This is a genomic window from Pseudonocardia abyssalis, assembly GCF_019263705.2.
GTDB classification, from domain to species: domain Bacteria; phylum Actinomycetota; class Actinomycetes; order Mycobacteriales; family Pseudonocardiaceae; genus Pseudonocardia; species Pseudonocardia abyssalis.
Genome location: NZ_JADQDK010000001.1, coordinates 794408 through 909750, shown reverse-complemented (window position 1 = coordinate 909750; position 115343 = coordinate 794408). Strand labels below are relative to the sequence as shown.

The 115343-nt window shown below is 74.6% G+C and carries 111 protein-coding genes (2 of these 111 running past the window's edge); 27 read left to right on the top strand and 84 right to left on the bottom strand.

The annotated features are described in order from the left end of the window. The 4 genes from I4I81_RS04325 to I4I81_RS04310 form a co-directional block, all read right to left on the bottom strand. On the bottom strand, positions 1-650 hold the start of the coding sequence (locus tag I4I81_RS04325) for a PPE domain-containing protein (RefSeq protein ID WP_218615829.1). The gene continues 784 nt to the left of window position 1, outside the view; the window shows 650 of its 1434 coding nt (coding positions 1-650); its start codon is at positions 648-650; its stop codon lies off the left edge, out of view. Then, positions 647-979: a hypothetical protein gene (locus tag I4I81_RS04320; protein ID WP_218605355.1), complete on the bottom strand. Its 333-nt coding sequence runs from the start codon at positions 977-979 to the stop codon at positions 647-649. The genes I4I81_RS04325 and I4I81_RS04320 overlap by 4 nt, the downstream gene beginning before the upstream one ends. Before the next feature lie 102 nt (positions 980-1081). After that, the gene (locus tag I4I81_RS04315) at positions 1082-1672 is read right to left on the bottom strand and encodes a DUF3558 domain-containing protein (RefSeq protein WP_218605354.1); all 591 of its coding nucleotides are present in this window, start codon (positions 1670-1672) and stop codon (positions 1082-1084) included. Between the two features lie 143 nt (positions 1673-1815). Continuing rightward, positions 1816-2673: an acyl-CoA thioesterase gene (locus I4I81_RS04310; RefSeq protein ID WP_225924980.1), complete on the bottom strand. Its 858-nt coding sequence runs from the start codon at positions 2671-2673 to the stop codon at positions 1816-1818. Positions 2674-2783: 110 nt separating this feature from the next. Between I4I81_RS04310 and I4I81_RS04305 the strand changes: the two genes are divergently transcribed. Then, positions 2784-3107, top strand: a complete 324-nt coding sequence (locus tag I4I81_RS04305; RefSeq protein ID WP_218605352.1) for an ArsR/SmtB family transcription factor — start codon at positions 2784-2786, stop codon at positions 3105-3107. Then, positions 3104-3613 carry an SRPBCC domain-containing protein gene (locus tag I4I81_RS04300; protein ID WP_218605351.1) on the top strand — a complete coding sequence of 170 codons (510 nt, stop codon included), beginning with the start codon at positions 3104-3106 and terminating at the stop codon, positions 3611-3613. Before I4I81_RS04305 ends, I4I81_RS04300 begins: the two co-directional genes overlap by 4 nt. Here I4I81_RS04300 and pyk read toward each other — a convergent pair. The 8 genes from pyk to I4I81_RS04260 all read right to left on the bottom strand — a co-directional run bounded on the left by pyk (position 3610) and on the right by I4I81_RS04260 (position 11939). Further along, on the bottom strand, positions 3610-5031 hold the full coding sequence (gene pyk / locus I4I81_RS04295; RefSeq protein ID WP_218605350.1) for a pyruvate kinase: 1422 nt from the start codon (positions 5029-5031) through the stop codon (positions 3610-3612). The two genes, I4I81_RS04300 and pyk, sit on opposite strands and share 4 nt — an antisense overlap. A gap of 61 nt (positions 5032-5092) precedes the next feature. After that, complete coding sequence (locus I4I81_RS04290) at positions 5093-5728, bottom strand: DUF2461 domain-containing protein (protein WP_218605349.1); 636 nt, start codon at positions 5726-5728, stop codon at positions 5093-5095. A 2-nt stretch (positions 5729-5730) separates the two neighbouring features. Next, complete coding sequence (lgt, locus tag I4I81_RS04285) at positions 5731-6702, bottom strand: prolipoprotein diacylglyceryl transferase (protein WP_226363742.1); 972 nt, start codon at positions 6700-6702, stop codon at positions 5731-5733. Positions 6703-6802: 100 nt separating this feature from the next. Beyond that, complete coding sequence (gene trpA / locus I4I81_RS04280) at positions 6803-7609, bottom strand: tryptophan synthase subunit alpha (protein WP_218604523.1); 807 nt, start codon at positions 7607-7609, stop codon at positions 6803-6805. Beyond that, positions 7606-8958, bottom strand: a complete 1353-nt coding sequence (gene trpB, locus I4I81_RS04275) for a tryptophan synthase subunit beta (protein WP_218604524.1) — start codon at positions 8956-8958, stop codon at positions 7606-7608. The genes trpA and trpB overlap by 4 nt, the downstream gene beginning before the upstream one ends. A 14-nt stretch (positions 8959-8972) precedes the next feature. After that, on the bottom strand, positions 8973-9857 hold the full coding sequence (gene trpC / locus I4I81_RS04270) for an indole-3-glycerol phosphate synthase TrpC (RefSeq protein ID WP_218604525.1): 885 nt from the start codon (positions 9855-9857) through the stop codon (positions 8973-8975). A gap of 1 nt (position 9858) precedes the next feature. Beyond that, the gene (locus tag I4I81_RS04265; protein ID WP_218604526.1) at positions 9859-10407 is read right to left on the bottom strand and encodes a Trp biosynthesis-associated membrane protein; all 549 of its coding nucleotides are present in this window, start codon (positions 10405-10407) and stop codon (positions 9859-9861) included. Further along, positions 10404-11939 (bottom strand): anthranilate synthase component I, encoded by a 1536-nt coding sequence (locus tag I4I81_RS04260; protein ID WP_218604527.1) that lies wholly within the window; start codon positions 11937-11939, stop codon positions 10404-10406. Before I4I81_RS04260 ends, I4I81_RS04265 begins: the two co-directional genes overlap by 4 nt. A gap of 38 nt (positions 11940-11977) precedes the next feature. On the opposite strand from I4I81_RS04260, the gene I4I81_RS04255 reads away from it, so the two are divergent. Beyond that, positions 11978-12589: a TetR/AcrR family transcriptional regulator gene (locus I4I81_RS04255; RefSeq protein WP_218604528.1), complete on the top strand. Its 612-nt coding sequence runs from the start codon at positions 11978-11980 to the stop codon at positions 12587-12589. Here I4I81_RS04255 and I4I81_RS04250 read toward each other — a convergent pair whose 3' ends face one another. After that, entirely contained in the window at positions 12590-13255 is a 666-nt protein-coding gene (locus tag I4I81_RS04250; RefSeq protein ID WP_218604532.1) for a response regulator transcription factor, read from the bottom strand. After that, positions 13243-14418, bottom strand: a complete 1176-nt coding sequence (locus tag I4I81_RS04245) for a sensor histidine kinase (RefSeq protein WP_218604529.1) — start codon at positions 14416-14418, stop codon at positions 13243-13245. The genes I4I81_RS04250 and I4I81_RS04245 overlap by 13 nt, the downstream gene beginning before the upstream one ends. Positions 14419-14524: 106 nt before the next feature. Here I4I81_RS04245 and I4I81_RS04240 point away from each other — a divergent pair, with 106 nt between their 5' ends. After that, positions 14525-15412, top strand: coding sequence for a hypothetical protein (locus tag I4I81_RS04240; RefSeq protein WP_218604530.1), 888 nt, complete (start codon positions 14525-14527; stop codon positions 15410-15412). Positions 15413-15593: 181 nt separating this feature from the next. Here the strand turns inward: I4I81_RS04240 and hisI are convergent, their stop codons facing one another. From hisI to I4I81_RS31335, 4 genes are read right to left on the bottom strand one after another with little or no spacing between them, the layout of a single operon-like run. Then, positions 15594-15956: a phosphoribosyl-AMP cyclohydrolase gene (gene hisI, locus I4I81_RS04235; RefSeq protein WP_218615828.1), complete on the bottom strand. Its 363-nt coding sequence runs from the start codon at positions 15954-15956 to the stop codon at positions 15594-15596. Then, positions 15953-16726, bottom strand: a complete 774-nt coding sequence (hisF, locus tag I4I81_RS04230) for an imidazole glycerol phosphate synthase subunit HisF (RefSeq protein WP_218604340.1) — start codon at positions 16724-16726, stop codon at positions 15953-15955. Before hisF ends, hisI begins: the two co-directional genes overlap by 4 nt. A gap of 35 nt (positions 16727-16761) precedes the next feature. Next, entirely contained in the window at positions 16762-17568 is an 807-nt protein-coding gene (priA, locus tag I4I81_RS04225) for a bifunctional 1-(5-phosphoribosyl)-5-((5-phosphoribosylamino)methylideneamino)imidazole-4-carboxamide isomerase/phosphoribosylanthranilate isomerase PriA (protein ID WP_218604341.1), read from the bottom strand. 23 nt (positions 17569-17591) lie between these two features. Further along, a complete protein-coding gene (locus I4I81_RS31335; protein ID WP_218604349.1) occupies positions 17592-19394 on the bottom strand; it encodes a serine/threonine-protein kinase in 1803 nt (600 codons plus the stop codon). A 73-nt stretch (positions 19395-19467) separates the two neighbouring features. Between I4I81_RS31335 and I4I81_RS04215 the strand changes: the two genes are divergently transcribed. After that, positions 19468-20160 carry an SDR family NAD(P)-dependent oxidoreductase gene (locus tag I4I81_RS04215; RefSeq protein ID WP_218604342.1) on the top strand — a complete coding sequence of 231 codons (693 nt, stop codon included), beginning with the start codon at positions 19468-19470 and terminating at the stop codon, positions 20158-20160. Here the strand turns inward: I4I81_RS04215 and hisH are convergent. The 8 genes from hisH to nadA form a co-directional block, all read right to left on the bottom strand. Then, positions 20157-20792, bottom strand: a complete 636-nt coding sequence (hisH, locus tag I4I81_RS04210; protein WP_218604343.1) for an imidazole glycerol phosphate synthase subunit HisH — start codon at positions 20790-20792, stop codon at positions 20157-20159. The genes I4I81_RS04215 and hisH overlap by 4 nt on opposite strands. Beyond that, positions 20792-21391, bottom strand: a complete 600-nt coding sequence (gene hisB / locus I4I81_RS04205) for an imidazoleglycerol-phosphate dehydratase HisB (RefSeq protein ID WP_218604344.1) — start codon at positions 21389-21391, stop codon at positions 20792-20794. Before hisB ends, hisH begins: the two co-directional genes overlap by 1 nt. Continuing rightward, positions 21388-22491, bottom strand: a complete 1104-nt coding sequence (locus tag I4I81_RS04200; protein ID WP_218604345.1) for a histidinol-phosphate transaminase — start codon at positions 22489-22491, stop codon at positions 21388-21390. The genes hisB and I4I81_RS04200 overlap by 4 nt, the downstream gene beginning before the upstream one ends. 34 nt (positions 22492-22525) lie before the next feature. Then, complete coding sequence (gene hisD / locus I4I81_RS04195) at positions 22526-23842, bottom strand: histidinol dehydrogenase (protein WP_218604346.1); 1317 nt, start codon at positions 23840-23842, stop codon at positions 22526-22528. Positions 23843-23873: 31 nt separating this feature from the next. Further along, complete coding sequence (locus I4I81_RS04190) at positions 23874-24092, bottom strand: hypothetical protein (RefSeq protein ID WP_218604347.1); 219 nt, start codon at positions 24090-24092, stop codon at positions 23874-23876. A gap of 130 nt (positions 24093-24222) precedes the next feature. Then, on the bottom strand, positions 24223-25149 hold the full coding sequence (gene nadC, locus I4I81_RS04185; protein ID WP_218604348.1) for a carboxylating nicotinate-nucleotide diphosphorylase: 927 nt from the start codon (positions 25147-25149) through the stop codon (positions 24223-24225). Beyond that, positions 25068-26687, bottom strand: coding sequence for an L-aspartate oxidase (locus tag I4I81_RS04180; RefSeq protein WP_218615827.1), 1620 nt, complete (start codon positions 26685-26687; stop codon positions 25068-25070). Before I4I81_RS04180 ends, nadC begins: the two co-directional genes overlap by 82 nt. Next, positions 26684-27676, bottom strand: a complete 993-nt coding sequence (gene nadA / locus I4I81_RS04175; protein WP_218606229.1) for a quinolinate synthase NadA — start codon at positions 27674-27676, stop codon at positions 26684-26686. The genes I4I81_RS04180 and nadA overlap by 4 nt, the downstream gene beginning before the upstream one ends. Before the next feature lie 139 nt (positions 27677-27815). Here nadA and I4I81_RS04170 point away from each other — a divergent pair, with 139 nt between their 5' ends. Both I4I81_RS04170 and I4I81_RS04165 read left to right on the top strand, forming a co-directional pair. Further along, complete coding sequence (locus I4I81_RS04170) at positions 27816-28571, top strand: NUDIX hydrolase (RefSeq protein ID WP_372478354.1); 756 nt, start codon at positions 27816-27818, stop codon at positions 28569-28571. A gap of 5 nt (positions 28572-28576) precedes the next feature. Beyond that, positions 28577-29254 (top strand): LON peptidase substrate-binding domain-containing protein, encoded by a 678-nt coding sequence (locus I4I81_RS04165; RefSeq protein ID WP_218605673.1) that lies wholly within the window; start codon positions 28577-28579, stop codon positions 29252-29254. Between the two features lie 63 nt (positions 29255-29317). Here the strand turns inward: I4I81_RS04165 and I4I81_RS04160 are convergent, their stop codons facing one another. The 9 genes from I4I81_RS04160 to I4I81_RS04120 all read right to left on the bottom strand — a co-directional run bounded on the left by I4I81_RS04160 (position 29318) and on the right by I4I81_RS04120 (position 38133). After that, positions 29318-29830, bottom strand: a complete 513-nt coding sequence (locus I4I81_RS04160) for a type II toxin-antitoxin system PemK/MazF family toxin (protein ID WP_218605672.1) — start codon at positions 29828-29830, stop codon at positions 29318-29320. A 237-nt stretch (positions 29831-30067) separates the two neighbouring features. Beyond that, positions 30068-30298, bottom strand: a complete 231-nt coding sequence (locus I4I81_RS31380; RefSeq protein WP_308187733.1) for a hypothetical protein — start codon at positions 30296-30298, stop codon at positions 30068-30070. Between the two features lie 863 nt (positions 30299-31161). Next, a complete protein-coding gene (locus I4I81_RS04150) occupies positions 31162-31428 on the bottom strand; it encodes a type II toxin-antitoxin system Phd/YefM family antitoxin (protein ID WP_226363739.1) in 267 nt (88 codons plus the stop codon). Positions 31429-31463: 35 nt separating this feature from the next. Then, entirely contained in the window at positions 31464-31655 is a 192-nt protein-coding gene (bsaP, locus tag I4I81_RS04145) for a biotin synthase auxiliary protein BsaP (protein ID WP_218605671.1), read from the bottom strand. Continuing rightward, the gene (gene bioB, locus I4I81_RS04140; protein WP_226363738.1) at positions 31655-32665 is read right to left on the bottom strand and encodes a biotin synthase BioB; all 1011 of its coding nucleotides are present in this window, start codon (positions 32663-32665) and stop codon (positions 31655-31657) included. The genes bsaP and bioB overlap by 1 nt, the downstream gene beginning before the upstream one ends. Continuing rightward, the gene (gene bioD, locus I4I81_RS04135; RefSeq protein WP_218615826.1) at positions 32662-33351 is read right to left on the bottom strand and encodes a dethiobiotin synthase; all 690 of its coding nucleotides are present in this window, start codon (positions 33349-33351) and stop codon (positions 32662-32664) included. Before bioD ends, bioB begins: the two co-directional genes overlap by 4 nt. Then, positions 33348-34481, bottom strand: a complete 1134-nt coding sequence (locus I4I81_RS04130; RefSeq protein WP_218615825.1) for an 8-amino-7-oxononanoate synthase — start codon at positions 34479-34481, stop codon at positions 33348-33350. Before I4I81_RS04130 ends, bioD begins: the two co-directional genes overlap by 4 nt. Before the next feature lie 13 nt (positions 34482-34494). Then, positions 34495-36609, bottom strand: a complete 2115-nt coding sequence (locus I4I81_RS04125) for a SulP family inorganic anion transporter (RefSeq protein ID WP_218604380.1) — start codon at positions 36607-36609, stop codon at positions 34495-34497. A 255-nt stretch (positions 36610-36864) separates the two neighbouring features. Next, positions 36865-38133 (bottom strand): adenosylmethionine--8-amino-7-oxononanoate transaminase, encoded by a 1269-nt coding sequence (locus tag I4I81_RS04120; protein ID WP_218604379.1) that lies wholly within the window; start codon positions 38131-38133, stop codon positions 36865-36867. Between the two features lie 27 nt (positions 38134-38160). Between I4I81_RS04120 and I4I81_RS04115 the strand changes: the two genes are divergently transcribed. After that, on the top strand, positions 38161-39033 hold the full coding sequence (locus tag I4I81_RS04115; protein ID WP_218604378.1) for a PaaX family transcriptional regulator: 873 nt from the start codon (positions 38161-38163) through the stop codon (positions 39031-39033). A 101-nt stretch (positions 39034-39134) separates the two neighbouring features. Here the strand turns inward: I4I81_RS04115 and dnaE are convergent, their stop codons facing one another. The 4 genes from dnaE to I4I81_RS04095 all read right to left on the bottom strand — a co-directional run bounded on the left by dnaE (position 39135) and on the right by I4I81_RS04095 (position 45445). Continuing rightward, positions 39135-42695 carry a DNA polymerase III subunit alpha gene (gene dnaE / locus I4I81_RS04110; protein WP_218604377.1) on the bottom strand — a complete coding sequence of 1187 codons (3561 nt, stop codon included), beginning with the start codon at positions 42693-42695 and terminating at the stop codon, positions 39135-39137. A 265-nt stretch (positions 42696-42960) separates the two neighbouring features. Beyond that, entirely contained in the window at positions 42961-44154 is a 1194-nt protein-coding gene (locus tag I4I81_RS04105) for a glycosyltransferase (RefSeq protein WP_218615824.1), read from the bottom strand. 44 nt (positions 44155-44198) lie between these two features. Further along, a complete protein-coding gene (locus I4I81_RS04100) occupies positions 44199-45179 on the bottom strand; it encodes a DMT family protein (protein WP_218605916.1) in 981 nt (326 codons plus the stop codon). Continuing rightward, a complete protein-coding gene (locus I4I81_RS04095; RefSeq protein ID WP_218605917.1) occupies positions 45176-45445 on the bottom strand; it encodes a hypothetical protein in 270 nt (89 codons plus the stop codon). Before I4I81_RS04095 ends, I4I81_RS04100 begins: the two co-directional genes overlap by 4 nt. 316 nt (positions 45446-45761) lie before the next feature. On the opposite strand from I4I81_RS04095, the gene I4I81_RS04090 reads away from it, so the two are divergent. Beyond that, entirely contained in the window at positions 45762-46511 is a 750-nt protein-coding gene (locus I4I81_RS04090) for an alpha/beta fold hydrolase (protein WP_218605918.1), read from the top strand. Further along, the gene (locus I4I81_RS04085) at positions 46508-47575 is read left to right on the top strand and encodes a glycosyltransferase family 4 protein (protein ID WP_218615822.1); all 1068 of its coding nucleotides are present in this window, start codon (positions 46508-46510) and stop codon (positions 47573-47575) included. Before I4I81_RS04090 ends, I4I81_RS04085 begins: the two co-directional genes overlap by 4 nt. Before the next feature lie 145 nt (positions 47576-47720). Here the strand turns inward: I4I81_RS04085 and I4I81_RS04080 are convergent, their stop codons facing one another. From I4I81_RS04080 to mraZ, 25 genes are all read right to left on the bottom strand, one after another. Then, on the bottom strand, positions 47721-48365 hold the full coding sequence (locus I4I81_RS04080; protein WP_218615821.1) for a hypothetical protein: 645 nt from the start codon (positions 48363-48365) through the stop codon (positions 47721-47723). Then, positions 48362-49246, bottom strand: coding sequence for an RluA family pseudouridine synthase (locus tag I4I81_RS04075; RefSeq protein ID WP_218605837.1), 885 nt, complete (start codon positions 49244-49246; stop codon positions 48362-48364). Before I4I81_RS04075 ends, I4I81_RS04080 begins: the two co-directional genes overlap by 4 nt. A gap of 37 nt (positions 49247-49283) precedes the next feature. Continuing rightward, on the bottom strand, positions 49284-49838 hold the full coding sequence (gene lspA, locus I4I81_RS04070; protein WP_226363737.1) for a signal peptidase II: 555 nt from the start codon (positions 49836-49838) through the stop codon (positions 49284-49286). 15 nt (positions 49839-49853) lie between these two features. Then, positions 49854-51332: a potassium/proton antiporter gene (locus I4I81_RS04065; RefSeq protein WP_218605835.1), complete on the bottom strand. Its 1479-nt coding sequence runs from the start codon at positions 51330-51332 to the stop codon at positions 49854-49856. 22 nt (positions 51333-51354) lie between these two features. Next, a complete protein-coding gene (locus I4I81_RS04060; RefSeq protein ID WP_218615820.1) occupies positions 51355-52119 on the bottom strand; it encodes a class I SAM-dependent methyltransferase in 765 nt (254 codons plus the stop codon). Positions 52120-52348: 229 nt separating this feature from the next. After that, positions 52349-55492, bottom strand: a complete 3144-nt coding sequence (ileS, locus tag I4I81_RS04055; protein ID WP_218615819.1) for an isoleucine--tRNA ligase — start codon at positions 55490-55492, stop codon at positions 52349-52351. A 340-nt stretch (positions 55493-55832) separates the two neighbouring features. Beyond that, entirely contained in the window at positions 55833-57329 is a 1497-nt protein-coding gene (locus I4I81_RS04050) for a hypothetical protein (RefSeq protein ID WP_218604669.1), read from the bottom strand. A gap of 67 nt (positions 57330-57396) precedes the next feature. Continuing rightward, complete coding sequence (gene wag31, locus I4I81_RS04045) at positions 57397-58275, bottom strand: DivIVA-like cell division protein Wag31 (protein ID WP_218604667.1); 879 nt, start codon at positions 58273-58275, stop codon at positions 57397-57399. Between the two features lie 56 nt (positions 58276-58331). Then, positions 58332-58616, bottom strand: a complete 285-nt coding sequence (locus I4I81_RS04040; RefSeq protein ID WP_218604665.1) for a YggT family protein — start codon at positions 58614-58616, stop codon at positions 58332-58334. 3 nt (positions 58617-58619) lie between these two features. Continuing rightward, positions 58620-59294, bottom strand: coding sequence for a cell division protein SepF (locus I4I81_RS04035; protein WP_218604664.1), 675 nt, complete (start codon positions 59292-59294; stop codon positions 58620-58622). 61 nt (positions 59295-59355) lie between these two features. Further along, a complete protein-coding gene (locus I4I81_RS04030; RefSeq protein WP_218604663.1) occupies positions 59356-60081 on the bottom strand; it encodes a YggS family pyridoxal phosphate-dependent enzyme in 726 nt (241 codons plus the stop codon). Next, on the bottom strand, positions 60081-60809 hold the full coding sequence (gene pgeF / locus I4I81_RS04025; RefSeq protein ID WP_218604662.1) for a peptidoglycan editing factor PgeF: 729 nt from the start codon (positions 60807-60809) through the stop codon (positions 60081-60083). The genes I4I81_RS04030 and pgeF overlap by 1 nt, the downstream gene beginning before the upstream one ends. A 109-nt stretch (positions 60810-60918) precedes the next feature. Further along, positions 60919-62289 carry a cell division protein FtsZ gene (gene ftsZ / locus I4I81_RS04020; RefSeq protein WP_218615818.1) on the bottom strand — a complete coding sequence of 457 codons (1371 nt, stop codon included), beginning with the start codon at positions 62287-62289 and terminating at the stop codon, positions 60919-60921. 136 nt (positions 62290-62425) lie between these two features. Next, complete coding sequence (locus I4I81_RS04015; RefSeq protein WP_218615817.1) at positions 62426-63670, bottom strand: cell division protein FtsQ/DivIB; 1245 nt, start codon at positions 63668-63670, stop codon at positions 62426-62428. 136 nt (positions 63671-63806) lie between these two features. Next, on the bottom strand, positions 63807-65210 hold the full coding sequence (murC, locus tag I4I81_RS04010; protein ID WP_218605531.1) for a UDP-N-acetylmuramate--L-alanine ligase: 1404 nt from the start codon (positions 65208-65210) through the stop codon (positions 63807-63809). A 73-nt stretch (positions 65211-65283) separates the two neighbouring features. Further along, entirely contained in the window at positions 65284-66372 is a 1089-nt protein-coding gene (gene murG / locus I4I81_RS04005; protein ID WP_218605532.1) for an undecaprenyldiphospho-muramoylpentapeptide beta-N-acetylglucosaminyltransferase, read from the bottom strand. After that, positions 66369-67664, bottom strand: a complete 1296-nt coding sequence (ftsW, locus tag I4I81_RS04000; RefSeq protein WP_218605533.1) for a putative lipid II flippase FtsW — start codon at positions 67662-67664, stop codon at positions 66369-66371. The genes murG and ftsW overlap by 4 nt, the downstream gene beginning before the upstream one ends. Further along, positions 67661-69016, bottom strand: a complete 1356-nt coding sequence (murD, locus tag I4I81_RS03995) for a UDP-N-acetylmuramoyl-L-alanine--D-glutamate ligase (protein ID WP_218615816.1) — start codon at positions 69014-69016, stop codon at positions 67661-67663. The genes ftsW and murD overlap by 4 nt, the downstream gene beginning before the upstream one ends. Positions 69017-69080: 64 nt before the next feature. Then, complete coding sequence (gene mraY / locus I4I81_RS03990) at positions 69081-70151, bottom strand: phospho-N-acetylmuramoyl-pentapeptide-transferase (RefSeq protein WP_185718551.1); 1071 nt, start codon at positions 70149-70151, stop codon at positions 69081-69083. After that, the gene (locus I4I81_RS03985; RefSeq protein ID WP_218605896.1) at positions 70148-71548 is read right to left on the bottom strand and encodes a UDP-N-acetylmuramoyl-tripeptide--D-alanyl-D-alanine ligase; all 1401 of its coding nucleotides are present in this window, start codon (positions 71546-71548) and stop codon (positions 70148-70150) included. The genes mraY and I4I81_RS03985 overlap by 4 nt, the downstream gene beginning before the upstream one ends. Beyond that, a complete protein-coding gene (locus tag I4I81_RS03980) occupies positions 71545-73068 on the bottom strand; it encodes a UDP-N-acetylmuramoyl-L-alanyl-D-glutamate--2,6-diaminopimelate ligase (protein WP_218605898.1) in 1524 nt (507 codons plus the stop codon). Before I4I81_RS03980 ends, I4I81_RS03985 begins: the two co-directional genes overlap by 4 nt. A 386-nt stretch (positions 73069-73454) precedes the next feature. Further along, entirely contained in the window at positions 73455-75293 is a 1839-nt protein-coding gene (locus I4I81_RS03975; RefSeq protein ID WP_218615815.1) for a peptidoglycan D,D-transpeptidase FtsI family protein, read from the bottom strand. Next, entirely contained in the window at positions 75293-76117 is an 825-nt protein-coding gene (gene ftsL, locus I4I81_RS03970) for a cell division protein FtsL (RefSeq protein WP_218615814.1), read from the bottom strand. Before ftsL ends, I4I81_RS03975 begins: the two co-directional genes overlap by 1 nt. Before the next feature lie 19 nt (positions 76118-76136). Continuing rightward, the gene (gene rsmH, locus I4I81_RS03965) at positions 76137-77120 is read right to left on the bottom strand and encodes a 16S rRNA (cytosine(1402)-N(4))-methyltransferase RsmH (protein ID WP_218606283.1); all 984 of its coding nucleotides are present in this window, start codon (positions 77118-77120) and stop codon (positions 76137-76139) included. A gap of 237 nt (positions 77121-77357) precedes the next feature. Next, positions 77358-77789, bottom strand: coding sequence for a division/cell wall cluster transcriptional repressor MraZ (mraZ, locus tag I4I81_RS03960; protein ID WP_185718556.1), 432 nt, complete (start codon positions 77787-77789; stop codon positions 77358-77360). A gap of 423 nt (positions 77790-78212) precedes the next feature. Here mraZ and I4I81_RS03955 point away from each other — a divergent pair, with 423 nt between their 5' ends. From I4I81_RS03955 to I4I81_RS03945, 3 genes are read left to right on the top strand one after another with little or no spacing between them, the layout of a single operon-like run. Continuing rightward, positions 78213-79226, top strand: a complete 1014-nt coding sequence (locus I4I81_RS03955; protein WP_218605943.1) for an AAA family ATPase — start codon at positions 78213-78215, stop codon at positions 79224-79226. A 2-nt stretch (positions 79227-79228) separates the two neighbouring features. Then, positions 79229-80440 (top strand): DUF58 domain-containing protein, encoded by a 1212-nt coding sequence (locus tag I4I81_RS03950; protein WP_218605942.1) that lies wholly within the window; start codon positions 79229-79231, stop codon positions 80438-80440. After that, the gene (locus I4I81_RS03945) at positions 80437-82680 is read left to right on the top strand and encodes a transglutaminase TgpA family protein (RefSeq protein WP_218615813.1); all 2244 of its coding nucleotides are present in this window, start codon (positions 80437-80439) and stop codon (positions 82678-82680) included. Before I4I81_RS03950 ends, I4I81_RS03945 begins: the two co-directional genes overlap by 4 nt. A gap of 102 nt (positions 82681-82782) precedes the next feature. On the opposite strand, the gene I4I81_RS03940 is transcribed toward I4I81_RS03945, so the two are convergent. Beyond that, positions 82783-83178: an SCO2097 family morphological protein gene (locus I4I81_RS03940; RefSeq protein ID WP_218606182.1), complete on the bottom strand. Its 396-nt coding sequence runs from the start codon at positions 83176-83178 to the stop codon at positions 82783-82785. Positions 83179-83508: 330 nt separating this feature from the next. Continuing rightward, a complete protein-coding gene (locus I4I81_RS03935; RefSeq protein ID WP_218606184.1) occupies positions 83509-84288 on the bottom strand; it encodes a class I SAM-dependent methyltransferase in 780 nt (259 codons plus the stop codon). 55 nt (positions 84289-84343) lie between these two features. Here I4I81_RS03935 and I4I81_RS03930 point away from each other — a divergent pair, with 55 nt between their 5' ends. After that, positions 84344-85207, top strand: a complete 864-nt coding sequence (locus I4I81_RS03930) for a ParA family protein (RefSeq protein ID WP_218615812.1) — start codon at positions 84344-84346, stop codon at positions 85205-85207. A 6-nt stretch (positions 85208-85213) separates the two neighbouring features. Here I4I81_RS03930 and I4I81_RS03925 read toward each other — a convergent pair whose 3' ends face one another. Both I4I81_RS03925 and I4I81_RS03920 read right to left on the bottom strand, forming a co-directional pair. Then, complete coding sequence (locus I4I81_RS03925; RefSeq protein ID WP_218615811.1) at positions 85214-85630, bottom strand: SAV_6107 family HEPN domain-containing protein; 417 nt, start codon at positions 85628-85630, stop codon at positions 85214-85216. Between the two features lie 36 nt (positions 85631-85666). Next, a complete protein-coding gene (locus I4I81_RS03920) occupies positions 85667-85984 on the bottom strand; it encodes a hypothetical protein (protein ID WP_218602874.1) in 318 nt (105 codons plus the stop codon). Between the two features lie 226 nt (positions 85985-86210). Between I4I81_RS03920 and I4I81_RS03915 the strand changes: the two genes are divergently transcribed. After that, on the top strand, positions 86211-86813 hold the full coding sequence (locus I4I81_RS03915) for a GNAT family N-acetyltransferase (RefSeq protein ID WP_218602873.1): 603 nt from the start codon (positions 86211-86213) through the stop codon (positions 86811-86813). A 29-nt stretch (positions 86814-86842) separates the two neighbouring features. Continuing rightward, positions 86843-87511 carry an LppM family (lipo)protein gene (locus tag I4I81_RS03910; protein WP_218602872.1) on the top strand — a complete coding sequence of 223 codons (669 nt, stop codon included), beginning with the start codon at positions 86843-86845 and terminating at the stop codon, positions 87509-87511. A 4-nt stretch (positions 87512-87515) separates the two neighbouring features. Here I4I81_RS03910 and I4I81_RS03905 read toward each other — a convergent pair whose 3' ends face one another. Next, entirely contained in the window at positions 87516-88409 is an 894-nt protein-coding gene (locus I4I81_RS03905) for a methylenetetrahydrofolate reductase (RefSeq protein WP_218602871.1), read from the bottom strand. 128 nt (positions 88410-88537) lie between these two features. Here I4I81_RS03905 and I4I81_RS03900 point away from each other — a divergent pair, with 128 nt between their 5' ends. Genes I4I81_RS03900 through I4I81_RS03885 form a run of 4 tightly spaced genes read left to right on the top strand, consistent with a single transcriptional unit; the run spans position 88538 to position 93752 of the window. After that, positions 88538-89647: a polyprenyl synthetase family protein gene (locus I4I81_RS03900; protein ID WP_218602870.1), complete on the top strand. Its 1110-nt coding sequence runs from the start codon at positions 88538-88540 to the stop codon at positions 89645-89647. 2 nt (positions 89648-89649) lie between these two features. Next, the gene (crtI, locus tag I4I81_RS03895; protein ID WP_218602877.1) at positions 89650-91215 is read left to right on the top strand and encodes a phytoene desaturase family protein; all 1566 of its coding nucleotides are present in this window, start codon (positions 89650-89652) and stop codon (positions 91213-91215) included. A gap of 28 nt (positions 91216-91243) precedes the next feature. Further along, positions 91244-92803: a polyprenol phosphomannose-dependent alpha 1,6 mannosyltransferase MptB gene (gene mptB / locus I4I81_RS03890; RefSeq protein ID WP_225924477.1), complete on the top strand. Its 1560-nt coding sequence runs from the start codon at positions 91244-91246 to the stop codon at positions 92801-92803. Then, entirely contained in the window at positions 92793-93752 is a 960-nt protein-coding gene (locus tag I4I81_RS03885) for a phytoene/squalene synthase family protein (protein ID WP_218602868.1), read from the top strand. The genes mptB and I4I81_RS03885 overlap by 11 nt, the downstream gene beginning before the upstream one ends. On the opposite strand, the gene I4I81_RS03880 is transcribed toward I4I81_RS03885, so the two are convergent. Then, the gene (locus I4I81_RS03880) at positions 93721-94086 is read right to left on the bottom strand and encodes an Rv2175c family DNA-binding protein (protein ID WP_226363735.1); all 366 of its coding nucleotides are present in this window, start codon (positions 94084-94086) and stop codon (positions 93721-93723) included. The two genes, I4I81_RS03885 and I4I81_RS03880, sit on opposite strands and share 32 nt — an antisense overlap. A 78-nt stretch (positions 94087-94164) precedes the next feature. Here I4I81_RS03880 and pknB point away from each other — a divergent pair, with 78 nt between their 5' ends. After that, positions 94165-95898 (top strand): Stk1 family PASTA domain-containing Ser/Thr kinase, encoded by a 1734-nt coding sequence (pknB, locus tag I4I81_RS03875; RefSeq protein WP_218602867.1) that lies wholly within the window; start codon positions 94165-94167, stop codon positions 95896-95898. 4 nt (positions 95899-95902) lie between these two features. Here pknB and I4I81_RS03870 read toward each other — a convergent pair whose 3' ends face one another. After that, positions 95903-97291, bottom strand: coding sequence for a class II 3-deoxy-7-phosphoheptulonate synthase (locus tag I4I81_RS03870; protein ID WP_218602866.1), 1389 nt, complete (start codon positions 97289-97291; stop codon positions 95903-95905). A gap of 143 nt (positions 97292-97434) precedes the next feature. Here I4I81_RS03870 and I4I81_RS03865 point away from each other — a divergent pair, with 143 nt between their 5' ends. Continuing rightward, the gene (locus I4I81_RS03865; protein ID WP_218602865.1) at positions 97435-97578 is read left to right on the top strand and encodes a GPGG-motif small membrane protein; all 144 of its coding nucleotides are present in this window, start codon (positions 97435-97437) and stop codon (positions 97576-97578) included. 17 nt (positions 97579-97595) lie between these two features. Here the strand turns inward: I4I81_RS03865 and I4I81_RS03860 are convergent, their stop codons facing one another. After that, positions 97596-98087, bottom strand: a complete 492-nt coding sequence (locus tag I4I81_RS03860; RefSeq protein WP_218602864.1) for a polyadenylate-specific 3'-exoribonuclease AS — start codon at positions 98085-98087, stop codon at positions 97596-97598. Between the two features lie 160 nt (positions 98088-98247). On the opposite strand from I4I81_RS03860, the gene I4I81_RS03855 reads away from it, so the two are divergent. Further along, a complete protein-coding gene (locus I4I81_RS03855) occupies positions 98248-100491 on the top strand; it encodes a diguanylate cyclase domain-containing protein (RefSeq protein ID WP_218602863.1) in 2244 nt (747 codons plus the stop codon). Between the two features lie 7 nt (positions 100492-100498). Here I4I81_RS03855 and I4I81_RS03850 read toward each other — a convergent pair whose 3' ends face one another. Further along, a complete protein-coding gene (locus tag I4I81_RS03850) occupies positions 100499-101239 on the bottom strand; it encodes a lysophospholipid acyltransferase family protein (protein ID WP_218602862.1) in 741 nt (246 codons plus the stop codon). Between the two features lie 159 nt (positions 101240-101398). On the opposite strand from I4I81_RS03850, the gene I4I81_RS03845 reads away from it, so the two are divergent. Continuing rightward, positions 101399-101851 carry a hypothetical protein gene (locus tag I4I81_RS03845; RefSeq protein WP_218615810.1) on the top strand — a complete coding sequence of 151 codons (453 nt, stop codon included), beginning with the start codon at positions 101399-101401 and terminating at the stop codon, positions 101849-101851. 550 nt (positions 101852-102401) lie between these two features. On the opposite strand, the gene I4I81_RS03840 is transcribed toward I4I81_RS03845, so the two are convergent. Further along, positions 102402-103808 (bottom strand): MFS transporter, encoded by a 1407-nt coding sequence (locus I4I81_RS03840; protein WP_218605963.1) that lies wholly within the window; start codon positions 103806-103808, stop codon positions 102402-102404. 78 nt (positions 103809-103886) lie between these two features. Between I4I81_RS03840 and I4I81_RS03835 the strand changes: the two genes are divergently transcribed. Beyond that, positions 103887-104405, top strand: coding sequence for a winged helix-turn-helix transcriptional regulator (locus I4I81_RS03835; RefSeq protein WP_218605962.1), 519 nt, complete (start codon positions 103887-103889; stop codon positions 104403-104405). 3 nt (positions 104406-104408) lie between these two features. Here the strand turns inward: I4I81_RS03835 and I4I81_RS03830 are convergent, their stop codons facing one another. The 6 genes from I4I81_RS03830 to I4I81_RS03805 all read right to left on the bottom strand — a co-directional run bounded on the left by I4I81_RS03830 (position 104409) and on the right by I4I81_RS03805 (position 108754). Next, complete coding sequence (locus I4I81_RS03830) at positions 104409-105365, bottom strand: ROK family protein (RefSeq protein WP_226363734.1); 957 nt, start codon at positions 105363-105365, stop codon at positions 104409-104411. After that, positions 105359-105703 carry a hypothetical protein gene (locus I4I81_RS03825; RefSeq protein WP_218615809.1) on the bottom strand — a complete coding sequence of 115 codons (345 nt, stop codon included), beginning with the start codon at positions 105701-105703 and terminating at the stop codon, positions 105359-105361. The genes I4I81_RS03830 and I4I81_RS03825 overlap by 7 nt, the downstream gene beginning before the upstream one ends. Beyond that, positions 105700-106923 (bottom strand): ArsA family ATPase, encoded by a 1224-nt coding sequence (locus I4I81_RS03820; protein ID WP_218615808.1) that lies wholly within the window; start codon positions 106921-106923, stop codon positions 105700-105702. The genes I4I81_RS03825 and I4I81_RS03820 overlap by 4 nt, the downstream gene beginning before the upstream one ends. A gap of 21 nt (positions 106924-106944) precedes the next feature. Beyond that, the gene (locus tag I4I81_RS03815; RefSeq protein ID WP_218603861.1) at positions 106945-107385 is read right to left on the bottom strand and encodes an SRPBCC family protein; all 441 of its coding nucleotides are present in this window, start codon (positions 107383-107385) and stop codon (positions 106945-106947) included. 34 nt (positions 107386-107419) lie between these two features. Continuing rightward, positions 107420-108208 (bottom strand): metallophosphoesterase family protein, encoded by a 789-nt coding sequence (locus I4I81_RS03810; protein WP_218603860.1) that lies wholly within the window; start codon positions 108206-108208, stop codon positions 107420-107422. A gap of 153 nt (positions 108209-108361) precedes the next feature. After that, a complete protein-coding gene (locus tag I4I81_RS03805) occupies positions 108362-108754 on the bottom strand; it encodes a polyketide cyclase / dehydrase and lipid transport (RefSeq protein WP_226363733.1) in 393 nt (130 codons plus the stop codon). A 105-nt stretch (positions 108755-108859) separates the two neighbouring features. Between I4I81_RS03805 and I4I81_RS03800 the strand changes: the two genes are divergently transcribed. Together I4I81_RS03800 and I4I81_RS03795 are read left to right on the top strand one after the other, a co-directional pair. Further along, positions 108860-110659 carry an AMP-dependent synthetase/ligase gene (locus I4I81_RS03800; RefSeq protein ID WP_218603859.1) on the top strand — a complete coding sequence of 600 codons (1800 nt, stop codon included), beginning with the start codon at positions 108860-108862 and terminating at the stop codon, positions 110657-110659. A gap of 42 nt (positions 110660-110701) precedes the next feature. Further along, positions 110702-111514: a class I SAM-dependent methyltransferase gene (locus I4I81_RS03795; RefSeq protein WP_218603858.1), complete on the top strand. Its 813-nt coding sequence runs from the start codon at positions 110702-110704 to the stop codon at positions 111512-111514. Here the strand turns inward: I4I81_RS03795 and I4I81_RS03790 are convergent. The 4 genes from I4I81_RS03790 to I4I81_RS03775 all read right to left on the bottom strand — a co-directional run. Beyond that, complete coding sequence (locus tag I4I81_RS03790) at positions 111477-112637, bottom strand: glycosyltransferase family 4 protein (RefSeq protein WP_218603857.1); 1161 nt, start codon at positions 112635-112637, stop codon at positions 111477-111479. The two genes, I4I81_RS03795 and I4I81_RS03790, sit on opposite strands and share 38 nt — an antisense overlap. Positions 112638-112723: 86 nt before the next feature. Beyond that, positions 112724-113731: an NlpC/P60 family protein gene (locus tag I4I81_RS03785; protein ID WP_218603856.1), complete on the bottom strand. Its 1008-nt coding sequence runs from the start codon at positions 113729-113731 to the stop codon at positions 112724-112726. 306 nt (positions 113732-114037) lie between these two features. Continuing rightward, the gene (locus I4I81_RS03780) at positions 114038-114328 is read right to left on the bottom strand and encodes a hypothetical protein (protein ID WP_218603855.1); all 291 of its coding nucleotides are present in this window, start codon (positions 114326-114328) and stop codon (positions 114038-114040) included. A 69-nt stretch (positions 114329-114397) separates the two neighbouring features. Continuing rightward, a protein-coding gene (locus I4I81_RS03775) for an NYN domain-containing protein (RefSeq protein WP_226363732.1) crosses the window boundary here: on the bottom strand, positions 114398-115343 show its 3' portion. The gene runs 332 nt beyond the window's last position; only the last 946 of its 1278 coding nucleotides appear in the window; the start codon falls outside the window, past its right edge — the gene reads right to left on this strand; it ends in the stop codon at positions 114398-114400.

The window sequence follows — 115343 nt, the reverse complement described above, 5'->3', positions numbered from 1 at the left end:
GCACCTCCACCGCCGGGGACGTCCCCGGCCCGACCGGTCGCCGCGGCCGGCACACCCGATCCCGCCGCTCCGCCACCCGGGGCCGCCGCCGGCTCGACCGTGACGGTCGGGGGCACGGACCAGAAGTCCAGCGTGCGGCGGGACTCGAAGCCGATGTTCTCGTAGACGCGCGCGTCGGCGACCGCCTTCGCCGCGGCCCCGTCGCGGCGCGCCTGCTCGGCCTGCACCACCGCCAGGTCCGCCGGCGTCGCCCCCTGCGGCCCGTAGGTGGCGTTGCGCTCGAGCGCCTGCATGATCGTCTCGGGTGGCACGGGCGGGTTGTCGCGCAGCTGACGGCGCAGGGTCGCGGCCCCGTAGGCGTGGGCGGTGACGGCCTCCGCGGTGTTCGCCGCGTCCTGAGCGGCGTCGACGGCCCACCGGCCCAGCGGGCTGATCCCGGTGCGGGTGGCGTCGGCGGCCGCGCCCGTCCACTCCGCCTCGCTCTCCCGCATCGCCGCGCCGAGCCGCCCCTCGATCTCGGTGATCAGCTTCCCCATCCGCCGCCACTGCTGCTCGGCGTCCATCGACACCGCCGGCCCGAGCCCCTGGTTCACCACTGCGTCGTGGAGCGCGGTGTGGTCGAGGCCCTGCCAGACGACGGGCCCGCTCACGCCCGCCCCCACAGCTCGACGTTGTCGCCCTCGGTGCGGCGGTAGTCGGCCTCCATGGCCGCGAGCTGGTCCCGGACCCGGACCAGCTCGGCCTCGTACGCCAGCAATGCCTGGTACGGCCCGTCCGGCGCGTCCATCACGCGGCGGTTGTAGAACTCGAAGGTCTTCTGGCTGACCGGGTCCCCCAGCCACGGCCCTCTGAGTCGGCCCACGTCGTCGAGTCGGCGCAGCTCTGCTCGTAGGTCGTCCAGCGCGGCCTCGTACGCGGACCGCATCCTCATGAGCGCGCGCGGTTCGATCCGCAGGGTCGTCGGCGGATAGTCGGGCATCGTGATCTCCCTGGCTGTAGGCGAGCCCGCGCAGGCTAGATCGTCGACTCCTGCGCGCGGCGCCGTTCGGCACAGCCCTGTGCATGTGCGAACAGCTCACGATCAGGAGAGCGACAGAAGCGTCCGCATCGCCGAATCGGCGGCAGCTCGGGCGCCGGGACACAGGTCCTCGGTCGGGATGGGAGGTTGCCCACTACCGTCGCGGTATTGCACATTCAGTGCCGTACCCGGACCGAGATCGACGACCACCGTGCAGGACCTCAGCGCGCCTACCGGATCAGCCTGAACAGCAGGAAAGCCTTGCACCACCAGCACGGTGACCGTCCCCCTCACCCGCGCCGGCGCGAACGCATCTACCCCCAGCCCGTCGTAAGGCAGCGCCACGCCCACCGCCAACGCCGGTTCGTACCCGCTGATCGTGCAGGCCGGTTCCGGACCGTCGAACAACGGCGAGCGCTGCACGTCGTAGGTGGGCTCGCCGTCCAGCCCCAGCTCGGCGCGCTGCTCCTCGGTCAGCAGCGCGCACGGGTCGAGCCCACGGATGTCGATGTCCCGGGGCCTCGGCGGCAGCGGCACATCGGTCGCCGCCGACTCCGGCACCGGCGCCGCCCCGGCACCCACCGTCTCCCGCACGCACCCGGCCATGGCGCCGCAGACCAGCATCCCGACCAGCACCGCCGCCACCCGTCGCACACGGGAACGGTAGCGCGCGGGAGTACGACCGGGAGGTGGTTCCGACCGCGCAGACCCCGTGGTCACCGCGCAGACCGCCGGTGGTCTGCGCGGTGCTCGCAGGTCTGTGCGGCCGGGCAGGACGGCGCAGTGGACGGGAGGGCTCAGCGCGGGATCCGCACCAGCCCCTCCTGGACCGTCGTGGCGATGAGGGTGCCGTCCTCGGTCGTGAAGCGGCCGGTCGCCAGCCCGCGGGCACCGGATGCGGCGGGTGAGAAGGTGGTGTAGAGCAGCCACTCGTCGGCGCGGAAGGGCCGGTGGAACCACATCGCGTGGTCCAGGCTCGCCATCTGCGCGGGCTGCTCGGGCCGGTCGTGGCGGGCGAGGACGGAGCCGAGCAGCGTGAGGTCGCTGGCGTAGGTGAGCAGGCAGACGTGCAGCAGACGGTCGTCGGGCAGGCGGCCGTCGGCGCGCATCCACACCCGGTTCGGCTCCTCGGAGGCGGAGACGCGCTGGTCGGACCACACCGGGTCGTCGACGAACCGCATGTCCAGCGGGCGGGGGATCTGGCTCATCCAGCCGGCGCCGCGGCCCTCGACGACGCGCTGGCCGAGGTCGGGCAGCGTGAGCGGGGCGGGCACGTCGACCGGGGCCGGGGTGCTGTGCTCCAGACCCTCCTGCGGCAACTGGAACGACGCCGACAGCGAGAAGATCGCCTCCCCGTGCTGGATCGCGAGGACCCGGCGCGTGGTGAACGAACGGCCGTCGCGGACCCGCTCGGCCTCGTAGACGATCGGCACGCGAGGGTCACCGGGGCGGATGAAGTAGGCGTGCAGCGAGTGGACCTCGCGGTCGTCGGGCACGGTGCGCCCGGCCGCTACGAGCGCCTGGGCGGCGACCTGCCCGCCGAACACCCGCGTGGGGCTCTGCGGCGGGCTGACGCCGCGGAACAGGTTGGTCTCGAGCGTTTCGAGGTCGAGCAGTTCGACCAGCGCGTCGAGGACGGCCTGGCCGCGCGGCATGCCGTCGGCGGCGAGCTCGGGTTCGGGCTGGGTGGTGGTCACGACGGACATCCTCTCAGGACACCCGCCCACCGTTGACATGTGACCTTCAAGTCACCTATTTTCCTCCCGTGGACGACGACGACCGGGTCTTCAAGGCACTCGCGGACCCGACCCGTCGCCACCTGCTCGACCGGCTCTTCGCGCGTGACGGCCGCACGCTCACCGAGCTCGAGTCCGACCTGGAGATGTCGAGGTTCGGCGTCATGAAGCACCTCAAGGTGCTGGAGGACGCCGGTCTCGTCGTCAGCAGGAAGTCGGGGCGGGAGAAGCTGCACTTCCTCAACCCCGTGCCGATCCGGCTGGTCCACGACCGGTGGATCGACAAGTTCACCGAGCGACAGGTCTCTGCGCTCGTCGACCTCAAGAACGAGCTCGAGGGGAACGCGACATGACCGCGACACTCACGACGACCCAGGTCCACCGCGTCTACATCAAGGCCTCGCCGCAGGCGATCTGGGACGCGATCACGAAGCCGGAGTGGACGAACCGCTACGGCTACACCGGCTACGCCCACTACGACCTGCGCCCCGGCGGCCTCTACGAGGTGCGCGCCAACGACGAGTTCAAGGCCGCCGCGGCGGCGCAGGGCTTCCCGTGCCCCGACGTCGTCGTCACCGGCGAGGTGATCGAGTCCGACCCGCCGCGACGGCTCGTCACGACGTTCCGGATGCTCATGGACCCGGGCACAGCCGCGGAGCCACCCACCCGGATCACGCACGAGATCGTCGAGCTCGACGGGTTCTGCGCGCTCACGCTGACCCACGAGCTGGAGGGCTCGCCGCAGCTCGCCGCGATCGTCACCGGGACGGTCGACGGCCCGGGCGGCGGGGGCCACGCCTGGGTGCTCAGCGACCTCAAGTCGCTGTTGGAGACGGGCTCCCCGCTGGCAGGCGACTAGCCCATGTCCTCCTCGCCCAGGCGGTGCACCCGGATGAGGTTGGTGGAGCCCGCGGTGCCGGGCGGCGAGCCGGCCACGATGACCACCAGGTCGCCGGGCTGGAAGCGCTCGATGGAGAGCATCGCGTGGTCGACCTGGCGCACCATCGCGTCGGTGGACTCCACGAAGTCGACCAGGAACGTCTCCACGCCCCAGCTCATGGCGAGCTGGCTGCGCACCTCGGGCGTCGGGGTGAAGGCCAGCAGCGGGAGCCGGGTGTGCAGCCGCGAGAGGCGGCGCACGGTGTCGCCGGACTGCGTGAACGCGACGATCGCGCGGGCCGAGAGGCGCTCGCCGATGTCGCGCGCGGCGTAGGACAGGACGCCGCGCTTGGTGCGGGGCACGTGGTTGAGCGGCGGGACGTTCACCGGCCCGTCCTCGACGGCCTCGATGATCTGCGCCATCGTGCGGACCGTCTTGATCGGGTAGCGGCCCACGCCGGTCTCCCCGGACAGCATCACCGCGTCGGCGCCGTCGAGCACGGCGTTGGCGACGTCGGAGGCCTCGGCGCGGGTCGGGCGCGAGTTGGTGATCATCGACTCCAGCATCTGGGTCGCCACGATCACCGGCTTCGCGTTCTCCCGCGCGATCTGGATGGCGCGCTTCTGCACCAGCGGCACGTGCTCCAGCGGCAGCTCGACGCCGAGGTCGCCGCGGGCGACCATCACCGCGTCGAAGGCCAGGACGATGGCCTCGAGGTTGTCCACGGCCTCGGGCTTCTCCAGCTTCGCGACGACCGGCAGCCGCCCGCCGCGCGAGTCCATGATCTTGTGGACGAGGTCGATGTCGGCCGGGCTGCGCACGAACGACAGCGCGACGATGTCGACGCGGAGGTCGAGCGCGAACTCCAGGTCGGCGATGTCCTTCTCGCTCATCGCGGGCACGGAGACGTTCATGCCGGGCAGCGAGATGCCCTTGTTGTCGCTGACCGGGCCGCCCTCGGTGACGCGGCAGACCACGTCGAGGCCGTCGACGGCGGTGACCCGCAGGCCGACCTTCCCGTCGTCGACGAGCAGGCGGTCGTCGGGGCGGGCGTCGGCGGCGAGGCCCTTGTAGGTGGTGGAGACGCGGTCGTGGGTGCCGGCGACGTCCTCGACGGTGATCCGCACCTCCTCGCCGGTGCGCCACTCGGTGGGGCCCGCGGCGAAGCGGCCGAGGCGGATCTTGGGGCCCTGCAGGTCGGCGAGGATGCCGACGGCCCGGCCCTCCGCGTCGGCCGCCTCGCGGACCATCTCGTAGACGCGCTTGTGGTCGTCCCGGTTGCCGTGGCTGAAGTTCAGCCGGGCGACGTCCATCCCCGCCTGCACGAGTTCCCGGATGCGGTCCGGGGTCGCGGTGGCAGGACCGATGGTGCAGACGATCTTGGTGCGACGGGTCACAGGAGCGGAGTCTAGCCCGGTCTCTGGACCGATCACGAAGGACCTTCGGTGAATTCTCCGGTCAGCGGCGCGGCTGGTCGCTCGGACCCACGTGGTCGGTCAGCCACTCGATCAGCGGACGGAGCGTGCGCCACGTCCCGACGACGCGGTCGAGCGCCCCGGGTTCGTGCAGGACGTCGTCGGGCGGCCACTCGCGCCACCCGTAGAGGCCCTTGTGCCGCAACAGGTCGAGCCGCGGGTGGTCGGGGGCGACGCCGCGCGGGCGCGTCCTGAGCTGCTCCCCCGCCGTCGCGAGGCCGGCCGCCTCGATCGTCGCGAGCCGGGCCTGCAGGTCGGTGCCGCGGCGCTCGTCGTCGACGGCGGTGCGGTAGCGAGCGACCTGGTCGGGAGCCATCCGGTAGTAGCCGCCGGCGGCCATCAGGCCCTCGCTGCCGACCTGGACGTAGTACTGGCCCGCCATGGCCCCGCAGTGCGTCTTGTACGGGGTCTTGTCCTTCGAGAACCGCACGTCGCGGTACGGGCGGAAGATCTTGCCCGCCCCGAACTCCGGTTCGCACGCGGCCAGCAGCTCCTGCATCGGGGCGCGGACGTCGCACTCGTAGGTCTCGCGGCGGTCGGTCCAGTAGGCCTTCGAGTTGTCGGCGAGCAGGCCGTCGTAGAACTCCACGGAGTACTCACCGAACCCGGAGAACGCCACCGTCAGGACGTGCGCTCGGACGGCGCGGGGTCGGGCTCGGGATCGGCGGGGTCGCGCTTCCCGAGGTCGACGGCAGGCGCCGCGTCGGCCTCCGGCTCCGGCTCGTCCGGCCGGGGCAGCACCTCGCGGCCGCGCGGGGCGAGCGCGAAGTAGGCGGCGGCGCCCAGGAACACCACCACGGAGACGACGTTGTTGATCCGGATCCCGCCGAAGACCTCGGTGGCGGGGTCGGTGCGCATGAGCTCGATCCAGAACCGGCCCACGCAGTACGCCGCGACGTAGAGGGCGAACACCCGCCCGTGCCCGAGCCGGAAGCGCCGGTCGGCCCACACGATCAGCACGGCGACCACGAGGCACCACAGCAGCTCGTAGAGGAAGGTGGGGTGGAAGACCCCGATCGGGGTGGTGTCGAGTGCGACGCCGTTGAGCGGGTCGGGCGCGCCGGTGGCCGGGTCGACGCGCTCGTAGATCTCCAGGCCCCACGGCAGCGTCGTCGGACCGCCGTAGAGCTCCTGGTTGAACCAGTTGCCGAGCCGCCCGATGGCCTGCGCCACGACGATGCCCGGGGCGACGACGTCGGCGAAGAACGGGAGCGGCACACCGCGGCGGCGGCACCCGATCCACGCCCCGACCGCCCCGAGGGCCACCGCGCCCCAGATCCCCAGGCCGCCCTGCCAGATGTAGAGCGCCTCGACCGGGTTGCGGCCGGGGCCGAAGTAGGTCTGCCAGTCGGTGGCGACGTGGTAGAGCCGCCCGCCGACCAGGCCGAACGGCACCGCGAACACCGCGACGTCGGTGACGACCCCGGCCTCTCCCCCGCGCGCGACGAACCGTCGCTCGCTCCAGGTGACCGCCACGACGATGCCGGCGATGATGCACAGCGCGTAGGCCCGGATCGGGATCGGACCGAGCATCCACACCCCGCGGTCGGGGCTCGGGATGGCGGCCAGCACGGCGGTGACGACAGGGCTCACGGCACCCACGCTAGCGCCCCGCCCCCCGACGACCGCGCCCGCACACACCTCGCGGGGTCCGGACCCGGGTGCGGACCCGGCGACCTGTGTGCCGGCGGCGTCAGGCGGGGGTCGGGGCCCGGTCGCCCGCGCTCGCGATGCCGGCCGCCAGCTCCGCCGCCAGTTCCCGCACCCCGTCGACGCCGCCGGTCTCCGCGGCCGTGACGAACGCCGACCCGACGATGACGCCGTCGGCGAACCCCGCGACCTCCGCCGCCTGCTCACCCGACCGCACCCCGAGCCCGACGCCGATCGGCAGCGCGGTGTGCGCGCGGCAGCGGGCGACGACGCCCGGGGCCGCCCCGCCCACCGCGTCCCGGGCGCCGGTGACGCCCATGACCGAGGTGGCGTAGACGAACCCGCGCGACGCGGCCGTGGTGGACGCGATCCGTTCCTCCGTCGACGACGGCGCGACCAGGAAGATCCGGTCCAGGCCGTGCTCGTCGGACGCGGCCAGCCACTCGTCGGCCTCGTCGGGGATGAGGTCGGGGGTGATCAGGCCGAGGCCGCCGGCGGAGGCGAGGTCGCGGGCGAACGCGTCGACGCCGTAGCGCAGGACCGGGTTGAAGTAGGTCATGACGACGGCCCGGCCCCCGGCCGCGGTGACGCGCTCGACGACGGTCAGGACGTCGCGCAGCCGGAACCCGGCCCGCAGCGCGGTCTCGGCGGCGGCCTGGATCGTCGGCCCGTCCATCACGGGATCGGAGTAGGGCACGCCGATCTCCAGCAGGTCGCACCCGCCCTCGACCATGGCGTTCAGCAGGTCGACGGACCCGTCGAGGGTCGGGTAACCCGCGGGCAGGTACCCGATCAGCGCCGCCCGGCCCTGCTCCCGGCACGAGGTGAAGACCGCTCCGACACCGCTCACGACTGCACGCCCCCCGTGTCCGAACCCGCGGGCGACGGCTCGTCGGCCAGCGTGCGGTCGGCCGTCGCGCCCTCCGCGATCGCCGTGCCGCTCGCGTCGGCCGCGCTCTGCCCCTCGGCGAGCATGCCGAACCACTTCGCCGCGGTGTCGACGTCCTTGTCGCCGCGCCCGGACAGGTTCACCAGCACGATCCCGTCGGGGCCGAGCGAGCGCCCGAGCCGCAGGGCACCGGCGATCGCGTGCGCCGACTCGATCGCCGGGATGATCCCCTCGGTGCGGCACAGCAGCGCGAACGCGTCCATCGCCTCCGCGTCGGTGACGGGCTCGTAGGTGGCTCGGCCGATGTCCTTGAGCAGCGCGTGCTCCGGGCCGACGCCGGGGTAGTCGAGCCCCGCGGAGATCGAGTACGACTCGCTGGTCTGCCCGTCCTCGTCCTGCAGCAGGTAGCTCATGGCCCCGTGCAGCGCGCCCGGCGACCCCTCGGTGAGCGTGGCCCCGTGCCGCCCGGTCTCCACCCCGTCGCCGCCCGGCTCGAAGCCGACCAGCCGCACGTCGGCGTCGTCGAGGAAGGCGTGGAAGATCCCGATGGCGTTGGACCCGCCGCCGACGCAGGCGGCGATCGCGTCGGGCAGCCGGCCGGTGCGGGCGAGCACCTGCTCGCGCGCCTCCAGCCCGATGATCCGGTGGAAGTCGCGCACCATCATCGGGAACGGGTGCGGCCCGGCGACCGTGCCGAGCAGGTAGTGCGTCTCGTCGACGTTCGTGACCCAGTCGCGCAGGGCCTCGTTGATCGCGTCCTTGAGCGTGCGCGAGCCGGTCTTCACCGGGACCACCGTGGCGCCGAGCAACCGCATCCGGGCGACGTTGAGCGCCTGGCGCTCGGTGTCGACCTCGCCCATGTAGACGACGCACTCGAGACCCATCAGCGCGCACGCCGTGGCCGTGGCGACGCCGTGCTGGCCCGCCCCGGTCTCGGCGATGACGCGCGTCTTGCCCATCCGCTTGGTCAGCAGCGCCTGACCCAGCACATTGTTGATCTTGTGCGAGCCGGTGTGGTTGAGGTCCTCGCGCTTGAGCAGGATCCGGGCGCCCCCCGCGTGCTCGGAGAGCCGGGTGGCGTCGGTGAGCGGCGAGGGCCGGCCGGAGTAGTCGCGGTGCAGGCGGTCGAGCTCGTCGAGGAACTCCCGGTCGCCGCGGGCCTTCTCGTAGGCCGCCTCGAGCTCGTCGAGCGCCGCGACCAGTGCCTCGGGGACGAACCGGCCGCCGTAGCGCCCGAAGTGCCCGCGGTCGTCGGGCTCGTGTCCCGAGGGCGTCTCGATGCCCTCGCTGGCCTGCGCTGTGGTGCTCACACCGGAACCCTAGGTCAGCGGACCATCCGGCTGCACGAGGGATGGAAGCCGGCCGCCACCAGTCCGCGCACCGCGGCGAGCGGATCGCCGCTGGTGACCAGCCCCTCGCCGACGAGCACCGCGTCGGCGCCCCATCCGGCGTAGGTGAGCAGGTCGCCCGGCCCGCGCACGCCGGACTCGGCGATCCGCATGACGTCGCTGGGCAGGCCGGGCGCGATCTGCCCGAACACCGTGCGGTCGACCTCGAGGGTGTGCAGGTTGCGCGCGTTGACGCCGATGACCTTGGCCCCCGCCTCCAGCGCGCGGTCGGCCTCCTCCTCGGTGTGCACCTCGACGAGCGCGGTCATCCCGAGGGACTCGACGCGGTCGAGCAGCGAGTCCAGCGCGTTCTGCTCCAGCGCGGCGACGATCAGCAGCACCAGGTCGGCGCCGTAGGCCCGCGCCTCGTGCACCTGGTACGGGCTGACGATGAAGTCCTTGCGCAGCACCGGCACGTCGACGGCGGCGCGCACGGCCGCGAGGTCGGCGAGCGAACCGCCGAAGCGGCGCTCCTCGGTGAGCACGCTGATGACCCGCGCACCGCCCTCGGCGTAGGACGCCGCGAGCTCCGCCGGATCGGCGATGGAGGCCAGTGACCCCTTCGACGGGCTGGCCCGCTTGACCTCCGCGATCACGCCGATACCGGGGGCGCGCAGCGCCGCCATGACGTCGTGGGCCGGGGCGGCCGCGGCGGCGCGCCGCTTGATCTCGGCGAAGTCGACGGCGGCCTCCCGGACCGCGAGATCGGCGCGTGCCCCGTCCACGATGGACTCGAGGACACTTCCGCCTGCAGAGCTGTGGTCCACGCGGTATCGCCCCCCTTCCGGATCGCACCTACCGGTCTGGATCTCGCCGGTCATGCTAGTCAGACCCCGTCGTCGGGTCCCGACCGGCGTCGAGGTCCTGCCAGGCGGCGCGGTCGGGATCGGTCGGCGCCGGGCGGGACCCGGGGGCGGCGTAGCGGGCCCCGAGGCGCGGCAGACGACGCTCGCGGACCAGCACGACGGCCCCGACGGCCACCAGCAGCGCACCGCCGAGCACCGCGAGCGACGGGGCGGGGGTGGTCTCGGCGGGCACGATGCCCGGCGGCGCGGCGGCCGTCAGCGCCGCCACCCCGACCGCGGCCCCGGCCACGACCAGCAGCAGCCCGACGGCGCGGCGCAGCAGCCCGCCGGTGGCGACGAGCCCGGCCACCCCGGCGAGCGCGAGCAGCGCCACCCCGCCGAGCACGGGCCGGGCCTGCGCCCCGGTGACCTCGACGACCTGCTGGCCGCCCCCGGCCACCGCGGTCGTGACGCGGAACCAGAGTGCCTGCGAGGAGCCCCAGAGCGCGGCCGCGGCGGCGACCAGCCCGGCGCAGGCCAGGCCGAGGGTGCGCGGGGACGGGGCCCCTCCGGTCGGCGCCGTCACGCCGGTCGCAGGGTGGCCGCCGTCGCCACCGCCGAGAGCACCGCGCGGGCCTTGTTCAGGCACTCGGTGTCCTCGGCGACCGGGTCGGAGTCGGCCACGATCCCGCCGCCGGCCTGCACGTACGCCACCCCGTCGCGGACGAGCGCGGTGCGGATGGCGATCGCGGTGTCGGCGTTGCCCGCGAAGTCGAGGTAGCCGACGATCCCGCCGTAGAGCCCGCGCCGGGTCGGCTCCAGCTCCTCGATGATCGCCATCGCCCGCGGCTTCGGCGCCCCGGACAGCGTGCCCGCGGGGAAGCAGGCGGTGACGGCGTCGAAGGCGTTGCGGTCGCGGCGCAGGACGCCGGTGACCGTCGACACCAGGTGCATGACGTGGCTGTAGCGCTCCACCGAGAAGAACGAGTGGACCTTGACGGTGCCCGGCTCGCAGACGCGCCCGAGGTCGTTGCGCCCGAGGTCGACGAGCATGACGTGCTCGGCGCGCTCCTTCTCGTCGGTGCGCAGGTCCTTCTCGAGCTGGAGGTCCTCCTCCTCGGTGGCCCCGCGCCAGCGCGTACCGGCGATGGGGTGCGTGGTGGCGACCCCGTCGACGACCGTGACCAGCGCCTCCGGCGAGGACCCGACGATGTGGAAGCGGCTCGCGTCGGCCGCCTCCAGGTTGAGCAGGTACATGTACGGGCTGGGGTTGGTGGCGCGCAGGACGCGGTAGACGTCGAGCGGGTCGGCGTCGCACGCGGTCTCGAAGCGCTGCGACACGACGACCTGGAACGCCTCCCCCGCCCGGATCTGCTCCTTCGCGACCTCGACCGCGGCATGGTGCTGCGCGGGGGTGCGGCGGCGGACGAAGTCGGGCTCGGCCGGCGCGTACACCGCGACCGTCGACGGGGCGGGCGCGGCGAGCTCCGCGGTCATCCGGTCGAGCCGGGACACGGCGTCGTCGTAGGCCTCGTCGACGCGCTCGTCGGAGGCGTCCCAGTTGATCGCGTTGGCGATCAACGTGATCGTGCCCTCGTGGTGGTCGACGGCGGCGAGGTCGGTGGCCAGCAGCATCACCAGCTCGGGGATGCGCAGGTCGTCCTCGGCGAGCGACGGGAGCTTCTCCAGGCGGCGCACGACGTCGTAGCCGAGGTAGCCGACCATCCCGCCGGTCAGCGGCGGCAGCCCGGGCAGCGGCTCGCTGTGCAGCTCCTCGACGACGGTGCGCAGTGCCGCGAGCGGGTCGCCCTCGGTGGGGAGCCCGGCCGGGACGTCGCCGGTCCAGGTCAGCTCCCCGTCGACGACGGTCAGCGCCGCCGCGGACCGCGCCCCCACGAACGACCAGCGCGACCAGGACCGCCCGTTCTCCGCGGACTCGAACAGGAACGTGCCGGGACGGTCACCGGCCAGCTTGCGGAAGACCCCGACGGGGGTCTCGTCGTCGGCGAGCAGGCGACGCGAGACCGGGATGACCCGGTGCCCGGCCGCCAGCGCGCGGAACTCCTCACGGCTGGGGGTGACCGCGCCCAGGGTGTGGGCCGAGAACAGTGCGGTCATGGGGTCATCCTCGCAGGAGCGGGGTGGATGATGTCGGGGTGTCCGCCCCCCACGACCCGCCGGTCTCCCGTCGCCGGGGCCGCCGCCGGGCCGGCGAGGAGACCCGCGCCGCCCTGCTCTCCGCCGCGCGGTCGGCGTTCGCCGAGCGCGGCTACGACGGCGCGACGGTCCGGCACATCGCCGAGCGCGCCGGCGTCGACCCCGCGATGGTCAACCACTGGTTCGGCTCCAAGGACGCCCTGTTCACCGCCTCGCTGGACATCCCGCTCGACCCCGCCGTCGTCTTCCCCGAGGTGCTGCGCGGCGACCCCGAGCAGCTGGGCGAGCGGCTGGTCACGCGGTTCCTGACGATCTGGGACGCCACCGGCGGCGGCCCGATGGCGTCGCTGATCCGCAGCGTCGCCGCGCACGACGCGGCCGCGCGGATGCTGCGGGAGTTCGTCACGCGGGTGATCCTGGCGCGCGTCGTCGCGACGCTCGGGCCCGACCAGGCCGACCTGCGCGCGTCGCTGGTCGGCTCGCAGCTGATCGGGCTGGGCATGGCCCGCTACGTCGTGAAACTGGAGCCGCTCGCCTCCGCCGACCACGCGACGGTCGCGGCCGCGGTCGCCCCGACGATCCAGCGCTACCTCACCGGCCCGCTCACCTGATCAGTCGGCGGGCCGGAACGGGTCGATGAAGCCGGACTCGTAGGCCCGCACCACGGCCTGCGTCCGGTCGCGGGCGTCCAGCTTGGCCAGGACGTTGCCGACGTGCGTCTTCACCGTCTCGACACCGAGGACCAGCTCGCGGGCGATCTCGGCGTTCGAGAGCCCGCGCGCGACCCACCGCAGCACCTCGCCCTCGCGGTCGGTGAGGCCCGCGCCGCGCAGCGCGTCGCCCCCGCAGCGCCCCCGGGTGGCGACCAGGTCGCGTACGGCGACGGGGAACAGCAGTGACTCCCCCGCCGCGACCGTCCGCACCGCCTGCACGATCTCCACCGGCCGGGCGCGCTTGAGCAGGAAGCCGGTCGCGCCCGCGGCGAGTGCGTCGTAGACGTAGCCGTCGTTGCCGAACGTGGTGAGCACGAGCACCCGCGGCGGCTCCGGCATCGTCGAGACCAGGTGGCGGGTGGCGGCGAGGCCGTCGACGTCGGGCATGCGGACGTCCATCAGCACGACGTCGGGCCGGTGGCGGCGGACCAGCCCGGGCACCTCGGACCCGTCGGCGCCCTCCCCGCGCACCTCGATGTCGGGTTCCGCGTCGAGGATGGCCCGCAGGCCGGCGCGGACGAGCTCCTCGTCGTCGACGAGCACGACTCCGATCACACCGTCGATCCTGCCAGCGGGAGGCGCGCGTGCACCCGCCACTCACCCGACCCGAGCCCCGCCGTCAGCTCGCCGCCCAGTACCGCGACCCGCTCGCGCATGCCGGTGATGCCGCGTCCGCCGCCCGGCGTCCCGCCCGCGCGAACGGGGTTGGTCAGCTCGATCAGCACGGCGTCGGGATCGACGGCGACGCGCAGCCGGGCCCGTTCCGCGTGGCGCGCCGCATTGGTGAGGGACTCCTGCACGATCCGGTAGGCCTCACGCGAGACCGCGAGCGGCACGGTGTCGGGGGTACCGCGGACGTCTGCGGTGATCTGCACGCCCGCCGCCCGGGTGCTCGCGAGGAGGGAGTCGAGGTCGCGGAGGTCGGGTTGGGGTGCACGGTCCGGGGCCTCGTCCGCGCCGTCGCGCAGGAGCCCGAGGACGTGGTCGAGCTCGTCGAGCGCGGTGCGCCCGGCGTCGGCGATGGCGTCCAGTGCGCGGGCGACGAACGCGGGATCGGAGTCCAGCACCCGGGCCGCGGCGCCCGCCTGCAGGGTGGTGACGGTCAGGGCGTGGCCGACGGAGTCGTGCAGCTCGCGGGCGAGGCGGTTGCGCTGCGCCAGTGCCCGCTCGGCGCGCCGGGAGGCGGCGAGCTCGGCGGCCATCCGCTCGGCCGCCGACGGTCCGAGCAGCACCGGGGCGAGCCGGGCGACCCCCGCCCCGACGACGGCGAGCACCGTCCCGAGCACGGCGAGGAGCAGCACACCGACCGGCGGCGTCCAGAAGGCGGCGGGGCCGGTGGGCAGCGGCGGGAACGACGACCACGGCGCGAGGACGAACGCCGCGGCGACGGGCACCACGACGAGCACGAGCAGCGCCACCGCACCGCCGAGCACGGCGTTGAGCAGCAACCAGGCCGCCGCGCGGCGCCGGGCGGACCAGGTGTCGGCGTCCGGGTCGGGCAGGTCGACGCCGAGCAGCGCACGCGCCGCGGCGATCTCCAGCGCCCGCACGCCGCGGACGAACGCCACCCCGACCCCGATCGCGACGGCCGGCGCGAGCAGGACCAGCAGTTCGACCCACCCCAGCCCGTCGGCCGAGATCACGAACAGCCAGCCCAGTGCGACATAGGGCAGCAGCAGTACCGCTCCCAGCAGCAGGTGGACGGTCCGGCGGGTGATCAGAGCCATGGACCGATCGTCGCAGCACCGCCGGCCCGGGACCTCCCTCTCGCGGGGGAGGTCGTTCGCTCCCGGGCGGGAGGTGCCCGGACGGCCCGCTGGGCAGGCTCCCCCCGTGACCTCGACACCTCACCGGCTGCTCGGCTGGGCCGCCGCCGCCGGCACCCTCCCCTACCTGACCCTGAAGGCGCTGTGGATCACCGGCAGCGACGTGGGCACCACCGATCCCGCGCTCGTGCACGGCACGGCGATGGTGGCGCTCAACGGCGTCACCGCCGTGCTCGACCTCGTGGTGGTCGCGCTGGCCCTCGCCCTGACCCACCCGGTCGGGCGGCGACTGCCCGCGTGGCTCGTGCTGCTGCCGATGTGGGTCGGCACCGGCCTGCTGGTGCCGGTCGCGGTCGGGATCCTGCCCGCGACGCTGCTGGCCACGGCCGACCCGTCCACCCCTCCCGACTTCCTGGAGCCCTGGGTGCGACCGCTGGTCTACGGCGGGTTCGCCTGGCAGGCGGTGTTCCTGCTGGCCGCGTTCGCGCTGCACGCCCGTTCGCGCTGGACACCCGCACGGGGAACCTCGCCGCTGCTCCCGGCGACCGCCACGGGCGGCGTCGTGCTCGCCGTGCTCGCCGGGGTACTGCACGTCGTGCTGGCGGTGCGGATCGGCGTGCCCGCGGTGGCGGTGCAGGAGACGGTGAGTGCCCTGCTCGCGTTCCTCGGGGCGGCCGGGGTCGTGGCGCTGGTCCGGGGTTCCGCGCACCGGGTCACCGCCGTCGTCGCGGCCTGGACCGGGAGTGCCGCGCTGTTCGCGTGGGGGCTGTGGACGACGGCACTGGTCACGACGGCGGCCCCGCTGGTCACCCCGGATGCGGTCGCCGGCGGCGCCCACCTGGCCGGCCTGCTGGGCGGGTTCGCCCTCGCGGTGGCGGGCCTGCTCGCAGTGACCGCGGCACCGACCCCGACCCCACACCCGCGAGTCGCTGTTTCCGGGCCCGCGAGTCGCTGATCTCGTGTCCGCGACCCGCGGAGATGTGCTCGCGACTCAGGGGCGCCAGGTACAGCGACTCGCGGGTCTGACGACAGCGACTCGCGGGCGCGGAAACAGCGACTCGCGGGCGTAGGAACAGCGACTCGCGGGCGGGGAAGCAGCGACTCGCGGGGTGGCGGGGAGGGGTGGGTGGGGTGGGTCAGGCCGGGGGCAGCAGGACGTCGGCGTCGAAGCAGGTGCGGGTGCCGGTGTGGCAGGCCGGGCCGGTCTGGTCGACCACCACGACGATCGCGTCGCCGTCGCAGTCCAGCCGCACCTCGTGCACGGCCTGGGCGTGACCCGAGCTCTCGCCCTTGACCCAGTACTCCTCCCGAGAGCGCGACCAGTACGTCGCGCGGCGGGTGGTCAGCGTGCGGTGCAGCGCCTCGTCGTCCATCCAGGCCACCATCAGCACCTCGCCGGTGCCGCGCTGCTGGGCGACCGCGCACACCAGCCCGTCGGCGGTGCGCTTGAGCCGGGCCGCGATCGCCGGGTCGAGCCGGGAGTCGAGCACCCTGGTCATCGGACCTCCACCGAAGCCTCCTTGAGTGCCTGCTTCACGTCGCCGATCCGGAAGTGTCCGAAGTGGAACACCGTGGCCGCGAGTACTGCGTCGGCGCCGGCGCGGACGGCGGGCACGAAGTGCTCCACCGCGCCCGCTCCCCCGCTGGCGATCACCGGCACGTCGACGCGGGCGCGCACCGCGGCGATCATCCGCAGGTCGAACCCGGCGCGGGTGCCGTCGGCGTCCATCGAGTTCAGCAGGATCTCCCCGACACCGAGATCCTGGCCCCGCGCCGCCCACTCGACGGCGTCGATGCCGGTGCCGCGCCGCCCGCCGTGGGTGGTGACCTCCCAGCCCGACGGCGTCGGCTCGCCACCCTCCGGCACGGTCCGCGCGTCGACCGACAGCACGATGCACTGCGACCCGAACCGGCGGCTGGCCTCGTGCAGCAGCTCCGGGCGGGCGATGGCCGCAGTGTTGATCGACACCTTGTCGGCGCCGTTGCGCAGCAGGACGTCGATGTCGTCGGTGGCCCGGATGCCGCCACCGACCGTCAGCGGGATGAACACCTGCTCGGCGGTGCGCCGCACGACGTCGAGCATGGTGGCGCGCTCGCCGGAGGACGCGGTGACGTCGAGGAACGTCAGCTCGTCGGCCCCCTCGGCGTCGTACACCCGAGCCATCTCGACGGGGTCGCCCGCGTCGCGCAGGTCGGCGAAGTTGACGCCCTTGACGACCCGCCCGGCGTCGACGTCCAGGCAGGGGATCACGCGCACGGCCACACTCACGACAGCAACCCTACTGAGACGCAGAGCAAGGCGGATCAGCCCGCCTGCTGGGCCGTCCCTCCGTGGGCCCCGCCCCCGCGGGCGGCCACGTCCCGCATCGCGGCCAGCGCCTCGGGCAGCGTGAACCGTCCGGCGTAGAGCGCCTTGCCGACGATCGAGCCCTCCAGGTTGACGCCCTCGGCGGCGACCTCCGCCAGCGCCTCCAGGTCGGAGATCTGTGAGATCCCGCCGGAGACGATCAGCGGGGCCTTCGTGGCGTTCGCGACCTCGCGCATGAGCCCGGTGTTGGGGCCCTTGAGCATGCCGTCCTTGCTGACGTCGGTGACGACGTAGCGGGCGCACCCGTCGCGGTCGAGGCGGGCGAGGGTCTCCCACAGGTCACCGCCGTCGGTGGTCCAGCCGCGGGCGGCGAGGCGGTGCCGCGTCGATCCGTCCTCGGCTTCGGTGACCCGCACGTCGAGCCCGACCGCGATCCGCTCCCCGTGCGCCGCGATCGCCCGCGCGCACCACTGCGGGTTCTCCAGTGCCGCGGTGCCCAGGTTGACCCGCGCGCACCCGGTCGACAGGGCCCGCTCCAGCGACGCGTCGTCGCGGATGCCCCCGGAGAGCTCCACCTGCACGTCCAGCTCCCCGACGACCGCCGCCAGCAGCTCGGCGTTGGAGCCGCGGCCGAACGCGGCGTCGAGGTCGACGAGGTGGACCCACTCCGCACCGTCGGTCTGCCACTGCAAGGCCGCGTCCCGGGGCGCGCCGTAGCCGGTCTCGGTACCGGCCTCGCCCTGGACCAGGCGGACGGCCTGGCCGTCGGCGACGTCGACCGCGGGCAGCAACACGAAAGTCACGGCGCGCAGCGTACCCATCCCGCTCAGAACGGCGTGTGCCCGATCCACCAGGTGTAGACCTCGCCGGGGTCGGAGCCCGCGACGTACCCCTGGATCCGCGACGTGCGCGTCCCCCAGGCCATCACGTACACGCTGGTGCCGTCGCCGAGCATCCGCGTGCCGCAGACGAGGTCGTACCCGGCGTACTCGACGACGGTGTCACCGCCGATGGCGCAGTCCTCGTCGTCGCCCGACGTCGCCGCGTCGACCGCGGTGAGCGCGGCGCCGTAGGTCGCGACGTCGGCGAAGCGCCGGAACTCCACCTCGGTCACCGACGCGTCGCCGGTGGTGCACCGGATCTGCTCGGTGGCGCCGTCGGTCGGCGCGGCGTCCACACAGGTCTCGGCGTAGAAGCCGTCGGGGTCGAGCTCGGCGAGCAGGTCCGCGGCGGCCGGTCCCCCGCCGGTCGCGACGGTGTCGGTGCCGGTCGCCCCGCCCGAGGCGGTCGCGCCCGGGGTGGCGGACCCGCGCGGCCACAGCACGACCCCCGCGACGACGAGGGCGACGACGGCCGCGGCGGCCACCCCGATCAACGGCCAGCGCCGCCGCCCGCGGCCCGCGGTCGCACCGGGGTCGCGGCCGTGGGTGTCGTGGCCCGGGGCGCCGTGGCCCGCGCCCCCGGATGCCGGGGCCCCGGACCCGTACCCGCCTGCCCCCTGCGGGCCGGGGCCGTAGCTCGCCGGGCCGTAGCCGGTCGGGCCGCTCCCCGCCTGGCCGAACCCGGCCTGGCCGTAGCCCGTCGGCCCGCCGCTCCCGGCCGCACCGCTCCCGGCCTGGCCGTGACCCGCCGGGCCGTACCCGGGCGGCCCGTACGCGTTCGTCGGCCCGGCCGGCGCCGGGTACCCACCCGGTCGTCCGTCGCCGAACCCGGTCCCCGTCGGCGGCCCGACGCGGGTGCCCGCCGGTCCACCCGGCCACGCCGGGGTGGTCGCCGTCCAGCCCGAGCCTCCCGGGTGCGCCTGCGTCATCGGCACGCCGTTGACGGCCTGGGTCGCGGCCGCGGCCAGCTCCCCCGCGGCGGCGTAGCGGTGCGCCGGGTCCTTGGCCATGCCCCGGGCCACGACGGCGTCCAGGGCGGCCGGGACGCCGTGGGCCACGCGGCTCGGCGCGGGCGGCTCCGTCGACAGGTGCGCGTGCATCAGCGCCGGGCCGGTCACCCCGGCGAACGGGGTCCGCCCGGTGAGCAGCTCGAACAGCACGCAGGCCAGCGCGTAGACGTCGACGCGGTGGTCGACGGCGTCGCCGAGGAACCGCTCGGGCGCCATGTAGCCCAGCGTGCCGACGGTCGCCCCGGTCGCGGTGAGCGCGGAGTCCGCCGACCCGTCGACGGCCCGGGCGACCCCGAAGTCGGCGAGGTAGGCGAAGTCCCCGGTGAGCAGCACGTTGGCCGGCTTGACGTCGCGGTGCAGCAGCCCGCTCGCGTGGGCGGCGTCCAGCGCGCTCGCGACCTGGGCCACGATCGGCACCGCGCGCGCCGCGGGCAGCGGCCCGCCCTCGGCGAGCACGTCGGCGAGGTCGCGCCCGTTGACCAGCCGCATGTCGAGGAACAGGCGCCCGTCGATCTCGCCGAAGTCGTGGATGGGCACGATGTGCGGCTCGGTCAGCCGGGACGCGACCGCGGCCTCCTTGCGGAAGCGGGCGCGGAAGTCCGGGTCGGCGGCGAGGTGCGCGGGCAGCCGCTTGAGGGCCACGATGCGGTCGCGGCGGGTGTCGTACGCCCGGTAGACCTCGCCCATGCCGCCGCGCCCGACCAGCTCCTCCAGCCGGTACGGCCCGAACTGCTCCATCACGATCACTCCCTCTGCTCACTCCGCTGGAGTCGCCGCGCGCGGACAAGGTTTCGGACCTAGCGTGCGAAGTATGGATCTGGACGGGGCACGTGTGGTGGTCGCGGGCGCGAGCGGTGTGCTGGGTGCGGCGATCGCCCGCTCGCTGCACGACCGGGGCGCCCGGCTGGTGCTGGCCGGGCGCGACGCCGACCGGCTCGCGGCGGTCGGCGTCGACGCCCCCGTGCTCACCTTCGACGCGCTCGACCTAGAGCGCTGCGCCGCCGTCGTCGACGAGGCCGCCGAGCTGCTCGGCGGCCTCGACGTGCTCGTCGTCGCGTTCGGGGTCGCCGCGTTCGGGCCCGCGGAGCAGGCGGGCGACGTGATCACCGAGCACCTGCTGACCGTCAACACGATGGCGCCGATGGCGATGGTCCGGGCCGCCGTTCCGCGGTTCGACGGCGACGGGACGGTCGCGGTGCTCAGCGCGATCCTCGCCGACCACCCCACCGCCGGCATGGCCGCCTACACCGCGAGCAAGGCCGGGCTCTCGGCCTGGCTCACCGCGGTGCGCCAGGAGCAGCGCCGCCGGGGCGTCACCGTCTTCGACGTCCGCCCTCCGCACATCGAGACCGGCCTCGCCGACCGCGCGATCGAGGGCGAGGCCCCGTCGATGACGGCCGGTGCGACCGTCGAGGAGCTGGTGGAGCTGGTCGTCGACGGCATCCGCGACGGGCGCCGCGAGCTGCGCTACGACCTGAAGGAACGGGCCTTCGCCGGGCGCTAGCCGACGACGTCGCGCAGCCAGTTCTGCAGCACCGCGGCCCCGGCGTCACCGGACTTCTCCGGGTGGAACTGGGTGGCCGCGAGCGCGCCGTTCTCCACCGCCGCCACGAAGTCCTCGCCGTGGTGGGCCCAGGTGACCAGCGGCGGGCGCAGGGCCTCCGACGGCTCCAGCTCCCAGCGCCGCACGCCGAAGGAGTGCACGAAGTAGAAGCGGGTGTCGGCGTCGAGGCCGTGGAACAGCGCCGACCCGGCCGGGGCCGTGACGGTGTTCCAGCCCATGTGCGGGAGCACGTCGGCCTTGATCTGCTCGACGGTGCCCGGCCACTGCCCGCAGCCGACGGTCCGCTCGCCCCACTCGACGCCCAGGTCGAACAGCACCTGCATGCCGACGCAGATCCCGAGCACCGGACGGCCCCCGGCGAGGCGGCGGTCGATGATCCGCGGCCCGCCGATCGACTGCAGCCCGGCCATGCACGCCGCGAACGCCCCGACCCCGGGGACGACGAGACCGTCGGCCTCGGTGGCCTCGTCGGCGTCGGAGGTGACGGTGACGTCGGCCCCGACCCGGCTCAGCGCGCGTTCCGCGGAACGCAGGTTGCCCGATCCGTAGTCGAGCACGACGATCTTCGGCATCAGAGCGTGCCCTTCGTCGACGCGATCCCGGTGATCCGGTCGTCCGGCTCCACCGCCGCGCGCAGGGCCCTGGCGACGGCCTTGAACTCGGCCTCGGTGATGTGGTGGGGGTCGCGGCCGTCGAGCACGCGGACGTGCAGGGCGAGGTGGCCGTGGAAGGCCAGCGACTCGAACACGTGCCGGTTGAGCACCGTCGGGTAGTGCCCGCCGACGACGAACCCCGTCATGACCTCGGGCTCGCCGGTGTGCACGGTGTACGGCCGCCCGGAGACGTCCACGACGGCCTGCGCGAGCGCCTCGTCCATCGGGATCCAGGCGTCGCCGAAGCGGCGGATGCCCTTCTTGTCGCCGAGCGCCTGCAGGATCGCCTGGCCGAGCACGATCGAGGTGTCCTCGACGGTGTGGTGCGCGTCGAGGTCGACGTCACCGGTGGCGCGCACGGTGAGGTCGAAGGCGCCGTGCTTGCCGAAGGCGTCGAGCATGTGGTCGAAGAACGGCACGCCGGTGGCGATCTCGGTCTTGCCCGTGCCGTCGAGGTCGATCTCGACGAGGACCGTCGACTCCTTGGTGATCCGCTCGACGCGGCCGATCCTGCTCATGCGAGCTCCTTCGTTGCGAGGTCGACGGCGGCGGCGAGGAACGCGTCGTTCTCCTCGGGCGTGCCGATCGTGACGCGCAGCCGCTCCGGGATCCCGACGTCGCGGATCAGCACGCCGAGGTCGAGGAAGGCCTGCCACGCGCGCGGGGCGTCGGCGAACGCGCCGAACAGCGCGAAGTTGGCGTCGCTGGGCACGACGTCGTATCCCGCGCTGCGCAGCTCGTCGACGACGCGGTCGCGCTCGTGGCGCAGCAGCGCGACCGAGCCGAGAGTGGCGTCGGCGTGCCGCAGCGACGCGCGCGCGGCGGCCTGGGTGAGCGCCGAGAGGTGGTAGGGCAGCCGGACGAGCTGCAGCGCGTCGACGACGGCGGGCGCGGCCGCGAGGTAGCCCAGCCGCCCGCCGGCGAACGCGAACGCCTTGCTCATCGTGCGGCTGACGATCAGCTTGTGCCCGTGCGTCGCCAGCAGCGTGACGGCGCTGGGCCGGTCGGAGAACTCCGCGTAGGCCTCGTCGACCACGACGATCCCCGGCGCCGCGTCGACCAGGACGGCCAGCTCGGCGGGCTCCAGCGACTGGCCGGTGGGGTTGTTCGGGCTGGTCAGGAACGTGAGGTCCGGCGCCCGGTCCCGCAGGAGCGCGGCGGCGGCGTCGACGTCGATCGCGAAGTCGGCCTTCCGCGGCGCGGGCAGCCACTCGGTGCGGGTGCCCGCGGCGATGATCGGGTGCATCGAGTAGCTCGGCTCGAACCCGACGGCCGTGCGACCGGGACCGCCGAAGCACTGCATGATCTGCTGCAGCACCTCGTTGGAGCCGTTGGCGGCCCAGAGGTTCTCCACGCCGAGCGGCACGCCGGTGGCGTCCGTCAGGTAGGCGGCGAGGTCGGTGCGCAGCGCGACGGCGTCGCGGTCGGGGTAGCGGTGCAGGTCGGCGGCGGCCTCCGCGGCGGCCGCGGTGACGTCGACGACCAGCTCGGGCGGCGGCGGGTACGGGTTCTCGTTGGTGTTGAGCCGCACCGCCACGTCGAGCTGCGGGGCGCCGTAGGGGGACTTCCCGCGCAGGTCGTCGCGCAGGGGGAGGTCGTCGAGCGTGATCTCCTTCACGACGCCGCCTCCGCGGGAGAGAGCACGTCGGCGGTCATCGGAACCGCACCGTGACGGCCTGGCCGTGCGCGGGCAGGTCCTCGGCCCCGGCCAGCGTGACCACCGAGTCGGCGACCTCACGCAGGGCGTCCTGCGAGTAGTCGATCACGTGCACGCCGCGCAGGAACGTCTGCACCGACAGGCCCGCGGAGTGCCGCGCGCAGCCGCCGGTGGGCAGGACGTGGTTGGAGCCCGCGCAGTAGTCGCCGAGGCTGACCGGCGCCCACGGGCCGACGAAGATCGCGCCGGCGTTGCGGATGCGCAGGGCCACCGCGCGGGCGTCGGCGGTCTGGATCTCCAGGTGCTCGGCGGCGTAGGCGTCGACCACGGCGATCCCGTCGTCGAGGTCGGAGACGAGCACCGTGCCGGACTGCGGCCCGGTCAGCGCCTCGCGGATCCGCTCGTCGTGCTTGGTGGTGGGGACCTGCACGGCCAGCTCGGCGTCGACGGCGTCGGCCAGCGCGGGCGACGTCGTGACCAGCACCGACGCCGCGGCCGGGTCGTGCTCGGCCTGGGAGATGAGGTCGGCGGCGACGTGCACCGGGTCGGCCGTGTCGTCGGCCAGCACGGCGATCTCGGTGGTACCGGCCTCCGCGTCGATGCCGATCAGGCCGCGCAGCAGCCGCTTGGCCGCGGTCACGTAGATGTTTCCGGGGCCGGTGACCATGTCGACGGGCTCCAGCTCGCCGCCGTCGGTGTCCTCCCCGCCGTACGCGAGCAGCGCGACGGCCTGCGCTCCCCCGACCGCCCACACCTCGTCGACGCCCAGCAGCGCGGCCGCGGCGAGGATCGTGGGGTGCGGCAGCCCGCCGTGCTCGGCCTGCGGGGGCGACGCCACGACGAGTGACTCGACGCCCGCCTCCTGCGCCGGCACCACGTTCATCACGACACTCGACGGGTACACCGCGCGCCCGCCCGGCGCGTAGAGCCCGACGCGGCGCACCGGCACGAACCGCTCGGTGACGGTGCCGCCGGGGACGACGTTCGTGACGATGTCGGTGCGGCGCTGCTCGGTGTGCACCTTCCGGGCGCGCTCGATCGACACCTCGAGCGCGGCGCGCACCTCCGGGTCGAGGGCGTCGAGCGCCGCGGTGATCGTCGCCACGGGCACCCGCACGGAGGCCGAGCGGACACCGTCGAAGCGCTCGCCGAACTCCAGCGCCGCCTCGGCACCCCGGTCGCGCACGGCCTCGACCAGGGGTCGTACCTGGTGCAGGACGGTGTCGACATCGACCTCCGCGCGCGGCAGGAGAGCCCGCAGGGCGGCGGTGGTGGGGAGTTTCTGGGGGCGCAGGTCGGTCCGGCGGAGCATGGCCCCAGCCTACGGCCGTCGGCCCCGTCGCTCAGGTGCGGTAGCCGCCGATGCCGCGCGCGGCGTCCCAGGCGCCGGTGTCGGGGCGCTCGTGCGGAGCGGGCCGGGGCGTGGCGCAGACCGTGACGTGCACGTAGGCGTACGCCCAGGTGACGCTCCCGTCGGGGTGCGCGTGGTCGATGTGCGCCAGGCGCACCAGCGACTCCCCCTCGCCGATGGGGGCGTAGCAGCGTTCGCAGATCATCGTCATGACACTCCAGACCGATCGCCGACGGGACGGGTGTGGTGGAGGTCGTCGTTGACGCGTACCCAACACGATTGTCCCCCGGCGGGCGCGGAACGACCGAATCCTGCCGACGTGGCGTCGCCCACGCCCCCGGTCAGCCCGGCAGGAGGTCCAGTCCGAGGTCGAGCGCGATGACGGAGTGGGTGAGCGCACCGACGGCGAGGAAGTCGACCCCGGTCTCGGCGTACGCCCTGGCGTTCTCCAGCGCGAGCCCGCCGGAGGACTCCAGCCGGGTCGGGGCGCTCCCCCGCAGCGCGACGGCCTCGCGGGTGAGCTCGACGGAGAAGTTGTCGAGCAGCACCAGCTCCGCACCCAGGGCGAGGACCTCCTCGAGCTGCTGCAGCGAGTCGACCTCCACCTCGCACGGCAGGTGCGGCGCCCGCTCGCGCGCGGCCCGGAACGCCGCGCCGACCGACCCGGCCGCGGCCACGTGGTTGTCCTTGATCAGGACGGCGTCGCCGAGCCCGAGGCGGTGGTTGACGCCCCCGCCGCAGCGCACGGCGTACTTCTCCAGCAGCCGCAGGCCCGGCAGTGTCTTGCGGGTGTCGCGGATGCGCGCCCCGGTGCCCGCGACGGCGTCGACCCAGGCCGCGGTGGCCGTCGCGACGCCGGAGAGGTGGCAGAGCAGGTTGAGCGCGGTGCGCTCCGCGGTGAGGAAGGTGCGGACGGGGGCGCGGACGGTGAGTGCGGCGTCGCCGGCCTTGACGCGGTCGCCGTCGGCGGCGGTGGACAGGACCTCGTAGTCCCCGACCACGGCGTCGAGCACCGCGACCACGGCCGGGATACCGGCCAGCACCCCCGGGCGGCGGGCGGCGAAGGCCCCGACGGCGACGGCGTCGGCCGGGACCGTGGCCTCGGTGGTGGCGTCGGGGCCGTAGCGGAGGTCCTCCTTCAGCGCCGTGGCGACGACGCGGTGCAGATCGTCGAGATCGGGGCCGTTCACACCGACACCGCCCGTGCCGCTCGGACGACGGGGCGGCCGGACTCGCCGAGCACGACCTCCAGGCTCGCGCGCTGCCATACGTCGTCGCGGGCGGGGAAGTCGGTGCGCACGTGGCAGCCTCGGCTCTCGGTGCGGGTGCCCGCGGCGGCGAGCACGGCCTGGGCGATCAGGGTGAGCGCGGCGTCCTCGACGCCCGCGCGGTCGATCGGGACCGCGAGCGCGGTGGCCGCGTCGATCGCGTCGGAGGCGGCGGCGAGACCGGCCCCGTCCCGGCCGACACCCGCGGCCCCCGACATGGCCCGCTGCACGGTGCCGCGGTCGGCGAGGGGGACGGCGGGGGCGGGGGCCGGAATGGCAGTAGAGCCACTTTCCCGCCATGACGTGGCGGCATGGTGGCTTTCCTGCAACTCCGCCACCACCGCCTCCGCCGCCCGCGCCCCCATGACGAGGCCCTCCAGCAGGCTGTTCGACGCCAGCCGGTTGGCCCCGTGCAGGCCGGTGCGCGCCACCTCCCCCGCCGCGTACAGGCCGGGGACCCCCGTGCGGGCGTGCATGTCGGTGACGACCCCGCCGCACGAGTAGTGCGCGGCGGGGGTGACCGGGATGGGCTCGCGCACCGGGTCGATCCCGGCCGCCCGGCAGGCCGCGTAGACCGTCGGGAAGCGGGCGGCGAAGCCGTCGAGGGCGCGCGCGTCGAGGTAGACGCATGCCGTGCCCGTCTCGGCGAGGCGCCGGGTGATCGCGGCGGCCACGACGTCGCGCGGGGCCAGGTCGGCGAGCGGGTGGACCCCGGTCATGAACCGGCGACCGGCGCGGTCGAGCAGGACCGCGCCCTCGCCGCGGACGGCCTCGGTGACCAGCGGACGGCGCCCGACGGCCGGCCCGGTGTAGAGGACGGTCGGGTGGAACTGCACGAACTCGAGGTCGGCCGCCGACGCCCCGGCCCGCAGCGCGAGCGCGACTCCGTCGCCGGTGGCCGTCTCGGGGTTGGTCGTCGAGGAGTAGAGCTGGCCGTATCCGCCGGTCGCGAGCAGCACCGCGGCGGCGCGCAGCACACCGGGGCGGCCCTCGTCGTCGAGCAGGGCGAGGCCGGCGGCCCGCCCGTCGGGGGTGCGCAGGACGTCGACCGCGACGTGCCCGGTGAGCAGCGGCAACCCGCCCGCGGCGTGCACCAGCGCCCGCTCGACCTCGGCGCCCGTGGCGTCACCGCCCGCGTGCACCACGCGGAACGCGGAGTGCCCGCCCTCCCGGGTGCGGGCGAGGCGACCGTCCGGGGCCCCATTCGGGTCTGCGCGGTCGAAGACCGCCCCGCGTTCCCGCAACCGCGCGACGGCCGCCGGCCCGTCGGCGATGATCGACGCCACCGCGGCCGGGTCGCACAGCCCGCCACCGGCCTCCAGCGTGTCGGCGACGTGGGCATCGACGCTGTCGCCCGGCACGTCACCGACGACGACGGCGACCCCGCCCTGCGCCCACCGCGTCGACCCGGCGTCGACGGCGTCCTTGGTGACGACGACGACCCGCAGGCCCGCCGCGGCGGCGTCGAGTGCTGCGGTGAGCCCCGCGACCCCCGACCCGACGACGACGAGGTCCGCCTCGGCCTCCCAGGCGCTCATTCCCCACCTCCGGGCTGCCCGATCGCGATCATCCGCTGCACCGCGGCGCGCCCACGCTCGGCGAGCTCGGGATCGACGTGCACCTCGTCGCGGCCCTCGCGCAGTGCCCGCAGCAGCTTCGCCGGGGTGATCATCTTCATGTAGTGGCACGACGCCCGGTCGTTGACCGCGCGGAAGTCGACCTCCGGGGCGGCCCGCCGCAGCTGGTGCAGCATCCCGACCTCGGTGGCGACGAGCACGGTGCCGCCGGGCTTCGCGACGCGCGCGGCGTCGAGCATGCCGCCCGTCGAGAGGATCTTGACGTGCTCCGCGGGCACCGCCCCGGCCCCGGCGAGGTAGAGCGCCGAGGTGGCGCACCCGCACTCGGGGTGCACGTAGAGGTCGGCGTCGGGGTACGCCTCCGACTGCGCGGTGAGCGCCGGGCCGCTGATGCCCGCGTGCACGTGGCACTCCCCCGCCCACACGTGCATGTTCGTGCGACCGGTGATCCGGCGGACGTGCGCGCCGAGGAACTGGTCGGGCAGGAACAGCACCTCGCGGTCCTCCGGGATCGACTGCACGACCTCGACCGCGTTCGACGACGTGCAGCAGATGTCGGTCTCCGCCTTCACCGCCGCCGTCGTGTTGACGTAGCTGACGACCACCGCGCCGGGGTGCTCGGCCTTCCAGGAGCGCAGCTGCTCGGCGGTGATCGAGTCGGCGAGCGAGCAGCCGGCCTTCTCCTCCGGGATCAGCACCGTCTTCTCCGGGCTGAGGATCTTCGCCGTCTCGGCCATGAAGTGGACGCCGCAGAACACGATCGTCGAGGCCGTCGACTCCGCGGCGATCCGGGACAGGGCCAACGAGTCCCCGGTGAAGTGCGCGACGTCCTGGATCTCCGGCAGCTGGTAGTTGTGCGCCAGCACCACCGCGTCCTGGGCCTGCGCGAGCGCGCGGACCTCCTCGGCCCACCCCGCCTCGACCTCCGACAGCAGCTCCGTCACGGCCATGGCCCCTCCTCGTGTTTTCGACTAGTAGTCGTAAACTAGGGGCGATATTAGCAGCGCCGCCCCCGCGAGGCACGCACCGCGTGACCTGCACCTCACCTGACGGTCATGCCCCGTTCACCTGCTCCCCTACGATCACCCTGTGCGCGCGACGGGTCACGAGGTGCTCGCCGCGGTGCTGCGCATGGGCGACGACGGCGTGCAGGTCCTCGCCTGGGAGCGCGCACGCGACCCGGACCGCGGCCGGTGGGCCCTGCCGGGCGGGCGGCTCGGTGACGACGAGGACGTCGAGGCGTCGGTGCTGCGGCAGCTCGCGGAGAAGGTCGACGTCCGCGAGGTCGCGCACGTCGAGCAGCTCGGGGTGTTCAGCGAGCCCGGTCGCGTGCCGGGGACCCGGCTCATCGCGACCGCGTTCCTCGGGCTCGTCCCGTCCGACGTCGACCCGGTGGTCCCGGACGACACGGCGTGGCGTCCCGTCAGCCCGCCGCCCGCCGAGCGCGCCCCGGCCCCGGACGCACTCCCCACCCCGGTCCGCGCCCCCGCACTCGCCGGCGCCGCGTTCGACCACGGCACGATCGTCGCCGCCGCGCGCGACCGGCTGCGCGCGAAGCTGTCCTACACCAACCTCGGGTTCGCCCTCGCCCCGCGCGAGTTCACGATCTCCGCCCTGCGCGACCTCTACGTCACCGCGCTCGGCCACCCGGTCTCCGCCACGAACCTGCAGCGCGTGCTGACCCGCCGGGCCCTGCTCGAACCGACCGGTGCCGTCGCCCCTCCCGGCCCCTCCGGCGGGCGGCCCGCCGCGCTGTTCCGCTTCACCGACCGGACCCTGCGCGTGACCGATGCGTTCGCCGTGCTCAAGCCGCCGGGCGAGCACGGACGGGGCGCCGTACCGTAGGCGCCGTGGCCGAGACCGTCCCCGTGTTCCCCTTGGGAACCGTGCTCATGCCGGGGGCCCTGCTGCCGCTGCACATCTTCGAGCCGCGCTACCGGCAGCTCACGATCGACCTGGTCACCGGGGCGGTACCCGACAAGGAGTTCGGCGTCGTCGCGGTGCGCGAGGGGTGGACGCCCGACGACGACGGCGTCGCCGGGCTGCACGGCGTCGGCTGCACCGCCTCGCTGCGCGACGTCCGACGGCTGCCCGACGGGCGCTTCGACATCGTCACCCGCGGCGCCCGGCGCTTCCGGTTGCTCGAGCTCGACACGGAGTCCAAGCCGTACCTGATGGGGTCGGTGGAGTTCCTGCCCGACGCCGAGTTCGAGGGCGGCGACGAGCTCACCACGATGCTCACCACGTCCGCCCGGGCCGCCCACCGCCGCTACTGCAGCACCGCGTGGAAGACCGACGACTGGTCCGAGCCCGACGCCGACATCCCCGCCGCCGAACTGCCGGGTGTCCTGGCCGCCGACTGCCTGCTCCCGCTGACCGACAAGCAGTCGCTGCTGGAGCAGATCTCCCCCACCGAACGGCTGCGGATGGTCCGCCTGCTGCTCGCCAGGGAGACCGGCCTGCTCACCCAGCTCCGGGCCGTCCCCGCCCCGACGACGACGTTCTCGGTGGAGCACAGCGCCAACTGACGCCCCGCGAGTCGCTGGATCCACGCCCGCGAGTCGCTGCTCCTGCGCCCCGGGGTCGCGCCGTCAGCTCCAGCCGAAGCGCCCGCGCAGCTCGCCGGCGACGCGGTCGAACCGGTCGCGGTCGAGCACGGCGCCCTCGCGGCGGATGTCGTGCTCCCCCACCTCCAGGACCCGGTCGAGCCGCACGAACGACTCGCGCCCCTCGCGGTCCCACGCCCCCGACCCGATCGAGACCCAGTCGCGGTCGTCGGCCCGCTCGTGCTGGCTCGACAGCATCAGCCCGACCAGGTCACCCTCCTGCCGCCCGACGACGAGCAACGGGCGGTCCTTGCCGCGCCCGTCGTTCTCCTCGAACGGCACCCAGGCCCAGACGATCTCGCCCGGGTCGGCCGACCCGTCGAGGTCGGGGGCGTAGGCGATCGTGCGCGGGGCGTCGCCGGTGGGCGCGCTGCGCGCCTGCGTCCGCAGCCGCGGCGCCGCCGTCCCACCTGCCGGACGCGTGGGTGTCTGCGACCTCGACAGCAGGTCCATCCCGATCTTGGCCGCCTGCCGCAGCAGGTTTCCCCAGTTCGCCATGCGTCCAGCATGGCGGGTGGCGGAGGACCTGCCGCGGCCGACCCCGACCCCGCTGGAGACCGAGCTTGTCGGCGGCCAGGCGCGCCCCCTCCACCCGGTTCGCGATCTTCTGGAAGGCGACGTCGCGGGCGTGGTCGGGCGACCCGTGGTTGGGCTTCTCGTCGATCGAGAACGGGGAGAAACCGCAGTCGTCGGTGGCGCCGAGCTGGTTGCGGTCGATGAAGTTCGCCGCCCGGATCAGATTGTCGGCGATCTCCTGCGGCGATTCCACCCGCGGATTCCCCGGATCGCCACCCCCAGGTACGCCATCTGCGTGACACCTTCGGCGTCGGAGCGCAGGTTCTGCCCGATCGTCTCGTACACCGGGTCCTTCTCGCGCTCGCTGGCCAGCTGGATGAGGAGGTAACCGGCGTCGATGTCGAACATCGAGCCCAGCAGGTTGTTGTAGGGCACGTCCGCGGAGTGCACGGAATCGCGGTCGCCACCCGGACAGGTGTGGATGCCGGATGCCGATGTTCACGCGCTCCTCGGCGGTGAACCGCGCCATCACGCGGTTGTTCAGCTCGATGAAATGCGGGAGCAGACCGGCGCCCGTCCAGGGGTTGCGCGGGTCGGCGCGGGTGGCGAGGCGCCCCTCGGTGAAGTCGGCGGACACACGCACCGCGCCCGCGGCGAGGGCCCCGCGGATGTCCTTGTCGCACTCGTCGATGAGCGCGGCCTCGAACTCCTCGCGCGAGTACCCCTCGACCGGCTCGTTCAACGGATGGAGCAGTGCGAGCATCGACGGCGCGATGACGGCCCGCTTCATCGGCTTGGTGGCGTAGCCGAGCGACTTCCGCAACGTGTCGGCCGCGTGCTGGTTGTAGGCGAACGGGCCGCGTTCCAGCTTCGGCAACCGGCGTCCGTGGCCGTCGGCGAAGATCGCGAAGTACTGCCCGCCCGGGCCGAGGCTGGGCGCCAGTCCGGTGCCGGCGAGTGGCGATCGGGTAGGTGGCGAACGACGACCAGCGCTGCTCGCCGTCGGAGACGATCGGTGAACCGGTGGCCTCGCCCCGTTCGATGGAGTCCTTGACCGCGGCGTCCTGCAGTTCCTCGAGATCACCCTGCTCGATCTCACCGGCGTCGAACCTCGCGTAGGCCTGCTGCAGCTTCGCCGGTCGGGGCAGGGACCCGACGGGTTCGGTGGGTGGTCCGGTGCTGGTGCGGGGTGGCGGCCGAGCCCGCCCACCGAGATCGCGCTCACCGCGGTCTCCGCGTCGTCGCACCCACACCTGTCGACGACGTCGAGATCGATCAGCGCCGCAGTGTCGAGGACGACCGCCGCGGCGACCTCAGCACTCCCGACGGTCGTCGCCGGAGACCGCGTCGTCGGCCGCCCGATCGGCGTACCGCTGCTCGACGTCGATCGGTGGAAGGGTCCTCGCGTGCTCCTGCTCCTCGCGGAAGGTCGAGCGCCTCGGGCGACTCCCACCGCCGTGCGGGGTCGGATCGGCCACCGGGCGACCGTTGCGAGTGATCACGAAGCTCCCGCCCGCCCCGACTCGACGCATGATCTCGGCGTCGTCGTTGCCACTGCTCTGGGCGATGGCCTCGGGCACCCGACGCACCGGAGCACGACGGTGCCACGGCAACGCTACGCGCTGTGCAGCTCGCCGTGCCGGCTGCACAGGGCCGTCCAGCCCACCGGGTTCACCTGGACGACCATCCGCCGCGCGCACGCGGGGCAGTACCGCGGCGGCTCCAGCTCGCGACGTGTGACGCAGCGCGGATGGTCACCGGCGGGCTGCCCGCACTGGTCGCAGAAGGACTCGTCGCGATGGGCCATCAGATCGTGTCGTTCAGCGCCTTGATCGGCATCTGGAGCTCGCCGAGCAGGTCGATGTCGGACTCCGCCGCGCGCCCCAGCGTCGTGAGGTAGTTGCCCACGATGACCGCGTTGATCCCGCCGAGCAGGCCCTTGCGGGCGCCCAGGTCGCCGAGCGTGATCTCCCGACCGCCCGCGAAGCGCAGCACCGTACGCGGCAGCGCGAGCCGGAACGCCGCGACCGCGCGCAGCGCGTCGGACCCCTCCATCGGCTCCTGGTCACCGAACGGGGTGCCCGGGCGCGGGTTGAGGAAGTTCAACGGCACCTCGTCCGGGGTCAGCGCGGCCAACTGCGACGCGAACTCCGCACGCTGCTCCAACGTCTCCCCCATCCCCAGGATCCCGCCGCAGCACACCTCCATGCCGGCCTCGCGCACCAGCCGCAGCGTCTCCGCCCGCTCCTCCCAGGTGTGCGTGGTGACCACGTTCGGGAAGTGCGACCGCGCCGTCTCCAGGTTGTGGTTGTAGCGGTGCACGCCCATCGCGGCGAGCTGGTCGACCTGCTCCTGGTCCAGCATCCCCAGCGAGCACGCGATGTTGATGTCGATCTCGTCCTTGATCGCCGCGATCCCCGCCGCGACCTGCGCCATCAGCCGCGCGTCCGGCCCGCGCACGGCGGCGACGATGCAGAACTCCGTGGCCCCGGTCTTCGCGGTCTGCTTCGCCGCCTCGACCAGCGCCGGGACGTCGAGCCACGCCGAGCGCACCGGCGAGGCGAACAGGCCCGACTGCGAGCAGAAGTGGCAGTCCTCCGGGCACCCGCCGGTCTTGAGCGAGATGATCCCCTCGACCTCGACCTCCGGCCCGCACCACCGCATCCGCACGTCGTGGGCGAGCTGCAGCAGATCGTCGAGGGCGTCGTCGGGCAGCCGCAGCACCTCGAGCACCTGGGCCTCGTCGAGGCCGATGCCCTCCTCCAACACCTGGGTGCGGGCGGTGGACAGGATGGCGGCGGCTTCGGTGGTCGTCACGATCCGGGACTATGCCATTCCCCGCCCAGTTCGGGCGAAAGACTGTGACGGGCGACGGACTCGAACTCCTCCGGGCCGAGCACCCCGGCCCCGTCCGGGACCGCTCCGAGCAGCGGGAATCCGGTGACGGCGGGCAGGTCGGCGAGGTTGCAGCGCGCGGCGAGATCGGGGTCGCGCGGCCACGACCCGACGACGACCCCCGCGCACCGCAACCCGCGCGCGGTCAGCGCCCCGGTCGTCAGGGCGGTGTGGTTGAGCGTGCCCAGACCCGCCGCGGCGACGACGAGGACGGGTGCGTCGAGGGCTGCCGCGACGTCGGCCAGCGTCCCCGTCCCGTCGAACCGGACGAGCAGCCCGCCCGCCCCCTCGACGAGCACGAGGTCGTGGTCGACGGCCAGTTCCCGGGCCGCCGCGACGGCCGCGGCGGGTGTGACCGGCGGGAGGCCGGCGCGGCGGGCGGCGGTGTCGGGGGCGAGCGGATCGGGGTAGCGGCCCAGCTCGCGGCCGGTGACGCCGGGGACGAGGCGGGCGACGTCGGCGAGGTCGCCCGGCTCGTCGGGACCCACCCCGGTCTGGGCGGGCTTGAGTACCGCGACGCGGCCCGGCGCGAGCGCGGCCACCGCGGCGGTGACGACGGTCTTGCCGACCCCCGTCCCGGTGCCGGTGACGACGAGGACGCGACTCATCGCGCCGCCGCAGGCGCCAGCACCTCGGCCAGCACCGCACGGACGTGCGCGAGCTCGTCGCCGGTCAGCGTCGCCCGCGCCGTCAGCCGCAGCCGGCTCGTCCCCACCGGGACCGACGGCGGGCGGAAGCAACCGACCCGCACACCCAGCTCCGCGCACCGCCGTGCGGCGGCGAGCGCCCGCTCCGGCTCGCCCAGCACCACCGACACCACCGACGACTCCGGCACCGGCACCCCGGCGGCGGCGGCGAGGTCGGCGGCGGCGCGCAGCACCGCCCCGGGCAGGGACGGGGTGGCCGCCAGCACTCGCAGGGCCGCGAGGGCGGAGCCGACGCAGGCGGGCGCGAGGCCGGTGTCGAAGATGAACGAGCGCGCGGTGTCGACGAGGTGCGCGGTGACCGCGGCGGGCCCGAGCACCGCCCCGCCCTGGCTCCCCAGCGCCTTCGACAGCGTCACGGTGGCCACGACGTCGTCCGCCCCCGCCAGCCCGACGCCGGCCAGCAGCCCGCGCCCACCCGGCCCGCAGACGCCCAGCCCGTGGGCCTCGTCGACGACGAGGAGCGCCCCTCTCGCCCGGCTGACCTCGTGCAGGGCCCGGAGCGGGGCCAGCCCGCCGTCGACGCTGTTCACGCTGTCGGTGACGACGAGCGCGCGGGACTCGGTGCGCGCGGCGAGGGCCGCGTCGACGGCGGCGGGACCGTCCGCCACGACGATCCGCGCCCGGGACAACCGGCAGGCGTCGACGAGCGACGCGTGGTTGGCGACGTCGGAGACGATCAGTGAGCCCGGCCCGGACAGCGCGGTGAGCGCGCCGAGGTTCGCCGCGTAGCCCGAGGAGAACACGAGAGCCGACTCGACGCCGCAGAACGCCGCGAGCTCACGCTCCAGCTCCGCGTGCAGCGCGGTCGTGCCCGTGACCAGCCGTGACCCCGTCGAGCCCGCCCCCCACGTCCGCAGGGCCTCGATGCCACCGGCGACGACCCGCGGGTCGGAGGTCAACCCGAGGTAGTCGTTGCCGGCGAGGTCGATGCCGGGCTCACCGGCCGGGCGCGGGCGCAGCTCCCGGCGCAGTCCGGCGGCGCGACGGGCGTCGGCGTGGGCGTCGAGCCAGGCGAGGGGGTGGTCAACCACCCCCCGACCCTAGCTACCCGAGCCGGAACTCCTGCGCCTCCCGGTCCAGGGCGAGCACCCGGGCGGTGGGGATGTCGGAGAACAGCCCGACGAGTCCCGCCCCGGTGTGCTCCAGCGCGTCGAGCTGGACGGCGACGTTGACCATCGCCAACGCCTCGGCCTCGCCGAACCCGTCGCGCAGCGCCGCGACGCCGACCGGGTGCCCCGCGCGGAACGCCTCCAGGCTCGGGGCCGCCGCACGCAGCCAGTCGCCCAGCGCACCCTCGGCGGTGCCGTCGAGCAGCCCGCGCATCGCGCCGCAGCCGGAGTGCCCGCACACCGCGAGCGTCGGGACCTCCAGGACCGTCGTCGCGTACTGGACGGCGGCGCGCACCGACGTCCCGGCGACGAGGTTGCCGACGTTCTGCACGGTGAACAGGTCGCCCGGGCCGCTGCGGGTGATCACGCTGGGCACGACCCGGGAGTCGGCGCAGGTCAGCAGCAGCCCCGACGGGGCCTGCCCGGAGCCCGGCGACCGCAGCGGCACCGACTCCTCGTGGAACGCCGCCACGCCCGTGAGCAGCGGTTTCGCCTGGGACCCCGGCCACTGTGACCACGTCGCGTACCGGCCCCGCCGCGTGCCGCCGGCGTCGGCAGGCTCGGTCACCTCGGTCGGGGCGCCGCTCGCGCGGTGCCGGGCGGTCCAGGTGTCGAGATGGTCGTAGGCGGCGTGGTCGAGGTAGTCGACGACGAGGTCGACCTGCACCGGCGCACCGGCGGGCACCGCGCCCAGCGTCCGCGCCAGCGACGGGACGGACAGGAAGCTCAGTGTCCCCCCGACGATGACGCGGTGCGGCTCGCCGTCGGCCGCGGGCGGCTCGTGCTGCAGGCTCGCCGAGAGCGCGCGGCGCAGCATGAGGAAGGCGGCGACGGCCAGCCCGACCCCGACGCCCTCCAGCAGGTTCAGCGCCAGCACCCCGACGATGGTGGCGACGTAGACCGCGAGGTCGCCGTGGCGGCGGGCCTGCGCCATGTCGGCCGGCTTCACGAGCTGGAGCCCGACCATGATCAGCAGTCCGGCGAGGGCCGCGAGCGGCACCAGCTCGATGATCCCGATCAGGAAGATCGCGAACACCGCGATCCAGACGCCGTGGAACACGGTCGCCGCGCGGGTGCGGGCCCCGGCCCGGACGTTGGCCGAGCTGCGCACGATCACCCCGGTGACGGGCAGGCCGCCGAGCAGCCCGGACACTCCGTTGGCGGCGCCCTGACCGATCAGCTCGCGGTCGGGGCGGGTGCGCGGGCCGTGGCTGCCGTCCGGGCGGCGGAGCCGGTCGACCGCGACGGCCGACAGCAGGCTCTCCACGCTCGCGATCAGGGCGACGGTCAGGATGCCGCCGACGATCCCGGTCCAGTCCCCCGTCGGCAGCACGCTCGGCAGGGCGATCGACTCCAGCAGCCCGCCGGGGAGGTCGACCCTCGGGACCGCGGGCCAGATCACCGCGACGGCGGTGGCCGCGACGACGGCGACGAGCGGCCCGGGCACCGCCCGCACCACCTTCGGCACCAGCGGCCAGGCCAGCAGCATCGTGAGCGTCACGCCGCCGACGGCCGCGGCGGCCGGATCGGCGGCCAGCAGCCGGGCGGGGAGCCCGAGGACGGAGTCGACGGCGCTCGTGGGCGGGGTTGCGCCGAGCACGACGTGCAGCTGGCCGAGAGCGATCGTCAGCCCGATCCCGGCGAGCATCCCGTGCACGACGGCGGGCGGGATGGCCTGGCTGAACCGGGCGACGCGCAGCAGCCCGAACACGATCTGCAGCAGGCCCGCGCCGACCGTGATCAGGCAGGTGACCTGCCAGCCGAACCGCGCCACCAGCTCGGCGACGACGACGGTGAGGCCCGCGGCCGGCCCGCTGACCTGCAGCGGCGAGCCGCCCAGCAGCCCGGCCACCACGCCGCCGACGACCGCGGCGATGATCCCGGCCATGATCGGCGCGCCGGAGGCGAGCGCGATGCCCAGCGACAGCGGGACGGCGACGAGGAAGACGACGAGCGAGGCGCCGAGGTCGGCGCGCAGGGCCGCCACGCGGCCGGTCCCGGCGGGAGCGGGCGGGGCGTGCTGGGACGGGCGGACCTCGGATGCGGTCATCGAGAACTCCGGCAGATAGGTCGGTCACGGACGGGCGCCTCGGTGCACCGCGACCCAGCCAACGCCACATCACCGATGTCCGTTCCGAGCCCTCTGTCCGCCTTCCGCCGCGTTCACCTGACTGTCATGTTCATCTGGGCGGCCGGTCCGCGCTGGTCGGCGTACTGCGGACGACGCGGCCGGCCGCGGCTCCCGGCGCCGCCGTCACCCGGTCGACGACCCCGCACGGGTGATCATCGGTGTCCATGATCACCCCTACCCGGCGGCCGCCGCCGCGCACACCGCCGCGGTGATCGACGCCAGGTCGTCGGGCGTGCAGACATAGGGCGGCATCGTGTAGACGAGGTCGCGGAACGGGCGCAGCCACACCCCCGCCTCGACCGCGGCCGCCGACGCCGCAGCCATGTCGACCTCGTGGTCGAGCTGCACGACCCCGATCGCGCCGAGCACCCGAACCTCGACGACGCCGGGCAGCGCCCGGGCCGGGGTGAGCCCCGCGGTCAGCGCGCGGCCGATCCCGGAGACCTCGCCGCGCCAGTCACGCTCCTGGAGCAGCCGCACCGACGCCCCCGCGACGGCCGCGGCGAGCGGGTTCCCCATGAACGTCGGGCCGTGCATGAGGACGCCCGCGGCCCCGTCGGAGATCCCCCTGGCCACCTCCGACGTGCACAGCGCCGCCGCCATCGTCAGGTAGCCGCCGGTCAGGGCCTTGCCGACGCACATGACGTCGGGCGCGATCCCGGCGTGGTCGGCGGCGAACATCTCACCGGTGCGACCGAAACCGGTGGCGATCTCGTCGAACACCAGCAGCACGTCATGGGTGAGGCACAGCTCGCGCAGGACGTGCAGGTAGCGGGGATCGTGGAAGCGCATCCCGCCCGCACCCTGCACCACCGGCTCGACGATCACCGCGGCCAGCTCGTCCGCGTGCGTCTCGACGAGCTTCGCGAGCTCCTCGACGTAGGCGGTCTCGAACTCCCGCGGCGGCGCGGAGGCGAAGACCTGCTGCGGGAGGACGTCCTGCCACAGCGAGTGCATCCCGCCGTCGGGGTCGCAGACACTCATCGCGCCGAACGTGTCCCCGTGGTAGCCGCCCCGCCAGGTCATCAGCCGGTGCTTCTCCGGCCGGCCGCGCGAGCGCTGGTACTGCAGGCACATCTTGATCGCGACCTCGACCGATACCGACCCGGAGTCGGCCAGGAACACGTGCTCCAGACCGGCCGGGGTGACGTCGACGAGCAGCCGGGCCAGGTCGACGGCGGGCGAGTGCGTCAGACCACCGAACATCACGTGGCTCATGGACCCGAGCTGGTCGCGCACCGCCGCGTCGAGGACGGGGTGGGCGTAGCCGTGGATCGCCGCCCACCACGACGACATGCCGTCGACGAGCTCGCGACCGTCGGCGAGCGTCAGCCGGACCCCGGACGCCGAGGCGACGGGCAGCGGCACCGACGTCGCCGGCATCGGGGCGTAGGGGTGCCACACGTGCTGCCGGTCCGCTGCCACCAGGTCGCTGATCTCCACGGGCGATCACACTAGAGTGGGCCGGTCATGTCCGCCGCCGAGTCACTCCCCCCTCTCCCGGGCACCGAGCACCCGGCGCTGTCGCGCCGCCGCGAGCTGGGCGCGACCAGCGCCCGTTCCCTGCTGCTCACGGTCCTCGGCGAGTTCGTCCTCCCGCGCGAGGAGCCGGTCTGGACGCAGGCCATCCTCGACGTCCTCGGTGCGCTCGACGTCGAGCCCAAGTCGGCGCGGCAGGCCCTGGCCCGCACGGCGGCGGAGGGGTTGCTGGAGTCCGACCGGGCCGGGCGGCGGGTGCGCTGGTCCCTCACCCCGTCGGGCCGGCGGCTGCTCACCGACGGCGCCGAGCGGATCTACGGGTTCGGCGCGTCGGCGCGGCCGTGGGACGGCCGGTGGCTGGTGCTGCTGGTCAGCGTCCCGGAGGCCCGCCGCCAGCTGCGCCACCGGCTGCGCACGCGGCTGGCCTGGGCCGGGCTCGGGTCGCCAGCGCCGGGCGTGTGGGTCTCGCCCGACCCGGGCAAGCAGCCCGAGGTCGCCGACGTCCTCGCCGACCTCGAACTCACCGCAGTCAGCAGCTCGTTCGTCGGGCCGTTCGGCGCGATCGGCGCGGAGGGCGAGGTCGTCGCGCAGGCCTGGGACCTCGCGGACGTCGAGGCGGCCTACGAGGAGTTCCTCGACGCCTTCTCCGGCGCCGAGCCCGCCACCCCGGCCGAGGTGCTGGCCCACCAGATCCACCTGGTGCACGCGTGGCGGCGCTTCCCGTTCCTCGACCCCCGCCTCCCCCCGGAGCTGCTGCCCGCGCACTGGGCGGGCACCCGGGCCGCGGAGCGGTTCGCCCACCTGCACGCCCGCTGGGACCGCCCCGCCCAGCAGTACTGGCAGCGGCTCGCCGGGCGGCCCTGACCGGCGCCCTGCGGCACGAGCTTCACGCGGAGGGGTTCCCCGGGCGCTCGACACCTCTCGACTGGATCCCGGGCCGGTCGACGTCCCCGCTGACGGGGCGATCAGCCCAGGCAGCCGGGGCCGAGCAGGGCCTTCAGGTCGCCCATCAGCGCGCTCGACTGCGTGACCTTCAGCCCGTCGTCGAGCTTCCAGACCTTCGTGCCGCTCCCACCCACCAGCGCCAGGTGCACCTCGGAGGTGCCCGGGTGGTGACTGAGCACCTCCTTGAGCCGGCTCACCCGCTGCGGGGTGACCAGCTCGGTGCGCATGCTCACCTTGATCGGGGCACCCGGGCCGCCGTTGGCGACGGTGAGGTCGGGCAGGGCGAGGTCGTTGACGATCAGCGAGACGCGGTCGTCGCGGCGGTTGACCCGGCCCTTGAGCAGCACGATCGCGTCCTCGGCGACGTCGACGCCGACCACCTGGTAGCAGCGGGGGAAGAACAGCACCTCGAGCCCGCCCGCCAGGTCCTCCAGCTGCGCCGACGCCCAGGGCTCGCCGTTCTTGTTCACCCGCCGGTTGACCCCGGCGAGGATGCCGCCGATGGTGACCTGGTGCCCGTCGGGCACGTCGCCGCCGACGATGGCCGAGATCGGGGTGTCGGTCTTGGCCGCCAGCACCTGCTCCACGCCGTGCAGCGGGTGACCGGAGACGTAGAGCCCGAGCATCTCCCGCTCCACCGCGAGCTTGTGCTTGGTCTCCCACTCGTCGTCGGAGACCTTGACGTCGAACACGGAGTCGAGCTCGGACGTGCCGGACCCGTCCATCGAGCCGAACAGGTCGAACTGGCCCATCGACGCGGCCTTCTTGGTGCTCATCACCGCGTCGATCGCGTCGGCGTGCACCAGGAGCAGGCCCTTGCGGGTGTGCCCGAGCGAGTCGAACGCCCCGGCCTTGATGAGCGACTCGATGACCTTCTTGTTGCAGACCACCGCGTCGACCTTGCGCAGGAAGTCGGAGAAGTCGGTGAAGTCGCCCTTGTCCTTGCGCGCCTTCACGATCGCGTCGACGACGTTGACGCCGACGTTGCGGATGCCGCCGAGGCCGAAACGGATGTCGGTGCCGACCGGCGCGAAGTTGCGCACCGACTCGTTGACGTCGGGCGCGAGCACCGTGATGCCCATGCGGCGGCACTCCGCGAGGTAGACCGCGGCCTTGTCCTTGTCGTCGCGCACCGAGGTGAGCACGCCGGACATGTACTCCGACGGGTAGTTGGCCTTGAGGTACGCCGTCCAGTACGAGACGACGCCGTACGCGGCGGAGTGCGCCCGGTTGAACGCGTAGTCGGAGAACGGGAGCAGGATGTCCCAGAGCGTCTTGACCGCGGCCGCGGAGTAGCCGTTGTCCTTCATCCCCTGGGCGAAGCCGGCGTACTCCTTGTCCAGGATCTCCTTCTTCTTCTTGCCCATCGCGCGACGGAGCAGGTCGGCCTGGCCCAACGTGTACCCGGCCAGCGTCTGCGCGATCGCCATGACCTGTTCCTGGTACACGATCAGGCCGTAGGTCTCCCCGAGCACCTCCTTGAGCGGCTCCTCCAGCTCGGGGTGGATCGGGATGATCTCCTGGCGCTTGTTCTTGCGGTCGGCGTAGTCGTTGTGCGCGTTGGCGCCCATCGGGCCCGGCCGGTAGAGCGCACCGACGGCGGAGATGTCGTCGAACTCGGTGGGCGCCATGCGGCGCAGCAGGTCGCGCATCGGCCCGCCGTCGAGCTGGAACACCCCGAGCGTCTCGCCCTTGGACAGCAGGTCGTAGGTGTTCTGGTCGTCGAGCCCGACGTCCTCGATGACGAGCTTCGCCTTGCCGTTGAGCTCGATGTTCTCCAGCGCATCGTCGATGATCGTGAGGTTGCGCAGGCCCAGGAAGTCCATCTTGAGCAGCCCGAGCGTCTCGCAGGCGCCCATGTCGAACTGCGTGATGATCGCGCCGTCGGCCTCGCGACGCTGGATCGGGATGACGTCGATCAGCGGCTTGCTCGACATGATCACGCCCGCGGCGTGCACGCCCCACTGCCGCTTGAGGCCCTCCAGGCCCCGCGCGGTGTCGATGATCTCCTTGACCTGCGGGTCGACGTCGTAGAGCGCCCGGACCTCGGTGGCCTCGGAGTACCGCTTGTGCGTGGGGTCGAACACCCCGGACAGCGGGATGTCCTTGCCCATGATCGCCGGCGGCATCGCCTTGGTGATCCGGTCGGCCACCGCGTAGCCGGGCTGCCCGAACAGCACCCGCGCGGAGTCCTTGATCGCGGCCTTCGCCTTGATCGTGGAGTAGGTGATGATCTGCGCGATCCGGTCCTCGCCGTACTTCTCCGTGGTGTAGCGGATCATCTCGCCACGCCTGCGCTCGTCGAAGTCCATGTCGATGTCGGGCATCGAGATGCGCTCGGGGTTGAGGAACCGCTCGAAGAGCAGCTTGTGGTGGATCGGGTCGAGGTCGGTGATGCCCAGCGCGTAGGCGACGAGCGAGCCGGCGGCGGACCCGCGGCCGGGGCCGCAGCGGATGCCGACCTTCTTCGCGTGCTGGATCAGGTCGGCCGTGACCAGGAAGTACCCGGGGAAGCCCATCTGGATGATGACGCCGACCTCGTAGTCGACCTGCTTGCGGTACTGGTCGGTGATGCCGTTCGGGAAGCGCTGGTGCATCCCCCGTTCGACCTCCTTGACCAGCCAGCTCTCCTCGGACTCGCCGTCGGGCACGGGCGCCCGGGGCATGAGGTCCTGCCCCTCGACGAAGTTGACGTCGACCCGCTCGGCGACCGCCAGCGTGTTGTCGCACGCCTCGGGGAACGCGTCGTCCCACTGGGCCCGCATCTCGGCCGGGGACTTGAGGTAGAAGTCCTGGGCGTCGAACTTGAACCGGTTGGGGTCGGCGAGGGTCTTGCCGGTCTGCACGCACAGCAGCACCTCGTGCGGCTTCGCGTCCTCGGCGTAGGTGTAGTGCAGGTCGTTGGTGGCCAGGCCGGGCAGCTCGAGCTGCTTCTTGAGCCGGTGCAGGTCGTCGCGGACGCGGCGCTCGATCTCGATGCCGTGGTCCATCAGCTCGCAGAAGAAGTTGTCCTTGCCGAAGATGTCGCGGTAGTCGCTCGCGGCCTGGACGGCGGCGTCGTACTTGTCCTGCTGGAGCAGCCGCTGGACCTCACCGGAGGGGCAGCCCGTGGTGGCGATGATCCCCTTGCCGTAGGTCTCCAGCAGTTCGCGGTCCATGCGGGGCTTGTAGTAGTACCCCTCCAGCGACGCGAGCGAGGAGAGCCGGAAGAGGTTGTGCATCCCCTCGTTGTTCTCGGCCAGCAGCGTCATGTGGGTGTACATCTCGCCGGGGTTGTCGGTGTCGTCCGCACCCCCTTTGGAGGTGGCGGCCCCCCGGGCCAGCACCGCGCGCTTGCGCTCGTGGCGGCTCCCCGGTGCGAGGTAGCCCTCCATGCCGATGATCGGCTTGACGCCCGCGGCCTTCGCCTTGCGCCAGAACTCGTAGGCCCCGAACACGTTGCCGTGGTCGGTCATCGCCAGCGCGGGCATCTCCATCCGCGCGGCTTCCTTGAACAGGTCGTCCAGGCGCGCGGCCCCGTCGAGCATGGAGAACTCGGTGTGGGTGTGCAGGTGGACGAAACTGTCGCCTGAGCTGGCCATCGGGGTGGGGGGCTCCCTCCGGCACGACCCTCCCGGGCCGCGCGATCGTCGCGTCCCGGCAGCAGTTCATTCCTCGATCGGACCGGCACCGTGGTGCGGCCCGGCCGACGGGCCGCGGGGATGACCCAGATTAACCCCGACCCCCGACAGTTCCGGCGCTCCGGTACCGCCCCGCGCCGAATGCGCTGCTCACCCCGCCCGGCGGGCGTGTCGGTCACCGGTACCCGGCTACGACCGTTCGCCGGACCACCCCGACCCGCGCGGATCAGGCGGCGCGGACCGCCCCGGCCTCGCGACGGCCGAGCAGCCGCTCGTAGATCCCCTCGAACGTGCTCAGGGTCGCCCCGAGCTCGTGGGAGGCCACCAGCTCGCGGCTGGCCGCCCCCATCCGACGGCGCATGTCGGCGTCACCGACGAGCGCGGCGAGGCGCGTGGTGAGCTCCGGGACGTCACCGGGGGTGTAGAGCCAGCCGTTGCGTCCCGGGCGGACCAGGTGCGGCAGGGCCATCGCGTTGGCCGCGACCACCGGGGTGCCCGCGGCCATCGCCTCCAGCGTGACCAGGCTCTGCAGCTCGGCGATACCGGGCATGCAGAACACCGACGCCCGCCGGTAGGCGGCCACGAGCTCGTCCTCGTCGACGAAGCCGCGGAAGTGCGTGCGGGCGCCGATGCCGAGCTCGGCGGCCAGCCCCGTCCACTCCTCCCGCATGACGCCCTCGCCGATGATCTCCAGCTCGGCGCGGGTGCCCGCGGGCAGCGCGGCGAACGCGCGCAGCAGCTCGTCGACCCGCTTCTCCTGGTCCATCCGGCCGACGAACAGCACGCGGAGCGGAGCGTCGCGGTCGGGCCCCGGGTGGGCGGGCTCGACGGCACGGTACTTCGCGACGTCGATGCCGCAGGACACGGCGAGCGACCCGGTCATGCCGGTGGCCTTCTCCAGCAGTTCGACGGCGCGCGGGGTGGGCGCGGTGACGACGTCGGCGTGGCGGTAGATCAGGTGCATGTCCCACCAGCCGAGCTTGGTGACCGGCTTCTGCATGAACTTCGGTACGCGCGCGTGCCCGACCAGGTTCTCCGGCATGAAGTGGTTGGTCGCGACGATCGGTGTGCCCGCGGCGCGGGCGGCGTGCACGAGGCCGCGGCCCACCGGGAAGTGTCCCTGGACGTGCAGGACGTCCGGGGCGATCTCGGCGAACAGCCGCGCCGTGCGCGGGCGCGTGGTCCACGGCCAGGCCACGCGGAAGTCGGGGTGGCTGAACCAGCGGTGGGACTTGACCGTGTGGACGATCACCCCGTCCTCCTCGCGCACGCCCGACGGGCCGTCGGGCGACGGGGCGACGACGTGCACCTCGTGGCCGCGCTCGACCAGACCGGCGGCGAGGCGCGAGGAGAAGCGTGACAGTCCGTTGACGTCGGGCGCATAGGTGTCTGCGCCGATGACGATGCGTAGCGGCTTCACGGGGAGTGATCCTTTCGGATGCGGTCGGGCGGGGCCGACGCGGGTCACGGGCGGGGAGCGGGCCGCGTCGCCGCGGCGGGATCGTCGGTGGAACCGGCCGGGGCCGGGTCGGACGGGGTGCCCGCCGCGCGCGCGGCGGCGCGCGCACGTCGGGCGTCGGGGTGGTAGCGGGCGAGTGAGACGACCCCGGCCGCGGCGGCGGCGGCACAGCCGAGGAGCACGACGGCTTCGACGCCCGACGTCGCGGGCCCCTCGCCGAGCAGGACGATGCCCAGCAGCACCGCGACGATGGGGTCGACGACGGTGAGGCAGGCGATGACCACCTCGGGCGGCCCGGACGCGAAGCCCTGCTGGATGAGCCAGCCGCCCACGACCAGGGCGACTCCGATGCCGGCCGCGGTGCCGAGCAGGCGGGGGTCGTTCCAGGCGACGAGCCCGGTGGTGATCTGCAGCGACAGCGCCCGGACCAGCGCGGACACCAGCCCGAAGGCGACGGCGCCCGCGGTGACGTAGGCGACGCAGCGCCGCCAGCCGCGGGTGAACGACGCGATCGCCACCAGCACCGCGATCAGCGCGGTGCTGATCCCGCCGGCGATGAGCGTGGCGAAGTCGGGGACGCGGGTGGCGGTCGTCGAGTTCGCGGCGATCGAGACGAACGCCGCGACGCCCGCGACGCTCAGCGCGACCCCGAGCAGCACGCCCCGGCCGGGGCTCTCGTGGGTGCGCCGGGCGGTGAGCAGCACCGCGATCGGCACCGCGAGCACGCCGATCGGCTGGACGACCGACAGCGGGCTCAGCACGAGCGCGACGGCGTGCAGCCCGGAGCCCGCACCGGCCGCGGCGAGTCCGAGCAGCCACCCGGGGCGGCTGAGCAGCGCCCGGAACGCCGCGAGGCCGAGCCGTCTGCCGTCGGTGGAGACGTCGTCGACGGCGTCGTGCTGCAGGGTGGCGGCCACCGCGAAGCAGCCCGCCGCGACCACCGCCAGCGCGATGGCGGGCGAGGACGCCAGGAGGGTGGGGGTCATGCGGTCTCCCGGCATTCGGCCCGGCCGACCAGCGGCACCGGCACGTGGGCGCCGGCGGTGGCCGACACGGTGGAGGCCGGGACGGTCGGCGTGTGACCGCCGGGGACGGCGACGCGATCGCTGATCGGGGCACCGATCGGGTCGACGGCGGAAGAGCCCATCAGGTGCGGCACTCCCATCGGCACCAGGGCGACGATCATCGCGCCGGGGACCACGGGGTCCCCCGCCCATGCGGCCCGCGTCGCGGACCTACCGATCGTCGTCATGATCCCACCGTGGCATCCCGAAGCTGAGACGTACATCAGGATCACTACCGAGTGGTATCGGGGGTTACCCCGAAACGCGCACGTCACGGCAGTGTTCTCCGACTCGTGGCCCCGCCGACGCCGTTCTGTGACCCGACCGTATCCTTGGCGGTCGGATGCCTGCGGGACCAGGAGGCCACCTACACTCCGCGCGGTGGCCAGCCTCCCCTCCGCTTCGCGCTCGGAGCGTCTGCCGGGCCGTCGTCACGAGGTCGACCTCCCGACGGGAATCGTTCCGTATCGGACATACGGCGACGTCACCGCCCCTCCCCTGGTCATGCTGCACGGCCTGCGGGGCGATCATCACGGGCTCGAACCCATCGCGTCGCAGCTGTCCGGGTTCCACGTCCTGGTGCCCGATCTCCCGGGCTTCGGCGAGGCCCCACCCCTGACATCCGGCTCCCACGACATCGCCGGGTATGCCGCCTGGAGCAGCGCCTTCGTCCGTGCGGTCGCCCCCGGCGCGGCGCTGCTGGGCCACTCGTTCGGCTCCATCGTGGCCTCCGCCGCGGTCGCCGACGGGCTTCCGGTCCGGGCCCTGGTGCTGGTCACCCCGGTCGCCGGGTCAGCGCTCGGCGGGCCGCGCCAGGCCATGACGAAGGCCACGGTGCTGGTGCACCGGCTGTGCGCCGCCCTGCCCGAGCGACTCGGCACGGCGGTCCTGCGCAGCCGGCTGTTCACACGCGTCGCGAGCGTCGCGATGGTGAAGACCTCCGACCGGGAGCTGCGGCGCTGGATACACGCCGAGCACGACCGGTACTTCGGCGGTTTCGCCGACCGGCGCGTGCTGATGGAGGCGTTCGGGGCGTCGGTGTCGCACGGGGTGGACGAGTCGGCCGCCCGGATCCCGGTACCGACGCTGCTCATCGGCACCACCCTCGACGACATCACCGCCCCCGCCGAGCAGGAACGCCTGGTCACGCTGTTCCCCCACGCCCGCCTGGAGATGATCGACGACACCGGGCACCTGGTGCACTACGAGCGGCCCGACGCGGTGGCGGCGCTGATCGGGCGGTTCCTCGCGTGAGGATCGCCGTCGACTGCCGCTACGTCCGCATCGACCACCACGACGGGATCAGTCGCTACACCGCGGGGCTGGTCGGCGCGCTCGCCGATCTGCACCCCGTCACGATGATCATCAGCGACGAGCGGCAGCTCCGGATGCTCCCGGACCTGCCGTCGTTCCGGGTGAGCGGCCCGACGAGCGCGCGTGAGCCCCTGGTGGCCCGGCAGGTCAACCGCCTCGCCCCGGACGTCGTGTTCAGCCCGATGCAGACGATGGGCACCTGGGGCCGCCGCTACGGCCTCGTGCTCACGCTGCACGACCTCATCTACTACCGGCACGCCACTCCCCCGCGCGACCTCCCCGCCCCGATCCGGCTGCTGTGGCGGCTCTACCACCTGGCGTGGTGGCCGCAGCGGGTGCTGCTCGACCGGGCCGACGCCGTCGTCACGGTGTCGGCGACGACGGCCGGGCTGATCGCGGAGCACCGCCTGACGCGACGTCCGGTGACGGTGGTGCCGAACGCGGCCGACCCCCTGCCCGCCGCCGTCTCGGACGCGCCCGGCCGGCGGCTGGTCTACATGGGCTCGTTCATGCCCTACAAGAACGTCGACGTGCTGGTCCGCGCGGCCGGAGCGCTGCCCGACCACGAGCTGCACCTGATGAGCCGCTGCTCCCCCGCCGAGCAGGCCCGCCTGCGGGCGCTGGCCCCCGCGGCGCGGCTCGTGTTCCACGACGGCGCGTCCGACGCCGAGTACGCCGCGGCGGTGCGGGGCGCGACGGCGCTGGTCTCCGCGTCGCGCGACGAGGGCTTCGGCATCCCGCTCGTCGAGGCGATGGGGGCGGGCACGCCGGTGGTGGTGAGCGACATCCCGGTGTTCCGTGAGGTCGGGGCGGACGCGGGGGCCTACGTCGACCCCGACGACGTCGACGGCTTCGTGGCGGCGATCCGGGCGCTGGACGACCCGGCGGTCCGCGCGGCCCGCGGCGAGGCGGCGCGGCGACGGGCGGAGCACTACAGCTGGGCGTCGAGCGCGCGCGCCCTGCTGGAACTCCTGGAACGCACGGCGCAACAGCACCGCACCTGACGGCCACGCCCGCCGGCACCCCGCCCCACTCGCGCCCCGCCCCGCCGTTGCAGTGGGGTGGCTCTACTCCAGTCCAGTCGGAGTGAAGCCACCCCACTGCGACCAAGGACGGGCGGCACGGGCTGGGCGGCGCCGGGTGGGCGGGTCAGGGGACCTCGCCGTCGTCCGGGAGCGGGTCCGCCGCCTCCGTCTGGCCGGGCAGGAGTGGGGACAGCGCCAGTTCCACCGGCTCGGCGTCCGCCGGGGCCGCGTGCGCCGCCCGCACCTCCGCGCGGGCCCCCAGCGCCTCCAGCGCCGCCCTCTCCCCCCGCACGACCAGCGCCACCACGCACGCGCACCCCGGGTCGGCCAGGGCGGCCGCCTCGGCGGCGGCCACGGCGGCCGGGCGCCCGGTCAGCCGTTCGGCGTCGGCCGAGGCGGTGTCACGCGCCCGGGACCGGGCCAGGTCGATCGTGCCCAGGTCCTCGAACCGCAGCGCCGTCTGCACCCGGTCGATCGGCACGCGGAACACGGCCGTCACGGGGCCCGTCCCGTCCACGGCGGCCAGCGCGGCGGGGCCCGTCAGCTCGGTCCGGAACTGCACCAGCGCGTAGGCCGGGACGCCGGACGGGGGCAGGACCGCGGGCAGCCGCGTGAGGTAATCGGCGACCGGCTCCCCCGCGTCCGGGCCCAGCCGCACCGACCCCGGCGTCGGACCGGGCGTCGACGGCTCGAACCGCGACCCCGCGTACCAGGCCGTGAGCAGCGCGACGACCAGGCACCCGGCCAGGATCGTGAGCCGGCGACTCACTCGCGCAGCAGGTCCAGGGCGCGGGCGAGGTCGGCCGGGTACGGGCTGACGTACTCGACCCACCGCCCGTCGCCGGGGTGCTCGAAGCCCAGCGCGTGCGCGTGCAGCCACTGCCGCTCCAGCTTCAGCCGCTTGGCCAGCGTGGGGTCGGCGCCGTAGGCGAGGTCGCCCACGCACGGGTGGCGCAGCGCGGAGAGGTGCACCCGGATCTGGTGGGTGCGCCCGGTCTCCAGCCGCACGTCGAGCAGCGACGCGGCCCGGAACGCCTCGATCGTGTCGTAGTGGGTGACGCTCGGCTTGCCCCCCGCGACGACGGCGAACCGGTAGTCGTGCTTGGGGTGGCGGTCGATCGGGGCGTCGATGGTGCCGCTGCTCGGATCGGGGTGGCCCTGCGCGACGGCGTGGTAACGCTTGGAGACCGTCCGCTCCTTGAACGCCCGCTTCATCACGGTGTACGCGTGTTCCGAGGTGGCGACGACCATCACGCCGGTGGTGCCGACGTCGAGCCGGTGCACGATGCCCTGCCGCTCCTCCGACCCCGACGTCGAGACGCGGTATCCGAGCGCGGCCAGCCCGCCGACGACGGTGGGCCCGGTCCAGCCGGGGCTGGGGTGCGCGGCGACGCCGACCGGCTTGTCGACCACGACGATCTCGTCGTCGGCGTGCAGGACCGTCAGCCCGTTGACGACCTCGGCCGGCGCGGAGATCGTGGTCGGCGCCTCGGGCTCGGGCAGGCTGACCTGCAGCCAGGCCCCGGCGACGAGCCGGTCGGACTTGCCGGCGGCCCGGCCGTCGACCTCGACCCGGCCGTCCTCGGCCAGCCCGGCGACGACGGTGCGCGACATTCCGAGCAGGCGCGCGAGACCGGCGTCGACGCGCATCCCGTCGAGGCCGTCGGGGACGGGGAGGCTGCGGAGGTCACTCACCCGCGTGTCCCTCGGTGTCGGACGCTGCCTTCTTCGACGGTGTGCGGGTGCCGTCGAGTTCCCGGCCCAGCAACGCGAGGACGACCAGCAGCGCCCCGCCGCAGACGATCGAGGAGTCGGCGAGGTTGAACACCGGGAAGACGCGGCCGTCGGGGGCGAACGGCGACACGAGGTCGACGACGTGGCCCTGCAGCGGCCCGGGCGCCCGGAAGATCCGGTCGACGAGGTTGCCGAGCGCGCCGCCGAGGATGAGCCCCAGCGCGATCGCCCAGCCGGTGGAGCGCAGCTTCCGCGCCACCCGGATGATCACGACGACGACGACGAGCGCGATCAGCGACAGCACCCACGTGTAGCCCGTGGCCAGCGAGAACGCGGCGCCGGGGTTGCGCACGAGCTGCAGGTTGATCAGCCCGCCGAGCAGCTCGACGGGTTCGCGGCCCTCGAGCAGCGCCACACCGATCACCTTGGTGGCGATGTCGGCGGCCAGGATCAGGACCGCGATCAGGGCGAGCAGCCGGACTCGAGGGGCGGTTGCGGGGTCACTCACACCGGCCATCATCCCTCAACGCGGGGTGCTGCCCCGCCAGCGGGCCAGTCGCCCGCCCGCGTCGACGGCGCGGATGCGCTCCTCGGCCGCGTGCCGGGCCCCGGAGGTGGCGATGACGAGGAGCTGGTCGCGCTCGCGCAGCCGCGTCTCGCCGTTCGGTGTGAACGCCTGCCCGTCCCGCACGACGAGGCTGACGACGGCGCCCGTCGGCAGCCGCAGCTCGCTCAGGTACACCCCGCGCAGCCGCGACCCGACCGGGACGCGCACCTGGATGAGGTCGGCCCCCAACTCATCGAGCGGGGCGGCGTCGACCTCGATGTCCTGTGTCTCGACGGTCTGGGTGACGCCGAGCAGCCGAGCGACGGCGGGCAGCGTGGTGCCCTGCAGCAGCGTCAGCACGACGACGAGGACGAACACGACGTCGACGAGCATCTCCGCGCCCGGCGCCCCCTCCGTCAGCGCGATGAGCGCGAGCACGATCGGCACCGCCCCGCGCAGCCCCGACCAGGACAGGAACGCCTGCTCCCGCCACGGCACCCGGAACGGCGTGGCCGCCGCGAGCACCGACAACGGCCGGGCCGCCAGCAGCAGCACCAACCCGGCGATCAGGGCGGGGACGAGGGCGTCGAGCAGCCGCGACGGCGTGGCGTACAGGCCGAGCAGCACGAACAGCCCGATCTGCGCGAGCCAGCCGGTGCCCTCCGCGAAGGACTGCACGCCCCCGCGGTGGGGCAGCTCGGAGTTGCCGAGCACGAGTGCGCAGACGTACGTGGCGAGCAGGCCGGAGGCGTGCGCGAGCTGCCCGCTGGAGTAGGCGAGCACGCAGACGGCGATCGCGGCCAACGGGTAGAGGCCCGTCGACGGCAGCGCGGCCCGGCGCAGCGCCCACGCCCCGCCGAGCCCGAGCAGCACCCCTATCGCGGCCCCGGCGCCCAGCTCGTAGACGACCAGGATCGGCGTCAGCCAGGTGATCGGGTCCTCGGTGGCGAGCAGCAGCACGGCGAGCACGACCGGCGCGTCGTTCATGCCGGACTCCAGCTCCAGCGCCCCGGCCAGGCGTCGCGAGACCCCGACGCCGCGCAGCACGCTGAACACCGCCGCCGCGTCCGTCGACGACAGCACGGCCCCCCAGAGGAACGCGGTCCGCCACTCCAGGTCCAGGAGCACGTGCAGCGACACCCCGACCACGCCGATGCTGACGATCACCGCCACCGTCGACAGCGCGATCCCGACGCCGAGCGAGGGCTTCACGGCGTCCCACCGGGTCGTCAGACCGCCCTCGATGAGGATGAGGACCAGTGCCGCGAGCCCGATCGACTCCGTCAACAGGGCGTCGGAGAACTCGATGCCCAGCACGGACTCGCCGAGCAGCACCCCGATGCCGAGGTAGAGCAGCAGCGACGGCAGACCCACCCGTACGGAGACCCGCACGGCCAGCACGCCGATGAGCACGACCGCGGCCGCGATGCCGAGAAGGATCTCCAGATCGGGCATATCACCTCCGCTGGAGCCGACTCTAACTACTCGCCTCCCAGGTGAGCGTGGCGGCGTGCCGCGGACGGGGCGGAGTGGCGGCCAGGGCGGCGGCGACGTCGGGCTCGCGGTCCGCGGGCAGGCACAGCCGCCGCGTCACCCAACCGGGGTCCTGCTTCGGTGGGGTCCGTCGCTCCCAGTGCCGCACGTGCGGGGTGATCCCGAGCTCGCGGAGCACGGCGACGGCGTCGTCGGTGGTGGCGGGCGGCGGGCGGTGCAGGCCGTGGAAGCCGACCCACAGCCCGTCGAGCCAGGCCATCGGATGCTCGGCGAGCATCTCGACGACGACCCCGCGGCGCGCGGCCGCGGTGAGCGCGAGCAGGAACGGCGGCAGGTCGACGACGTTGTGCAGCACGTGGTTGCTCACCACCACGTCGGCGGTGCCGGCCTCGGCCGCGGCGTCGGGCCAGCGGCCGTGGACGGTGCGGAACGGGATGCCGCGGGCCGTCGCGGCCGCGGCGAAGGTCTCCAGCATGTCGGCCTGCTGGTCGTTCGCGGTGATGTGGGTGACGGCGCAGGCGAGCGCGAGGGAGGCGTCGCCGCCGCCCGCACCGACGTCGAGGACGGAGCCGCCCGCGCCGAGGAGATCCAGGCCGGCCGCGCGCGACGGGGTGTCGACCGGTACCTCCGGCGCGACGAAGTAGGAGGGATCGTGCAGCCAGGGCGGGGAGGGCGCCTGCGCGAGGATCTCCCGCGGGATCCCCCGGCCCTCCTGCAACTGCGCCCACCGCCGCGCCGCGCTCCCCATGCCGCCACCCTAGATCGGTCCGCGCGCGCTCCCGCGAACCGGCGAGTTCGCCACCGGCCCCCGGCGAGTTTGCCGCCAAGGCCCGGCGAGTTTGCCACCAAGGCCCGGCGAGTTTGCCGCCGACGTCCCGGCGTGATCGGCCGACTCGGCGTACTCCGCCGGCAAACTCGCCGGGTGGGAGCGGCAAACTCGCCGGGTGGGGGCGGCAAACTCGCCGGGTGGGGGCGGGTCAGGGGCGGGTCAGGTGCACCGTCAGGGGGGTCGAGGTGTTGTCGGGGCCGGTGACCGTGCCGGTCAGGGTCGGCGACCCGATCGCCTCGTACCCGACCGAGGCCGCCAGCACCTCCCCCGCCACGAACGCCTGGTGGGCGCGCACGGCGTCGAGGACCGCGAGCTCGGCGTCGAGGACGAGCGCGATCCGGTCGGACACGTCGAGCCCGGCGTCGCGGCGGGCCTGCTGCACCACCCGCACGACGTCGCGGGCCGTACCCTCGGCCGCCAGCTCCGGGGTGACCGCGGTGTCGAGCACCACGAGCCCCGTCGAGCCCGGGAGCGCGAGGGTCTCTTCCGGATCCGCCGCCACCAGTTTCTCGGAGAACTCCCCGTCGAGCAGCGTGATGCCGCCCGCGGTGACGGTGCCGTCGGCCGCCTGCTCCCACTCCCCCGCCTTGACCGCGCGGATCACCTTCTGGGTGTCGCCACCCAGGCGCGGCCCGCAGGCACGGGCGTTGACGGCGATCTCGAAGCGACCGTGCGCGGCGACGTCCGTCGTCAGCACCACGTCCTTGACGTTGACCTCGTCGCGCAGCACGTCGGCGAACGGGGCGAGCGCCTCCGCGTCGGCGGCCGCCACGGTGAGCCGGGCCAGGGGCAGCCGCACCCGCAGCTTGCGGGCCTTGCGCAGCGACAGCGCCGACGACGCCACCTGCCGCACCCGGTCCATGGCCGTGACCAGGGCGTCGTCGTGCGGGAGCTCGCCCGACACGGGCCAGTCCGTCAGGTGCACCGACCGCCCGCCGGTGAGCCCCTGCCAGATCCGCTCGGTCGTGAGCGGCAGCAGCGGCGCCGCGACCCGCGCGGTCACCTCGAGCACGGTGTGCAGGGTGTCGAGCGCGTCGGCGTCGGCGTCCCAGAACCGCTCGCGGGAGCGGCGCACGTACCAGTTCGTGAGCACCTCGGCGTGGTCGCGCACGTGCTCGCACGCCCCGGCGATGTCGTGGACGTCGAGCGCCGCGGTGACCGCGTCGACCAGCGACGCCGTCTTGGCCAGCACGTACCGGTCCAGGACGTTCGTCGAGTCGGTCCGCGTGACCGGGGTGTGCCCGGCCGCGTACAACGACAGGAAGTACCACGTGTTCCACAGCGGCAGGATCGCCTGGCGCACGCCCTCGCGGATCCCCTGCTCGGTGACGACGAGGTTGCCGCCGCGCAGGATCGGGCTGGACATGAGGAACCAGCGCATGGCGTCGGAGCCGTCGCGGTCGAACACCTCGGTGACCGCGGGGTAGTTGCCGCGCGACTTGCTCATCTTCGTGCCGTCGTCGCCCAGCACGATCCCGTGCGCGACGCAGTCGCGGAACGCCGGACGGTCGAACAGCGCCGTGGCCAGCACGTGCAGCGTGTAGAACCAGCCGCGGGTCTGGCCGTTGTACTCGACGATGAAGTCGCCCGGGTAGTGGTGCTCGAACCAGTCGCGGTTCTCGAACGGGTAGTGCACCTGCGCGAACGGCATCGAGCCCGACTCGAACCAGCAGTCGAGCACCTCCGGTACCCGGCGCATGACCGACTTCCCGGTGGGGTCGTCCGGGTTGGGGCGGGTGAGCTCGTCGACGTAGGGGCGGTGCAGATCGGTCGGCCGCACGCCGAAGTCGCGCTCGAGCTCGTCGAGCGAGCCGTAGACGTCGCGGCGCGGGTAGGCCGGGTCGTCGGACTCCCACACCGGGATGGGCGAGCCCCAGTACCGGTTGCGGGAGATCGACCAGTCGTGGGCGCCCTCCAGCCACTTGCCGAACTGCCCGTCCTTGACGTGCTCGGGCACCCAGGTGATCTGCTGGTTGAGCTCCACCATCCGGTCGCGGAACGCCGTGACCTGGACGAACCACGAGTCGACGGCCCGCTGGATCAGCGGGTTGCCACAGCGCCAGCAGTGCGGGTACGGGTGGTCGTAGGTCTCGTGGCGCAGCAGGACGCCGTGGACGAACGGGGCCGTGCCGTCGCGGAGGTCGCGGATGATCTGGGGGTTGGCGTCGAACACCTGCATCCCGGCGTACGGAGCCACGCGCGCGTCGAACTCGCCCTTCGAATCGACGGGGACGACGGCCTCGATCCCCGCCGCGTCGGTGACGACCTTGTCCTCCTCACCGAACGCCGGGGCGATGTGCACGATCCCGGTGCCGTCGTCGGTGGTGACGTAGTCGGCGGCCAGGACGACGTGGGCGTTCTCCCAGCCGGCGAAGAAGTCGAACGGCGGGGTGTAGGACAGGCCGACGAGGTCGGAGCCGCGGTAGGTGCCGAGCAGCTCCGGCTCCTCCCCCAGCTCGCGGGCGTAGGCCGCGACGCGGGCGGCGGCGAGCAGGTAGCGCTCGCCGTTCGCGGACACCAGCGCGTAGTCGACGTCGGAGTTGACCGCCATGGCCAGGTTGGACGGCAGCGTCCACGGGGTCGTGGTCCAGATCAGGGCCAGCGCCCCGTCCAGGTCGGACCCGGGCGCGGCGAGCCGCAGCCCGACGGTGACGGCCGGGTCCTGACGGTCCTGGTAGACGTCGTCCATCTTGGTCTCGGTGGCCGAGAGCGGGGTGCCGTCGTGCCAGCAGTACCAGAGCACGCGGAACCCGGAGTAGACCAGACCCTTGTCCCACAGGGTCTTGAAGGCCCACATGACCGATTCCATGTAGTCCAGGTCGAGCGTCTTGTAGTCGTTGTCGAAGTCGACCCAGCGCGCCTGGCGGGTGACGTAGGCCTGCCACTCGTCGGTGTAGCGCAGGACGGACTCGCGGCAGGCGGCGTTGAACGCGGCCACGCCCATCTCGTCGATCTCGGACTTGTCCTTGATCCCGAGCTGCTTCTCGGCCTCGACCTCGGCGGGCAGGCCGTGGGTGTCCCACCCGAAGCGGCGCTCGACGCGCTTGCCGCGCATCGTGCGGTAGCGCGGGACGACGTCCTTGACGTAGCCGGTGAGCAGGTGGCCGTAGTGCGGGAGGCCGTTGGCGAAGGGCGGGCCGTCGTAGAAGACGAACTCGTTGGCGCCGTTCTCCCCGGCGTCGCGGGCCTCGACCGAGGCGACGAACGTGCCGTCGTGGCTCCAGAAGTCGAGGACCTCGCGCTCCAGCTCGGGGAACGACGGGTGCGGGGGGACGGCGGGGTAGCCGGTCATCGGAAGGTGCTCCCTGGCGGTGGTCTCGTGCGGCTCGGAACTGCTGCCTGCACGGGGACGACTCCCGCCCGGATCGGACGAGCACCGCGGTACCACCCCGCTTGCCGCGCTCGGGGCGCGACCACTCGTGGTCGGCTGTGACGGGCCGTCCCGTCCGGTTCTACTCCGCGCCGCGGCGGGCGCCGCGCGTTTCTTCCGGAGGCTCCCCGGTGATGGCCGGATCGGTGCCTGTGGAACCAGGGTAGCGCCGGTGCGCCACCCGGTATTCCGCGGGCCCGCGACCATCCGGCCGGGATGGCATCCCGGCCGGATCAGGCGGACGGCTCAGCGTGCGTCGGGCTCAGCGCGCGTTCGCCGAGTGACGGCCGGCGAGCGTGCGGTCGGGCGTGCACCAGCCGCACGGACTGAACCCCAGCTCCACGGCCTCACGGGCCGGGAGCGGGATCAGTGCCGCCGCGACGAGCGACCGACACCCCGGGACGTGGTAGCGCGGCTGCTCGTCGATCACGAGGACCTCGTCCTGGAGACCGGCGACGACCGCCGCGACGGCCGCGTCGGGTTGTTCCTCCGGGATCTCGCCGTCCGAGGCGGGGACGGACGACGCGGGGACGGACTCGGCCGGGGCGGACCCGGCGGCCTCCACCGGGGCACCGGCCGGGCCGGTCCGGAAGGCCGTGGTCGCCTCCGCCGGTCGCGACGGCGTGCCGCCTGCGGCGTCGGAGGATGTCTCGGACCGGGCCGCGGGGGCGTCTGCCCCGGGCGGCGGGACGGCCGCACCGGGCGGTGTGGTGGCCCCGGCCGCCGACTTCCCGGCACCCGACGCCGAGGCGCCCGAGCCGAAGCCGCCGTCGGAGGACCCGGACGGCCCGCCGGACCGGGTCTCGGCCGGACTGGTGAAGAGGGAGTCCGGATCGGTACCGGTGGAGGCGGCGGCCGGTCCGGTGGTGCCGGATGCGGCGGAGCCGACCACGGGGGCGGCCGTGGTGCTCGCCGCCTCCGGCCGACCCGGTGCACCCCGGGCTGCGTCCTTCGTGAGGACCGGGCCCTTCGCGGAAGCAGGGTCGCCGTTCGCGGGAGCAGGGTCCTCTGTGGAAGCAGGGTCCGTGGTCGGGGCAGGGCCCTTCGCGGAGGAGGAGTCCTCCGCGGGCGAGGTGCCGTCCGGACCGGGGTCGGCCGACGCCTTCGCGACGGCCGCGGTGGCGCCCACCCCGACGACGGCGGTGGTGGCCGCGGCGGCCGCACTCCCGCCCGTACCCGCCGGGGTGGCGACGGTGGCCCCGTCGACGCTCGACGGACGGTCGGTCTCAGGTGCGGAGGTCGAACGAGCGTCCGCCGCCACAGTTACGGTGGGTGACGCAGAATCGCTCGATGGTGTGATCGCAGGGGTAGCGCCGGACGGTCCCGACGGAGAGCCGGACGGTTGAACGGCGGGCATCAGAACCGTCTGCTGGGCATCCGCGTCCGGATCGAAGCGCGGGTCGACCGACTGCGTGGGTGCATCGACACCGGAACCCCGGACCCCCGCTGGGACGGAGGGCCGGATCACCGGGATGACCTCGGTGACCGGGTCGATGTCCCCGGCCGCGCCCGGGGACGCGAACGGGCGGCCCGTGCCGTAGGACGGAATGTCCTGCGGCTCGGCTGAGCCCGCCCCGGCACCCGGATCGTCGCCCGCACGGACGGCCGACCTGCGCTGCAGCGTGTCGTAGAGCAGGACCAGGGCGGCGGCGACACTCACGGCCACCGACACCCAGGCCCACATCACGCTGCTCGACAGGAAGCCGACCAGCAGCAAGCCGAAAGCGATCAGGACGAGGATCAGAACCAGCAGCAGCACTTGTCACTCCGGATGCGGCGGCGCGGTCGGACACCGCGCCGCCGTGTAGGTGTACGGGTGCGTCTGGTCAGCTACCCGCGTCGGCGCGCTGACCGTACCCGGTGGCCGCGTAGCCACCGTCCCGCGTGTTCCGACCGTCGGTCGGCGCAGCGGAGCCACGACCCTCCAGGTCCCTGAGCTGGGACTCCAGGTAGGTCTTCAGGCGGGTGCGGTACTCGCGCTCGAAGGTGCGGAGCTCGTCGATCTTCTTCTCGAGCACCGTCTTCTCGCGGGTGATGCTGCCGATGATCTCGTTCTGCTTGCGTTCGGCGTCACCGACCAGCGTGGCGGCCTTGTCGCGCGACTGGCGCTCCAGGGTCTCCGCCCTGGTCCGGGCGTCGTTCAGCATCGTCTCCGCCCGCGAACGGGCGTCGTTGACGAGGCCGTCGGACTTGGTCCGGGCCTCCGACAGCAGCTGCTCGGACTTGGTCCGGGCGTCGCTGAGCATGGAGTCGGCCTCGGACTTGGCCTCGGCGGTGAGCCGCTCGGCCATCTCCTGGGCCATCGACAGCACCTTGGCGACCTGTACGTGGTGGTCACCACCCTGGTCGCCGGGTTCGGCCATCTGCGGAGGCGGCGCCGACATGGAGCGCTGGGGCTCCATGGGCGGGCGCATCGGCGGCGGCTCCACCTGGCGCTGGATCTGCTGCGTCGGTGGGGACACCGGCGCAGAGACAGCGGCAGGCGGGCGCGACCGCGCCTCCTCCAGGTCGGCCTGTGCGTTCCCGAGTCGCTGCTCGAGCTCCGAGACCTGTTCGCGCAGGTCCTCGTTCTCCTCGATCAGTCGGGCCAACTCGGCCTCGACAAGGTCGAGGAACGCGTCGACCTCGTCCTCGTTGTACCCCCTCTTCCCGATAGGGGGTTTGCTGAACGCGACGTTGTGAACGTCGGCGGGTGTCAGCGGCATCGGATCACCTCATGCAGTCCTCGGCGGCGAAACCGGGTGACTGGGGCTCACTCCGGCTACGGCTGGGCAACGCTCATAAGTATGAACACGCCCAGCAGGAGAACCATAATCGACAGGTCCAGTCCTACGCCGCCTATCCGGACGACCGGGATCACTCTCCGCAACAACTTCACGGGGGGATCGGTCGCGGTGAAGATCATCTCCAGGGCGACGGCACTGGGCCCGGCCGGTACCCACTGACGCGCGAAGCTGCGCACGAGCTCGGCCACGATGCGGCCGATGAGCAGCAGCCAGAAGAAGAACAGCAGGTAGTAGAGGATGAACTGGATCACGAGGGGCACAGCTCAATCCTGACGGAAGATCCCGCGTTCTGCGAGCTTCCGGGCGTCGTCGGCCGAGACCTCGACGTCGGCGGGTGTGAGAAGGAAGACCCGGTTCGTGACCTTGTCGATCGAGCCGCGCAGCGCGAACGCCAGGCCGGCGGCGAAGTCGACGAGCCGCTTGGCGTCCGCGGCGTCCAGCTCGGTGAGGTTGATGATCACCGGCTGGCCGTCGCGGTAGTGCTCGCCGATCGTCCGCGCTTCCTTGTAGCTGCGCGGCTGGAGCGTCGTGATGCGGTTCAGCGCGGCCGCTCCGCGATCCCGCTGCTCCGGCACGACCTGCGGAGACGGCGGCACGGGCAGCCGCACGGGCTCCCGCAGCACCGAGTCGGGATCGATGGCCAGCGCGCCGCGTGTGGCCCCCGCTCCGAGGCCGGAGAGGCCGCTGCGGGCGTCCCGGTCGGGCGTCACCGCACGGACGGGACGACGGTCCCACTCGCGCTCGGCACGGACCGGCTCAGGCCGGGCGGCGGGCTCGTCGTCGTCGGCGTAGGAGAAGCGGTCGTCCCACCGGTCCTCGGCGTAGTCCCGGCCCCGACGGGGGGCGGCGTAGCGCTCCGTGGGCTCGTCGGCGTAGTCGGCGAGTTCCTCCGCCGGAACCATCCCGAAGTAGGCCTTGAGCCGGTACATCGCGCTCATCGGCGCTCCAATCGTTGCCACTGCCCCCGACACACCGGAGGTCCGTCCCGACCTCCAGCGATCACCGCGAGGTTATCCGTCTGTCCCCCACAAGGGCCGTTCCGACACGCACCACGTCCGAACCGTGACTTATGGCGACATCGAGGTCACCGCTCATGCCCGCCGACAACGTCCTGGCCTGCGGAAACGCCGATCTGAGCCGGCCGGCCGCCGCGGCGACGGACGAAAAGGCACGCTCCGTGTCCATGCCGAGCGGGGCGACCGCCATGAGACCGTCGAGTCGCAGCCCGGCGCACCCGGCGACGTGTTCGGCGAGCGGCAGGAGCCCGTCAGGGGCCACTCCACCCCGTTCCGGGTCCCCGTCGACGCTGAACTGGAGCAGTACGGGCAACGCGTCGGAACGGTCACCGGCCTCCTGCGCGCGCCGGACGGCGGCGTCGAGGGCGTCGGCGAGCCGCACGGAGTCCAGCGACTCCACCCGGTCCGCCCAGCGCACCGCGGCACGTGCCTTGTTCCGCTGCAATCCGCCGACGAGGTGCCACCGGGCCCCGGGGTGCGTCGCCGCGACCTCGTCGACCTTGGCCCCCGCCTCCTGCACCCGGTTCTCGCCGAACGCGGTGAGCCCGAGGTCCATGAGGATCGTGACGTCGGACGCGGGCACCGTCTTGGTCACGGCGAGCAGCGCGACGTCGTCGGGCGAGCGGCCCGCCGCCGCACAGGCGTCGGCGATCCGGGCACGGACGGCGGCGAGACGCTCCGTCAGCTCCGCGCGGCGCTCGTCGCTCATCAGGACCTCACCGAAGGCAGGGGGTCCAGCCACGTGATGGCCGCCTGCCGCCCGGTGGGGGCGTCGCGGCGGTGGCTGAACAGGTCGCGGGTCTCCATCGTGCAGCGCGGGTCCCCGCCGATGCGGGCGACGCCGAGCGCGGTGAGCTGGTGGTGAAGGCCGGCACGAAGGTCCAGCCCGGCCGTGCCCGTGCGGGTCCGGACGGCGCTGCCGGGCAGCGCGGCGTCGACCTCGGCGGCCATCGCGGCGGGCACCTCGTAGCAGCCTCCGCAGACGGCGGGCCCGAGCAGCACCTCGACGTCCCCGACGCGCGCACCGAGCGCCACCATCGCCTCGACGACGGCCGGCAGCACCCCCGCCGCGGCCCCGACGCGCCCGGCGTGGGCCGCGCCGACGATCCCGGCGCGGGGGTCGGCGAGCAGGACGGGCACGCAGTCGGCCGCCAGCACCGCGATCCCGACGCCGGGCACCGCGGTGACCACGGCGTCGGTGTCCGGGACGTCCGGCGCACCGGCGGCCGGTACGGCGTCGACGGTCTCGACGCGGGTGCCGTGCACCTGCTGCAGATAGACGACCGGGACCCCGAGCTCGCGGGCGACCCGCGCCCGGTTCGCCGCGACGGCGGCCGGGTCGTCGTCGACGCCGGTGGACAGGTTGAACCGGGCGAAGCGGCCGGTCGACCGTCCGCCGGCGCGCGTGGTGACGACCCGCCGCACGCGCGGGGTCACCTGGACTCCCGGGTGGCGGGCCGCACACAGACCGCGGGGCCCGCACACAGGTCCGTACCTGTGCGCGAGCCCGCGGAGGTGTGTGCCGGAGGTGTCGTCGCCGACACCGTCAGCGCTTCATGAACGGCGGCACGTCCACGTCGTCGTCGAGGTCGTCGACCGGGGCCTGCTGCCCGTAGGACGACGCCGGGCGCTCGACGACCGGCGGGGCCGGCGGGGTGTGCGCCGCGGGCGGGGTGTACGCCGGCGGCTCGGGAGCGGGCTCGGTGACCGGCCGGGCCGACTCCGGGCGCCGTGGCTCCGGGAACCCCGACGGCGCGGCGGCCGGCGGGAGCGTCCCGGACTGGTTGGAGCCCGCGTAGCCGTTGCCGTTGGAGGCGCCCTGGTAGGGCGGCGGCGGGGTGCTGCCGTTGGCCGCCGCGGCCGGGGCGGCGGGCGTGGCCGGGGCCGTGGAGCCGCTGACGCCCGGCGCGATGACGCTCTTGCCGCTGCCGGTCCCGTACGCGGCCGGGTCGAGCTTCTTGTGCGTCGGACCGCCCGCCTCGAAGCCCGCGGCGATGACCGTGACCCGGACCTCGTCACCGAGGGAGTCGTCGATCACCGTGCCGAAGATGATGTTCGCCTCGGGGTGTGCTGCCTCCTGCACCAGCGAGGCGGCCTCGTTGATCTCGAACAGGCCGAGGTCGGAGCCACCCGCGATCGACAGCAGCACGCCCTGGGCGCCGTCCATCGACGCCTCGAGCAGCGGCGAGTTGATCGCCTTGCCCGCCGCCTGCACCGCGCGGCCCTCCCCGCGGGAGGACCCGATGCCCATCAGCGCGCTGCCCGCACCGGACATGACCGACTTGACGTCGGCGAAGTCGAGGTTGATCAGGCCGGGGGTCGTGATCAGGTTCGTGATGCCCTGGACACCGGAGAGCAGCACCTCGTCGGCGGAGCGGAAGGCGTCCATGAGCGAGACGCCCACGTCGCCGAGCTGCAACAGACGGTCGTTGGGGATGACGATGAGCGTGTCGCACTCCTGGCGCATCCCGCCGATCCCCTCCTCCGCCTGGCCCGCGCGACGGCGGCCCTCGAAGGTGAACGGGCGGGTGACGACGCCGATGGTGAGCGCGCCGAGCTTGCGCGCGATCGACGCGACGACGGGCGCGCCGCCGGTGCCGGTGCCGCCGCCCTCCCCCGCGGTGACGAAGACCATGTCGGCCCCCTTGAGGACCTCCTCGATCTCCTCGCGGTGGTCCTCGGCGGCCTTGCGGCCGACCTCGGGGTTGGCGCCCGCACCGAGACCGCGGGTGAGCTCGCGCCCGATGTCGAGCTTGACGTCGGCGTCGGACATGAGCAGGGCCTGCGCGTCGGTGTTCACCGCGATGAACTCGACGCCCTTGAGGCCGACCTCGATCATGCGGTTGACGGCGTTGACCCCGCCGCCACCGATGCCGACGACCTTGATCACGGCCAGGTAGTTGTGCGGGGGCGTCATGCGCGGTCCCTTCCTACAAAGTGGGGCCGGGGGAAGTTTCCGTTCCGACGGGTCGAACGCTAGGTCGCGATTCCGCGCCGGTCCAGCAGGCGCGCCGCGCGGCAGCAACCCCCCGACCGGGTCTACCTGTGCGTCATCAGGAACGCACGGTGGGTAATGCCGGGCTCGTCACGTCGTAGACGCGGCCCGGCTGGGTCAGCAGGGCCGTCAGCACGGCGGCCTTGCGGTCGGACTCCTCGGCCGGTCCCCAGCGCACCTGGCGGTCCTCCGAGAGCCCCAGCGTCACCTGCGGGGTGCCCCCACCGATGGCCACGTCGACGGTCGCGACCCGCCCTCGGAGGGCCTCCGGCAGGGCGGTGAGGACGTCCAGGGCCGCACGGGTGGACGGGTCGTCCGGACCGACGGCGCCGAAGGTGAGCTGCGGCAGCCCCGGCTGGACCGGTGCGGGGTAGACGACCCCGGTGGCGTCGACGGGCATCGGGCCCCGCGGCGTCTGCGCCACGGCGACCGCGGTGCGCTCGACGATGGCGACCGTCACGGTGTGCGGCCAGCCCCGGCCCACCTCCACCGAGCCGATGCCCGGCAGCTGCGCCACCCGCTGGGCGATCCCCGCGGTGTCGACGCCCGCGAGGGGGCCGCCGGGCAGCACCGCGGCCGCGGCGAGCACGTCGGCCTGCGGCACGTCGACGGTGCCGGTGACCTCGACTCCCTCGACGTCGAACAGGCCCAGGTCGTAGACGAGCACGCGGACGCCGACGGCGAGGACGCCGAGGAGGACCAGCACGCCGACGAGCGCCGCGACCCGCCTGCGGCGGCGGTGCAGCGGGGAGGGCTCGGGCCGGGAGGCGGCGGGGCGGGACCGGGGGCGGTCGTCGCCCCGGTCGGTGTCGCGGTCGGTGTCGCGGTCGGTGTCGCGGTCGGTGTCGTCGGGGTCCGGGGTGCGGGTCCGTGCGGTGGTCCGGCCGTCGGAGCGGGTGGACCCGCCGGTGCGGCGCCCGCCCCTGCCGTCGCGACCCGCGGGTTCCCCGGCGGTCCGACGGGCCGTGGTGCGACCCCCCGCCCGCTCGTCCGACGCGCGCTCCCCCGACCCCCGGTCGGTGCGAGCCCGATCGGCGCCCGTCCGGCCACCGGTCCGATCGCCACCGGTCCGATCGCCACCGGTCCGATCGCCACCGGTCCGATCGCCGGACGACCGGTCGCCGCCGGACCGGGCCGTGCCGGACCGGGCCGACCCGGCCCCCGCGGTCCTCGCCCGGGACGGGCGTGCCGCCGTCTGGTCCCCCGCCCGCTCCCCCGCCTGCTCCGCCGCCTGCTCCTCCGCCTGCTCCTCCGCCGCGCGACGGGCCACCGCCTCGCCGACCGTCTCCCGCCGCGGGCTCACCCCGCGCCCCCGAGCCCCGCAACCGCGAGCCCCGCAGCCTCGAGCCCCGCAGCCTCGGAACCCGGGCCACGCGTATCTCCCGGCCGTTCGCGCTCGTCCGGGCGTGCGCGGACGGCGGATTGGTGCGCGGGCGGGGTCATCGACGGCGCTCGAGCTCGAGCAGGACCTCCGGACCGAGGACCGTGACGTCACCCGCGCCCATCGTGATGACCAGGTCGCCGGGCCGCGCGATGCCCGCGACGACCCTCGGCACGTCCGACCAGCCCGGCACGAACCGCACCTGCCCGGCGGGCAGCGGCACGGCGTCGGCGACGAGAGCACCGGTGACGCCGGGCTCGGGGTCCTCGCGGGCGCCGAACACGTCGAGCACCACGACCTCGTCGGCCAGGGCCAGCGCGCGGCCGAAGTCGGCGGCGAACTCGCGGGTACGGGAGTACAGGTGCGGCTGGAAGGCGACGACGACCCGACCGGCCCCGGCCACGACGTCGCGGGCCGCACGCAGCTGCGCGGCGACCTTGCTCGGATGGTGGGCGTAGTCGTCGTAGACCGCGACCCCGTCGGCGCGGCCCTTGAACTCGAAGCGGCGCCGCACGCCGTCGAACGCGGCGAGTCCCGCGAGCAGCTCCTCCGGCGGGGCACCGAGCTCGACGCCGGCCAGCAGGGCGGCGAGCGCGTTGAGGGCCATGTGCTCCCCCGGTACCGCCAGCCGCAGCCGGTGCTCCGTGCCGGCGTGGCGCAGGACCATACGGGCACCGGGCCCGTCGGGGCGGAAGTCGACGAGCCGGGCGTCGGCGTCGGCGTGGCGCCCGTAGCGCAGCACCCGGATCCCGCGGGACTCCGCGAGCGCGGCCAGGTCGGCGGAGCCCGGGTCGTCGGCGCAGGCCACGAGCGCGCCACCGGGGGTGATCCGGCCCAGGAACTCGCCGAACGCCGCGATGTACGCCTCGGGCGTGCCGTAGTGGTCGAGGTGGTCGGCCTCGACGTTGGTGACGATCGCGACCTGCGGGCCGAACGCGAGGAACGACGCGTCGCTCTCGTCCGCCTCGGCCACGAACACGTCCCCGTGGCCCTCGTGCGCCCCGGACCCGGACGACGCCAGGTCACCGCCGATGGCGAACGACGGGTCGAGCCCGGCGTGCTGCAGCGCGACCGTGAGCATCGAGGTGGTGGACGTCTTGCCCGCCGTGCCGGTGACACAGACCAGCCTGCGGCCCGTGGTGAGGGCGGCGAGGGCCTGGGCGCGGTGGGCGACGTCCAGGCCGCGGGAGCGGGCGGCGGCCAGCTCGGGGTTGGTCTCCCGGATCGCCGAGGACACGACGACGGTGGCCGGGGCCTCCGGAAGGTGCGCGGGGTCGTGGCCGATCTCGATGCGCGCCCCGAGTGCCCGCAGCGCGAGCACGGTGCGCGAGTCTTTCGCGTCGGACCCGGAGACGGTGACTCCGCGGGCCAGCAGGATGCGGGCGATGCCGCTCATCCCGGCACCGCCGATGCCGATGAGGTGGACGCGGTCGTGCAGCGTGACAGGGCCGGTGGGGGTCATGCCACCTCCTCGCCGACGCCCGCCGGAAGCACGACCCAGGGCGCTGTGCCGGACGATGGCCTCGCGGGCTCGGTCATGCGCGCGCCACCTCCAGCACCACGCGGGCCAGCCGCTCGTCGGCGTCGGCGTGCCCGGACGCGCGCGCGGCGACGCCCATCGCGGCCAGCCGGGCGGGGTCGGTGAGCAGCGGGAGCAGCTCGGTCAGCACGCGCTCGCCGGTCAGCTCCCCGTCGGGGACGAGGATCCCGCCCCCGGCCGCGACGACCGGTCCGGCGTTGAGCGCCTGCTCCCCGTTGCCGTGCGGCAGCGGGACGTAGACGGCGGGCAGGCCGACCGCCGACACCTCGGCCACGGTCATCGCCCCCGCGCGCCCGAGTACGGCGTCGGCGGCGGCGTAGGCCAGGTGCATGTCGTCGATGTAGGGCAGTGCCACGTAGGAGGGGGGCACGTACCCGTCGGCGGCCGGCGCCGCGGTGCCGCCGCGGCCGTGGGCGTGCAGCACGGCGACCCCGGCGTCGAGCAGGCCGGGCAGGGCGGCGGCGACCGCGGAGTTCAGCGTGCGCGCGCCCTGCGAGCCGCCGAAGACGAGCAGGACCGGGCCGTCGGCGGGCAGGCCGTACTTCTGGCGGGCCTCCGCGCGCAGGGCCGGACGGTCCAGCGTGGTGACGGCGCGGCGCAGCGGGATGCCGAGCACCTCCGCCCCCGGCAGGCCCGACCCGGGGACGGCGGCGACGACCCGCGCGGCGAACCGGGCACCGACCTTGTTGGCCAGGCCGGCGCGCGCGTTGGCCTCGTGCACGACGATCGGGACGCGGCCGCGGGCGCCGAGGTAGGCGGGCAGCGCGACGTAGCCGCCGAACCCGACCACCACGTCGGCGTCGACGGCGGTGAGCACCTCGCGCACCCGCGTGATCGCGCCGCGGACGCGACCGGGCAGCCGCAGCAGGTCGACGCTCGGCTTGCGCGGCAGCGGGACCGGCGGGATCAGCTCCAGCGGATAGCCGCGGGCCGGGATCAGCGTGGAGTCGAGGCCACGCTCCGTGCCCAGCGCGGTGACCCGCGAGTCGGGGACGAGGCGGCGCACGGCGTCGGCGAGGGCGAGGGCGGGCTCGATGTGCCCCGCACTCCCCCCGCCGGCGACGACGACGGACAGGTCGCTCATCGGACCCGCGCCGAGGCCCGGGTCACCGGCGCCTTGTACGGCTCCGGCGGCGACAGCAGGAACATCCGCGCGATCCGGCCCTGGCCCGGGCGGCGCAGCACGGCGACCGCCTCCGGCTCGTGGCGGGCGGCGTTGGCGAGGACGCCGAACACGAACATGGTGACCACGAGCGAGGTCCCTCCGGACGAGATCAGCGGGAGCTGCAGCCCGGTCACCGGCAGCAGCCCCACGACGTAGCCGATGTTGATGGCGGCCTGGGCGACGAGCCAGGTCGTGGACGTGGCGACGACGATCCGCAGCCACGGGTCGGTGGTGCGCGAGGCGATCCGGAACCCGGTGTAGGCCAGCGTGGCGAACAGCGCGAGCACCGAGAACGCCCCGACGAAGCCCAGCTCCTCGCCGATGATCGCGAAGATGAAGTCGTTGTGGGCGTTGGGCAGGTAGCTCCACTTGGCCCGGCCCTGCCCGAGCCCGACGCCGAACAGGCCGCCGTCGGCGAGCGAGTACAACGCCTGGCGGGCCTGGAAACCGGCGGCCTGGGTGTCGCTGGCGTCGAGGAAGGAGGTGATGCGCGCGAGGCGGTACGGGGCGGCCAACCCGAGGATCAGCGCGCCGCCCGCAGCCCCGGCGAGCAGTGCGCCCATCAGGCGCAGCGGCGCCCCGCCGAAGTACAGCAGCGAGATGACCACCACGCCGAGCGTGATCAGCATCCCGAAGTCGGGCTGCAGCACGAGCAGCACGCACAGCAGCAGCGCCACCGGCATGACCGGGGACAGCGCGTACTTCCAGCGGTGCATGACCGCGCGGCGGGCCGCGAGGACGTGCGCGCCCCACAGCGTCAGCGCCACCTTGACGGCCTCCGACGGCTGGATCGTGAACGAGCCGCCGATCGCGATCCACGCCTTCGAGCCGCTGCGCACGGTGCCGAACAGCAGCACCGCGACCAGCGCGACGACGCCGATCACCAACGCGGCCGGGGCGAGCGCGCGCAGCCGCCGCGGGGAGATCCGCAGACCGAGCCAGAACATCGCGACACCGGGGACACAGAACAGCAGCTGGCGGTAGAACACGTCGTAGGAGGACCCGTCGCTGACCAGCGACTCCACCGACGACGCCGACAGCACCATGACCAGGCCGAACAGCGTGAGCAGCCCGAAGACGCCGAGCACGAGGTGCAGCGAGGTGAGCGGGCGCGAGAGCCACTGCGCGAGCGCCGAGCCGGCCCGGCCGACGGCCTGCCGCACGGCGCCGGGCTGCGGCGCGGGTCGCCGGGCCGGGGAGCGCGTGCTCACGCGGGGACCTCCGCGAGGGCGGCCACGGCGCCCGCGAAAGCCTCCCCGCGCTCAGCGTAGTCGCGGAACTGGTCCATCGACGCCGCCGCGGGGGCGAGCAGGACGACGTCGCCGGGCTGGGCGAGGGCGGCGGCACGGCGCACGGCGGACGACATGGGCCCATCGTCGCCCGCGACCACCTCGCTCACGGGGACCTCGGGCGCGTGTCGCGCGAGCGCGGCGAGGATCTCCGAACGGTCGGTGCCGATCACCACGACCCCCCGCAGGCGTCCGGCGTGGCGGGCCACCAGGTCGTCGACCGAGGCCCCCTTGAGGAGCCCGCCCGCGATCCACACGACCCGGCCGGGGACCGCGGCCAGCGACGCCGACGCCGCGTGCGGGTTCGTCGCCTTCGAGTCGTCGACGTAGCCGACGCCGCCGATCTCGGCCACCCGCTCGGCGCGGTGGCGTCCCGGGCGGAACCCGGTGAGCCCGTCGCGCACCGCGTCGGGTCCGACGCCGTGGGCGCGTGCCAGTGCCGCGGCGGCGAGGGCGTCGGTGACGCCGGGCGGGCCGCCGGGCTCGACGTCGGCGGCCGCGGTGAGCTCGACGGTCTCGCCGAACGCCCGGTCGACCAGCATCCCGTCGACGACGCCCAGCTCCCCCGCCCGCGGCTCGCGCAGCGTCACCCCGACCTTCCGCGGGGCCGGGGCCGCGGCCAGGAGGGCCGCGGCGCGGTCGTCGTCGACGCCCGCGACGGCGACCGGGCCGAGCAGCGCGCGGGCCTTCGCGGCGGCGTAGGCGTCCATGGAGCCGTGCCAGTCGAGGTGGTCCTCGGCGACGTTGAGCACGACCCCCGCCGCCGGGACGATCGACGGCGACCAGTGCAGCTGGAAGCTCGACAGCTCCACGGCGAGCACCGGGTGCCCCGCGCGCACGGCATCGACGCACGCGTAGCCGATGTTTCCGCAGGCGACGGCGTCGAGGCCGCCCGCGCGCAGCATCGCCGCGAGCATCCCGGTGGTCGTGGTCTTGCCGTTGGTGCCGGTGACGACGAGCCACGCGGGCGGCTCGGGGCGCGCGGCCCCCAGCCACCAGGCCAGCTCGGTCTCCCCGACGACGGGCACGCCGAGCCGGGTGATCGGGTGGTCCGGCCGCCGCCCCGGCCCGGTGACGACGAGTGCGGTACCCGGCGGCAGGGCGTCCTCGGACCCGGCGACGGCCCCGTCGGGCAGGTCGACGAGCCGATCGGGCACGGAGTCGGTGACGGTGACCCGGGCCCCGATCTCGACGAGCGCGCGAGCGGCGGCGAGCCCGGAGATCCCGGCCCCGGCGACGACGACAGCGGCCCCGCGCAGCTCCTCGGGCCTCATGATCGACGTTCCGGAACCCCGTGCGGGCCCCGGCCCGCCCCCCGTTCCGAGACGCTGATCATGCTCAGGCCCCCGCGCTGGCGGTGAGCCACTCGCTGTAGAACAGGCCCAGGCCCAGTGCCGCGCACATCGCCGCGAGCAGCCAGAACCGGATGATCACCGTGGTCTCGGCCCAGCCGGCCAGCTCGAAGTGGTGGTGGAACGGGGCCATCCGGAACAGCCGGCGACGGGTCGTGCGGAACACCACGATCTGCAGCGCCACCGACAGCGCCTCGACCACGAACACCCCGCCGATGACGACGAGCAGCAGCTCCGTGCGCGTCACCATCGACAGGCCCGCGATCAGGCCGCCGAGTGCGAGCGAGCCGGTGTCGCCCATGAAGATCCGGGCGGGGGCGGCGTTCCACCACAGGAACCCGATGCAGGCGCCCATCGCGGCGGCGGCGACGAGGCCGACGTCGAGCGGGTCGCGCACCTGGTAGCAGCCGGCGACCGGGTTGATCGCGCACGCGTTGCGGAACTGCCAGAACGCGATGATCACGTAGGTGGCGAGCACCATCGCCGACGTGCCCGCGGCGAGCCCGTCGAGTCCGTCGGTGAGGTTGACCGCGTTCGACCAGGCCGCGATGACGAGGTAGGCGAACAGCACGAACCCGATCGCGCCGAAGCTCAGCACGGTGATGTCGCGGACGAAGGACAGGCTCGTCGACGCCGGGGTGAGGCCGTCGCTGTTGGCGAAGCGGACCGCGAGCACCCCGAACACGACCGCGGTGATCAGCTGCCCGACGAGCTTGGAGGTCTTGTTCAGCCCGAGGTTGCGCTTGCGGCGGAGCTTGAGGAAGTCGTCGAGGAAGCCGACGGCCCCCAGCGCGGTCGTCAGGAACAGCACGAGCAGCGCGGAGAGCGTGATCGGCTCGCTGGTGAACAGGTGCGAGAGCAGGTAGCCCAGCCAGATCGCGATGAGGATCGCGACGCCGCCCATCGTCGGCGTGCCGCGCTTGGCCTGGTGGCTCGACGGCCCCTCGGCGCGGATCTCCTGGCCGAACCCCTGCCGCGCGAAGAAGCGGATCAGGTACGGCGTGAGCAGGATCGACACCGCGAGCGCCACGCCCGCGGCGATGAAGACACCTCTCACCGAGCTCCCTCCAGCAGGCCGGCCGCCAGCCGCTCCAGGCCCGCCGCACGGGAGGCCTTGACCAGCACGACGTCCCCGGGCCGCAGTTCGGCCCGCAGCAGTTCCAGTGCGGCGTCGACGTCGGCGGTGTCGCGGGGGGCGCCGTACTCCGGCGCACCCACCGCCACCAGCTCGTCGACGCCGTGTGCGAGTGCGTCCGCCGCGACCTGCGCGTGCGCGGCGTCGGAGCCCTCGCCCAGCTCGCCGATCCGGCCGAGCACGGCCCAGGTCCGGCGGCCGGTGCCGATCGAGACGAGCGCGGACAGCGCGGCGCGCATCGACTCCGGGTTGGCGTTGTAGGCGTCGTTGACGACGGTGACGCCGTCGGGCCGCTCGGTGAGCTCCATCCGCCACCTCGACGTGGGCTCGGCGAGCGAGAGGGCCGTGGCGACGCCGTCGACGGTGCCCCCGACCTCCAGTGCCACGGCGGCCGCGGCGAGGGCGTTGCCGACGTGGTGCTCACCGATCAGGCGCAGCGCGACCGGGGCCGACCCGCCGGGTGCGACGAGAGTGAAGCGGGCCCGCCCGGCGTCGAGGTGGACCTCCTCCGCGCGGACGTGCGCGTTGGGGTGCCGCCCGGTGAGCACGACGTGGGCCCCGGTGCGGATGCCCATCGCGGCGACGGCGGGGTCGTCGGCGTTGAGCACCGCGATCCCGTCGACGGGCAGGGCCTCCACCAGCTCGCCCTTGGCCGCGGCGATCGCGGCGGTCGAGCCGAACTCGCCGAGGTGGGCCGAGCCGACGTTGAGCACCACGCCGATCCGGGGCGGCACGGCGGCGGCGAGCGCGGCGATGTGCCCGGCCCCGCGCGCGGAGAACTCCAGCACGAGGTGGCGGGTGGTCTCACCGGCGCGCAGGGCGGTCCAGGGAAGGCCGAGCTCGTTGTTGAACGACCCGGGCGGCGCGACGGTCTCCCCCAGCGGCGCGAGCACGGCGGCGAGCAGGTCCTTCGTGGACGTCTTGCCCGAGCTGCCGGTGACGCCGACGACCACGAGGTCGGGCAGCTCCGCCACGGCGTGCCCGGCGAGGCGCCCCAGCGCGGCGAGGACGGCGGCGCCGTGGCCGTCGGGGTCGGTGCTCGCGAGATAGGTGTCGGTGCGCCGGTCGGGCACCTCGGGGGCGATCACGGCGGGCGCGTCGACCTCGCGACCGGCCAGCACGGCCACCGCACCCGCGTCGATCGCGGCGGCGGCGAAGTCGTGCCCGTCGACCCGCTCCCCCGGCAGCGCGACGAACAGCCCGCCGGCGCGGACCGCGCGGGTGTCGAACTCGACCGCGGTGACGATCTCGTCGCCCGTCGCCCGGTGCAGGCGCCCGCCGGTGACCGCCGCGACCTGGGCCGACGTCATCGGCCTCACGGGCGAACACCCGCCGCGGACAGCGCCGACGCGAGCTCCGCGGCGTCGTCGAAGGGGTGCTTGACGCCGTGGATCTCCTGGCCGACCTCGTGCCCCTTCCCCGCGACGACGACGGCGTCCCCCGGCCCGGCCGCGGCCACCGCCGCGGCGATGGCGGCGCGGCGGTCGCCGATCTCCACGACCTCGCCGCGGCCCGGCTCGGCCACCGCACCGGCGAGCATCGCGGCGCGGATCTCGGCGGGGTCCTCGGTGCGCGGGTTGTCGTCGGTGACGACCAGCAGCGACGACCGGGCCGCCGCGGCCGCGCCCATCATCGGGCGCTTGCCGCGGTCGCGGTCACCACCGCAGCCGAGCACCGTGATGATCCGGCCGTGGACCTCGTCGCGCAGGGCGTCGAGCAGGGCGGCGACGGCGGCGGGCTTGTGCGCGTAGTCGACGACGGCCAGGAACGGCTGCCCGGAGTCGACGCGCTGCATCCGCCCCGGCACCGCGACGCCCGCGATCCCGGCCGCGCCGACCTCCGCCGGCACCCCGACGGCGTCGAGGCAGGCCAGCGCGACCAGGGCGTTGGCCACGTTGAACGCCCCGGGCAGCAGCAGCCGGGCCGGGACCGCGCGGCCGTAGGGGGTGAGGACGGTGAAGGTCTGCGAGCCGTCCTGGCCGGTGACGGCGTCGATCGCGCGCCAGTCGGCCGGGGCGCCGGTGCTGCTGACCGTGACCACGCCCGGCGTGCGGGCGGCGAGGCGCTGCCCCCACCCGTCGTCGACGCAGACGACCCCGTGCTGCGCCCACCGGTCGAACAGCGTCGCCTTGGTCTCGAAGTAGTCCTCCATGTCGCGGTGGAAGTCGAGGTGGTCCTGCGACAGGTTCGTGAACGCGCCGACGGCGAACCGCGTGCCGCCGACCCGGCCCAGCGCGAGGGCGTGGCTGGACACCTCGACGGCCACGTCGGTGACCCCGGCCTGCGCCATCACGGCGAACAGGGCCTGCAGGTCGGGCGCCTCGGGGGTGGTGAACGAGCTCGGCAGGCGCTGCGCGCCGACGCGGGTGCCGATGGTGCCGATCAGCCCGGTCGAGCGGCCGGCCGCGGCCAGCCCGGTCTCGACGAGGTGGGTGACGGTGGTCTTGCCGGAGGTCCCGGTGACGCCCAGGACGGTCAGCGCGGCCGTCGGGTCGCCGTAGACGAGCGAGGAGGCCGAGCCCAGCACCGTGCGGGGGGTGGGATGGACGAGCACCGGGACGCCGATCGGGCGGGTGGCGCCGTCGGGGTCGGTGAGCACGGCGACCGCACCCGCGGCGACCGCGGCGGCGGCGAAGTCGGCGCCGTGGGCCCGCGAGCCGGGCAGCGCGGCGAACAGGTCGCCCGGCCGGACGTCGGAGGCCCGCAGCGTCACACCCGTGACCAGCACCCCCGGTGGTGGCGGTGCGACCCCGACGCGGGCCGCGACCGCGCGCAGGTCCACCGGCGGGAGCGCCCGCGGTCGGGTCGGCACCTCGGTGGGCGGGCTCGCGTACGACACGGGGGGAGGCTACCGGCGGGTGCCCCGGGCCCCGCCCGCGCACCGGGCCCCGCCACCGCAGGCCGGGACCGTCCGGCGCAGCAGGATCACCGGTCGTCGCGGGCCCGCCGCGCGGTGCCGGGCCACCTCCCGGCCGGTGACCGGTGATCGCGGGCGACCCCCGCCCGGCCGACCCCGGCCCCGGCCCCTCACGGCACGAACGGTGACGGAGGGCTCCGGTCCGGTCACCGCCCCGACCCGGCCGACCACCGATGCCCGATTCGTCCCCGTCCACCCCCGGGCCACCCCAGCCCCACGCGCACCCACCGCCACCACGCGCACCGTCGAGCGTGCGCGCGGCGGCGGTGGATACGCGCCCGCGGGCGGGAGGGACGGGGCGGGCCGTGTCAGGGGGCGACGAGCGTCTGGACCGGGGCCGGCTCCGCGCTCACCGGCAGCCCCTCGCGCTGGGCGAGGTAGCTGGCGATGTCGTGGAACAGCGGCGCGGCACTCGAGCCGCCGACGGGGGCGTCGAGCATGATCGCGATGACGTAGCGCGGGTCCTGCGCCGGGATCATGCCCGCGAAGGTGATCCAGTACGACGAGCGCGAGTAGCAGGCGCAGTCCGGGTCGACCTGCTGGGCCGTGCCGGTCTTGCCCGCCACCTGGTAGCCCGGCACGGCGGCCTGCGGGCCGGTGCCGCGCTGGCCGCGGGCGTCCTGGGTGACCGCGGTGAGCATGGTCCGCACCTGCGCCGCCGTCTCCGGCGAGACGACCCGCGTCGACTCCGGGGCGGGCGTCGGGGTGCGCAGGCCGTCGGGCCCGATCGTCCCCGCGACGATCCGCGGCGGGATGCGCACGCCGTCGTTGGCGATGGCCTGGTACATCCCGGCCATCTGCAGCACCGTCATCGACAGGCCCTGCCCGATCGGCAGGTTGCCGAACGTCGAGCCGGACCACGCCTCGCGCGCCGGCACCGATCCGGCGCTCTCGCCCGGCAGGCCGACCTCGGTGCGCACACCGACCCCGAACGCGGCGAGCATCGCGGCGAAGCGGTCCTCGCCGACGCGCTGCGCGGTCATGATCGTGCCGACGTTGGAGGACTTCGCGAGCACGCCGGTGAGCGTGTAGTTCTCGACGCCGTGGTCCCAGGCGTCCTTGATCGTCCGGTCGGCCACGTCGATCGTGCCGGGCACGGAGAGAACCTCGTCCGGGGTGGCGACGCCGAACTCCAGCGCCGCGGCCATCGTGACGACCTTGTTCACCGATCCCGGCTCGAACGGGCTGGTCACGGCCGGGTTTCCGCCACCGGTGCCGGTGGAGCGGTCGGCGTCGCCGCCGTTGGCCAGCGCGAGCACCTGCCCGGTCGCGACGTCGAGCACCACGGCCGAGGAGGACTCCCCCGCCCCGGTGCGCGCCACCTCGTCGGCGAGCGCGCGCTGCACGGTGAACTGCAGGTCGGAGTCGAGCGTGAGCTGCAGGTCCGAGCCGGGCACGACGGGCCGCTCGAACTGCGTGCTGCCCGGGATCTCCGCCGCGCTCTCCTCGGCCTGCCCGACGACCCGCAGTCCCGGCGAGCCGGCCAGCAGGTTGTCCTGGGAGTTCTCCAGGCCCTCACGCCCGGTGATCCGCTCCTCGCCGGCGTCCCAGCGGGAGAAGCCGACGATGCTCGACGCCAGGGAACCGCCCGGGTACTCCCGCTTCTCGCGGTACTCCTCGGCGATCAACGGGAAGCGTTCGCGCAGGTCACGGGCCACGTCGGGGTCGACGTACTCGGCGAGCACGACGTAGCCGCGGTCGGCACTGAGCTTGTCGACGAGCTCCTGGCGGTCCTGCCCCGTCGACGCGGCGACGGCGGTGGCCATCTCCTGGACCATCGACGCGGTGCCGTCACCGAGGGTGCGGGCGATCGTGCGCGGGTTCGCGACCAGCGCCCGCGCCTCGACGCTGAACGCCAGCGGGGTGCCCGCGCGGTCCAGGATCGAGCCGCGCTCGGCGGGCACCTCCAGCTCGACGGTGCGCTGGCGCTCCGCGGCCGCCGTCAGCTCGGAGGCCTGCACGGTCTGCACCGTGACGAGCTTGAGCGTGGCCAGCCCCAGCGCCACGACGAGCACGATCCGGCCGACCTTGAACCGGGCGTTGTGGTCACGGGTGCGCGGCGGCGGGCGCCGCGGCGGCGCCTTGCGCGCGGTGGGTGCGGTGCGGGCTGCTCCGCCGGGCCGGGTCCGGGGCGGGGCGGAGGGCATCAGCCCGCGGCCGCGGTGTCGGTGCCTGCGGTGTCGGTGCCTGTGGTGTCGGTGCCTGTGGTGTCGGTGCCGGCCGCGGGGTCGACCACCGCCGGGTCGGAGGCGGGCTGGTCGGCCGCGGGCTGGGCGGCCGGCTCGGCCACGGCGGGGGCGACCCCGGCCGCCAGGTCGGGGTCGAGGGCCGCGTTCGGGTCGACGGCGGGGTTCGGGTCGACGGCGGCGTTCGGGTCCACCGGCGCCGCGTTCGGGTCCACAGGTGCGTTCGGGTCCACAGGTGCGTTCGGGTCCACCGGGACCGGTGCCGCCGGCGGGGCCGCCACGACGGGCGGGGCGGGCGCGCGGGCCACCAGCGGATCCCCGACGACCGTGACCGCCCCGTCCTCGCCGACGACGAGCCGGGCCGGGTCCTGCACCGGCACCATCCCCATCTCCGACGCCCGGCGGGCGAGCTCGGGGGCGGACGCCGCGACGGCGACCTCCCGGCGGAGCCGCTCGACCTGCTCGGTCATCGAGCCGGCCTCGTCGCGGGCGGCCTGCAGCCGGTAGGAGTCGGCCGCCGCGGCCGTCGAGAGCCACAGCGTCGTCACCAGACCGACACCGAGGAGGACCATCACCAGCAGCACGAACTGCGCACGCCGGGTCGACGGCCCGGACCGCGCGGGGCGCACCCCTCCGACGAGGCGGCGCAGCCGCTCGTCGCGCTTCGCGTAGGCCCGCTGGGCCGCGGGTGCCCCCCGCTGGGCGGGGATCACCGCCGGCTTGGGCGCGCGCGCCGGCCGCGGCGCGGTGCGCACCTTCGAACGCTCGGTCACCGGTGCACTCATCGCTTACCCACCCTCGTGCTCATGCTGCGCTCCCCCCGATCCGTTCCGCCGCCCGCAGACGCACCGAGGCGGCCCTCGGGTTGTCCGCGATCTCCTCGTCGCCCGCCTGCTCCGACCCGCGCGTCAGCAACCGCAGCTCGGGCCCGTGGTCGGGCAGCTCGACGGGCAGGTCCACCGGCGTGCGAGAGGTGGACCGCCCGGCCAGCTCACGCTTGACCATCCGGTCCTCCAGCGAGTGGTAGGACAGCACGACCAGGCGGCCGCCGACCGCGAGCGCGTCGAGTGCGGCGGGCAGCGCCCCACGCAGTGCCTCCAGCTCGGCGTTGACCTCGATCCGCAGCGCCTGGAACGTCCGCTTCGCGGGGTGTCCCCCGGTCCGTCGCGACGCCGCGGGCACCGCCGTGTAGAGCAGTTCGACGAGCTCGGCACTGCGCCGCAGCGGCGCCGTCGCCCTGCGCCGGCCCACCGCCTGGGCGATGCGCAGCGCGAACCGCTCCTCGCCGTACTCCCGCAGCACGCGGGCGAGCTGCGGGACGGGGTAGGTGTTGAGCACGTCGGCCGCGGTGGGCCCGGTGGTGGGGTCCATCCGCATGTCGAGGTCGGCGTCGCGGGAGTAGGAGAACCCGCGTTCGTCGGCGTCGAGCTGCAGCGAGGAGACACCGAGGTCGAACAGCACGCCGTCGACGGGCCCCAGCCCGAGGTCGGCGAGCACGTCGGCGATGCCGTCGTAGACCGCGTGCACGAGGTGCGTGCGGTCGGCGTAGGCGACGAGCCGGCGACCGGCGAGCGCGAGCGCGTCCGGGTCGCGGTCGAGGCCGACGAGGACGAGCCGCGGGTGCGCCGCCAGCAACGCCGCCGCGTGGCCGCCGAGGCCCAGCGTGGCGTCGATGAGCACGGGGGGTGGTCCGGGTCGCGTCAGAGCGGGCGCGAGCAGCTCGGCGACACGGGGCAGGAGCACCGGGACGTGCCTGGCCCCAGCCGGCCCGTCCTGATCATCCTGCACCGTTCACCTCCCACGCCCTGCCGCCGCCGTACCGTCGTGCCCCGCCGTCGGTGTTCCGCGGACCGCGCCCGTGCTCCCCAGCCTGGGCGTGGTCGGCGGTGCCCCCACCCGGACGCCGCGCCCACCTCCACGCCGCCGCCGGACCTGGCACCGGGGAAGGTGCGCCAGGGCCGCAGGCGTCGCGGAAGGAACGCGGCGCCCGGGTGGGGACACCGACCTCGTTCGTTCCTCTCGGGCTCAGATGAGCCCGGGAAGGACCTCCTCCTGCGCTTTCGCGTACTCGTCCTCGTGCTGTTCCTGGTACTGCTGCCAGGCCTGCGCGTCCCAGATCTCGGCACGCGTGAACGCGCCGATCACCACGCAGTCCTTGCTGAGCCCCGCGTAGCGCCGCAGCTCCGCGTTGATGGCGATGCGGCCCTGTGAGTCGGGGTTCTGGTCGTCGGTGCCGGAGAAGAGGTTGCGTTGGAACACCCGGGCCGACTCGCTGGTGAGCGGAGCCGAGGCGACCTTCGCCGCCATCTCGCCGAAGGCCTCCCTGGTGAAGACGTAGAGGCAGTGGTCCTGCCCCTTCGTGATCATCAGACCGCCTCGCAGTTCGTCCCGGAACTTGGCGGGCAGCGTGAGCCGCCCCTTGTCGTCCAGCTTCGGGGTGTAGGTGCCGAGGAACATCGGCGCCACCTCCACCGCGGCCGGTGCCGAGACGACCCCAGTGCGCCCCAGCGATCTCCACACTACCCCACTTCCCTCCACCGTCAACCTGTGCCAAGACCGCTCATCCGCTGGTCGCACGCAGAAACCGCAGCTCAGAGCGCTGACGATCCAGTGGGGGGCGGTGGGGCACCACACGGCCGCGCAACGACTTTCGTCGCCCAGGATGCTCCATTCGACTACGGAGAGTCACAGTTCTTCGCCACACGAGACCTCCGGAGCCGGGCTGGTGGGCACTGTGGGGGGCCGGTGGGGATCGGGCGCGACGGCGGTGGGGGAAAGTGGTGGAGGGCCCGACGTCACCCGTCCGGGTACGCCGATCGCGGCGGTTTGACAGACTGGGCCGCGGAGCACCCCGCCGGGCCTCCACGGAGCGAGGACACCATGCGAGGAGGTCGGGTGACGACGACCAGCAGCCGTTCCGGTCGGGACGCGGTTCCCGGCGTCGGACTGGCCGAGGTGGCCGAGCTGAGCGCCCGGGTCGCGGCCAACATCCAGCGCGTGATCGTCGGCAAGCCCGACGTCGTGCGCATCGCACTGGTGACGCTGCTCGCCGAGGGGCACCTGCTCGTCGAGGACGTGCCGGGCGTCGGCAAGACCTCGCTCGCCAAGGCGCTGGCGCGGTCGATCGACTGCTCGGTGAGCCGCGTGCAGTTCACCCCCGACCTGCTCCCGGGCGACATCACCGGCATGTCGATCTACAACCGGCAGTCCACGGAGTTCGAGTTCCGGCCCGGCCCGGTGTTCGCCAACATCGTGATCGCCGACGAGATCAACCGCGCGTCGCCGAAGACCCAGTCGGCCCTGCTGGAGTGCATGGCCGAGCACCAGGTCACCGTCGACGGCGCCACCTACGCCCTCGCCAGTCCGTTCATGGTCGTCGCCACGCAGAACCCGATCGAGATGGACGGCACCTACCCCCTGCCCGAGGCCCAGCGCGACCGTTTCACCGCGCGCGTGTCCGTCGGGTACCCGGACGTCGCGGCCGAGCTGGCGATGGTCGACGAGCACGCCAGCAGCGACCCGCTCGAGCACCTCGGCCCGGTCACCGACGCCCGGCGCCTGCACGCGGTCATCGAGGCGGTGCGGCAGGTCCGCCTCGGCCCGGAGGTGCGGCAGTACTGCGTCGACCTCGTCGGGATCACCCGGCGGCTGCCCGAGGTCCGCCTCGGCGCCTCCCCCCGCGCCACCCTGCAGCTCGTGCGCGCGGCGAAGGCCCAGGCCGCGCTGGCCGGTCGCGGCTTCGTCGTGCCCGACGACGTGCAGGCCGTCGCCGTCCCGGTGCTCGCCCACCGCCTGCTCCTCACCCCGGACGCGCAGGCGTCGCGGCGCTCGGCGGTCGAGCTGGTCCGGGCGCTGCTGGGCCGCCACCCGGTCCCCCAGCGGGCCGGCGGCTGACCGTGCGGCTGGCGGGCCTGACGACCCGCGGGCGCTGCCTGCTCGCCGCCGGTGCGGCCACCGCGGTCTCGGCGTTCGTCCTCGACGAGCGCGACCTGCTCCGCGTCGGCGCCTTCGTCGCACTGCTGCCGCTGCTCGCCCTGCTGGTGTCGGTGTTCACCCGCCGCTCGGTACGCGGGTCCCGCGAGGTCTCCCCCGAGCGCGTCCCGGCCGGTGGCGAGGTCTCCGTCGGGATCACGCTGCCCGGCGGGCCGCTGGTCGGCGCCCTGCGCCTGGTCGACGCCGTGCCGGACGCCTCGGGCCCGCAGCCGTCGGCCCCGCCCCGGTTCACCGTGCACCGCCTGTCCCCCCGCGCCGGCGCGCAGCTGTCCTACCCGCTGATCCCGGCCCAGCGCGGCGTCCACCGGATCGGCCCGCTCACCGGCAGCTCCACCGACCCGCTCGGTCTCGCCGAGTTCGAGCGCGAGCTCGCTCCGGCGTCCCTGCTCGTCGCACTCCCCCGGGTCATCGGGCTGCGCGGCATGCCGCAGGCGCTCGGTTCCGGCGAGGGCACGCCCGGCGCCGCGCTCGCCCACCAGGGCCAGGGCCGCTCCGACGTCCTGGTCCGCCAGTACCGCCGGGGCGACGAGCTGCGCCGCGTGCACTGGCGCAGCACCGCCCGCCACGACGAGCTGATGGTCCGGCTCGAGGAACGCCCGTGGCGCACCGGCACCACCGTGCTGCTCGACCGCCGCGACGCCGCGCACCGCGGCCACGGCCCCGACTCCAGCCTGGAGGTCGCGATCAGCCTCGCCGCGAGCATCTGCACCCACCTCGGCGGCCGCGGTGAGGTGATCACCCTGGTCACGGAGGACGGCGCCGAGCTGGGCACCGCCTCCGGCGACATCGACCCGCTGCTCGACACGCTCGCCGCTCTGCGCCCCGTGGCCCGCACCGACCTCGCCGGCCCCGAGCTGGCCGGCGACGTGCTCGCCGTCCTCGGGGCACTCGGCGCCGGCGACCTGGAGTCCCTGATCGCCCGCCAACCCGCGGGCGGGCACGCCGTCCTCCTCGACGTCGCGGGCTGGGAACCGGCCGGCCGCGGCCCCGACGTCGCCGCCGCGGCCACCGCCCTGCGCCGCGCCGGATGGCGGGTCGCGGTCGCCCGCGCGGGCGTCGCGCCCGACCGCGCGTGGGACGAGCTGGTCGCCCAGAGCATCGGGAGCACGTCGTGACGCTCACCGCCCCGCGGCCCGCCCGCACCGCACAGCGACCGGCGAACCCCGGCCCGGCCCCGCGACCGCTGGCCCCCGTCCTGTGCGCGGTCGCGGTGCTGCTCGCCGCGGGCCCCGTCTCCGCCGTCGTCCAGGGGCCGGCGTGGCTCGGGTACGCGGGCGCGGCGGTCGGGCTCGTCGCCGTCGTCGGGGTGGTGGCCGCGTTCGCGCCGCGGATCCCGGCCCTCGCCGTCGCGCTCGTGCAGGTGGCCGGGCTGCTCGGCCTGGTCACCGCCCAGTTCACCGACGACGGTGTGGCCCGGGTGCTGCCCGGCCCCGCCGCGCTCGGCGACCTGGGCGCGCTGCTGGCCGGGGCAGGCGGGCAGATCGACGTCGGCACGGCCCCCGTCGCGTCGACGCCGGAGATCCTGTTCCTCGTCACCGCATCCCTCGGCCTGCTCACGGTGGCGGTACACCTCGCCGCCGTCGGGGCGGCGGCCCCGGCCGCGGCCGGCGTGCCGCTGCTCGCCGCGTTCGCCGTACCCGCGGCCCTGGCCGACGACCTGCTCCCGTGGTGGACGCTCGCCACCGCCGCACTCGGCTTCGGACTGCTCCTGCTCGCCCCCGACGGCAACCGCCGCCAGATCCCGGGCGGCGCGGTGCTCGTCGCGGGGGCGGCGGTGCTCGCGCTGCTCGTCGGCACCGCCACGGCGTTCGTCGGTACCGCGGGGCGCTTCGACGGTGGCGGCGACGGGGCCGGGCGCGGCGCGATCGGGCTGAGCCCGTTCACCGCGCTGCGCGGCCAGCTCGACCAGAGCACGCCCACCCCGCTGTTCGAGGTCCGCGGGCTGGCCCGGCCCCAGTACCTGCGCGCGCTGACGTTGAGCGACTACCAGTCCGGGGTCGGCTGGCAGGCCACCCGGCCGGGCCCCGGCGTCTCGCCCGTCGGTCCGTTCGCACAGCCGTCGGTACCCGGCGAGCTCGCCGACGTGACGATCGACAACGTCGGCTTCCGCGACTACTGGCTCCCGCTCTACGGCACCCCCCTGACCGTCGGGGGTCTGTCGCCCGACCTCTTCGTCTACGACGAGCCCAGCGGCATCGCCTACACCGCCCGCCCGCAGGAGCAGGACACGTGGACGCAGCAGGCGTTCCTGCCCGCCCCCACCACCGACCTCCTGCGGGCGGCGCAGGGCGAGCGGCCCGCGGCGATCTACGCGAACATCCTCGGCGTCGACCCTCGGGTCACCGAGATCGCGCAGGAGGTCACCGCCGGGGCGGCCACCGACTTCGACCGCGCGATGGCCCTGCAGGAGTACTTCACCGGGCCCGACAGCGCGTTCACCTACGACCTGGCGACGGCCCCGCCCGCGGGCGACGACGCGTTGGTCGAGTTCCTCACGGTCGGCCGCGTCGGCTACTGCGAGCAGTTCGCGTCCGCGATGGCCGTCATGCTGCGCACCGTCGGGGTCCCGGCGCGGGTGGCCGTCGGGTTCACCGCGGGCTCGCCGGTCGGCGACTACCGCGCGGTCGGCACCTCCGACGCGCACGCGTGGGTGGAGGCGTGGTTCCCCGGCATCGGCTGGACCGTGTTCGACCCCACCCCGCTCACCGACGGCCGCACGATCACCCCGCCCTACGTCGAGCAGGCCCGCACCGAGGCCGCGAACGGCGGAGCGGGCGCGGGCGGGGCCCCGGCGGCGCCGACCCCGGCCGCCCCCACCGCCGCACCCGCCCCGACCGCGGACCCGCAGACCCCCGACGCCGCCGCTGCGGCCCCCGTCCCCGTCGAGACCGGCCTCCCGCTCTGGCCGCTGTTCGTCCTGCCGGCCCTCCTGCTGGTGGGGCTCGCCCCGGCCGTGGTCCGGGCCCTGCGCGGGCGCTCCCGGCTGAGCGCGGCCGCGGCCGGCGGCGAGGGGGCGGCCGGGGCGGCGTGGGACGAGATCGTCGCCATGTCGGCCGACCGGCGGGTGCCGGTGCCGGCCACCGACACCGTGCGCGCCGCGGCCCGGCGGCTCGTGCGCGAGCACCGGCTCGACGCCGGGGCCCAGGACGCCGTTCGGGCCGTCGTCACCGCGATCGAGGCGAGCTGGTTCGGCGACCGCCACCCCGCCCCCGCAGAGCTGACAGGACCGGTCCGGACGGTCCGGGACGCCATCGCGGCGGGCAGCCCGCTCACGCTGCGGGCGCGCCTGCTCCCGCCGTCGGTCCTGACCCGCGCGGCCCGCCCGTCGGAGGAACCGGCGACGACGAGCGCCTGACCCGGGCTCTCGTCCCCGGGGCACGACCGCTCGTCCTCCGGGCATGACACGGCCGCGGCGCCCGGACCGGTGTGGTCCGGGCGCCGCGGCCGGGGTCGAGAGCTATTCCTGCTCGAAGCGGCGCCGGAAGCGTTCTTCCATGCGCCCGGTGAAGCCGTTCTTCTCCGGCTCGGCCTCCGCGCTCGGGGCGGCGCCGGCGGGCGCCTTCCCGGACGAGGTGACCGCCAGCACCGATCCGCCGAGCATCACGACGAATCCCAGGACGCTGAGCACGATCAGCGCGACCATCCCGCCGCCGTCGGAGACGGACTGGATGACCACCCCGACCACGAGCATGACGAGACCGAGGACGAACAGGGCGACACCCTGCATGCGCCTGCGGCGGGTGGGTTTGCGCAGCCGACCGCCGCGCACGGTCGATACGAACTTCGGGTCCTCGGCGTAGAGAGCGCGCTCGATCTGTTCGAGCAGCCGCTGCTCGTGCTCGGAGAGGGGCATTACATCGCCTCCGGCACTACGTGTGCTGATGTCGGTCATCTTCCAGGGTGCCTGAACGACGCGACGAACGCCCGGGGTGGGCCTCCTGAAGCAGAGGATACGAGCCCGCGGCCAAGTCGACCACCCGCACTCGTCGAGCGGGGGGTTGCGGTTCGTCGACGGCCCGTCACGACGACCCCATCGGGTGGTCGATGACCACGCTGCGCAATCGTTCGACCACCCGGCGCAGCGGACTGCTCCCTTGCCGACCCGTCCGCGGCACCCCGCGGGCCTACCGGCCCGGATCGCCGGTGACCGTGCGCCACACGCCTGGACGGGAGGTGCCGGGGATCACTCCCCCGGCACCGGCCTGCGGGCCAGCACGTGCAGCCGCGCCGCGAGCTCGAGCAGTGCGGGCCGGGACGCGGCCAGCGCCTCGAGGTCGGCCACGGCACGCGACGCCGCCGGACCGCCGTCCCGGACCGAGCCGGGCACCCAGCAGTCGAGCACGCCGTCGCCCTGCACCGTCTCCGGGACGAGACCCGCGTCGACGAGCAGCGCGTGCAGGCCCGCGGCGTCGAGCCTGCGGCGCAGGGGATCGTCCGGGCCGGTGCGGCCGTTCGGGTCCTCCAGGAGGGCGCGGGCCTCCGCGAGGCGGCCCGCGAGGGTGCGGCCCAGCACCGCCGCGTGGCGCCCGGCGACGAGCACGGAGACCGCCCCGCCGGGTGCGGTGGCGTCGGTCAGCGCGCGGACGGCGTGCCCGGCGTCGTCGACGACCTCCAGCAGGCCGTGGCCGAGCACCAGGTCGGCACCACCGGCCGGGGCGACGTCGGCGAGCGCGTCGACGTCGCCCTGCACCGGCGTGACCAGCGCGTCGACGCCCGCCTCCCGCGCCCGGCGGTGCAGCGCGGCGAGCGCGTTGGGGCTGTTGTCGACGACGGTGACGGCACAGCCGAGCCGCGCGAGCCCGACGGCCCACGCCCCGCTGCCCCCGCCGACGTCGAGCACGTGCGGTGCGGTGCGGTCCCGGGCGGCGGACCGCTGCACCGCACGCGCGACCTCGGCCGCCAGTGCGCGGTGCACGGGGCCCGACCCCGCGGTGCCCGTCGGGTCGGCCGCGGGCGCATTCATGTCCAGCCTCACGGCAGCAGCGTAGTGGGCGCACGGGAGAGGTAGGTTGATCGCCGTGCAGGTCGTCGCCACGTTGAGCCTCAAGGGTGGAGTGGGTAAGACCACGGTCGCCCTCGGGCTCGCCGGGGCCGCCCAGCAGCACGGCGTGCGCACCCTGCTGGTCGATCTCGACCCTCAGGCCAACGCCACCATCGCCCTCGACGTGGGCGACACCTCCGCCACGATCGCCGACGTGCTCGACGACCCGCGCCGCTCGGTGCTGCGGCGTGCGATCGTCCCCAGCGGCTGGGGCGACGACCTCGACGTGCTGGTGGGAGCCGAGCAGACCGAGCGGCACAACCACCCCGACCCGAGCGCGAAGCAGCTCAGCAGGCTGAGCCGGGCGCTGGGTCGCCTCACCGATGACGGCGACGACGACGAGCACGACGTAGGTGATCACGAGGCCGGGGACCACGACCTCGGCCCCTACCGCCTCGTCGTGATCGACTGCCCGCCGTCGCTGGGCCAGCTCACCCGCAGCGCGCTCGCCGCCGCGCACCGCGCCGTGCTGGTGACCGACCCGACGATGTTCGCCGTGTCCGGCGTACAGCGGGCCTTCGACGCCGTGCAGACCGAGCGCCAGCGCGGCAACCCCGACCTGCAGCCCCTCGGCGTGCTGATCAACCGTGTGCGCCCGCGCAACGCCGAGCACGAGTTCCGGGTGGCGGAGCTGCGTGAGCTGTTCGGCCCGCTGGTCTTCAGCGGCGTGCTGCCGGACCGGTCGGCCGTGCAGCAGGCCCAGGGCGCGTGCGTGCCCATCCAGCGTTGGGACACCCCCGGTGCGCGCGAGGTGTCGGCGGTGTTCACCACGCTGCTGGGCCGGGTGCTGCGCAGCGAGCGCCGCCCCCGGGCCGCGACCGCCCCGCCCCCCACCCGCTGAGGGCCCTCACCGAAGCGGGATCGACGCCCCGACCAACCCGACGAACTGTTCGGCCTGGCGGAGCAGGTCGTCGGCCGCCCTCCGGTCGACCAGCCGGGCGATCCCGGCCTCGGCCGCCGCCCGTGTGTCGGAGCAGGACGCGAAGAACGCGGCCCACTCCCCGAACTCGGGCGCGACGGTGGCCAGGAGGTCCCACACGCCGCGCGGGGCACCGCGGCGCGGCTGCGGGGCGGCCCGCACCGCCAGCACCGCGGCCCCCGCCCGGAGCGCGGAGAGGTACGCGGCCGGGTAGCGGCGCAGGGGGTCGGTCTCGTGGTGGGCCTCGGCCAGCCCCTCCGCGGCCTGGCGCAGCAGCGCCAGGGCCGAGCGGGACACCGGGGCCGGGCGCGGCACGGGCACCGGCCGATCGGTCGTGATCGTCATCGGATCTCCTCTCCTCGGTGCGACTGACTTCTCGACCTACTCGGCGACCCGGACCAGGTCCCACACCCCGGGGCCCGCGCGCATGCGCAGGACGAACTCCCGGCCGGGGGCATCCGGCTCCTCCGCCGACCGCGCCTCGACGCGCCAGCAGCGCAACCGGTCGCCCCCGACCGGCATCGGCGACGGGAACGGCCACGGCGACTGCTCGATCCACCGCTCGCGGACGTCGACGACCAGGTAGCGCACCCCACGCCGCGCCGGCCTGCGCAGGAACTCGACGGGTTCGCCGTCCTGCCAGCGCACCTGGACGGGCGTGGGCTCACGCGAACGGAACACCCGGCTGAAGGCACTCACCTGCACTCCTCCCGACCGGTCTGTCCCGACCGGCGCCCGCTCCGACCGGTCTGGGCTCCGGTCGGCCCGGTCGGCCCGGTGGCTGGGCGCTTCCCCCGCCCGGCCACCGGACCCACCGATGATCGAACGCATGTTCGATCCCGTCCAGTACAGCCTCCCTGGGCCCCCGCGTCAAGTCGCCGATGGTGCGCAGGACGCGCGGCCGTCCGCGTGGTGTGATGACCGGGTGACCACCGCACCGGCCCGGCACCTCGTGGAGTGGGGGCCGACCGATCTCTCCTCCCGCGTGGACGAGGCGCTGGCCGTCTACGTGGCGGCGATGGGCTACCCCCCGAGCACCGCGCGGCACCGCCGCACGCTGTGGCTCGACCACGTCCGGCGCCCCGGTTGGCGCGCCGTCGGCTGGCTCGACGACGCCGACCGGCTGCTCGGGGTGGCGTACGGCTACTCCGGCGCCCCCGGGCAGTGGTGGTACGAGGAGGTCGCCCGCGGGCTGCGCAGGCGACCGGCCGACCGCGTCTGGCTCGACGACTACTTCGAGCTCACCGAGCTGCACGTGCGCCCCGACGCCCAGGGGGGCGGCCTCGGCGAGGGTCTGCTCCGCGCGCTCCTGGCCGGCACCGCCGCGCGCCGGGTGCTGCTGTCCACCCCCGAGCACGGAGAGAGGCCCGTCAACCGCGCGTGGTCGCTCTACCGGCGCACCGGGTTCACCGACATCCTCCGCCAGCACCGTTTCACCGGCGACGCACGCCCGTTCGCCGTGCTCGGCCGCGAGCTGCCCCTGCCGGCGTCCGGGCCGCCCGTCGAGCAGGCCGCGCCCCCGCGCTGAGCCCCGGCCCCGGATGGCACGATGACCGGATGTCGTCGTCGCCGCGCCGCCGCCCCTCGCCCGTGGTGCTGCTGGTCACGCTGCTCGTCGCCCTGCTCGCCCTGTCCGGCTGCGCGCGTGTGCGGGCCGCGCTCGCCGTGCAGCCCGATGACACCGTCCGCGGCGAGATCGTCGTCGCCACCCCGGAGCAGAGCCCGGAGGACCCCGGTCCGATCCTCACCATCCCGCCGGGGCTCACGTCGTCCGTCGAGGTCTCCGAGTACCGCCAGGAGGGCTACGCCGGCTCGCTCGTACGGTTCTCGGACCTGACGTTCCCGCAGGTGAGCGAGCTCATCACGGCCGCGGGGGCACCGGGTGAGAAGGTGCGGCTCGAGCTGCGCCGCGCGGGCAACCGGGTCGTCGTCAACGGGGCGGTCGACCTCACGAGCGTCGACGTCGACCTCTCGGACTTCCAGCTCAAGATCGCCTTCCCCGGCCAGGTGCTCGACGCGAACGGCGAGGCCGACTCCGGGGAGGTGAGCTGGACGTTCGACGCGGGCGAGGTCGGCGACATCGAGGCCGTCGTGTCGTTCGACGACCCCGACGCCCCCTCGCCGCTGAACTGGAGCATCGGGCTGTTCCTGGTCGTCGCGCTGGCCGCGGCCGCGGTCGTGCTGCTCGCCCGGCGCACCCGCAACCCGCCGGTGCGCCAGGGCTGAACCGCTAGGCGACGGCCGCACCGCGGCGGGCACCGAGGTCGAGCCGCGACACCAGCTCCGATGTCGCCGTGGAGCGGTTGAACGTGTAGAAGTGCAGCCCGCCCACGCCCTCGGCGAGCAGCCGCTCGCACAGCTCGGTGGTGAGGTCCATGCCCGCGGCCCGGAACGAGACCGGGTCCTCGGCGTAGCGCTCCAGGCGCTCGGCCAGCCCGGGCGGCAGCGGCGCTCCGGACAGCTCGGGCCCGCGGCGCAGCGTGCGCATCGTCGTCAGCGGCATGATCCCGGGCAGCATCGGCACCTCGCAGCCGGCGGCGGAGAGCCGGTCGCGCAGGCGCAGGAAGCCCTCGGGCTCCAGGAACAGCTGCGTGATCGCGAAGTCGGCCCCGGCGCGGACCTTGGCGATCAGCCGCTCCAGGTCGGAGTCCTCGTCCGGGGAGCGCGGGTGGCCGTAGGGGAACGCGGCGACGCCGACGCAGAAGTCCCCCAGCCGGCGGGCCAGCGTGACCAGCTCGTCGGCGTAGGTCAGGCCCTCGGGGTGCGCGACCCACTCGCCCAGCGGGTCGCCGGGGGGGTCCCCGCGGACCGCGAGGATGTTGCGGATGCCCGCCGCGGCGTACTCCGCGATCACGTGACGCAGCTCCGCCACCGAGTGCGACACGGCCGTGAGGTGCGCCATCGCGACCAGGGTCGTCTCCGACGCGATGCGGCCGGTGGTGCGCACCGTGCGGTCGCGGCTCGACCCGCCGGCGCCGTAGGTGACCGACGCGAACGCCGGGTCCAGCGGCTCGAGCCTGCGGATCGCCTTCCACAGCTCGGCCTCGCCCGCCTCGTCCTTCGGTGGCATGAACTCCACCGAGAACACCGGTCGATCGCCGCCGATCCGGTCGGTGATCTTCATCGGATGATCTCCAGGGTGTCGTCGCGCACGGTTCCGAGCCTACGGGGCCCCCCGCGCCGTCGCGCCGGGCTCCGGTACCGCCGTTAGGCTCGACGCGTGCCTCCTCGATCGATACCCCGGCCGAGCTCATGACCCGCACCGCACCGGAACACGTCCGCGCCGACGACGACGGCCTCACCGACGCCGTCGAACGGGTGCTGGCGCAGTACCTGGAACGTCGGTGCGCGGAGGCCCGCGACATCGATCCGGCCTTCGGCGCGGCCACCGACGCGCTCGCCGAGTTCGTGCTGAGCGGCGGGAAACGGATCCGCCCGACGTTCGCGTGGTGGGGCTGGCGCGGTGCGGGCGGCTCCCCCGACGGGGCCGAGGCCCCCGCGGTGCTCGAGGCGATCAGCGCCCTGGAGCTGATCCAGGCCTGCGCACTCGTGCACGACGACCTGATGGACGCCTCGGCCACCCGCCGCGGCCGCGCCACCGTGCACGTCGACTTCGCCCGCCGTCACGCCGAGGCCTGCTGGCGGGGCCGCCCCGCCCGCTTCGGCGCCGCCGCGGCGATCCTGCTCGGTGACCTCGCCCTCGTCTGGGCCGACGACCTGTTCCGCTCATCGGGGCTGCCCCCGGAGGCGATCCGCCGCGCCGCGCCGCCGTGGGAGGGTATGCGCACCGAGGTGCTCGGCGGGCAGTACCTCGACGTTCTGCACCAGTCCACCGGCGACGCCTCGCCGCGGGCCGCGCTGCAGGTCGACCGCTACAAGACCGCCGCCTACACGGTCGAGCGGCCGCTGCACCTGGGCGCCGCGATCGCCGACGCCTCCCCCGAGCTGACGGCCTGCTACCGGCGCTTCGGCGCCGAGATCGGCATCGCCTTCCAGCTGCGCGACGACCTGCTCGGGGTGTTCGGCGACCCGGAGGTCACCGGCAAGCCCGCGGGCGACGACCTGCGTGAGGGCAAGCGCACCCTGCTGCTCGCACTGGCGCTGGAGCGCGCGGCCGAGCAGGGCGCCACCGCCGCGGCCGGGGCGATCGAGACGGCGCTGGGCGACCCCGACCTGGACCTCGACGGGGTCGACCGCGTCCGCGGGCTGCTCGTCGACCTGGGCGCGGAGCAGGCCGTGGAGCAGCGCATCGCCGCGATGACCGGTGCCGCGCTCGACGCGCTGAGTACCGCCGAGATAGAGGAGCCCGCCGCGACCCGGCTGTCCGAGCTGGCCATCGCCGCCACCCGGCGCAGACGATGAGCCTGCGCACCGTGTCCGGCCCGACCGACCACGTCGTGATCGTCGGCGCCGGTTTCGCGGGCCTCGCCACCGCGCTGCACCTGCTCGGCGCGGGCCGGCGCGTCACGATCCTGGAGCGCGGCGAGCACCCCGGCGGCCGCGCCGGGCGCCTGGACCTGCAGACCGCCGACGGCACCTACCAGGTCGACACCGGCCCCACCGTCCTGACGATGCCGGACCTGTTCGCCGAGGCGTTCGCCGCCGTCGGGGAGAAGCTCGAGGAGCGGCTCGACCTCGTCGAGCTCGACCCGGCCTACCGCACCCACTTCGCCGACGGCTCCACCATCGACGTCCACTCCGACGCCGGGGCGATGGAGGCCGAGGTCCGGGCCGTCTGCGGGCCCGCCGCCGCCGCGGGCTACGCCCGCATGCGGGAGTGGCTCACGCGGCTCTACCGCGCCGAGATCGACACGTTCATCGGCGCCAACTTCGACTCCCCGCTGAACCTGCTGGGCCCCGACCTCGCCCGCCTCGCCGTGCTGGGCGGGTTCGGCCGTCTCGGTCCGAAGGTCGAGAAGCTGCTGCCCGACGAGCGCCTGCAGCGGATCTTCTCCTTCCAGGCGCTCTACGCGGGCGTTCCGCCGCAGACCGCGCTCGGTGCGTACGGCGTCATCGCCTACATGGACACGATCGCGGGGGTGTTCTTCCCGAAGGGCGGGATGCGCGCGGTCGGGCAGGCCATGGCCGACGCCGCCGTCGCCGCCGGGGCGCAGATCCACTACGGGTGCACGGTCACCGGGCTGGAGCGCGGCACGGGCCGGGTCACCGCCCTGCGCCACCGGCCCACCGACGACGCGGCCGCCACCACCGCCCGCACCGCGGCCGACGCCGTCGTCCTCACCCCGGACCTCCCCGTCGTCCACGACCTGCTCGGCCGCACACCGCGCCGGATCGTGCCGCTGCGGTACTCCCCCAGTGCCGTGGTCCTGCACGCCGGCCTGACGAGCGCCCGCACCGACGCCGCGCACCACACCATCTCCTTCGGCACGAAGTGGCGTGAGACGTTCCGCGAGATCATCGGCGACGGCCGGCTGATGAGCGATCCGTCGCTGCTCATCACCCGCCCGACCGCGACCGACCCGTCGCTGGCCCCCGAGGGCCGCGACCTGCTGTTCGTGCTCGCCCCCTGCCCCAACCTCGACGGCGCGGGCGGCCGGATCGACTGGGAGCGCGTCGGCCCGGCGTACCGCGACGAGATCCTCGGCGTCCTCGACGCGCGCGGGCACCCCGGTCTCACCGGGATCGCGGACGACATCGCGGTGTCCGACCTGGTCACCCCGGCCGACTGGGCCGCGCAGGGCATGGCGGCGGGCACGCCGTTCTCCGCGGCGCACACGTTCGCCCAGACCGGCCCGTTCCGCCCGCGCAACCTGGTCCGCGGCTACGACAACGTGGTGCTCGCCGGCTGCGGCACCACACCCGGCGTGGGCATCCCGCCCGTGCTCCTGTCCGGGCGCCTCGCCGCGGCCAGGATCACCGGCCCGACCACGCGACGCAGCCCCGGAGACAGGGTCAGGACGGGGGGCTGAGCACCGTCATGGCAGCATGGTTCGCGTCATGACCGCGCAGCCCTCCTCCCCCGTGGACCGGTCGGAGTCACCCGATCGTGTCGAGGCGCCGACCACCGGGACCACCCGGCCGGCGTCGACCTGGCGTGCCCGCCTCGGCGACCCCCCGCGGGGGCCGCTGGTGCTCGGCGTCGTCGCGTCGCTGCTCATGGTGGTGGGCGGGTTCGGCGCCGCGGGCGTCCTCGTCGATGACCCGCTGCTGACGAACTCGCCGGTCGGGTTCTGGCGCTACGGCCACGGCCGCGAGATCGCCAACTCGCTGATCTACCTCGGCGTCGGGCTGCTGGCCTGGGCCTGGGTCCGGCTCGGCCGCGACGTGCTGGCCCGCCGCGTCGGCGGCCGCGCGGTGCTGACCACCGCCACGGCCTGGCTGCTGCCCATGCTGGTCGCGCCGCCGCTGTTCACCCGCGACGTGTTCAGCTACCTCGCCCAGGGCGCGCTGCCGCTGCACGGGTTCGACCCGTACGCCGTCGGACCCGAGGCGCTGCCGGGGATCTTCACCGACAACGTCCACTACTTCTGGCAGGACACCCCGGCGCCCTACGGCCCGCTGTTCATCCTCTACGCGAAGGCGATCGCCTGGCTGGCCGGCGACCAGATCATCCTCGGCGTCGTGCTCATGCGCCTCGCGCTCGTCGTGGGGCTGGTGCTGCTGGTCCGGGCACTGCCCGAGCTGTCGCGCCGGATGGGCGGGCGGCCGTCGCTCGCGCTGTGGATCGTCGTCGCCAACCCCGTCATGGTGATCCACATGGTCGGTGGCGGCCACAACGACCTGCTGGTCATGGGCCTGCTCACCACCGCCGCGCTGGCCGCGCTGCGCGGGCAGCACGCGTGGGGCATCGTCCTCGCCACACTCGGCATGGCCGTCAAGGCGAGCGCGGGCGTCGCGCTGCCGTTCCTGGTACTGGTCTGGGCGGGCACGATGGCCGGCACCGTCCTCGTGCGCACGCTGCGCGCCACGGCGTACGGGGTCGCGATCTTCACGGGCACGTTCGCGCTGTGCACGGTCGCGGCCGGCGTCGGGCTGGGCTGGCTGCCCGCCCTGTCGGCCCCGTCGATGATCGTCAACTGGATGTCGCTGCCCACCGGCGCGGGCCAACTGGTGCACTCGGTCGTCAGCATCTTCGGTCCCGTGTCGATGCAGCCGTTCGTCAACGTGGGGCGCGCGATCGGCGCCCTGATCCTGCTGGTCATCGCCGTGCGGCAGTGGTGGGCCGCGCGCGACGGCGGCCCCGACGCGGTCCGCCGCGCCGGGATCGTGCTGCTCGCCGTCGCGCTGCTGTCGCCCACCACGCTGCCCTGGTACGTCAGCTGGGGCATGGCCCTGCTCGCGATGGTCGACTGGACGCCGCGCGCGCTGCAGATCCTGGTCTTCTTCTCGCTCTGGCTGATGGTCGTCTACTACCCCGACGGCGAGGCCGCGCTCTACGACCTGGCGGTCCTCGGCATCGGTGCCGTACTCGCGGCACTGGCCGCCGTGTCGCTGCTCAAGCCCGACCCGTTGGGCCTGAGCAGACGCCCGGTCGCCGTGGATCCGCTTGTCCGGTAGCAGCGAACTCGACGCAGCGGGGATCACCGATCCCGCGCTGCGCGCCGCGTACGCCACCTGCCGGCGCCTCAACGCCGCCCACGGCCGCACATACTTCCTCGCGACCCGCCTGCTGCCCCCCGACCGCAGGCCGGCCGTGCACGCCCTCTACGGCTTCGCCCGCTACGCCGACGAGATCGTCGACGACCTCGACGACGACCGCCCCGTCGAGGAGAAGGCCGCGGAGCTCGACGCGCTGACCGCCGGACTGCGCGCGGCCCTCGACGGCGAGCCCACCGGCGTGCCCGTCCTCACCGCCCTGGCCGACACGACCCGGCGCCACGGCATCGACCACGCGCACTTCGTCGACTTCATGACGTCGATGCGGATGGACACCGAGGTCACCTCCTACGCCACCGACGCCGAGCTCGCCGTCTACGTGCACGGCTCCGCGGCGGTGATCGGGCTGCAGATGCTGCCCGTCCTCGGCACGACGGTGCCCCTGGAGGAGGCGATCCCGCCCGCCACGGCGCTCGGGGTGGCGTTCCAGCTCACCAACTTCCTGCGCGACGTCGGGGAGGACCTCGACCGCGGGCGGGTCTACATCCCGGCCGACGAGCTGGCCGCGTTCGGCGTCGACCGCGACCTGCTCGCCTGGTGCCGTGCCCACCGCCGCACCGACACCCGCGTGCGCCGCGCGCTCGCGCACCTCGTCGCCCGCACCCGCGCCACCTACCGGCGCGCCGAGCCCGGGATCGGGATGCTGGAGCCGGTCTCGCGGGCGTGCGTCGGCTGCGCGTTCACGCTCTACCAGGGCATCCTCGACGAGATCGAGGCGGCCGACTACGCGGTGCTGCACCGCCGCGTCGCCGTGCCCACCCGTCGCCGGGCGGCGGTGGCCCTCCCCGGGCTGGCCCGCGCGCTCGCGGCCCGGACCGCTAGAACGCCATCGCCTGCGCGCGCCGCTTGATCTCGCGGTGGCGGCCCGCCGCCAGGTTGTCCATCGGGGTGCCGGGCAGCGAGTCGTCGTCGTCGAACAGCCACCTCAGGATGTCCTCGTCGGAGTACCCGCCGTCACGCAGGACGGTGATCGTGCCGGGCAGGCCCTTCACGACCTCCGCCCGTTCCTCCTCGGTCACGAGGAACGCCGCGGGCACCACCACCTCGCCGTCGCGGCGCAACGACAGGATCTGCCCGTCGCGCACCAGTTGGTGCACCCGGGACACGGGCTGGTTCAGTAGGGTTGCGACCTCGGCGACGGGCAACGTGACCACGTCGTCGGCCAGAACGGACACCTCACTCACGGTGGGCAGGATGCCACACCTCGCGGGTTCCCCGCGCCTGGTCCGTGCCGTGGGAGCCCGGCCGGTACGGTCGGGGTCGTGAACGCCCCGCCCGCCGCGCTGCTCGACGCGCGCTACCGGCTCGGTCCGGTGATCGCCCGCGGGGGCATGTCCACCGTGTACCGGGGCACCGACACGCGCCTCGACCGGCCCGTCGCGATCAAGGTGATGGAGCCGCGACTGGCCGCCGACCCGGCGTTCCGCACCCGGTTCGAGCGCGAGGCCCGGTCCGCGGCCCGGATCGACCACCCCGCCGTCGTCGACGTCTTCGACCAGGGCGACGACCGGCACGGCCCCGAACCCGTCCTGTTCCTGGTGATGGAGCTCGTCGAGGGCGCCACCCTGCGCGACGTGCTGCGGGTGCGCGGACAGCTCGGCGTCCCGGCCGCGGTCGCCGTCATGGACCGGGTGCTGTCCGGGCTCGCGGAGGCGCACCGGCTCGGGCTGGTGCACCGCGACGTCAAGCCGGAGAACGTGCTGATCAGCTACACCGGCGAGGTCAAGGTCGCCGACTTCGGGCTGGTCGTCGCGGCCGCCCAGGCGGGCGCGAGCCACGTCGGCACGATCATGGGCACGGTCGCCTACCTGTCCCCCGAGCAGGTCGCCACCGGCACCGCCGACGCCCGCAGCGACGTCTACGCCGCCGGGATCCTGCTCTACGAGCTGCTCACCGGCACGCCGCCGTTCACCGGCGAGACCGCGATCTCGGTGGCGTTCCGGCACGTCAACGACCGGGTGCCGGCGCCGTCGCTGATCGCGGGGGACGTCCCGCCCGAGCTCGACGCGCTCGTGCTGCGCGCCACCGACCGCGATCCCGCCGCCCGCCCGGCCGACGCGGGTGCCCTGCTCGCGGAGCTGCGGCACGTCGCGCACCGCCTCGAGGTGCCGCGGGTGCAGGTACCGGTCCCCGCACCGCCGCCGGTCACCGTCGAGGACACCCAGCCCGTGGTGGGCCGCGTCCCGCGCGGCACCCAGGCCCTGCCCGGCGGAGCCACCGGACCGCCGCCCACCTCCACGGACCTCCCCGGCCCGCCCGACCACGTCCACGCCCGCCGGCGCAGCCGCCGGTTCTTCGGGATCGGCGTCGCGGTGGTGCTGGTGATCGCGCTGGCGGTCGGCGCGGTGGCGTGGTGGCTGGGCACCGGGCGGTGGACCGAGGTGCCGTCGCTGGTCGGCGTGCAACAGTCCGCGGCCGCGGAGCTGCTCGGCGACTACGACCTGGTCATCGGCCCCGCCACGGAGACCTTCGACAACGCGGCGCCCGCAGGCGCGGTCCTCGCCGCCGACCCGCCCGTCGGGTCGCGGCTGCTGCGCGGCGAGGTCGTGACGCTGACGGTGTCGACGGGGCGCCCGGTGGTGCCCCTCGTCGACGCCGGTACCGACGTGACCGCGGCCGAGCAGCTCGTGCGCGACGCCGGGCTGACCCCCACCCGCAGCAGCGGCGACGCCGAGTTCGACGAGACGGTGCCCGAGGGCACGGTCATCCGCACCGAGCCCGCGGCCGGGCAACCGGTCGAGATCGGCGGGCCGGTCACCCTCGTCGTCAGCCGCGGTGTCGAGCCACCCCCCGCGCCGCAGCGGGTGTCGGTGCCGCTCGTCGTCGGCCAGACCGCGAACGCCGCCCAGGCCCTGCTCTCCGAGCTCGGCCTGAGCACCGTGGTCCAGTCGACGCTGCCGTTCCAGCTCAACGAGAACCCCACGGTGATCGGTCAGACCCCGGCCGCGGGCTCGGTCGTCGAGGCGGGCACCCAGGTCGTCCTGGACACCCTCTGAGGGCCTAGCCCCGGAGCATCTCCGCCACGAGGAACGCCAGCTCCAGGGACTGCTGGGTGTTGAGGCGGGGGTCGCAGGCGGTCTCGTAGCGGCCGCCCAGGTCGGCGTCGGAGATCTCCTGAGCGCCGCCGAGGCACTCCGTGACGTCCTCGCCGGTGACCTCGACGTGGATGCCGCCGGGGTGCGTGCCCAGACCGCGGTGCACCTCGAAGAAGCCCTGCACCTCGTCGACGATGCGGTCGAAGTGGCGGGTCTTGTAGCCGGTGGTCGACTCGTGGGTGTTGCCGTGCATCGGGTCGCACTGCCAGATGACCTTGTGCCCGGACGCCTCGACCTTCTCCACGATCGACGGGAGGACGTCGCGGACCTTGCCGTTGCCCATGCGGCTGATGAGCGTGAGCCGGCCGGGCACGTTCTTCGGGTCGAGCCGCTCGACGTACTCGACGGCGAGCTCCGGCGTGGTCGTCGGGCCGATCTTCAGGCCGATCGGGTTGGAGATCAGCTCCGCGAGCGCGATGTGCGCACCGTCGAGCTGACGGGTGCGCTCGCCGATCCACAGGAAGTGCGCGGACAGGTCGTAGAGCCGAGCCTCCTCGCGGGTGCGGTCCATCCGCAGCATCGCGCGCTCGTAGTCCATGAGCAGGGCCTCGTGCGAGGCGTAGAACTCGACACTGTGCAGGTTGTGGTCCTCGACGCCGCACGCGTCCATGAACTTGACGGCGCGCTCGATCTCGGCGGCGACGGCCTCGTACCGCTCCCCCGCCGCGGACGTGCGGACGAAGTCCTTGTTCCAGTCGTGCACAGTCGTCAGGTCGGCCATGCCGGTGGCGGTGAGCGCGCGCACCAGGTTCATCGCGGCGCTCGCGTTCGCGTAGGCGCGGACCATGCGCGACGGGTCGGGGCGGCGCGCGTCGGGGTCGGCGACGATCGAGTGCACGATGTCGCCGCGGTAGGACGGCAGGCCCAGCGCGTCGACGGGCGAGCTGCGCGGCTTCGCGTACTGCCCGGCGATCCGGCCGACCTTGACCACCGGCGTCGAGGCGCCGTAGGTGAGCACGATCGCCATCTGCAGCAGCGTGCGGATGGTGGCGCGGATGTGCGGCTCGGTGTTGTCGACGAACGTCTCGGCGCAGTCGCCGCCCTGCAGCAGGAACGCCTTCCCGTTCGCGACGTCGGCCAGCCGCGACTGCAGGCGGTCGACCTCGGGCGGCAGCGTCACCGGCGGCACGCTCTCCAGGACCGTGCGGACGTGGGCGACCTCGCCTGCGTCGGGCCAGTCGGGCTGCTGCGCGGCCGGGCGGGAGAGCGCGTCGTCGAGACGGCTCCGCAGGTCGTCGGGAAGCGGCGGGAGCTCGGGCAGCACTTCGACCGGGGCGTCGACGGTCCAGTTCACGTCGTCCAGCCTAGGCGGTGTCCGGGCGGGCCCCGATCCCGGGACGGCGCCACCCGAACGGCCCGTTTGCCTCCCGGGTCACCCGGACGGCCGTCGCCCGGACGGACCGGTTCCACAGTGGATCCCACGGGGAACATCTCCTCATGGCAACCATCCTGTGGATCCTCGCGGTCGTCCTCGTCATCGCCGGCGTTCTCGCCATAGTCCGTAAGCAGCTCGTGTGGGGCATCGTGCTCATCGTGGTCGGGCTGCTCGTCGGGCCGGGCGGGGTCAGCATCTTCACGTGACCGGGGTCGGCGGTGGCTCAGGGCCGCGCGGCCACCGCCGACTCGATCGCCTCCCACCGGCGCAGGTTCAGCCGCGCGTCGGCGAGCGCGTCGTGGGCGTCGGCGGTGGGCGACGGCAGCGGCGGGCGGCCGGAGTCCTCCCAGCGCTGGCGCAGCTCGCGGGTGAACCGGGGCAGCGCGCGCGGTAGGGCGGGCATCGCCCCCCAGAGCTGACACAGCGCGACGTGGTCGTACGCGGCGATCCACGCCCACAGCTCGATGTCACCCCCCGGCTCGGTGATGAACTCGAGCAGGTCGGATCGCAGCCGGGACCGGGAGCGCCACGACGGGTCGGCGGGCGAGGGCAGCTTGGGCAGCACGTTGGCCCGCACCCAGGCGCCCGCGCGCGAGGGGTCGAACTCCGTGGAGACCGCGTAGAACTCGCGTCCGTCCTCCCCGACGACCCCGATGGAGACCAGGTCGATCGTGGTGCCGTCCTCGATGAACTCGCAGTCGTAGAAGAAACGCACGGCCCGAGGTTAGCCGCCGGGTGCGCGGTCCGGCGCACCCGGCGGACCGCCGGTCGCTCCCCCGCACCGGCCCCGCTAACGAAACGGACGCCCCGCCGATGGCAGCAGAGGAGAACCGGGTCGCGCAGCCGCCGATGCCCGCACGGACCTCGGGGGGCCCATGGCCGGACCATCGCCACCCCGTGCCGAGGCACGGGTCGCCGCACTCGTCGGCTCACCGCCCGTCGCGGGGGCCGTGGTCTTCGTGCTGGCCGTGGCCGCCGCGCTGCTGCGCCCCGAGGGGTCCGGGGTGGCGGCGTGGTGGCCCGCGGCGGGCGTGGGCGTCGCCGCGGTGGTCTGCACGACCGGCCGCAGGCGCGGTGCCGTCCTGCTGGCCGTCACCGTGGCGACCCTGGCCGGCAACCTCGCCGCCGGCCGGTCGCTGCTGCTCTCGCTGTGCTTCACCGCGGGCAACGTCGCCGAAGCGGCACTCGCCGCCCGGATCCTCGCCCGGGACGGCCGGCCCGAGCTGGGGACGCTGCCGCAGCTGGGCCGGCTCTTCTGCGCGGCCGCCGCGGGGGCGGTGCTGGCCGCGACCGGCGCGGCGCTCGCCGTCGCCGGGCTGACCGTCGCCGACCCGTGGGCGTCCTGGTCGGCCGTCGCCACCGCCCACGGCGCCGCGATCGTCGTGCTGGTGCCTGCGGTGATGCGGGTGCCGCGGCGGCCCGCGACGGCGCGCCGGGTCGAGACGGTGGCGCTGTGGACGCTGGTGATCGGCGTGTCCGCCGTCGTCTTCGCCCCGGGACAGACGCTCCCGCTCGCCTACCTCGCCGTCGCGGCACTCGTCGGCACCGGGCTGCGACTGGGCGTCCGGGCGGCCTCGGCCCAGCTCGTCGCCGTCGCCGTGCTCGCCGCGGTGCTGGGCGGCCGGGGCGGTGGGCCGTTCGCGCAGGCGGGCAGGGAGCTCACGCCGGTCGTCGCCGGCACCCTGCTGCAGCTGTTCATCGGGTCCTGCGCGCTCGTCGTGCTGGCACTCGCGATCTCCGTGGCGCAGCGCGAGTCGGCGCTGGCCCGGCTCGCCGAGCAGCGCCGGTTCGACCGGGCCGTGCTCGAGGTCGTCAACGCCGGGGTGCTGGCGTGTGACGCACAGGGGCGGGTCGTCGTGCGCAACCGCGCGCACCGGCTCGCCACCGGCGTCGGGGACGGGGTGGAGGTCGACGCCGACCGCCTGGCGCTCGACCTGCGCGTCACCGAGGACGGGGTACCGGTACCGGCCGACCGCACCCCGCTGCGGCGGGCGCTGCGCGGTGAGGAGCTCACCGACCTGTCGCTGCGGATCGAACCCGACGGGGGTCCGCCCACGGAGGTCGTCGCGATGGCGCGTCCCATCCTCGACGACGACGGCAGGCTGCTCGGCGCCGTCGCGGCGTTCGCCGACGTCACCGCGGAGCGCGCCGTGCAGGTCCGGCTGCGGGAGAGCCTGGCGTTCCGGGAGGCCGTGCTGGCCGTCAGCCCGGATACGCTGTTCATCTTCGACCCGGTCGACCGCGAGACCGTGTGGCTGTCCCGGCCGGCCTCCCGCCGCCCCGGACAGTCCCCGCCCGAGCTCGTCGCGATGGGCAGCGACCACTGCCGGGACCGCGTGCACCCCGACGACGCCACCCGCATGATCGATGCCGACGAGGCCGCGCGCGCCCTGCCCGACGGCGCCGTGCGCAAGGTCCGGCTGCGCATCCGCGACGCCGACGGCCGCTACCGCTGGGTGTCGCGGCGGGTCACGCCGTTCGCCCGCGACGCCTCCGGCGCGGTCACCCGGCTGCTCGGGGTGGTCCGCGACATCACCGAGAACGTCGAGCTGGAGGAGCGCCTCGCCGCGGAGGCCCTGCACGACCCGCTGACCGGGTTGCCGAACCGGCGCCTGCTCACCGACCGGCTGGCCACCGCGCTGCACCGGACCGCCCGCACCACCGGCCTCGTGCCGGTCCTCTACTGCGACCTCGACGGCTTCAAGGTCGTCAACGACACGGCGGGCCACGCCGTCGGAGACGCGGTGCTCTGCGCCACCGCCACCCGCCTGACGACCGTGCTGCGACCCCAGGACACGGTCGCCCGCGTCGGCGGGGACGAGTTCGTCGCCGTGCTGGACCCGGCCCTGCGCGCCGTCGACCACGGCGGCGGTGACGGCGCGGCGGAGGTGCGGAGCCAGGCACGGGCGATCGCGCGGCGGATCATCACCGCGCTGGCCGAGCCGGTCGTCGTCGACGGGGTGGAGCACCGCGTCACCGTCAGCATCGGGATGACCTTCGCCCGCTCCGGCGACTCCCCCGAGCAGGCGCTGAGCGACGCCGACCGCGCGATGTACGAGGCGAAGCTGCGCGGCAAGGGCCGCCACGAGGTGTACGACGGGGCGGCGGGCCAGGCCTGAGGACCGCTCAGGAGGCCCGGGTGTCGGGGATCGTCGGCGGGGCCGGCCGCGGCTGCTTGTCCGCCTCGGCCTTCGCCGCCCGCTCCTTCACCGACGCCGCGTACATGTCGACGTAGGTCTGCTCGGAGAGCTCCATGAGCGCGTACATGATCTCGTCGGTCATCGACCGCTCGATGAACCGGTCGCCCTCCATGCCGGCGTAGCGGCTGAAGTCGAGCGGCTCACCGACCCGGATGTGCACCTTGTACGGGCGCCACATGCGCGACCCGATCGGGTTGACCTTGTCGGTGCCGATCATCGCGACCGGCACGACGGGTACGTCGGCCTCCAGCGTCATGCGGGCGACACCGGTCTTGCCCTTGTAGAGCCGCCCGTCGGGCGAGCGCGTGCCCTCGGGGTAGATGCCGAGCAGCCGTCCCTCGCGGAGCACACGGACCGCGGTGTCCATCGCGTCGCGGGCCGCGGACCCGCCGGAGCGGTCGATCGGGATCTGGCCGACGCCGGTGAAGAACGCCTTCTGCAGGCGTCCGATCAGGCCGGGCTTGGTGAAGTACTCCGACTTCGCGGGGAACGTGATCCGCCGCGGCACCAGCAGGGGCAGCAGGAAGGAGTCCACGACGGCGAGGTGGTTGCTCGCGAGGATCGCTCCACCGCGCGCCGGGATGTGCTCGAGCCCCTCGATGGTGGGGCGGCAGAACAGCCGCAACAGCGGACCGAGGAACACGAACTTGGACCACCAGTACAGCACCTGGGCGTGCCCCCTTCACCGCGACGGACGTCAGCCTACGGACGGGGCGGGCGCCGCGACAACGGGCCGTGACCCACATCGGTTCCCGCGGCCGCGCGGGCGTGTCAGGATGGCCGGGACCGTCGCGCGGCGGTGTCGGTGCGGTGGCGAGGAGTTCAGGTGGGCGGCGATCCGGACGAGCGTCCGCACCCCGACGGCGGGGTCGACGACTTCGATGCCATCGTCGCGGGCTGGCGCCGGGAGGGCGAGGTGCCGCGCTGGCCCGACGAGGAGCCGGCCGCCGCCGTTCCCGTCGTCCCCCGTGACCCCGCCGAGCGCGTGCCGCCCGCCCCGCCGACCGTCGTCCGGCCGCCGGGCCGCCCCGAGGACGAGCACTTCATCCCCCCGGAGCCCCCGCCGCTGCCCCGCCTGGCCGCGCCCGCCGCCGTCGGGCTGGTGCTGCTGGTCCTCGGGATCGTCCTGGTCACCGCGCCGGGATGGGTCGGGGTGCCGGAGACCTACGGGATGCCGCTCGGGCTGCTCACCCTGGCCGCCGGACTCGGGTGGCTGGTCCTGCGGCTGTGGCCGTCCCCGCCGCGCCCGGGCGAGGACGACGACGGCGCGGTGCTGTAGCGGCTGCGGGCGGTGAACTTCTCCGGCGCGACCTGCGCATGGGGAGAAGGGGTGAGGTCTCCGGCGGGCGCCGTGGGTCCCGATCCGTCGCTCGGCCGGTTCCCCGGCCGGAGTCCGTCCGCCCGCCCGAGAGGTGCGCGGTGGCGGCGACGGTGCGCGCAGGATCTCCGGGGCGGGCAGAGCGAGTACCGGCTACCGTCACCGCGCTGAGGGCCGGACCTCCGCCGCGACACAGGCGGCGATGCCGGGTCATCTCGAAGACGCGTACGAGCTGACGGCAGAGGCCACGGACAGCGAGCATCTCGGCGTCGAGTCGCATGCCGCCGAGATGACGGCCGGAACCCCGGGCGGGGCCGGAGCCGGCAGCGCCGACCCCCTTCCCGAAGCCCCGATCGGTGGTGGACCCATCGCCGTGATGGTGGAGGGAGAGGCGGAGACCTCCGACGGCACACGGTCCTCGTCCCCGGGCCCTGCCGGCACGTTGGCGACAGGGGCCGGCGCGGGCGGACCCGCCCGAGGGACCCTTCCGGTTCGTGGTGGTGGGGCCCCCTCAGACGACGGCAGCCGGGACGGCCGCGGAGCGGCGTTCCTCGGCGCGCTGCAGGAGCAGCACCACCACCGCCGCGGCGACGCACAGCGCGATCCCGACCAGCACGGCGACGTTCCACCCGGCCACCAACCCGAGCGCCCCGCCGTCCGGGCGCACCGCGAGCGCCGTCACCACGGTCACGCCGAACGCCGCGCCGATGTAGCGGCCGGCGTTGTTGATACCGCTCCCCGCCCCGGCACTGGTCGGGGGCACGCCGGCCACGGCCTCGCGGGCGAGCGTGGCGTTGAGCAGTCCGGTGCCGACGCCCGCGACGGCGAACCCGGCGACGAGCTGCCCGACCGGGGCACCGGTGGTGAGGACGGCGAGCGGGACGAGCCCCGCCGCGATCGTCAGGAGGCCGACGGCGAGGCGCAGCGCCCCGGAGACCCGCAGCGGGATGCGACGGGCGAGCAACGAGCAGCCGGCGCCGACTCCCGACCAGGCGAGCAGGAGCACCGACGCCTCCACCGCCGAGTAGGCCATCCCGCTCTCCAGCACCGTCGCGACGAACGACATCAGCGCGATGATCGTGGCGCCGGTGACGAACGCGGCGAACGTGGCCGAGACCAGCGCCGGCCTGCGGAACAGTCCCAGCTCCAGCATCGGCTCGCGGGCCCGCGTCTGGTGGAGGAGGAAGGCCGCCAGCACGACGACCGCGCCGACGGTCAGACCCAGGGCGAGCGGGCTCGTCCAGCCGCGGCGCCCCTCGGTCAGCCCGGCCAGGAGCAGGCCCGTGCCGACGGCGAGGAACAGTGCACCCGGGGCGTCGACGCGGCGGCCGCGACCGGACCGCGACTCCGTCAGGAGCCGACGCCCGGCCGCCGCCAGCACGACGCCGAGCACCGCGAGGACGGCGTAGGCCCAGCGCCAGCTGGCCACTGCGTCGAGGACCGACCCGAGCAGCGGACCCACCGCCGGCCCCGCCCCCATGCAGGCACCCCAGATGCCGGTGGCGCGGGCGCGCTCCGGCCCGGGGAAGGTGTGGCTGATCAGGGCGAGCCCGCACGCGATCACCGCCGCCGCACCGACGCCCTGCAGCACCCGGCCCACGACGAACGTCCACGGTTCGGGGGCTGCGGCGCCGGCGATCGAGCCCACCGCGAGCAGGGCCGCCCCGGCGACGAACACCCGGCGTCTGCCGACCTCGTCACCGATCGCGCCGGAGGTGAGCAGCGCGATCGCCAGCCCGAGGCTCATGGAGCTGAGCACCCAGGACGTGGCGACCGGTCCGGCTCCCAGGTCGCCCGCGACCGCGGGGACGATCGAGAGCGGCGCGGTGAACGCCGTCATCGCGAGCAGCGTGCCGCCCGCCGCGACGGCGAGGGTGCCGCCGGCCGTCGACGACGTCGTGGTGACCGTGCGGTCCATGCGCGTCCCCCGGTTCGTGGTTGCCGGACCGTAGCACAATTCAGTTCGGTCATTGAACCGATGTGCGAGGATGGGCACATGGTCCTTCCCCGCGACTACCACGGCCAGCGGTGCTCGATGGCACGTGCGCTGGAGGTGGTCGGCGAGCGCTGGTCGCTGCTCGTGGTGCGCGACGCGTTCTTCGGGGTGCGGCGCTTCAGCGACTTCTCCCGCCACCTGGGCATCCCGCGCGCGGTGCTCACCGACCGGCTCGACCGCCTGGTCACCGAGGGCGTGTTCGAGCGCGTCCCCGGGCCGGGGCAGCGCTCGGAGTACGCGTTGACCGCGAAGGGCGTCGCGCTCTGGCCGGTCCTGCGTGCACTCATCGAATGGGGCGACGACCACTACGCACCCGCAGGCCCGCGACGCGTGTTCACCCACGCCGGCTGCGGCGGCGCGCTCGACGTCACCGGCACCTGCGCGACGTGCGGCGGGACCGTCCCGGTCGGGTCGACGGTGATGGCACCGGGGCCGGGGTGGGAGCCGCCGGGGCCGGAGGCCGACGCGATCAGCCACGCACTGGGCCGGCCGCGCCCGATGCTGGCGCCCCTGCACTGAGCGCTAGCAGGCGTCCCGGGCCAACCGCGCCGCCCCGACCACCGCGGCGTCCTCACCGAGCTGCGCGGTGCGGATGCGGGCCAACGGCCGACGGCCCGCGCCGGTGAGCCGGGCGGCGTAGTGCTCGCGGGCGTCGTCGAGGAACAGCGGTGCCGACGCCGACACCCCGCCCCCGATCACCACCAGGTCCGGGTCGAACACGTCGGCGACCAGCGCGAGCCCCTCCCCCAGCCAGCGGGCGAGGTCGGCGACGGCGGCGATCCCGAGGGGGTCGCCGTCGCGGGCGGCCGCGGCGACCCGACGGCCGGTGACCCGCCCCGGGTCGTCGACGACGAGGCGGCGCAGCGCGGGCGAGAGCCCCGGTTCGCGCGCGATCATCTCGACCGCGGTGGTGGCCAGCGCGGTGCCGCTGCAGTAGCGCTCCCAGCACCCCGACTTCCCGCACGGGCACGGCCGCCCGCCGGGCACGACACGCAGGTGCCCCAGCTCGGGCGCCACCCCGTGCGCCCCGCGGAACAGCACCCCGTCGAGCAGCAGGGCGGCGCCGATGCCGGTGCCGAGCGCGACGAACACCGTCGTCGACGCCCCCGCGGCCGCCCCGAAGTGCCGCTCGGCCAGTGCAGCGGCGTTGGCGTCGTGCTCGACGACGACCGGCAGCCCGGTGCGCGCGGCGATCCGGTCGGCGACCGGGGCGTCGCGCCAGGACAGGTGCGGGGCGAACCGCACCCCGCGCAGGTCGGGCGTGATGAACCCGGCGAGCGCCAGCCCGGCGGCACCGACCGGGTGCCGCCCGGCCAGCTCGCCGATCACCCGCGCGACGGTGGCCTCCAGCGCCGCCTCACCGCGCGGGGTGGGGGCGTGCGCGGTGTCGAGGACCGCCCCCTCCGCCGTCACGACACCCGCGCGCACGCTCGTGCCGCCGACGTCGACCCCGACCGTCAGCCCGGTCCGGCTCAACACGCAGCGGCCTCGCGCACGACGGGGATGTGCTGCACCCTCCGCGTGGGGGCGGGCGGCGGCTCGGGGACCTGGCCGCCGGAGGGGGGCATCCCGTTGCCCTCGCGCAGCGCGGTCTGCAGCGCGTCGAGGAAGCCGGAGGCGTGCTCGGCCAGGCGGACCGCGAGCTCAGGGCGCTCGCCGCGCAGCAGGGCGACGACGGCGCAGACCGGGCACACGGAGCAGGTCGACGACCGGGGACCCCCCTCGAGCACCGGCCCGAGCCGGTCGAGCAGCAGCACCGCGACCGCGCGCAGCTCGGCCCCGAGACCGGCGTGCGTACCGCATCCGGGGCCCGTCACCGGGACCACACCGCGAGGTCGGGGGTGAACACGACGCACAGGTCGTCGCCGACGAGCCGCGCACCGGTGACCTCGCACCGGCGCAGCACCGACGGGAGCGCGACCATCCGCCGCGTACCGCCTGCGGTGATCGCGAGGTCGTCGCCGACGCGGGCGAGGTCGAGCGGGCCGTCCGCGGCGCCGGGCAGGGCCAGCACCAGCTCGAACACCGAGTCCTTCGACGTCCCGGTGCCCGCCGTGCGCCGCACCTCCAGCAGGGGCGGGGCCTGCCCGCCGGGGGCGGCGGGGTCGTCGTCGCCGTAGAGGCCGCGGGCGATCTCGCGCAGCGCGGGGATCCCGGTGGGCTCGGCGGAGGTGTGGTCGGCGGTGCGCAGCGGCACCCCGAGCGCGTCGAGGTCGGCCAGCACCGCCTGCTGCTCGGTGTGGCGCTCGCGCAGCCAGCGGGCGGCGGGGCCGCGCAGCGAGGGCGGTGGGCCGGGCACCAGCCGGTTGACCACGCAGTCGTCGACGCGCAGGCCGTGCAGCGCGAGCGCGGTGAGCGTGCGGCGGGTCTCCGCGGCGACGACCCGCTCCGGCGTCAGCACGAGCCGGATCGACGTGCGGGTGTGGTCGCCGAGCATCGCGCGCAGCGCGGCGAGGTCCTCTGCCAGCGCGTCGAGGGCGACGACCGTGGACTCCCACGCCGATGCCGCCTCCTTGCCCCCCGTCGCCATGCCCGCCAGCATCCCCCGGACGGCCCTGCGATGCGCGGGGAACAGCCGCTCGACGTACCCGGACAGGGCCTCCGGCAGCCCGAGCAGCCGCAGCGTCTCCGCGGTCGGTCCGCAGTCGACGACGACGACGTCCCACGGCCCGTCCTCGGCCAGGCGGCGGACCTCGCCGAGCGCGAGGAGGTCCTCGACGCCGGGCAGCACCGTCAGCTCGTCGGCGACGAGTTCGTCGACCCCCGCCCCCGACAGGATGGTGCGCAGGTGGCCCTGCAGCTGGGACCAGGAGCGGTCGAGCAGGGCGTGGGTGTCGATGTGGGCGGCGTGCAGGCCGGGCTGGAGCTCGACCGGGTCGCCGCCCAGCTCGGCCTCCAGCGCGTCACCGAGCGAGTGCGCCGGGTCGGTCGAGACCACGAGAGCGGAGCGCCCCGCCCCGGCCAGATGGGTGGCGGTCGCCGCGGCGAGGGTGGTCTTGCCGACGCCACCCTTGCCGGTGAACAGGACGACGCGCACGAGGCGCAGGGTATCCGTCGCTCAGTTCGCGCTCTCGACCCGCCGCTTCAGGCCCTTGAGCGCCGTGTCGATGATGACCTTCTCGGCCTTGCGACGGAGCATGCCGATCATCGGGATGTTCAGGTCGACGGCGAGGGAGTACGTGACGGTCGTCGAGCCCGTCGACCCGCTCAGGGAGTACGAGCCGTCCTGGGCCTTCTGCATCTGGCCCTTGACCAGCGTCCAGCTGACGGCCCGGTCGTCGGGGGCCCAGGTGTAGTCGAGCGTGTAGGAGTCCTTGATCGGACCGGCGTCCATCGTGAACCGCACGCGCGCGGGGCGACCGCCCGCGCCGGCCTCGAGCACCTCGACGCTCTTCACCTGCTCGGCCCACTCCGGGTAGGCCTCGAAGTCGGCGATCACCGCCATCACCCGCTCCGCGGGTGCGGCGATGTCGATCGAGGAGGTGGTCGCGTTGGCCATGCGGGCAGGTTACCGGCCGGTTTCCGGAGCCGCGTCACCAGCGCAGCACGTACGGCACACCGGTGCGCCGGAAGTGCCCGACGTTGACGCACTCGGTGCTCCCGACCCGCGCGCGTGCCGCGAGCGGCTGGTGCACGTGGCCGAACAGCGCCGCCCGCGCCCGGTCGCGGAGGCACACGTCGAGCAGCGCGGCCGACGACGACTCGGCGCGCCGCGACACCACGTCGTAGGCGAGGTCGGGGACCGCGGGCGGGACGTGACTGCACAGCACGTCGACCGGCCCCATCCGCGCCACGGCGGCGTCGAACTCCTCGGCGCGCAGCAGGTTCGGCTTCCACGGCCCGCCGCGGCGGGGTTCGACCCCCGGCGGCAGCGGCGCCCCGCCGACGAACCCGAACCGCAGCCCGCCCAGCGTCACGACCTGCCCGTCGGCGGCCACGACGCCGTCACGGACGAACTCGGGCCACAGCTCGGGCTGGTCGACGTTGCCGGGGATCGCCCAGGTCGGCGCGGACATCACGGCGAACAGCTCGGCGTACTGCTCGCGGACGGCGTCGGCGACGACCGCGGGCGGGTCGGGCACCGCGGACCACGCGGCCCGCGCGAACTCCATCAGGTCCCCGGGGCGCCCGTTCGTCCGGATCTCGCCGAACCGGCGGCTGACGTCCGGGCCGAGGACGCGGCCCAGGATCCCCCGGTCCGGGTTCTGGTAGTCGACGAAGTCGACCAGGTCACCGAGCACGAGCAGCGCGTCGGCGCCGTCGCCCGCGCGGGCCAGTGCCTCGGCGTTGCCGTGCACGTCGGAGACCACGTGCACGCGCATGGACGCACGGTATCCCGCCGCCGGTGCCCCCGACGATCGGCGGTGGCCGCGCCTCCGCCCCTCACCGGGCGCAGCCGCACGGACCGGCCCGGTGATCGGCGCCGACCGCACCCCGTCGCCCTCACCGGGGCGCGCACGCGGCCCGCGCGGCGATCAGGCGGGGGGCTCGCCCGGCGCCCGTCCCGCCTCGAGGCGGTCCTTGCAGGCGAACGCGACCGCTTTCGCCGCGCGCTGGCGCCGCCGTGCCTCCGCGGCCCCGCGACGCGGGGCCGCCGGAGCGGGACGCCCGTCGGGACCGGAGGGGTCGGCGCGCAGGAAGTAGTGCAGCACCGTGCCGTCGAGGACCGGTTCGAGCCAGACCTCCATGCTGCCGACGAGCGCACCGGTCACCGTCCACCGGAAGCCCTGGACCCCGCGGTCGGTGTCGACGGCCAGGCGCAGGTCGGGCCACCAGCGCGCCCAGTGGGCGGGCGCCGCGAACTCCGCTGCCACCACCTCCGGGGGCACCGCCAGGAACGTCTCGTCCACCACGTCGACCGAGGGCACGTCCGCAGACTGCCGGACCGGGCGAATCGGACAGCCGTCACCCCTCCCCCAGCGCCCTACCGCGCGGTAGGTTGCTGCGAGCTTCAGCCGAGGAGGACTGGTCCAGTGCGCGAGTACAGCGTTCCCGCCACCATCACCGTGGGTGACGAGGAGAACCTCGTCGACGCGGTCTTCGACAACGCGGCCGCCCACGGCTCCGACGTCGTCTACCGCCGTCGCGGGTCCGACGACCAGCGGGCCGACATCACGTCGGCCCAGTTCGCCGACCAGGTCGCGGGCGTCGCGCGCGGGCTCATCGCGTCCGGGGTGTCCGCAGGCGACCGCGTCGCGCTGCTGTCCCGCACACGCTACGAGTGGACGCTGCTGGACTACGCGATCCTCGCCGTCGGCGGCGTCACCGTACCCATCTACGAGACCTCCTCCGCCGAGCAGATCGACTGGATCCTCTCCGACTCCGATGCCGTCGGGATCGTCGTGGAGTCGGCGAAGCACCAGGCGGTCGTCGAGGAGGTGGCCCGCCCGGGGCTGACGGTCTGGCAGCTCGACGGCGGCGCCGTCGACGCGCTGGTGGCCGCCGGAGCCGACACCCCCGTCGAGGAGGTGCACGTCCGCCGGAAGGCGGTACGCGCGAGCGACCTCGCCACCCTGATCTACACCTCCGGCACGACCGGGCGCCCCAAGGGCTGCGAGCTGACCCACCGCAACCTGCTCACCGAGGTGCGCACGGTCTCCGCGGTCTTCCCCGAGCTCCTCACGGTGGGCAGCTCGGTGCTGCTGTTCCTGCCGCTCGCGCACGTGTTCGGCAAGGCGATCCAGTGCGGCGCGCTGCTGACCCGCACCACCGTCGCGCACACCGCCGACGTCACACAGCTGCTGCCCGACCTCGCCGCGTTCCGCCCGTCGTTCCTGCTCGCCGTGCCACGGGTGTTCGAGAAGGTCTACAACGGCGCACGCCAGCGGGCCCACAACGACGGCAAGGGCAAGATCTTCGACGCCGCCGCCGACACCGCGATCGCGTACTCGAAGGCCCAGGACACCGGCGGCGCCGGGATGGTGCTCAAGGCCAAGCACGCGGTGTTCGACAAGCTCGTCTACGGCAAGCTCCGCGCGGCCGTCGGGGGCAACGTCCTCGCCGCGGTCTCCGGCTCCGCCCCGCTGGGTGCGCGGCTGGGCCACTTCTTCCGCGGCGTCGGCCTGCCCGTCCTGGAGGGCTACGGGCTCACCGAGACCTCCGCGGGCATCACGCTCAACACGCTCGCCGCGCAGCGCATCGGCAGCGTCGGGCGGCCGGTGCCCGGGCACGCCGTCCGGATCGCCGAGGACGGCGAGATCCTGCTGCAGGGGCCGCTGGTCTTCCGCGGGTACTGGAAGAACGAGACCTCCACCGCCGAGGCCGTCGAGGACGGCTGGTTCCACAGCGGCGACATCGGCGAGCTCGACGACGCCGGCTTCCTGACGATCACCGGGCGCAAGAAGGAGATCATCGTGACGGCGGGCGGCAAGAACGTCGCCCCCGCCGTGCTCGAGGACCGCCTGCGTGCACACCCGCTGATCAGCCAGTGCATGGTCGTCGGCGACGCGCAGCCGTTCATCGGCGCGCTGGTCACGATCGACCCCGAGGCGCTGCCGGGTTGGCGCGAGCGCAACGGCAAGCCGGCCGCCGAGGGCGTCGCCGACCTCGTCGACGACGCCGACCTGCGCGCCGAGGTCTCCGCGGCCGTCGACGAGGCCAACAAGGCGGTCTCGCGGGCCGAGCAGATCCGCGAGTTCCGGATCCTGCCCGTCGACTTCACCGAGGCGGGCGGGGAGATGACCCCGACGATGAAGGTGAAGCGCCAGGTCGTCGCGAAGACCTTCGCCGGCGACATCGCAGCCATCTACGCCGGGACGTCGGCCTCGAGCTGAGCGGGCTGGCCGCCGGCCCGGCGTCGTGCCAGGGTCGGTGGCGTGACCACTCCGCCCGGGATCGCCGGCGTCTTCGACCGCGCCGCCGACTCCTACGACGACGTCGGCGTGCCCTGGTTCCGGCCCATCGCCGCGGGACTGGTCGAGGAACTGGCGGTCGAGCCGGGCGAGCGGGTGCTCGACATCGGCTGTGGGCGGGGAGCCGCGCTGTTCCCGCTGGCCGACGCCGTGGGCGGGGCAGGCCGCGTGCTCGGCATCGACCTCGCGCCACGGATGGTGGAGCGCACCGCAGCCGACGCGCGAGACCTTCCGCAGGTGGAGGTGCGGGTCGGCGACGCCACCGCCCCGGGCCTTCCCACCGCGTCGTTCGACGTCGTCGCGTCGGCGCTCGTGCTCTTCTTCCTGCCCGACCCGGGCGCCGCCGTCCGGGCGTGGGCGGAGCTCCTCGTCGACGGTGGGCGGATGGGCGTCACGACGTTCGGGCCGCAGGACCCGCGGTGGCGGGCCGTCGACGAGGTCTTCGACCCCCACCTCCCACCCGCGATGCTCGACGCGCGCACCAGCGGGCGCGTCGGCCCGTTCTCCTCCGACTCCGGGGTGGAGGGGCTGCTGCGCGACGCGGGGCTGCGCGAGGTCCGCACCGCGCACCGGACGGTCGAGGCGGTCTTCCGCGACGCCGACCAGCTCCTGGACTTCACCTGGTCGCACGGGCAGCGGGCGATGTGGGAGGTCGTGCCCACCGCCGAGCACGCCGCACTGGCCCGTCGCATCGCCGACATCGCCCGACAGCACGGTGACGGCACGGGGCGGCTCGTCTTCAACCAGGAGATCCGGCACACCCTCGGCCGCCGCTGACCGCCAGCAGCTCCCGCAGGGTCGCCACGCGCGAGGGCCAGGTCCAGTCCCGGACCATCCGGGCCCGCCCGGCGGCGCCCATCGCGGCTGCGCGCGCCGGATCGGCCAGCAGTGCCGCCACCGCGTCGGCCACGGCGTCGACCCGTCGCCCGTCGACGACGTGGCCGGTCACGCCCGGGTCCACGGTCTCGGGAGCGCCGCCGGAGTCGCCCGCGACCACCGGCAGCCCCGACGCCGCGGCCTCCAGCAGCGCGATCCCGAGCCCCTCGACGTCGAGCCCGCCGCGGCGGGTGCGGCACGGCAGCGCGAAGACGTCGGCGACGCCGTGGTGGGCGGCCAGCTCGTCGGCGGGCACCTCACCGGTGAACACGACGTGCTCCACGACCCCGTGCGCGGCGGCGAGCCGGTGCAGGCGCGCGGCGTCCGGGCCGTCGCCGACGAGCAGCAGCCGGGCCCCCGGCACCCGGCTCCTGACCTGCGGCATCGCCCGGATCAGCACGTCCTGGCCCTTGCGCCGCACCAGCCGGGACACGCACGCCACGACCGGTGCGTCACCGAGCCGGTAGCGCAGTCGCAGAGCCGTCCGGGCGGCCGGGTCGGGGGCGAACCGGTCGGTGTCGATGCCCGAGGGCAGGGGTACCAGCGCGGCGGTGGGCCCGAACGCCGCGGCGGTGCGGTCGCGGGTCCAGTGCGAGATGGTCGTCAGCGCGTCGGCGTCGGCCCCGATCCGACCCAGTGCCTGGCGCGCGCCGGGCAGCAGCGGCCAGCCCGCCTCGTGCCCGTGGGTGCTCGCGACCACCCGTTCCACCCCGGCACGTCGGCGCAGCCACGGCCCGAGCAGCGCCAGCGGGGCCGCCGCCCCGAACCAGACGGTGCGCGCCCCGTGCTCGCGGGCCAGCGCCGCGGCCCGGTGCGCGACCGCGGGGACGGGCAACATCAGCGACGTCGGGTGGCGGTGCACGGGATGCGGGAACGCCGCGTCGAACGCCGCAGCACCGGGCCAGGCGGGCGCGTACACGGCCAACTCCCCCGGAGGCAGCCGCCGGGCCAACTCGTGCAGGTAGGTCTGGATGCCCCCGGTACGCGGCGGGAAGTCGTTCGTCACCAGCAGGGTGCGGGGCACCCGCTCAGGCTAGATCGGCGGGGCGGAGAGCCCGGGCGGCGGCCGGTGGCTCCGGCCGCCGCCCGTACCCGGGGAGCGGACGAGGTCTAGAGGCGGCGAGCGCCGCTGAAGGCGCTGCTGGACACCGTGGCGTACTTGACGACGTCACCGGACTGCGGGGCGTTGACCATCTTGCCGTCGCCGGCGTAGATGCCGACGTGGCTCACGGGGCTGTAGTAGAAGACGAGGTCGCCGGGCCGCATGTCGTCCCAGGCCACCGCCTGGCCCACCCGGGCCTGCTGCGACGACGAGCGCGGCAGCGTGACGCCGGCCTCGGAGAACGCCCACGAGGTGAGGCCGGAGCAGTCGAAGCTGCCCGGACCCTCGGCACCCCACTGGTAGGGCTTGCCGAGCTGGGTGATCGCGGCGCGGAGGGCGACGACGCCCGCTCCACTTCCGGTGACCGGACCGCTCGGCCCGTCGACGGCGGGACCGAGACGGTCGGAGCGCTCCTGCGGGCTGAGCCGCTCCAGGAGGCGCTCGGCCTCCTCGATGCGCATCTCCGCGTCGCGCTTGCGGGCGGCGACGTCCTGCTCCGCGGCCACGGCCGCGTCGGCGGCCGACTGCGCGCGCGCCGTGGCGGCGTCGGCCTCGGCCTGCGCCGCCTCCGTCTGCTCGACGACGGCGATCAGCTGCTCCAGCGCGGCCCGCTGATCGGTGGCCAGGAGCTCCAGCACCGACATCTGGTCGAGGAAGTCCTCGGGCGAGCCGCTGGCGAGCAGGGCGTTGAACTGGTCGAGGTTGCCGCCCTCGAACGTCGACATCGTCAGCGCGTCGACCTGCAGGCGGTACTCCTCCTCGCCGGCGCGGGCGGCGTCGGCGGCCTGACGGGCGGGCTCGACCGCCGCGCTCATCCGCTCGAGCTCGTCCTGCCGCGCGGTGAGCTCGTCCTTCGCGGCGTGCCACTCCTCGGTGAGCGCCTCGGCCTCACGCTGCACCTGCTCGAGCGCGGTGGCGGCGTCCTCCGCGTTGTCCGGGGGCGCGGGCTGCGCGGACGCGGGAGCGATGCCGAGAACCAGGGCCAGCGCGCCGGCCAACAGCAGAGCCAGCACCACCGACACTCCGGGCCGGGTACCGCCGGGTGACACCACGCGGACGCGTCTCCTTCGTCTCCACCGTCGCTCTCGATCGATGTCGCCGATCGACGTTCTCCTATGGAGTAACGACGCTCGTCCAACGGAAGAACGACGGTGACCGTGCGTTGCCAATCGCGTTCGAATGGCTGACGGACCGCACGGCGTGGGCGAGGTTACGGAGGTGGCCAGAGGGCGTCCAGCACGGGGGTTCACCGGCGCGGCGGGCGCGGCGCGCCCACGGGCAGGGGCGCCGACCAGGGGGAACCGTTCGATAACGGTGTGATGTCACCCCACGTCACGGGCCGATCCCCCGGTGTCGCCGGACTCGGGCATCCGCTGACGCGGGGCGGCCACCAGCCGCAACCGCGGCACCAGGCCCTGATCCGCGAGCACATCGAGGGCGCGCCGCTCCGGTGCGTCGAGCTGCACGGTGGACGCGCCGGACGGTCCCTCCCCGGCGGGTGCCACGTCCTCCGGACGCCGCGCCGGCACACCCGGCACCCCGAGCAGCACCCCGATCACGCAGTCGCCGCAGGCGTTCCCGCGGACCTCGCAGCTGTCACAGTCGACGATCATGTCGCTCCTCCCGGACGTGGCTCGTGCCGTGCCACGGACGTTAGGGACGACCCCTGACAGTTTCGGGGCTCAGCCGCGGACCAGGCGCGTCAGGATCGCCGTCGAGGGCACCGTGTAGGCCCCGCGCCGCTGCACCGACCGCACGACCGCGCCGTCGGACGTCGCCACCAGCACCGGCCGCCCCTGCGGCTCAGCGGCGACCAGCGAGCGGATCACGTCGTCGGCGATCACACCCTTGTCGCTGAACAGCACCCGCACCCCGCGCGACCCGCGCACCGGCGCCGCGACGACGCCCGCCCCGTCGAACACGACGGTGACCTCCACCCCCGTGCGCGCGGCGAGCGCGGCGAGCTGCCCGACCAGCCGGGTGCGCTGGTCGGCCAGCGTCAGCTCCGGGTAACCGGTCTTGCTGACGTTGTAGCCGTCGACGACGAGGTGCACGGTGGGCACCGCGAGCAGCGCGTCGAGCGCCGCGAGCCCGTCGACGGGCCCACCGCCCGCTGCCGTGCCCGCGCCGGTGACGAGATCGCCGGGGCGCGGCCCGCCGCCGCCCAGCGCCAGCTCGCGGCGCAGCCCGGCCACGGCACCCCCGAGCGTGTCGACGAGCAACCCGAGGCGCACCTCGTCGGCCTGCCGGGCCTCCCGCGCCGCCTGCCGGGCCGACGCGACCTCCCCAGCAGCCCGGTCGGCCCGCCGGCGTTCCTGCTCGGCTCGGGCGCGCTCGCGGTCGGCGTCGGCGCGCGCGGCGGCCAGGTCGGCGGCGGCCGCCGCCCGCACGTCCTCGACGACCCGGTCGGCGGACGCGTGCCCGTCGAGGGCCGCCCGCAGCTTCGCGCCCTGCTCGGACACGCGCCGGCGCAGCTGCTGGTACTCGGCGTCGCGCTGCTCGCCCGCCGAGCGCGCCTGCTCGCGGGCCTCGCCGAGCTCGCCGCGCAGACGCTCCAGCTCGGTGGTGAGCTTGTCGACCCGCGAGAGCGCCGCGTCGCGCTCGGCGCGCAGCTCCCCCACGTCGCCC

Coding starts and splice junctions, on each gene's coding strand:
- I4I81_RS04320 (WP_218605355.1), bottom strand. CDS start 979: ATGCCCGACTATCCGCCGACGACCCTGCGGATCGAACCGCGCGCGCTC.
- I4I81_RS04310 (WP_225924980.1), bottom strand. CDS start 2,673: ATGCCGCGCGGCCAGGCCGTCCTCGACGCGCTGGTCGAACTGCTCGAC.
- I4I81_RS04300 (WP_218605351.1), top strand. CDS start 3,104: ATGACCGCGACACTCACGACGACCCAGGTCCACCGCGTCTACATCAAG.
- trpC (WP_218604525.1), bottom strand. CDS start 9,857: ATGACCGGCGAGATCCAGACCGGTAGGTGCGATCCGGAAGGGGGGCGA.
- I4I81_RS04260 (WP_218604527.1), bottom strand. CDS start 11,939: ATGACCGCACTGTTCTCGGCCCACACCCTGGGCGCGGTCACCCCCAGC.
- I4I81_RS04245 (WP_218604529.1), bottom strand. CDS start 14,418: ATGGCTCTGATCACCCGCCGGACCGTCCACCTGCTGCTGGGAGCGGTA.
- hisI (WP_218615828.1), bottom strand. CDS start 15,956: ATGACCAGGGTGCTCGACTCCCGGCTCGACCCGGCGATCGCGGCCCGG.
- I4I81_RS31335 (WP_218604349.1), bottom strand. CDS start 19,394: ATGGAGCAGTTCGGGCCGTACCGGCTGGAGGAGCTGGTCGGGCGCGGC.
- I4I81_RS04215 (WP_218604342.1), top strand. CDS start 19,468: ATGGATCTGGACGGGGCACGTGTGGTGGTCGCGGGCGCGAGCGGTGTG.
- hisH (WP_218604343.1), bottom strand. CDS start 20,792: ATGCCGAAGATCGTCGTGCTCGACTACGGATCGGGCAACCTGCGTTCC.
- hisB (WP_218604344.1), bottom strand. CDS start 21,391: ATGAGCAGGATCGGCCGCGTCGAGCGGATCACCAAGGAGTCGACGGTC.
- hisD (WP_218604346.1), bottom strand. CDS start 23,842: ATGCTCCGCCGGACCGACCTGCGCCCCCAGAAACTCCCCACCACCGCC.
- I4I81_RS04190 (WP_218604347.1), bottom strand. CDS start 24,092: ATGACGATGATCTGCGAACGCTGCTACGCCCCCATCGGCGAGGGGGAG.
- nadC (WP_218604348.1), bottom strand. CDS start 25,149: ATGGCAGCGCGCGAGCCTGGAGGTCGTGCTCGGCGAGTCCGGCCGCCC.
- I4I81_RS04180 (WP_218615827.1), bottom strand. CDS start 26,687: ATGAGCGCCTGGGAGGCCGAGGCGGACCTCGTCGTCGTCGGGTCGGGG.
- nadA (WP_218606229.1), bottom strand. CDS start 27,676: ATGGCCGTGACGGAGCTGCTGTCGGAGGTCGAGGCGGGGTGGGCCGAG.
- I4I81_RS04160 (WP_218605672.1), bottom strand. CDS start 29,830: ATGGCGAACTGGGGAAACCTGCTGCGGCAGGCGGCCAAGATCGGGATG.
- bsaP (WP_218605671.1), bottom strand. CDS start 31,655: ATGGCCCATCGCGACGAGTCCTTCTGCGACCAGTGCGGGCAGCCCGCC.
- bioD (WP_218615826.1), bottom strand. CDS start 33,351: ATGAGTCGCGTCCTCGTCGTCACCGGCACCGGGACGGGGGTCGGCAAG.
- I4I81_RS04125 (WP_218604380.1), bottom strand. CDS start 36,609: ATGACCGCATCCGAGGTCCGCCCGTCCCAGCACGCCCCGCCCGCTCCC.
- I4I81_RS04115 (WP_218604378.1), top strand. CDS start 38,161: ATGTCCGCCGCCGAGTCACTCCCCCCTCTCCCGGGCACCGAGCACCCG.
- dnaE (WP_218604377.1), bottom strand. CDS start 42,695: ATGGCCAGCTCAGGCGACAGTTTCGTCCACCTGCACACCCACACCGAG.
- I4I81_RS04100 (WP_218605916.1), bottom strand. CDS start 45,179: ATGACCCCCACCCTCCTGGCGTCCTCGCCCGCCATCGCGCTGGCGGTG.
- I4I81_RS04095 (WP_218605917.1), bottom strand. CDS start 45,445: ATGACGACGATCGGTAGGTCCGCGACGCGGGCCGCATGGGCGGGGGAC.
- I4I81_RS04090 (WP_218605918.1), top strand. CDS start 45,762: ATGCTGCACGGCCTGCGGGGCGATCATCACGGGCTCGAACCCATCGCG.
- I4I81_RS04075 (WP_218605837.1), bottom strand. CDS start 49,246: ATGCGCGTCGACGCCGGTCTCGCGCGCCTGCTCGGAATGTCGCGCACC.
- I4I81_RS04065 (WP_218605835.1), bottom strand. CDS start 51,332: ATGCCCGATCTGGAGATCCTTCTCGGCATCGCGGCCGCGGTCGTGCTC.
- I4I81_RS04060 (WP_218615820.1), bottom strand. CDS start 52,119: ATGGGGAGCGCGGCGCGGCGGTGGGCGCAGTTGCAGGAGGGCCGGGGG.
- ileS (WP_218615819.1), bottom strand. CDS start 55,492: ATGACCGGCTACCCCGCCGTCCCCCCGCACCCGTCGTTCCCCGAGCTG.
- wag31 (WP_218604667.1), bottom strand. CDS start 58,275: ATGCCGCTGACACCCGCCGACGTTCACAACGTCGCGTTCAGCAAACCC.
- I4I81_RS04035 (WP_218604664.1), bottom strand. CDS start 59,294: ATGAGCGCGATGTACCGGCTCAAGGCCTACTTCGGGATGGTTCCGGCG.
- I4I81_RS04030 (WP_218604663.1), bottom strand. CDS start 60,081: ATGAGCGACGAGCGCCGCGCGGAGCTGACGGAGCGTCTCGCCGCCGTC.
- ftsZ (WP_218615818.1), bottom strand. CDS start 62,289: ATGACGCCCCCGCACAACTACCTGGCCGTGATCAAGGTCGTCGGCATC.
- murC (WP_218605531.1), bottom strand. CDS start 65,210: ATGACCCCCACCGGCCCTGTCACGCTGCACGACCGCGTCCACCTCATC.
- murG (WP_218605532.1), bottom strand. CDS start 66,372: ATGAGCGACCTGTCCGTCGTCGTCGCCGGCGGGGGGAGTGCGGGGCAC.
- murD (WP_218615816.1), bottom strand. CDS start 69,016: ATGAGGCCCGAGGAGCTGCGCGGGGCCGCTGTCGTCGTCGCCGGGGCC.
- I4I81_RS03975 (WP_218615815.1), bottom strand. CDS start 75,293: ATGCCCTCCGCCCCGCCCCGGACCCGGCCCGGCGGAGCAGCCCGCACC.
- ftsL (WP_218615814.1), bottom strand. CDS start 76,117: ATGAGTGCACCGGTGACCGAGCGTTCGAAGGTGCGCACCGCGCCGCGG.
- mraZ (WP_185718556.1), bottom strand. CDS start 77,789: ATGTTCCTCGGCACCTACACCCCGAAGCTGGACGACAAGGGGCGGCTC.
- I4I81_RS03955 (WP_218605943.1), top strand. CDS start 78,213: ATGCGAGGAGGTCGGGTGACGACGACCAGCAGCCGTTCCGGTCGGGAC.
- I4I81_RS03940 (WP_218606182.1), bottom strand. CDS start 83,178: ATGCCCCTCTCCGAGCACGAGCAGCGGCTGCTCGAACAGATCGAGCGC.
- I4I81_RS03935 (WP_218606184.1), bottom strand. CDS start 84,288: ATGAATGCGCCCGCGGCCGACCCGACGGGCACCGCGGGGTCGGGCCCC.
- I4I81_RS03925 (WP_218615811.1), bottom strand. CDS start 85,630: ATGACGATCACGACCGATCGGCCGGTGCCCGTGCCGCGCCCGGCCCCG.
- I4I81_RS03910 (WP_218602872.1), top strand. CDS start 86,843: ATGTCGTCGTCGCCGCGCCGCCGCCCCTCGCCCGTGGTGCTGCTGGTC.
- I4I81_RS03905 (WP_218602871.1), bottom strand. CDS start 88,409: ATGAAGATCACCGACCGGATCGGCGGCGATCGACCGGTGTTCTCGGTG.
- I4I81_RS03900 (WP_218602870.1), top strand. CDS start 88,538: ATGACCCGCACCGCACCGGAACACGTCCGCGCCGACGACGACGGCCTC.
- mptB (WP_225924477.1), top strand. CDS start 91,244: ATGACCGCGCAGCCCTCCTCCCCCGTGGACCGGTCGGAGTCACCCGAT.
- I4I81_RS03865 (WP_218602865.1), top strand. CDS start 97,435: ATGGCAACCATCCTGTGGATCCTCGCGGTCGTCCTCGTCATCGCCGGC.
- I4I81_RS03855 (WP_218602863.1), top strand. CDS start 98,248: ATGGCCGGACCATCGCCACCCCGTGCCGAGGCACGGGTCGCCGCACTC.
- I4I81_RS03840 (WP_218605963.1), bottom strand. CDS start 103,808: ATGGACCGCACGGTCACCACGACGTCGTCGACGGCCGGCGGCACCCTC.
- I4I81_RS03835 (WP_218605962.1), top strand. CDS start 103,887: ATGGTCCTTCCCCGCGACTACCACGGCCAGCGGTGCTCGATGGCACGT.
- I4I81_RS03815 (WP_218603861.1), bottom strand. CDS start 107,385: ATGGCCAACGCGACCACCTCCTCGATCGACATCGCCGCACCCGCGGAG.
- I4I81_RS03810 (WP_218603860.1), bottom strand. CDS start 108,208: ATGCGCGTGCACGTGGTCTCCGACGTGCACGGCAACGCCGAGGCACTG.
- I4I81_RS03780 (WP_218603855.1), bottom strand. CDS start 114,328: ATGATCGTCGACTGTGACAGCTGCGAGGTCCGCGGGAACGCCTGCGGC.